This window comes from Rhodopseudomonas sp. P1 (assembly GCF_039642825.1).
Taxonomy (GTDB): Bacteria; Pseudomonadota; Alphaproteobacteria; order Rhizobiales; family Xanthobacteraceae; genus Rhodopseudomonas; species Rhodopseudomonas palustris_H.
This window is the reverse complement of record NZ_CP088006.1, coordinates 4142588-4256007: the sequence shown is the minus strand read 5'-3', so window position 1 is coordinate 4256007 and position 113420 is coordinate 4142588. Positions and strand designations below refer to the sequence as shown.

General features: G+C 65.8%; 107 protein-coding genes and 1 pseudogene (2 of these 108 running past the window's edge). 72 read left to right on the top strand and 36 right to left on the bottom strand.

What is annotated here, in order from left to right; translation table 11 throughout:
- The 4 genes from LRC39_RS19680 to LRC39_RS19665 all read right to left on the bottom strand — a co-directional run.
- Positions 1–328 carry the 5' portion of a TonB-dependent siderophore receptor gene (locus tag LRC39_RS19680; RefSeq protein ID WP_346295370.1) on the bottom strand. It extends 1895 nt beyond the left edge of the window, so 328 of the gene's 2223 nt are visible here — the first part of the coding sequence; its start codon is at positions 326–328; its stop codon lies off the left edge, out of view.
- 227 nt (positions 329–555) lie between these two features.
- Positions 556–1416 carry a helix-turn-helix transcriptional regulator gene (locus tag LRC39_RS19675; protein WP_346297530.1) on the bottom strand — a complete coding sequence of 287 codons (861 nt, stop codon included), beginning with the start codon at positions 1414–1416 and terminating at the stop codon, positions 556–558.
- Positions 1417–1546: 130 nt separating this feature from the next.
- Complete coding sequence (locus LRC39_RS19670) at positions 1547–1879, bottom strand: YnfA family protein (RefSeq protein WP_346295369.1); 333 nt, start codon at positions 1877–1879, stop codon at positions 1547–1549.
- Between the two features lie 126 nt (positions 1880–2005).
- Positions 2006–3229: an NADP-dependent isocitrate dehydrogenase gene (locus tag LRC39_RS19665; RefSeq protein WP_107345565.1), complete on the bottom strand. Its 1224-nt coding sequence runs from the start codon at positions 3227–3229 to the stop codon at positions 2006–2008.
- Between the two features lie 390 nt (positions 3230–3619).
- On the opposite strand from LRC39_RS19665, the gene LRC39_RS19660 reads away from it, so the two are divergent.
- The 6 genes from LRC39_RS19660 to greA all read left to right on the top strand — a co-directional run bounded on the left by LRC39_RS19660 (position 3620) and on the right by greA (position 7114).
- On the top strand, positions 3620–4816 hold the full coding sequence (locus tag LRC39_RS19660; RefSeq protein ID WP_346295368.1) for a TrmJ/YjtD family RNA methyltransferase: 1197 nt from the start codon (positions 3620–3622) through the stop codon (positions 4814–4816).
- A gap of 63 nt (positions 4817–4879) precedes the next feature.
- The gene (locus tag LRC39_RS19655; protein ID WP_164571669.1) at positions 4880–5116 is read left to right on the top strand and encodes an antitoxin; all 237 of its coding nucleotides are present in this window, start codon (positions 4880–4882) and stop codon (positions 5114–5116) included.
- Entirely contained in the window at positions 5113–5514 is a 402-nt protein-coding gene (locus tag LRC39_RS19650) for a type II toxin-antitoxin system VapC family toxin (RefSeq protein ID WP_346295367.1), read from the top strand. The genes LRC39_RS19655 and LRC39_RS19650 overlap by 4 nt, the downstream gene beginning before the upstream one ends.
- Positions 5515–5629: 115 nt before the next feature.
- Positions 5630–6031, top strand: a complete 402-nt coding sequence (locus tag LRC39_RS19645) for a DUF2147 domain-containing protein (RefSeq protein WP_263989343.1) — start codon at positions 5630–5632, stop codon at positions 6029–6031.
- Positions 6032–6568: a mismatch-specific DNA-glycosylase gene (locus tag LRC39_RS19640; protein ID WP_346295366.1), complete on the top strand. Its 537-nt coding sequence runs from the start codon at positions 6032–6034 to the stop codon at positions 6566–6568.
- 60 nt (positions 6569–6628) lie between these two features.
- The gene (gene greA, locus LRC39_RS19635; RefSeq protein WP_346295365.1) at positions 6629–7114 is read left to right on the top strand and encodes a transcription elongation factor GreA; all 486 of its coding nucleotides are present in this window, start codon (positions 6629–6631) and stop codon (positions 7112–7114) included.
- 60 nt (positions 7115–7174) lie between these two features.
- Here greA and LRC39_RS19630 read toward each other — a convergent pair whose 3' ends face one another.
- Both LRC39_RS19630 and LRC39_RS19625 read right to left on the bottom strand, forming a co-directional pair.
- The gene (locus LRC39_RS19630) at positions 7175–7894 is read right to left on the bottom strand and encodes a Fic/DOC family protein (RefSeq protein WP_346295364.1); all 720 of its coding nucleotides are present in this window, start codon (positions 7892–7894) and stop codon (positions 7175–7177) included.
- Positions 7891–8130 (bottom strand): hypothetical protein, encoded by a 240-nt coding sequence (locus LRC39_RS19625; RefSeq protein WP_346295363.1) that lies wholly within the window; start codon positions 8128–8130, stop codon positions 7891–7893. Before LRC39_RS19625 ends, LRC39_RS19630 begins: the two co-directional genes overlap by 4 nt.
- 458 nt (positions 8131–8588) lie before the next feature.
- On the opposite strand from LRC39_RS19625, the gene LRC39_RS19620 reads away from it, so the two are divergent.
- Together LRC39_RS19620 and LRC39_RS19615 are read left to right on the top strand one after the other, a co-directional pair.
- Positions 8589–9410, top strand: a complete 822-nt coding sequence (locus LRC39_RS19620) for an isocitrate lyase/PEP mutase family protein (protein WP_346295362.1) — start codon at positions 8589–8591, stop codon at positions 9408–9410.
- 114 nt (positions 9411–9524) lie between these two features.
- Positions 9525–9875, top strand: a complete 351-nt coding sequence (locus LRC39_RS19615; protein WP_346295361.1) for a helix-turn-helix domain-containing protein — start codon at positions 9525–9527, stop codon at positions 9873–9875.
- 834 nt (positions 9876–10709) lie between these two features.
- Here LRC39_RS19615 and LRC39_RS19610 read toward each other — a convergent pair.
- Positions 10710–11033: a DUF1476 domain-containing protein gene (locus LRC39_RS19610; protein ID WP_107345553.1), complete on the bottom strand. Its 324-nt coding sequence runs from the start codon at positions 11031–11033 to the stop codon at positions 10710–10712.
- Between the two features lie 297 nt (positions 11034–11330).
- On the opposite strand from LRC39_RS19610, the gene purC reads away from it, so the two are divergent.
- The 4 genes from purC (at position 11331) to purQ (ending at position 13554) form a co-directional block, all read left to right on the top strand.
- Complete coding sequence (purC, locus tag LRC39_RS19605; protein WP_199851757.1) at positions 11331–12098, top strand: phosphoribosylaminoimidazolesuccinocarboxamide synthase; 768 nt, start codon at positions 11331–11333, stop codon at positions 12096–12098.
- A gap of 189 nt (positions 12099–12287) precedes the next feature.
- Positions 12288–12533: a phosphoribosylformylglycinamidine synthase subunit PurS gene (gene purS, locus LRC39_RS19600; RefSeq protein WP_011159358.1), complete on the top strand. Its 246-nt coding sequence runs from the start codon at positions 12288–12290 to the stop codon at positions 12531–12533.
- A gap of 23 nt (positions 12534–12556) precedes the next feature.
- Positions 12557–12796 (top strand): hypothetical protein, encoded by a 240-nt coding sequence (locus LRC39_RS19595; RefSeq protein WP_107356561.1) that lies wholly within the window; start codon positions 12557–12559, stop codon positions 12794–12796.
- 56 nt (positions 12797–12852) lie between these two features.
- A complete protein-coding gene (purQ, locus tag LRC39_RS19590; protein WP_264053095.1) occupies positions 12853–13554 on the top strand; it encodes a phosphoribosylformylglycinamidine synthase subunit PurQ in 702 nt (233 codons plus the stop codon).
- A gap of 243 nt (positions 13555–13797) precedes the next feature.
- Here purQ and purB read toward each other — a convergent pair whose 3' ends face one another.
- Positions 13798–15105 carry an adenylosuccinate lyase gene (gene purB / locus LRC39_RS19585; RefSeq protein WP_346295360.1) on the bottom strand — a complete coding sequence of 436 codons (1308 nt, stop codon included), beginning with the start codon at positions 15103–15105 and terminating at the stop codon, positions 13798–13800.
- Positions 15106–15757: 652 nt separating this feature from the next.
- Here purB and LRC39_RS19580 point away from each other — a divergent pair.
- Entirely contained in the window at positions 15758–16396 is a 639-nt protein-coding gene (locus LRC39_RS19580) for a hypothetical protein (RefSeq protein ID WP_346295359.1), read from the top strand.
- Here LRC39_RS19580 and rpe read toward each other — a convergent pair.
- Positions 16393–17091 (bottom strand): ribulose-phosphate 3-epimerase, encoded by a 699-nt coding sequence (gene rpe / locus LRC39_RS19575; protein WP_346295358.1) that lies wholly within the window; start codon positions 17089–17091, stop codon positions 16393–16395. The genes LRC39_RS19580 and rpe overlap by 4 nt on opposite strands.
- 269 nt (positions 17092–17360) lie before the next feature.
- On the opposite strand from rpe, the gene LRC39_RS19570 reads away from it, so the two are divergent.
- Entirely contained in the window at positions 17361–18128 is a 768-nt protein-coding gene (locus LRC39_RS19570) for an EF-hand domain-containing protein (RefSeq protein ID WP_346295357.1), read from the top strand.
- A gap of 143 nt (positions 18129–18271) precedes the next feature.
- Here the strand turns inward: LRC39_RS19570 and LRC39_RS19565 are convergent, their stop codons facing one another.
- Complete coding sequence (locus tag LRC39_RS19565; RefSeq protein ID WP_346295356.1) at positions 18272–19276, bottom strand: P1 family peptidase; 1005 nt, start codon at positions 19274–19276, stop codon at positions 18272–18274.
- Between the two features lie 146 nt (positions 19277–19422).
- Here LRC39_RS19565 and LRC39_RS19560 point away from each other — a divergent pair, with 146 nt between their 5' ends.
- Positions 19423–20157 (top strand): cytochrome c biogenesis CcdA family protein, encoded by a 735-nt coding sequence (locus tag LRC39_RS19560; RefSeq protein WP_346295355.1) that lies wholly within the window; start codon positions 19423–19425, stop codon positions 20155–20157.
- A 228-nt stretch (positions 20158–20385) separates the two neighbouring features.
- Here the strand turns inward: LRC39_RS19560 and LRC39_RS19555 are convergent, their stop codons facing one another.
- The 5 genes from LRC39_RS19555 to LRC39_RS19535 all read right to left on the bottom strand — a co-directional run bounded on the left by LRC39_RS19555 (position 20386) and on the right by LRC39_RS19535 (position 25641).
- Positions 20386–21492: a branched-chain amino acid ABC transporter substrate-binding protein gene (locus tag LRC39_RS19555; protein WP_107345544.1), complete on the bottom strand. Its 1107-nt coding sequence runs from the start codon at positions 21490–21492 to the stop codon at positions 20386–20388.
- A 177-nt stretch (positions 21493–21669) separates the two neighbouring features.
- Positions 21670–22410: an ABC transporter ATP-binding protein gene (locus LRC39_RS19550; RefSeq protein WP_107356554.1), complete on the bottom strand. Its 741-nt coding sequence runs from the start codon at positions 22408–22410 to the stop codon at positions 21670–21672.
- Positions 22411–22546: 136 nt separating this feature from the next.
- Positions 22547–23383: an ABC transporter ATP-binding protein gene (locus LRC39_RS19545; RefSeq protein ID WP_346295354.1), complete on the bottom strand. Its 837-nt coding sequence runs from the start codon at positions 23381–23383 to the stop codon at positions 22547–22549.
- A complete protein-coding gene (gene livM, locus LRC39_RS19540) occupies positions 23380–24711 on the bottom strand; it encodes a high-affinity branched-chain amino acid ABC transporter permease LivM (protein ID WP_164573187.1) in 1332 nt (443 codons plus the stop codon). Before livM ends, LRC39_RS19545 begins: the two co-directional genes overlap by 4 nt.
- Positions 24712–24723: 12 nt before the next feature.
- Positions 24724–25641, bottom strand: coding sequence for an ABC transporter permease subunit (locus LRC39_RS19535; protein ID WP_107345540.1), 918 nt, complete (start codon positions 25639–25641; stop codon positions 24724–24726).
- 348 nt (positions 25642–25989) lie between these two features.
- On the opposite strand from LRC39_RS19535, the gene LRC39_RS19530 reads away from it, so the two are divergent.
- The 10 genes from LRC39_RS19530 (at position 25990) to LRC39_RS19485 (ending at position 34357) form a co-directional block, all read left to right on the top strand.
- Positions 25990–26169 carry a hypothetical protein gene (locus tag LRC39_RS19530; RefSeq protein ID WP_346295353.1) on the top strand — a complete coding sequence of 60 codons (180 nt, stop codon included), beginning with the start codon at positions 25990–25992 and terminating at the stop codon, positions 26167–26169.
- A gap of 300 nt (positions 26170–26469) precedes the next feature.
- The gene (locus LRC39_RS19525; RefSeq protein WP_346295352.1) at positions 26470–26997 is read left to right on the top strand and encodes a hypothetical protein; all 528 of its coding nucleotides are present in this window, start codon (positions 26470–26472) and stop codon (positions 26995–26997) included.
- Between the two features lie 194 nt (positions 26998–27191).
- On the top strand, positions 27192–27656 hold the full coding sequence (locus tag LRC39_RS19520; RefSeq protein WP_011159342.1) for a CoxG family protein: 465 nt from the start codon (positions 27192–27194) through the stop codon (positions 27654–27656).
- Positions 27657–27830: 174 nt separating this feature from the next.
- On the top strand, positions 27831–28316 hold the full coding sequence (locus tag LRC39_RS19515) for a (2Fe-2S)-binding protein (RefSeq protein ID WP_107345537.1): 486 nt from the start codon (positions 27831–27833) through the stop codon (positions 28314–28316).
- Between the two features lie 75 nt (positions 28317–28391).
- Complete coding sequence (locus LRC39_RS19510; RefSeq protein ID WP_346295351.1) at positions 28392–29198, top strand: FAD binding domain-containing protein; 807 nt, start codon at positions 28392–28394, stop codon at positions 29196–29198.
- Between the two features lie 19 nt (positions 29199–29217).
- Positions 29218–30126 (top strand): AAA family ATPase, encoded by a 909-nt coding sequence (locus LRC39_RS19505; protein WP_346295350.1) that lies wholly within the window; start codon positions 29218–29220, stop codon positions 30124–30126.
- A 319-nt stretch (positions 30127–30445) separates the two neighbouring features.
- The gene (locus LRC39_RS19500; RefSeq protein ID WP_346295349.1) at positions 30446–31663 is read left to right on the top strand and encodes a vWA domain-containing protein; all 1218 of its coding nucleotides are present in this window, start codon (positions 30446–30448) and stop codon (positions 31661–31663) included.
- A gap of 36 nt (positions 31664–31699) precedes the next feature.
- Positions 31700–32026 (top strand): XdhC family protein, encoded by a 327-nt coding sequence (locus LRC39_RS19495; protein WP_011159337.1) that lies wholly within the window; start codon positions 31700–31702, stop codon positions 32024–32026.
- Between the two features lie 31 nt (positions 32027–32057).
- A complete protein-coding gene (locus LRC39_RS19490) occupies positions 32058–32759 on the top strand; it encodes an XdhC family protein (protein WP_346295348.1) in 702 nt (233 codons plus the stop codon).
- Positions 32756–34357 carry a molybdopterin-binding/glycosyltransferase family 2 protein gene (locus LRC39_RS19485; RefSeq protein WP_346295347.1) on the top strand — a complete coding sequence of 534 codons (1602 nt, stop codon included), beginning with the start codon at positions 32756–32758 and terminating at the stop codon, positions 34355–34357. The genes LRC39_RS19490 and LRC39_RS19485 overlap by 4 nt, the downstream gene beginning before the upstream one ends.
- Positions 34358–34586: 229 nt before the next feature.
- On the opposite strand, the gene LRC39_RS19480 is transcribed toward LRC39_RS19485, so the two are convergent.
- Positions 34587–35417 (bottom strand): LysR family transcriptional regulator, encoded by an 831-nt coding sequence (locus LRC39_RS19480; RefSeq protein WP_346295346.1) that lies wholly within the window; start codon positions 35415–35417, stop codon positions 34587–34589.
- Positions 35418–35516: 99 nt separating this feature from the next.
- Between LRC39_RS19480 and LRC39_RS19475 the strand changes: the two genes are divergently transcribed.
- The 3 genes from LRC39_RS19475 to LRC39_RS19465 all read left to right on the top strand — a co-directional run bounded on the left by LRC39_RS19475 (position 35517) and on the right by LRC39_RS19465 (position 37223).
- Complete coding sequence (locus LRC39_RS19475) at positions 35517–36269, top strand: enoyl-CoA hydratase-related protein (RefSeq protein ID WP_346295345.1); 753 nt, start codon at positions 35517–35519, stop codon at positions 36267–36269.
- Positions 36270–36406: 137 nt separating this feature from the next.
- Positions 36407–36751, top strand: a complete 345-nt coding sequence (locus tag LRC39_RS19470) for a DUF4189 domain-containing protein (protein ID WP_107346686.1) — start codon at positions 36407–36409, stop codon at positions 36749–36751.
- A 61-nt stretch (positions 36752–36812) separates the two neighbouring features.
- Positions 36813–37223 carry a DUF2000 family protein gene (locus LRC39_RS19465; protein WP_346295344.1) on the top strand — a complete coding sequence of 137 codons (411 nt, stop codon included), beginning with the start codon at positions 36813–36815 and terminating at the stop codon, positions 37221–37223.
- Positions 37224–37229: 6 nt separating this feature from the next.
- On the opposite strand, the gene LRC39_RS19460 is transcribed toward LRC39_RS19465, so the two are convergent.
- Positions 37230–37406, bottom strand: coding sequence for a hypothetical protein (locus tag LRC39_RS19460; protein WP_346295343.1), 177 nt, complete (start codon positions 37404–37406; stop codon positions 37230–37232).
- 202 nt (positions 37407–37608) lie between these two features.
- On the opposite strand from LRC39_RS19460, the gene LRC39_RS19455 reads away from it, so the two are divergent.
- The 5 genes from LRC39_RS19455 (at position 37609) to LRC39_RS19435 (ending at position 42453) form a co-directional block, all read left to right on the top strand.
- Complete coding sequence (locus LRC39_RS19455; RefSeq protein WP_346295342.1) at positions 37609–38748, top strand: GGDEF domain-containing protein; 1140 nt, start codon at positions 37609–37611, stop codon at positions 38746–38748.
- Between the two features lie 69 nt (positions 38749–38817).
- Positions 38818–39534: a TetR/AcrR family transcriptional regulator gene (locus LRC39_RS19450; protein ID WP_346295341.1), complete on the top strand. Its 717-nt coding sequence runs from the start codon at positions 38818–38820 to the stop codon at positions 39532–39534.
- On the top strand, positions 39531–40334 hold the full coding sequence (locus tag LRC39_RS19445) for an HlyD family secretion protein (RefSeq protein ID WP_346295340.1): 804 nt from the start codon (positions 39531–39533) through the stop codon (positions 40332–40334). The genes LRC39_RS19450 and LRC39_RS19445 overlap by 4 nt, the downstream gene beginning before the upstream one ends.
- Complete coding sequence (locus tag LRC39_RS19440) at positions 40331–41284, top strand: ABC transporter ATP-binding protein (RefSeq protein WP_264053076.1); 954 nt, start codon at positions 40331–40333, stop codon at positions 41282–41284. The genes LRC39_RS19445 and LRC39_RS19440 overlap by 4 nt, the downstream gene beginning before the upstream one ends.
- A complete protein-coding gene (locus LRC39_RS19435) occupies positions 41281–42453 on the top strand; it encodes an ABC transporter permease (RefSeq protein ID WP_346295339.1) in 1173 nt (390 codons plus the stop codon). The genes LRC39_RS19440 and LRC39_RS19435 overlap by 4 nt, the downstream gene beginning before the upstream one ends.
- A gap of 38 nt (positions 42454–42491) precedes the next feature.
- Here the strand turns inward: LRC39_RS19435 and bcsS are convergent, their stop codons facing one another.
- The 3 genes from bcsS to LRC39_RS19420 form a co-directional block, all read right to left on the bottom strand.
- A complete protein-coding gene (bcsS, locus tag LRC39_RS19430; RefSeq protein ID WP_346295338.1) occupies positions 42492–43391 on the bottom strand; it encodes a cellulose biosynthesis protein BcsS in 900 nt (299 codons plus the stop codon).
- A 97-nt stretch (positions 43392–43488) separates the two neighbouring features.
- On the bottom strand, positions 43489–43746 hold the full coding sequence (locus LRC39_RS19425) for a hypothetical protein (RefSeq protein WP_107356539.1): 258 nt from the start codon (positions 43744–43746) through the stop codon (positions 43489–43491).
- 145 nt (positions 43747–43891) lie between these two features.
- On the bottom strand, positions 43892–44698 hold the full coding sequence (locus LRC39_RS19420) for a DUF72 domain-containing protein (RefSeq protein WP_346295337.1): 807 nt from the start codon (positions 44696–44698) through the stop codon (positions 43892–43894).
- A gap of 252 nt (positions 44699–44950) precedes the next feature.
- Between LRC39_RS19420 and LRC39_RS19415 the strand changes: the two genes are divergently transcribed.
- The 3 genes from LRC39_RS19415 (at position 44951) to LRC39_RS19405 (ending at position 48931) form a co-directional block, all read left to right on the top strand.
- On the top strand, positions 44951–46087 hold the full coding sequence (locus LRC39_RS19415) for a glycosyltransferase family 2 protein (RefSeq protein ID WP_346295336.1): 1137 nt from the start codon (positions 44951–44953) through the stop codon (positions 46085–46087).
- Positions 46088–46094: 7 nt separating this feature from the next.
- Positions 46095–47591, top strand: a complete 1497-nt coding sequence (locus tag LRC39_RS19410; RefSeq protein ID WP_346295335.1) for a glycosyltransferase family 39 protein — start codon at positions 46095–46097, stop codon at positions 47589–47591.
- Between the two features lie 122 nt (positions 47592–47713).
- Positions 47714–48931, top strand: a complete 1218-nt coding sequence (locus tag LRC39_RS19405; protein WP_346295334.1) for an NAD(P)/FAD-dependent oxidoreductase — start codon at positions 47714–47716, stop codon at positions 48929–48931.
- A 107-nt stretch (positions 48932–49038) separates the two neighbouring features.
- Here LRC39_RS19405 and LRC39_RS19400 read toward each other — a convergent pair whose 3' ends face one another.
- On the bottom strand, positions 49039–49932 hold the full coding sequence (locus tag LRC39_RS19400) for a sugar kinase (RefSeq protein WP_263989302.1): 894 nt from the start codon (positions 49930–49932) through the stop codon (positions 49039–49041).
- Between the two features lie 344 nt (positions 49933–50276).
- On the opposite strand from LRC39_RS19400, the gene LRC39_RS19395 reads away from it, so the two are divergent.
- Complete coding sequence (locus LRC39_RS19395) at positions 50277–51152, top strand: VOC family protein (RefSeq protein WP_346295333.1); 876 nt, start codon at positions 50277–50279, stop codon at positions 51150–51152.
- An 11-nt stretch (positions 51153–51163) separates the two neighbouring features.
- On the opposite strand, the gene LRC39_RS19390 is transcribed toward LRC39_RS19395, so the two are convergent.
- Positions 51164–52723, bottom strand: coding sequence for a L,D-transpeptidase (locus tag LRC39_RS19390; protein WP_346295332.1), 1560 nt, complete (start codon positions 52721–52723; stop codon positions 51164–51166).
- 170 nt (positions 52724–52893) lie between these two features.
- Positions 52894–54114 carry a cytochrome P450 gene (locus tag LRC39_RS19385; protein ID WP_346295331.1) on the bottom strand — a complete coding sequence of 407 codons (1221 nt, stop codon included), beginning with the start codon at positions 54112–54114 and terminating at the stop codon, positions 52894–52896.
- Positions 54115–54342: 228 nt separating this feature from the next.
- Between LRC39_RS19385 and LRC39_RS19380 the strand changes: the two are divergent.
- From LRC39_RS19380 to LRC39_RS19345, 8 genes and pseudogenes are all read left to right on the top strand, one after another.
- Positions 54343–55045 (top strand): annotated as a pseudogene (locus tag LRC39_RS19380) (TetR/AcrR family transcriptional regulator).
- A 1-nt stretch (position 55046) separates the two neighbouring features.
- Positions 55047–56240 carry an efflux RND transporter periplasmic adaptor subunit gene (locus LRC39_RS19375; RefSeq protein ID WP_263989297.1) on the top strand — a complete coding sequence of 398 codons (1194 nt, stop codon included), beginning with the start codon at positions 55047–55049 and terminating at the stop codon, positions 56238–56240.
- A gap of 141 nt (positions 56241–56381) precedes the next feature.
- Positions 56382–59486 (top strand): MexW/MexI family multidrug efflux RND transporter permease subunit, encoded by a 3105-nt coding sequence (locus LRC39_RS19370; protein ID WP_346295329.1) that lies wholly within the window; start codon positions 56382–56384, stop codon positions 59484–59486.
- Between the two features lie 277 nt (positions 59487–59763).
- Positions 59764–61017, top strand: a complete 1254-nt coding sequence (locus LRC39_RS19365; RefSeq protein ID WP_346295328.1) for an FAD-dependent oxidoreductase — start codon at positions 59764–59766, stop codon at positions 61015–61017.
- Between the two features lie 90 nt (positions 61018–61107).
- The gene (locus LRC39_RS19360) at positions 61108–61362 is read left to right on the top strand and encodes a DUF6489 family protein (RefSeq protein WP_011159311.1); all 255 of its coding nucleotides are present in this window, start codon (positions 61108–61110) and stop codon (positions 61360–61362) included.
- An 18-nt stretch (positions 61363–61380) separates the two neighbouring features.
- Positions 61381–62172, top strand: coding sequence for an alpha/beta hydrolase (locus LRC39_RS19355; protein ID WP_346295327.1), 792 nt, complete (start codon positions 61381–61383; stop codon positions 62170–62172).
- Positions 62173–62220: 48 nt separating this feature from the next.
- Complete coding sequence (locus tag LRC39_RS19350) at positions 62221–62535, top strand: poly(R)-hydroxyalkanoic acid synthase subunit PhaE (RefSeq protein WP_107356527.1); 315 nt, start codon at positions 62221–62223, stop codon at positions 62533–62535.
- A 216-nt stretch (positions 62536–62751) separates the two neighbouring features.
- Positions 62752–63255, top strand: a complete 504-nt coding sequence (locus tag LRC39_RS19345) for a phasin (protein WP_107345509.1) — start codon at positions 62752–62754, stop codon at positions 63253–63255.
- A gap of 221 nt (positions 63256–63476) precedes the next feature.
- Here the strand turns inward: LRC39_RS19345 and LRC39_RS19340 are convergent, their stop codons facing one another.
- Positions 63477–64154 carry a TetR/AcrR family transcriptional regulator gene (locus LRC39_RS19340; protein WP_346295326.1) on the bottom strand — a complete coding sequence of 226 codons (678 nt, stop codon included), beginning with the start codon at positions 64152–64154 and terminating at the stop codon, positions 63477–63479.
- A 121-nt stretch (positions 64155–64275) separates the two neighbouring features.
- On the opposite strand from LRC39_RS19340, the gene paaA reads away from it, so the two are divergent.
- The 5 genes from paaA (at position 64276) to paaE (ending at position 68159) form a co-directional block, all read left to right on the top strand.
- Positions 64276–65259, top strand: coding sequence for a 1,2-phenylacetyl-CoA epoxidase subunit PaaA (gene paaA / locus LRC39_RS19335; RefSeq protein ID WP_346295325.1), 984 nt, complete (start codon positions 64276–64278; stop codon positions 65257–65259).
- Positions 65260–65292: 33 nt separating this feature from the next.
- On the top strand, positions 65293–65580 hold the full coding sequence (paaB, locus tag LRC39_RS19330; protein WP_011159305.1) for a 1,2-phenylacetyl-CoA epoxidase subunit PaaB: 288 nt from the start codon (positions 65293–65295) through the stop codon (positions 65578–65580).
- Between the two features lie 218 nt (positions 65581–65798).
- Positions 65799–66566, top strand: coding sequence for a 1,2-phenylacetyl-CoA epoxidase subunit PaaC (paaC, locus tag LRC39_RS19325; protein WP_346295324.1), 768 nt, complete (start codon positions 65799–65801; stop codon positions 66564–66566).
- Positions 66560–67063 carry a 1,2-phenylacetyl-CoA epoxidase subunit PaaD gene (gene paaD, locus LRC39_RS19320; RefSeq protein ID WP_346295323.1) on the top strand — a complete coding sequence of 168 codons (504 nt, stop codon included), beginning with the start codon at positions 66560–66562 and terminating at the stop codon, positions 67061–67063. The genes paaC and paaD overlap by 7 nt, the downstream gene beginning before the upstream one ends.
- A 7-nt stretch (positions 67064–67070) precedes the next feature.
- Positions 67071–68159, top strand: a complete 1089-nt coding sequence (gene paaE / locus LRC39_RS19315; protein ID WP_346295322.1) for a 1,2-phenylacetyl-CoA epoxidase subunit PaaE — start codon at positions 67071–67073, stop codon at positions 68157–68159.
- Between the two features lie 264 nt (positions 68160–68423).
- Here the strand turns inward: paaE and LRC39_RS19310 are convergent, their stop codons facing one another.
- The 6 genes from LRC39_RS19310 to hpaH form a co-directional block, all read right to left on the bottom strand.
- The gene (locus LRC39_RS19310) at positions 68424–70049 is read right to left on the bottom strand and encodes a thiamine pyrophosphate-dependent enzyme (protein WP_346295321.1); all 1626 of its coding nucleotides are present in this window, start codon (positions 70047–70049) and stop codon (positions 68424–68426) included.
- Positions 70050–70077: 28 nt separating this feature from the next.
- Complete coding sequence (locus tag LRC39_RS19305) at positions 70078–70950, bottom strand: fumarylacetoacetate hydrolase family protein (protein WP_346295320.1); 873 nt, start codon at positions 70948–70950, stop codon at positions 70078–70080.
- 154 nt (positions 70951–71104) lie between these two features.
- Positions 71105–72082, bottom strand: a complete 978-nt coding sequence (gene hpaD / locus LRC39_RS19300) for a 3,4-dihydroxyphenylacetate 2,3-dioxygenase (RefSeq protein ID WP_346295319.1) — start codon at positions 72080–72082, stop codon at positions 71105–71107.
- 169 nt (positions 72083–72251) lie between these two features.
- Positions 72252–73793 carry a 5-carboxymethyl-2-hydroxymuconate semialdehyde dehydrogenase gene (hpaE, locus tag LRC39_RS19295; RefSeq protein ID WP_346295318.1) on the bottom strand — a complete coding sequence of 514 codons (1542 nt, stop codon included), beginning with the start codon at positions 73791–73793 and terminating at the stop codon, positions 72252–72254.
- The gene (locus tag LRC39_RS19290; protein ID WP_346295317.1) at positions 73786–74184 is read right to left on the bottom strand and encodes a 5-carboxymethyl-2-hydroxymuconate Delta-isomerase; all 399 of its coding nucleotides are present in this window, start codon (positions 74182–74184) and stop codon (positions 73786–73788) included. Before LRC39_RS19290 ends, hpaE begins: the two co-directional genes overlap by 8 nt.
- A gap of 21 nt (positions 74185–74205) precedes the next feature.
- Complete coding sequence (gene hpaH, locus LRC39_RS19285; RefSeq protein WP_346295316.1) at positions 74206–75012, bottom strand: 2-oxo-hept-4-ene-1,7-dioate hydratase; 807 nt, start codon at positions 75010–75012, stop codon at positions 74206–74208.
- Between hpaH and hpaR the strand changes: the two genes are divergently transcribed.
- The 12 genes from hpaR to LRC39_RS19225 all read left to right on the top strand — a co-directional run bounded on the left by hpaR (position 74990) and on the right by LRC39_RS19225 (position 93842).
- The gene (gene hpaR, locus LRC39_RS19280) at positions 74990–75799 is read left to right on the top strand and encodes a homoprotocatechuate degradation operon regulator HpaR (protein ID WP_430624904.1); all 810 of its coding nucleotides are present in this window, start codon (positions 74990–74992) and stop codon (positions 75797–75799) included. The two genes, hpaH and hpaR, sit on opposite strands and share 23 nt — an antisense overlap.
- A 40-nt stretch (positions 75800–75839) precedes the next feature.
- Positions 75840–76925, top strand: a complete 1086-nt coding sequence (locus tag LRC39_RS19275; protein ID WP_346295315.1) for a malate/lactate/ureidoglycolate dehydrogenase — start codon at positions 75840–75842, stop codon at positions 76923–76925.
- Between the two features lie 137 nt (positions 76926–77062).
- A complete protein-coding gene (locus LRC39_RS19270) occupies positions 77063–77839 on the top strand; it encodes an HpcH/HpaI aldolase family protein (protein ID WP_346295314.1) in 777 nt (258 codons plus the stop codon).
- 241 nt (positions 77840–78080) lie between these two features.
- Positions 78081–81422 (top strand): DUF2126 domain-containing protein, encoded by a 3342-nt coding sequence (locus tag LRC39_RS19265; protein ID WP_346295313.1) that lies wholly within the window; start codon positions 78081–78083, stop codon positions 81420–81422.
- 25 nt (positions 81423–81447) lie between these two features.
- The gene (locus LRC39_RS19260; RefSeq protein WP_346295312.1) at positions 81448–83949 is read left to right on the top strand and encodes a circularly permuted type 2 ATP-grasp protein; all 2502 of its coding nucleotides are present in this window, start codon (positions 81448–81450) and stop codon (positions 83947–83949) included.
- Positions 83946–84824, top strand: a complete 879-nt coding sequence (locus tag LRC39_RS19255) for a transglutaminase family protein (protein ID WP_346295311.1) — start codon at positions 83946–83948, stop codon at positions 84822–84824. Before LRC39_RS19260 ends, LRC39_RS19255 begins: the two co-directional genes overlap by 4 nt.
- Before the next feature lie 196 nt (positions 84825–85020).
- Complete coding sequence (locus tag LRC39_RS19250) at positions 85021–85479, top strand: cache domain-containing protein (protein ID WP_346295310.1); 459 nt, start codon at positions 85021–85023, stop codon at positions 85477–85479.
- A gap of 53 nt (positions 85480–85532) precedes the next feature.
- Entirely contained in the window at positions 85533–87236 is a 1704-nt protein-coding gene (locus tag LRC39_RS19245; RefSeq protein ID WP_346295309.1) for a methyl-accepting chemotaxis protein, read from the top strand.
- Between the two features lie 61 nt (positions 87237–87297).
- Positions 87298–88680, top strand: coding sequence for an ethanolamine ammonia-lyase subunit EutB (locus LRC39_RS19240; RefSeq protein WP_346295308.1), 1383 nt, complete (start codon positions 87298–87300; stop codon positions 88678–88680).
- Between the two features lie 226 nt (positions 88681–88906).
- Entirely contained in the window at positions 88907–90490 is a 1584-nt protein-coding gene (gene hpnP / locus LRC39_RS19235; protein WP_346295307.1) for a hopanoid C-2 methylase, read from the top strand.
- 8 nt (positions 90491–90498) lie between these two features.
- Positions 90499–91266, top strand: a complete 768-nt coding sequence (eutC, locus tag LRC39_RS19230) for an ethanolamine ammonia-lyase subunit EutC (RefSeq protein WP_346295306.1) — start codon at positions 90499–90501, stop codon at positions 91264–91266.
- A gap of 206 nt (positions 91267–91472) precedes the next feature.
- Complete coding sequence (locus LRC39_RS19225; protein ID WP_346295305.1) at positions 91473–93842, top strand: efflux RND transporter permease subunit; 2370 nt, start codon at positions 91473–91475, stop codon at positions 93840–93842.
- A gap of 94 nt (positions 93843–93936) precedes the next feature.
- Here the strand turns inward: LRC39_RS19225 and LRC39_RS19220 are convergent, their stop codons facing one another.
- Positions 93937–94440 carry a hypothetical protein gene (locus LRC39_RS19220; protein WP_107345487.1) on the bottom strand — a complete coding sequence of 168 codons (504 nt, stop codon included), beginning with the start codon at positions 94438–94440 and terminating at the stop codon, positions 93937–93939.
- A gap of 390 nt (positions 94441–94830) precedes the next feature.
- Here LRC39_RS19220 and LRC39_RS19215 point away from each other — a divergent pair, with 390 nt between their 5' ends.
- From LRC39_RS19215 to LRC39_RS19190, 6 genes are all read left to right on the top strand, one after another.
- Positions 94831–95070, top strand: coding sequence for a hypothetical protein (locus LRC39_RS19215; protein ID WP_011159282.1), 240 nt, complete (start codon positions 94831–94833; stop codon positions 95068–95070).
- Positions 95071–95282: 212 nt separating this feature from the next.
- The gene (hpnC, locus tag LRC39_RS19210) at positions 95283–96161 is read left to right on the top strand and encodes a squalene synthase HpnC (protein ID WP_264074273.1); all 879 of its coding nucleotides are present in this window, start codon (positions 95283–95285) and stop codon (positions 96159–96161) included.
- The gene (hpnD, locus tag LRC39_RS19205; protein WP_107356504.1) at positions 96158–96997 is read left to right on the top strand and encodes a presqualene diphosphate synthase HpnD; all 840 of its coding nucleotides are present in this window, start codon (positions 96158–96160) and stop codon (positions 96995–96997) included. Before hpnC ends, hpnD begins: the two co-directional genes overlap by 4 nt.
- Positions 96997–98253 (top strand): hydroxysqualene dehydroxylase HpnE, encoded by a 1257-nt coding sequence (gene hpnE / locus LRC39_RS19200; RefSeq protein WP_346295304.1) that lies wholly within the window; start codon positions 96997–96999, stop codon positions 98251–98253. Before hpnD ends, hpnE begins: the two co-directional genes overlap by 1 nt.
- Before the next feature lie 33 nt (positions 98254–98286).
- Positions 98287–100248, top strand: coding sequence for a squalene--hopene cyclase (shc, locus tag LRC39_RS19195; protein ID WP_346295303.1), 1962 nt, complete (start codon positions 98287–98289; stop codon positions 100246–100248).
- A complete protein-coding gene (locus LRC39_RS19190; RefSeq protein ID WP_107356501.1) occupies positions 100245–100988 on the top strand; it encodes a phosphorylase in 744 nt (247 codons plus the stop codon). Before shc ends, LRC39_RS19190 begins: the two co-directional genes overlap by 4 nt.
- A 91-nt stretch (positions 100989–101079) precedes the next feature.
- Here LRC39_RS19190 and LRC39_RS19185 read toward each other — a convergent pair whose 3' ends face one another.
- Positions 101080–101970 (bottom strand): LysR substrate-binding domain-containing protein, encoded by an 891-nt coding sequence (locus LRC39_RS19185; protein ID WP_346295302.1) that lies wholly within the window; start codon positions 101968–101970, stop codon positions 101080–101082.
- Positions 101971–102129: 159 nt separating this feature from the next.
- Here LRC39_RS19185 and phnA point away from each other — a divergent pair, with 159 nt between their 5' ends.
- Entirely contained in the window at positions 102130–103374 is a 1245-nt protein-coding gene (phnA, locus tag LRC39_RS19180; RefSeq protein WP_346295301.1) for a phosphonoacetate hydrolase, read from the top strand.
- 33 nt (positions 103375–103407) lie between these two features.
- Entirely contained in the window at positions 103408–104412 is a 1005-nt protein-coding gene (gene pstS / locus LRC39_RS19175; RefSeq protein ID WP_346295300.1) for a phosphate ABC transporter substrate-binding protein PstS, read from the top strand.
- A 75-nt stretch (positions 104413–104487) separates the two neighbouring features.
- Here pstS and hpnH read toward each other — a convergent pair whose 3' ends face one another.
- Complete coding sequence (gene hpnH, locus LRC39_RS19170) at positions 104488–105639, bottom strand: adenosyl-hopene transferase HpnH (protein ID WP_346295299.1); 1152 nt, start codon at positions 105637–105639, stop codon at positions 104488–104490.
- Between the two features lie 40 nt (positions 105640–105679).
- Positions 105680–106624 carry a 4-hydroxy-3-methylbut-2-enyl diphosphate reductase gene (gene ispH / locus LRC39_RS19165; protein ID WP_107345477.1) on the bottom strand — a complete coding sequence of 315 codons (945 nt, stop codon included), beginning with the start codon at positions 106622–106624 and terminating at the stop codon, positions 105680–105682.
- Positions 106625–106936: 312 nt separating this feature from the next.
- Between ispH and LRC39_RS19160 the strand changes: the two genes are divergently transcribed.
- Complete coding sequence (locus LRC39_RS19160; RefSeq protein ID WP_346295298.1) at positions 106937–109543, top strand: MMPL family transporter; 2607 nt, start codon at positions 106937–106939, stop codon at positions 109541–109543.
- 333 nt (positions 109544–109876) lie between these two features.
- On the top strand, positions 109877–111268 hold the full coding sequence (hpnO, locus tag LRC39_RS19155) for an aminobacteriohopanetriol synthase HpnO (protein ID WP_107356496.1): 1392 nt from the start codon (positions 109877–109879) through the stop codon (positions 111266–111268).
- A gap of 24 nt (positions 111269–111292) precedes the next feature.
- Here the strand turns inward: hpnO and LRC39_RS19150 are convergent, their stop codons facing one another.
- The gene (locus tag LRC39_RS19150; RefSeq protein WP_346295297.1) at positions 111293–112198 is read right to left on the bottom strand and encodes an alpha/beta fold hydrolase; all 906 of its coding nucleotides are present in this window, start codon (positions 112196–112198) and stop codon (positions 111293–111295) included.
- Positions 112198–113420 carry the 3' portion of a GMC family oxidoreductase gene (locus tag LRC39_RS19145; RefSeq protein ID WP_346295296.1) on the bottom strand. It continues 397 nt past the right edge of the window, so 1223 of the gene's 1620 nt are visible here — the last part of the coding sequence; its start codon lies beyond the right edge, outside the window — the gene reads right to left on this strand; the stop codon is at positions 112198–112200. The genes LRC39_RS19150 and LRC39_RS19145 overlap by 1 nt, the downstream gene beginning before the upstream one ends.

Genomic DNA, 113420 nt, shown 5'->3' with positions numbered 1-113420 from the left:
CGTCCATCTGCTGACGATTGATCACCGAGATCGACTGCGGCGTTTCGATCAGCGGCGTGTTGGTCTTGGTCCCCGTCGTGCTGGTGCGCGCCACGTAGCCCGGTCCGTCCGCGGCGCGTGCGGTGCTTGGGCGCGACGTCTGGCGGGGAGGCGCTGCGGGAGCAGCGATCGCGGCCGGCCGTGCGGCGGCCCGCTTCGGCTTGCTGCGCTTCGGTGCGCTGACGACCACCGGAGGCAGCGCGCTCGCCGTCGGGACGGCGGGCGTCGGTGTAGTAGCCTGAGCCCGTGCATCCTCGATGACGGCGCCGACCAACAGCAGCGCGCTCATCGGCAACGAGGCGGCGAGTCTACTGCCTCGGCGTATCGCGAGCTGTCGTGAATTGTGTAGTTCGGTGCAGCGCCGCTGTGTTGTCATCTTGATATTCCTCCAGGACGCGGCACAGAAGCGTGACTGTGAGGAATGCGACAAGTCGTCGGACTTTTGATTTCCGGACGAATTCTTAAGATTACAAAGGTTCTACGTCGGCGGTGGGATCAGGCGTGCGCGGAATGGAATTACAGCAGGTCGCGCGGAGAAACCCCGAAGCGCTTTCTGAAAACTGCCGAGAAGTAAGCGGGCGTGTAGCCGACGCGATGCGCGGCCTCCGAGACGTTGGTGGCGCCGCTCGACAGCAGCCGATACGCTTCGTTCAAACGTGCGTCTTGCAGGAAATCGTTCACGGTGGTCCCGAACGCCGCCTGGAAACCGTCCGTCAGCTTGCGGGTGTTCAATCCCACCGCTGCGGCCAATGCCGGCAAATTCGGTGGAGCCCCGAGCCGCTCCAGGAGGATGGTGCGGGCTTTCTTCAAGCGTTCGACATCGCCAAGTGAACGTCGCGGGGGCTCGATCGCGGAGTTGGTCTCGATCGCGTCGCAGGCCAAGGCGAGGATCTCGAGTGCCTTGGCGGACAGGAACAGGTCCCGCGCTGCGCCGACGAAGGGGCAAACTTCGAGCTGCGTGCACAGCGCCTGCAGCGCGCGGGGCGCCGCGATGTGTTGCAGGCTGGGCCGATCGATCGGGATCAGCGACGCCAACGGATCGCTTGCGGACTCGGCCTTGCTGCCGGGTTCAAGGGCCGCCTTGACCATCACGTAATGCAGTGGCTCATCGGCGCTCACCATCTGCCGACCGCAGGCATCGGCTGGCGAGCGTATGACGCAGACCGTGGGGCCGGCGATGCTGAACTCGCCGTTGCAACCGTCGATCCGTGCCCGCATCGCGCCGCGCAGGATGACGACCACCTTGGTGCCGTGATGCAGCTGTTCGTCGACCCAATCCCCGTCGGGCTGTTGCAGAACGCCGCTGGCCAGATCGAGCTGCGAGATCGCGCCCGTCCACCTGTGCTCCAAAGTCATGCTTCCGCCGTTGAACACCACTGGTGACAATGAGCAGCACTATGACACCGAAGTCCGACGACGACACCGCTACGCGCGGCGCGGAGTCGAGAAAAGCTCGAAGTTCGCTGTGCGGAATGAAATGCCAGCTGCGTCAGGGTCGAGAAGCGGCCTACGCTGGCAGCGAGCGCGGTCCGAACAGAATCACGCTCATGCCGACCAGGCAGATCGCGGCTCCGATCACGTCCCAATGGTCGGGACGATTACCTTCGACCGCCCAGCCCCAGGCCAGCGCACTGGCGATGTAGATGCCGCCATAGGCCGCGTAGGCACGGCCGGCCAGCGGACTGTCGGCCAGCGTCAGCAAGTAAGCGAACAGCGCCAGGGCGAGCATGCCGGGGATCAGCCACAGCGGCGATTTGTCGAGTCGTAGCCACGCCCAGAACGCGAAGCACCCGGCGATCTCCATCAGCGCAGCGGCGCAGAAGGTCAGCAGTGACGTCATGAGCGTGGCCGTGGCTTTCTGTCAGTCTGCGAGAGGTTGATGCCGAACATTAAACCGATCGGCGCCGCAAAGAAAAAGGCGCGGGAAGGGATCCCGCGCCTTTTGTTCATTCAGTCGACGCGCTGATTAGGCGGCCTTGGCGTCCATCGCCTTGTGCAGGTTCTGCGCGACCTTGTCGAGGAAGCCCTCGGTCGACAGCCAACGCTGATCGGCGCCGACCAGGAGCGCGAGGTCCTTGGTCATGAAGCCGGCTTCGACGGTCTGCACGCAGACCTTCTCCAGCGTGTCGGCGAAGCGGGCGAGTTCTTCGTTGGAGTCGAGCTTGGCGCGATGCGCGAGGCCGCGGGTCCAGGCGAAGATCGAGGCGATCGAGTTGGTCGAAGTCGCCTTGCCCTTTTGGTGTTCGCGATAGTGCCGGGTGACGGTGCCGTGCGCGGCTTCGGCTTCCACCGTCTTGCCGTCCGGCGTCATCAGCACCGAGGTCATCAGGCCGAGCGAGCCGTAGCCCTGCGCCACGGTGTCGGACTGCACGTCGCCGTCGTAGTTCTTACAGGCCCAGACATAGCCGCCCGACCACTTCAGCGCCGACGCGACCATGTCGTCGATCAGGCGGTGCTCGTAGGTCAGGCCCTTGGCGTCGTACTCGGCCTTGAACTCGTTGTCGAAGATCTCCTGGAAGATGTCTTTGAAGCGACCGTCGTACACCTTCATGATGGTGTTCTTGGTCGACAGGTAGACCGGATAGTTGCGGATCAGGCCGTAGTTCAGCGAGGCGCGGGCGAAATCCTTGATCGACTCGTCGAGGTTGTACATCGACATCGCGACGCCGGCGCCGGGCGCCTTGAAGACTTCGCGCTCGATCACCGAGCCGTCCTCGCCGACGAACTTCATCGTCAGCGTGCCGGGGCCGGGGAACTTGATGTCGGTCGCGCGATACTGATCGCCGTAAGCGTGACGGCCGATCACGATCGGCTTGGTCCAGCCCGGCACCAGGCGCGGCACGTTGTTGCATATGATCGGCTCGCGGAAGATCACGCCGCCGAGGATGTTGCGGATGGTGCCGTTCGGCGACTTCCACATGCTCTTCAGGCCGAATTCCTTCACCCGGGCTTCGTCCGGAGTGATGGTGGCGCACTTCACGCCGACGCCGACCTGCTTGATGGCGTTCGCCGCATCAATGGTGACCTGATCGTCGGTCGCGTCGCGGTGCTCCATCCCCAGGTCGAAATACATCAGTTCCACGTCGAGGAACGGCGTGATCAGCTTGTCCTTGATCATCTGCCATATGATGCGGGTCATTTCATCGCCGTCGAGTTCGACGACTGGGTTGGTCACCTTGATTTTCGCCATGCGGGATCGGGCCTTCTTGTGATTCTGCGCTTAAAGGGGCGGGAATTGGACTAAAGCCGCGCCCGCTATAGCACCGCGCCGGACGGGCCGAAAGGCGATTGCGGAAGCAATTTGGACGGATTCGCAGCGCCGCTCCGCATGGCTCGGGAACGCCGCGATCGCAAGGCGTGCCGCAACCGGAAGCGGGTAGGGCGCGCGCTGTGTCAAGCGTACTTCACAGCGGTTCAAACCGGCCGGCAAATCCACTATTTGCTTGAGAAATCGCCGCCGCCTTGGCAACGGAAAGGCGCGGCGGCCGCCGGCGTCCGGCCCGCCCAGCCGCGGCTTTCCCCGATCCTCCCGCGCCGCCTCGGATCACTCCGAGGGCGCCCGTTTTTGAAAGACCTGCCCATGTCCGGCTCCGGCACCGACCGATCCAAGCCCCCGGCCGCGCTCGACGGCCCGGTGGTGATTCTGGTCGAGCCCCAATTGGGCGAAAACATCGGGATGTGCGCCCGCGCGATGGGCAATTTCGGGCTGACCCGGCTGCGGCTGGTAAAGCCGCGCGACGGCTGGCCGAACATTGCCGCCCAGCGCTCCGCCGCCGGGGCCGACCACATCCTGAACGCGGTCGAGCTGTTCGACAGCGTCGCCGATGCGGTGAAGGACTGTACGCTGCTGTTCGCCACCACCGCGCGCGCCCACGACCAGGCCAAGCCGGTGCGCGGGCCGGAAGCCGCCGCGCAGGAGATCGTCGCCGAGACTGCGTCGGGCGGCACCACCGGCATCATGTTCGGCCGCGAGCGCCATGGCCTGGAGAACGACGAGGTCGCGCTCGCCAACCGCATCGTCACCTTCCCGGTCAATCCGGCGTTCGCTTCGCTGAACCTCGCCCAGGCGGTGCTGCTGATGGGCTACGAGTGGTTCAAGCACGCCACGCAGAATGCGCTGCCTTACGAGATGCCCGAGCGCAGCCCGCGCGCCTCGCAGCATCAGATCGATGCGTTCTTTTCCAACCTGGTCGCCGAGCTCGACCGCGTCGAATTCCTCCGCCCGCCGGAAAAGCGCGACACCATGCTGGTGAACCTGCGCAACATCTTCACCCGGATGGAGCCGAGCAAGCAGGACATGCACACGCTGCACGGCGTGGTGATGGCGATCGCCGACGGCCGCAAGGGCCCGGCCAAGGGCGGCGTGCTTGACGGCGAGCAGGCGACGCGGCTACGCGCGCTGCTTGCCGAGCGCGCCTCCGGCGGCGCGGAAGCCGATGGCGGCTCGCTGCGCGGGCTGGCGCGGCTGCTCCGCCGCAATCCCACCGACGCCGAGCGGCTCTTATGGGAGAAGCTGCGCACCGACCGCCGCTTCGCCGGCAATTTCAAGCGCCAGACCCCGGTCGGCCGCCACATCCCGGATTTCGTCTCCTTCACCCGCCGCGTCGCGATCGAGCTGATCAACGACGGTGAGAGCGAGGCGGTCGCCGCCGACCGCGCCGCGCGCAAGGGCTGGCTCGAAGAGCGCGACTACCGCGTGGTGTGGGTGGAGGCCGCAGAGGTCACCGCCGACACCGCCGCGGTGCTGGAACGGCTGGAGGCGGCGCTGGCGCAGTAGGCGCCCTTGCGAGGGCGTTTCGCCCGGCATATGCTTTTGGCATATGTCTGAAGGAGGCTGCCCATGACCGATCGGCGGCACGTCCGTCTGTTCCGTAACGGCCGCAATCAGGCCGTTCGCATTCCGGTGGAATTCGAGATGCCCGGCAACGAGGCGATCATGCACCGCGAGGGGGATCGGCTGGTGATCGAGCCGGTCCGCAAACGCGGACTGATCGCTTTGTTGAAATCGATGACGCCGGTCGACGAGCCGTTCCCCGTCATCGACGATCCCGCGCCGGCGCCGGAGAAGGTACTGTGACGCGCTATATGCTCGATACCAGCATTCTCTCCGATCTGATCCGCAATCCGCACGGCGCTGCTGTTCGCCGCATCGCTGAGGTCGGGGAGGGCAACGTCTGCACGAGTATCATCGTCGCCGCCGAACTCCGCTACGGCTGTGCCAAGAGCGGGTCGGTCAGATTGACCAAGGCCGTCGCCGATCTCCTCGAAGAAATCGACGCGCTGCCGTTCGAGCCGCCCGCCGACGAAGTCTATGGGGCGATCCGCTCATCGCTTGAAGCAGCAGGCGCGCCGATCGGCAGCAACGACCTCTTGATCGCAGCTCATGCCAAGTCGCTCGGTGCGACCATCGTCACCGCGAACACGCAGGGGTTTGGTCGCGTGCAGGGGTTGGCAGTCGAGAACTGGCTGGCGTGATCTTTCCGGCAAGCGAGTTGTTTGCGTTCGGCAGGCCCCGTTGACTTGCGACGCGGCGCACGTTCAGCTCGTACCAAGCGGCGGCTCGCCGCAGCACAAGCAATCGGGAGGGGACATGACAACGACATCGACGATGCGCCGCGCGGGATGGCTCACCGGCCTCGGCCTGCTCGCTGCAGCGCTGGCCACCACAGGCGCGCGCGCCGACGACGTCGCCGGCACCTGGCTGCGCGAGACCGGCGCCTCCAAGGTCAAGTTCGCGCCCTGCGGCGGCGCGGTGTGCGGCACGCTGGTGTGGCTCAAGCCGGGCGTCGAGACCCCCGCCAAGGTCGGCCAGAAGATATTCTTCGACATGAAGCCGACCGGCCCGAACGCCTGGGCCGGCAGCGCCTTCAATCCGGAGGACGGCAAGACCTACACCGGCAAGATGAACCTCTCCGGCGGCACGCTGACCACCCAGGGCTGCGCGATGGGCGGCATGATCTGCAAGTCCGCCACCTGGACGCGGGCGAACTGAGTGGAGGAGGCGCGCCAGCAAGGTCAGGTGAGCTTGCCCAAGGTCATCTTGCCTGACGTTCTGCAGCGCGGGCTCAGAGTTGTGTTCTGCGGCACCGCCGCCGGCCGTGCGTCGGAGAAAGCGCAAAGCTATTATGCGCACGGCCGGAACAAGTTCTGGAGCGTCCTCAGCGAAACCGGCCTCACGACCCGAAAGCTGGCGCCGCACGAGTTTCGCGAAGTTACGACATTCGGCATCGGCCTGACGGACCTGTGCAAGGATGTGGCCGGAAGCGATCATGAGGTTCGGCCGCGGCCGGAACATCGGGTGGTGCTCAGACGGAAGATCGAAGAGAACCGGCCCGACTTTCTCGCCTTCACCAGTTTGGAAGCTGCGAAGCGGTTCGTCGGCCGCAGGGTCGGCCTGGGGCGTTATGAGGAAAGCATCGGAACGACATCGATCTATGTGCTGCCATCGACCTCACCGATGGCGGATTGGAATTGGATGGCGAACAAGATCCACTGGTGGGAGTTTGCCGAACGGGTCCGCGCCTCTTGATCGGGGAGCGCTGTGTCGTTGCGTCAGGCCGCCGTCCGGCGACCGTCAATGGAGTTCACCTTGAGCGTCGCTTTCACCAAGGAAGATAGTGCCGAGACCGCCTCGGAGACCGTGCTGCCGGATCGGCCGATCTCGCCGCACCCGAACCTCGTCACCGCAGCCGGACTGGCGGCGCTGGAGGCGCAGTTGGCGCAAGCCCGCGCCGCGCTCGAAGCCGCTGGTTCGATCGAGGACGTCAACGAGCGCCGCCGCGCCGAAGCCATCCCGCTGCGCGACGCCCGCTACTACGCAGCCAGGGTGCGCAGCGCGCAAGTGATGCCGGATCCTGCCTCGACCGACGAGATCGCGTTCGGCTCCACCGTCACCTTCCGCCGCGCCGACGGCCGCGTCCAAACCTATCGCATCGTCGGCGAAGACGAAGCCGATCCGAAGCAGGGCACGATCTCGTTCGTATCGCCGGTGGCGCGCTTGCTGATGGGCAAGAGCGTCGGCGACGTGGTGGGGAAGGGGGCACAGGAGTTGGAGATTCTTAGCGTTGCGTCATGAACCCTGCGCGAGTCATGCTTCAGCTACCAAACGCCGTGCGTATAGGGCGGAGATTCAACGCTAGCTCCGCATCGTTCTGTGTTGTTCGTACTGGGCCTGTAACCCCGGCTCGGAGGCATTACCCGCAACGACATTCGTGTCCTCCACGTTGCCGGCGAGTCCCGGTGTCTGGAGAACGATGTCTCCGAGGCGTTCGTACGCGATCGGCTTTCCGATGAACGGTTGCAGGTAGTTATCGAGAATGCCCTTGCCTGGGGTCTCGAGTTCTTTGGTCAAGGCGCGAAGATATTCAGTCTTGTCGGTCTGCGCCCAGTCGATGCTGAAGCCGGCTCGTTGCGACAGCACCGAGTGAATGACCATGATGGTGCGCCCATTGCCGTCGAGGAATGGGTGGCCGTAGGCCAGATAACCCATGACTTCGCCGGCTCTGGCCGCCATGACGTCCCGGTTTTGACCGTGCTTAAGCGCATAGTCGATCGCAGATCGGATGTCTGCAGGATGCGCAAACAAGACCCCAGCCTTGCTGACGGCGAGCAGAGGAGCCGTCTGTGTACGATCCTCTCCGGCCCAGGGATAGATCGCGTCGAATAGGATGCGATGGGTGTCCAGAACGTGCTCGTATTGAATGATATCAACTTGAGCGAGGTGCGTGAAGGCTTCGGGCAGGCCAGTTGTGAACGACGTATGCTCCAGCCGGCGCACGATCCCGAGGTCTTTCTCCTTCTCGAAATTACGCAAATAGCCTTGCGTCTCAAAATCGCCGAAGGGATCGAACGTCACGGCCTGGATTCGCGCAGATAGCGCGCTTGCAAGCGCACCAGTTCGCGTCGGCTCAGATGTCCGGCGCGCTGCAGGGACATCAACGTCTGCTCGATATCGTCCAAAACGACATCGTCACCCGCCAGCCGGCTGATGTGACGCGCGAGGACATCGGATTCCGTCGCGGTAAGCTCAACCCGGTGCCGCCGCGCCAGGTCCGCGATCAAGTCGGCAGTAGCGTTGCGGTGGCCGGACATCGGACTTTCTCCCACCTTCTTATATCACTTAAACGGCTGAAATCCCAAAAGATCCCCTTAGGAATGGAGTCGGCGGGGCGAGCGGAGCTTGCTGTTGCGCGTGAATGACCGACAGTTCCGGCCGAGGCGCGTTCACTCCGCTTCGGCGCCAGCGCGCTGTCCCCGGTCTCTCTCGTTAACGTTTTTCGCCCTCGGTCCGGTCGTGCCGCGTTTTCGCATGTCCATCTCTTGTGTACGCAAGCTCGCCTCCGCGCGAGATGCAGCTCGCCGCTTCTCGCGCGGCCCGATTCGCTGTGATTCGTCACCGCTTTGTTCCGGCTGCGTTCGGAACGTTAAGGCGTGGGGTGGTGGCTGTCGCAGGGTGGGACACCTCGGTTGTCATCGGCGGCTTCGACGCCGCGGCCGGCACCGTGCTAGCGTCCGGCCAACAACAGCAAAACATCACAGGGAGATCGCCGATGATCAGCACCGCCGCCAAGCGCGCCACGTTTCGCAAGCTGCACGAGACGGGCTGCTTCGTGCTGCCGAATCCGTGGGATGTCGGCTCGGCGCGGGCTCTTGCGTCGCTCGGGTTTCAGGCGCTGGCCTCGACCAGCGCCGGCTTTGCGTGGTCGGCGGGGCGGGCGGACAATCAGGTCAGCTGCGGCGACGTGTTGGCGCATCTGACCACGCTATGCGCGGCGGTGGATCTGCCGGTCAATGCCGATTTCGAGAACGGCTTTGCCGACAGCCCCGACGGCGTCGCCGCCAATGTCACACGCGCGATCGCCACCGGCATCGCCGGGCTGTCGATCGAGAATACGACCACAGATCCGGCGCAGCCGTTCTACGACGATGTGCTCGCCGCCGAGCGCATCAAGGCGGCGCGGGCGGCGATCGACGCATCGGGCGAGGACGTCGTGCTGGTGGCGCGCTGCGAGGGTTTCTTCAAGGGCGAGCGCGATCTCGCCAAGACCACCGCGCGGCTGGTGGCGTTCGCGGAGGCCGGCGCCGATTGCCTGTATGCGCCGGGCGTCACCACCGAGGCCGAGATCACCACGCTGGTGAAGGCGGTGGCGCCGAAGCCGCTCAATGTGCTGATCGCGCAGCCGAGCATGACGGTGCCGATGCTCGCCGACCTCGGCGTCCGCCGCATCAGCGTCGGCGGCTCGCTGGCGCGCTGCGCCTGGGCCGGCTTCCTCGGCGCCGCGCGCGAGATCGCCGAGCAGGGCACGTTCACCGCCTTCGCCGGGGCGACCAAGGGCGCGGAGTTGAACGGGCTGTTTGGGGGGAGGTCGTAGCTGCGATCAGCGAGCAATCCATGTAGCATGGCTGCCGACCTCGACTGCGTTGCGGTGAAGGTCAATTCCTGGCTCGGCGGATCAGGACGCTCAACATCACGATGGAGGTTGATCATGGTGAGCAAGAGCATCGACCGGAGCGCGGCAGCCGAGATCACCCGCGGCAGCGGAAATGTGTTTGCGGACCTGGACATGGCCGACGCGGAGGAGAGGCAGACCAAGCTCAGGCTTGCCTACGCTCTGAATGCGGTGATCGACCGTGCTCGCCTGAGCCGAGCCACCGCCGCCGCGCGGCTCAGGATCAACCAGCCTAAGGTTTCGGCCCTGCGCAACTACAAACTCGAAGGCTTTTCGGTCGAGCGGCTGATGACGTTGCTCAACGCGCTCGATCAGGACATCGAAATTGTCATCCGCAAAAAGCCACGCTCGCGCGCGGCGGCGCGGATCAGCGTGGTGGCGGCGTGACGCGTAGCGCGCAGTCGCGGCGCCTATTGCACCTCCACCCGGTCAGCGAGCTTAGCCCGCATGAGCAAGCGTAGCCCGCATGAGCGAAGCGAGATGTGGGTTTTCTTGTCGATGGGCTCCCGCATGTCGCTGCGCTCATGCGGGCTACTTGCTAGGTCTTCTCGAAGCCGAGCCAGGCGCCAATTCAACGGGCGCTGTGACTCGCCGCCCCCCACCCCGACCGGCTTCGCCGGTCGACCCTCCCCGCAAGGGGGAGGGTGATGCTGTGGCGACTGCAGGTTTTCTCCGGCGAATCCGGCGCTGATTGCTCCGCCTACTTCATCCTCCTCGGCCCTCGCCGCACCACTTCGCGCTTCGGCGGGGTGTAGGCGTCGTCCAGCAGCGCCATGGCTTCGGCGGCAAGGGGGACGTCGCCGCGAGCGCTTCCGGAGGAGCCTCGCCCCGGCCCTGACGGGGGATCATGTGGCAGGCCGCCGTCGCGGCCGTCGCCCCCGCCGCGTTCAGATCATTCGACCGGGAATGTTAACTCTTCCGCGCCGTTCACCGACCCTGGGCAAGGGGGCGGCCTCCAGCCTTGGTGTGAGCGGGAATACCGACGCACAACCTGCAGCGTTCGCTACCGCGGCTGCGCCGATTCGCAGTGATTCGTCGTCGCTTTGTTCCGCCTGCGTGCCGAACGTTAATTCGAGCCAGGCGGGCTGTCGCAGAGCGGGACACCTTCGGCTGTGCTCCCCGACAACCTGCAGCCGAAACAAAAATGCCCGGGACAGGCCCGGGCATTTGAAAACTCGATCTAGCAATGAGGCGGCCGCCGCGGCGGCCGGCGGGAACCCGTCAGGTTCCGGCCTTCACCTCTTGCACCGCCTGGGCGTAGAACTCGGCCATCTTGGCGCGCAGTTCGGTCTCCGGCAGGTTGATGCCCTTGTCGGTGAGGTCCTTGGTGACCTTGCGCACCACGTCGTCGTCGCCGGCCTCTTCCAGGTCGGCGATCACCACCTCTTTGGCATAGGCGGCGGCAGCGTCGCCGGACAGGCCGAGCTTCTCGGCGATCCAGAGGCCCAGCAGCTTGTCGCGGCGCGCCTCGGCCTTGAACTTCTGCTCTTCGTCGAGCGCGAACTTCCTCTCGAAGCCTTCTTCGCGCTTGTCGAACGTGGTCATGTCTGTTGTTCCGATCTTGAGCCGGCAGAAGGGCCGGTTTGCGGTGGGCAGGTTCGATGCCTAGATATCCAGAGCCGCCCGTTAAGACAACTGCCACAATGGCGCACAGCGAGGGGTAAAACTCCCGGGCCACCCGGCCGGATCGATTGTATCGGGGGGGCCAATCAGCTAGGTTGCAGCGAGGCTGGGTTCTCGTTCTGTTTCCTATTCCTGGCCTTTCGGCAGCTCCGCCGTGGGCCGCTTTCGTCAGACGGAGCCCACCACCCGATGGATTTCAACAAAACACGGTACATCCCCATGAGCCGGCGACGTCGCATTTACGAAGGCAAGGCCAAGGTGCTGTATGAAGGTCCGGAACCCGGAACGCTGATTCAGCACTTCAAGGACGACGCCACCGCGTTCAATGCCAAGAAGCACCAGGTGATCGAGGGCAAGGGCGTCCTCAACAATCGGATCTCCGAGTACCTGTTTCAGCACCTCAACGACATCGGGGTGCCGACCCATTTCATCCGCCGCCTCAATATGCGCGAGCAGCTGATCCGCGAAGTCGAGATCGTGCCGCTCGAGGTGGTGGTGCGCAACGTCGCCGCCGGCAGCCTGTCGCAGCGGCTCGGGATCGAAGAGGGCACTCAGCTGCCGCGCTCGATCATCGAGTTCTACTACAAGAACGATCAGCTCAACGACCCGATGGTCTCGGAAGAGCACATCACCGCGTTCGGCTGGGCGACGCCGCAGGAGATCGACGACATCATGGCGCTGGCGATCCGCGTCAATGATTTCCTCACCGGTCTCTTCCTCGGCATCGGCATCCGGCTGGTCGACTTCAAGATGGAGTGCGGCCGGCTGTTCGAAAGCGAGATGATGCGGATCATCGTTGCCGACGAGATCTCGCCGGACAGCTGCCGGCTGTGGGACATCAAGTCGAACGAGAAGCTCGACAAGGACCGCTTCCGCCGCGATCTCGGCGGCCTCTTGGAGGCCTACACCGAAGTCGCCAAGCGCCTCGGCATCTTGATGGAAAACGAGCGCCCGGTCGGCTCCGGCCCGGTGCTGGTGAAGGGCTGAGGCTCAAGGCGGCGGGCGCAAGCGCGTTTCCAAGCGATGTCATTCCGGGGCGCGCGCCAGCGCGAACCCGGAATCCAGAAGTTATAGAACGATCGAGATTCCGGGTTCGCTCGCTGACCGCGAGCGCCCCGGAATGACGGATGGGGCGGAGGCTCTGCCCGGCATGACGAGGGGATCATCGAGGCGACCATGAAGGCACGAGTCACTGTTACCTTGAAGAACGGCATCCTGGATCCGCAAGGCAAGGCGATCGAGGGCGCGCTGAAGTCGCTCGGCGTCGCCGGCATCGCCAGCGTGCGCCAGGGCAAGGTGTTCGACATCGAGCTCGACGGCGCCGCCGACAAGGCCAAGGCCGAAGCCGCCCTCAAGGACGCCGCCGACAAGCTGTTGGCGAACACCGTGATCGAGAATTATCGCGTCGAGGTGCTGGGCTAAGCCGACGTTCAGAGGATCAGGTCATGGCTGACGTGAGCAATGAGTTGATTTTCGAGGTGCTGAAGCAGGTTCAGCAGCGATTGGACAAGGTCGACCATAAGGTGGACGAACTGAAGTCCGAAATGAACGCCATGCGTGGCTATTTGATTTCCATGCAACAGGACGTCCAGAACGTGTACGCAATCCTTGGTCGCTACGACGGCCGGCTCGAACACATTGAGCGCCGTCTCGAACTGAATGACGCACCGACCATCTCGACCTGACAAATAGCAGTCGACGAGATCGTCTCAGGCCCGCTCTACGCGAAATCGGAAATTGCATGAAATCCGCCGTTCTCGTCTTCCCCGGTATCAATCGCGAGCGCGACATGGCGCGGGCGCTGAAACTCGTCTCCGGCAACGACGCCGCGATGGTGTGGCACGCCGAAACCGAGCTGCCGAAGGGCACTGACCTGGTCGTCGTCCCGGGCGGCTTCTCCTATGGCGATTACTTGCGCTGCGGCGCGATTGCGGCGCGGGCGCCGGTGATGGACGCGGTGCGCAAGTTCGCCGCTGGTGGCGGCCTGGTGCTCGGCGTCTGCAACGGCTTTCAGATCCTGTGCGAGTCCGGCCTGCTGCCGGGCGTGCTGATGCGCAACGCGCGGCTGAAGTTTATCTGCCGCGACGTGCATCTGCGCGTCGAACGCAACGACACCCCGTTCACCCGCGGCTACAAGGCCGGCCAGGTGATCAAGGTGCCGGTGGCGCATGGCGAGGGCAATTACGAAGCCGACGAAGACACCGTGAAGCGGCTCGAGGGCGATGGCCGGGTGCTGTACCGCTACTGCTCGCCGGAAGGCGAAGTCGGCGAGAGTCACAATATCAACGGCGCCGCCGCCTCGATCGCCGGCATCGTCTCCGAGCGCGGCAACGTGCTCGGCATGATGCCGCATCCGGAAAACCACGTCGAAGACATCATGGGCTGCACCGACGGCCGCGGCCTGTTCGCCGGCCTCGCCCAGCATTTCGCCAAAGCGGCGTAAGCGGCGGCTCTTTGCTGATCTTCGTCATGGCCGGGCTTTGTCCCGGCCATCCACGCCTTTGTTGCAGATCGGCCTGAAGACGTGGATGCCCGGCACAAGGCCGGGCATGACGTGGCGAGGTATGCACCAGATCTCGGTGCTCGAGCGGGCGGCCGGTCCCATAACTATCAGGCTTGCTGCAGCCACAAAAAAGCCCCCGCAAACCGGGGGCTTTTCGTTGCGCGCCGCTGCTGGCGCCTTGCCTCAGCTCTCGCCGAACACCCGTTTGAAGATGGTGTCGACGTGCTTGTGGTGATAGCCGAGGTCGAACTGCTCTTCGATTTCGGCGTCGGTCATGTATTTCTTCATGCCCGGGTCGTTCTTCAGCAGCGTCAGGAAGTCGCCTTCGCCGCGCCACACCGGCATCGCGTTGCGCTGCACCAGCTTGTAGCTCTCCTCGCGCGAGCAGCCCTTCTGAGTCAGTGCGGTGAGCAGCCGCTGCGAGTGCACCAGGCCGCCGAGGCGGTCGAGGTTCTTGGTCATGTTCTCCGGATACACCACCAGCTTCTCGATCACGCCGGCGAGGCGGTTGAGCGCGAAGTCCAGCGTCACGGTAGCGTCGGGCGCCAGCATCCGCTCGGCCGAGGAGTGCGAGATATCGCGCTCGTGCCACAGCACCACATTCTCCATCGCCGGCATCACATAGGCGCGCACCATGCGGGCGAGGCCGGTGAGGTTCTCCGTCAGCACCGGGTTGCGCTTGTGCGGCATCGACGACGAGCCCTTCTGGCCCTCGGAGAAATACTCCTCGGCCTCGAGCACTTCGGTGCGCTGCAGATGGCGGATCTCGGTGGCGAGCCGCTCCATCGACGAGGCGATCACGCCGAGCACCGCGAAGAACATCGCGTGGCGGTCGCGCGGGATCACCTGGGTCGATACCGGTTCGACCGCGAGGCCCATCGCCTTTGCGACGTGCTCTTCGACCCGCGGGTCGATATGCGCGAAGGTGCCGACAGAGCCGGAGATCGCGCAGGTCGCGACTTCCTTGCGGGCGGCGACCAGGCGGTCGCGGGCGCGGCTGAATTCGGCATAGGCATAGGCCATCTTCAGGCCGAACGTCACCGGCTCGGCGTGGATGCCGTGCGAGCGGCCGATCGACGGCGTCATCCGGTGCTCGAACGCGCGGGCCTTCAGCGCCGCCAGCACGCGGTCGAGGTCGGCCAGCAGGATGTCGGCGGCGCGGGTCAGCTGGACGTTGAAGCAGGTGTCGAGCACGTCCGACGAGGTCATGCCCTGGTGCACGAACCGCGCATAGGGGCCGACGAACTCGGCCAGATGGGTCAGGAAGGCGATGACGTCGTGCTTGACCTCGCGCTCGATCTCGTCGATCCGCGCCACGTCGAACGCGGCGTCCTTGCCGCCCTTCCAGATCGCCTCGGCGGCCTCCTTCGGGATCACCCCGAGCGCAGCCTGCGCGTCGGAGGCATGGGCCTCGATCTCGAACCAGATCTTGAAACGGGTCAGCGGCTCCCAAATGGCAGCCATTTCCGGACGGGTATAACGCGGGATCATCGCAAACTCGTAGGTTTTGGGGGTTACGCCGCGCTTTAGCAGATCGGCGGGGCAGGGGCTAGGGACGGGGAGGGGGCAGGCCGGTGGGGGGCGCCGCCCACCCGTGTCCGATCGGCCCGTGTCCGGATGGAGCGCAGTCAAATCCAGGGGAGGCGACGGGGCTACCGACCTTGCCCAGTCATTCCCGATTGCGCGCTCTCGCGCGCAAGTCCGGAATCCATACCCCCCTGGACTTGCGTCCTCAACGCGGCGCTCGACCGTCGTGCTTTCACCACGCGCACAGGGGTTATGGATTCCGGGCTCGCGCTATCGCGCGCCCCGGAATGACGGACGAGACGGTGTGACACTTAGGCGGCGGCCTAACGACGTTCACAACCGCAGCCACATTCACTCCCGTCATGCGCGGGCTTGACCCGCGCATCCATCGCGCGCGCCGGCGCGCCGTTTTGCGAAGAGTGATGGATTGCCGGGTCAAGCCCGGCAATGATGGCGTTGATGTTTGCTCGAGCTAACCGGACGAGCGTCGCGACATCCGGAAAGCTGCGTCAGCTCCGTATAACGCTTCGCTCATGCTCGCTTCTTGCTAGGATCGTTAGGAGTGATGACACTCCGGTCATCGAACTTCACTGCGAACGTGGCCCGGGCTTGAAGCATGAGCCGTTCGGCAAAGATCCTGAAGTTGGTCCAGCCCACGGTGCCTGGTACCGTGCTCTGTCGCGACGTTCTGGTGCTCGCACCGACCAGCTACGTGCTGCGCGGGGTCTTTCTGAACACGACGTCGCAGAAGCACCACATGGATCTTTGGAGGGTGGTGATGCCGCTGCACCGCCCGCTCGACAATCTCGTGCTGACCTACGGGACTATCATCGCCGGGCCTGACGACCACCGCGTCAAGGTCGATGATGTCGAGGAAGCGGCCGAAGTGGTGAAGCAGTGCCTTCGCCACGAGGTCCAGGCGTTACGGGATATCGAAGGACCAGCGCAGTTCTTGCAGCATATCAGCCGAAGGAGCGGCGATGACTTCGAGGTGGTGCAACTCGACTTCGCGCTTGCGCATTTTCTGATCGGGAACCTCTCCGAGGCGCGGCGGATCCTGCGGTCGCAGGTGGAGAGCCCCGAGATTTATCCAACCCACAGGCAAGTCACGCGGCGGGCGTTCGATGCGTTGGAAGCTGGGCCGGAGGCGCTGCAACGTCTCATCGATGACTGGCGGGATGACAACGTTGCACGGTTTGGCCTCGAACCAACGAGCCGAAAGCCACCCGGCTTGCGGCTCGTCAGATCGACTTAAACCGCCTCGCCCCGCGCCTGCAGCGCGGCGTTGCGGATGCCGGCGATGTTGGTCTTGTACGCCTCCAGCGTGCCGCCCTTGAACACGGCGGAGCCGGCCACGAAGGCGTTGGCGCCGGCGGCGGCGAGTTCGCCGGCGACCTTGTCGGAGACGCCGCCGTCGACCTCGATGTCGATCGGGCGGCCCGCCACCATGGCGCGGATCTGCTTGATCTTCTGAACCGCGCTCGGAATGAACGCCTGGCCGCCGAAGCCGGGGTTGACCGACATCACGAGCACCAGATCGATGTCATCGAGCACGTATTCGATCGCGCTCGGGTGCGTGCCGGGATTGAGCGAGACGCCGGCCTTCTTGCCGAGCGCACGGATCGCCTGCAGCGAGCGGTGCAGATGCGGACCGGCTTCGGCGTGCACGGTGATGATATCGCAGCCGGCCTTGGCAAAGGCCTCGAGATACGGATCACACGGCGCGATCATCAGATGGGCGTCGAACACCTTCTTGGTGTGCGGCCGCATCGCCTTGATGACGTCCGGGCCGTAGGAAATGTTCGGCACGAAATGGCCGTCCATCACGTCGAGATGGAGCCAGTCGCAGCCGGCGGTATCGACCGCGCGGACCTCTTCGCCGAGCTTGGAAAAATCCGAGGCGAGGATCGAGGGCGCAATGGCGAGCGGACGGAGCGCGAAGGAGGACATCAGGGCTTCCAGGTGCGTGTGGGGTGGATCATCTTCGCTACCACGCCGCGCTGGTTCCCCGCAAATCCCGAGCTCGCGTCCGGGCCGTGCGGGCCCGGCAGGTTGTGCCGTATGGGGCAGAAATTGCCGTCTCGCCGGCCCGGCGCACGCGAAAAACGCCAGCATTTACGGAGGCTTCGCGGCTGGCACGGCGATTGCTGATCCGAAGCTTGGAATGATCCGTGCGTAGTTGCCGGCCGCGGCCAGCGGTGTAATGCGGAGCTTCGATCATGCTGCCTGCCATTGGCGCGCTGGGCGCGCTGTCCGGACTGCTCAATACGCTGAGCTCGACGTCGAAATCGTCGTCGCAGAGCACCAGCTTCACCAACCCGTTCGCCAGCTCGAGCAGCAGCACGAGCACGTCGTCGTTCCCGACCCTGTCGACCAGCGGCACCGGCTCGTTGCCGTCGAGCGGGCTGTCGCAGGAAACCATGCAGGCGCTGCTCGACGCGCAGAGCCAGCAGTCGACCTCCAGCTCCAGCTCGACCGCCTCGAAGACCCGCGACTCCGCGCTGAAGGATCTGTTCAAGCAGATCGACGCCGATGGCGACGGCTCGATCACCAAGAGCGAGTTCGAGAACGCGCTCGGCGCCGGCGGCACCAACGTCGCCAATGCCGACAAGGTGTTCGGCAAGATGGACGCCAACAACGACGGCAAGGTCAGCATGGACGAGATGTCGTCGGCGCTGAAGATCGGCCGTCGGCATCACGCGCATGGCGGCGGTGGTGCGATCGGTGGCAACAGCGGTGGCGGTAGCAGCGATCCGCTGCTGCAGGCGCTGTCCGGCTCCTCCTCGACCAGCGTCACCAATTCCGACGGCAGCGTGACCACCTCCGTCACCTACGCCGACGGCAGCAAGGTGACGATGACGTCGGCGGCGACCGGCTCCTCGTCGAGCAGCGCGACCTCGTCGTACAATTTCGTCGAGCAGCTGATCCAGCGCCAGGCGTCGCAGATCCAGGCGGCCTCGGCCAAGTCGCTGTCGGTCAGCGCCTGATCACCGACGCTCATTCGTGCTGATGTGTTGCCGGGCTCGACCCGGCAATCCATCGCCTTGGATAAGCAACACGGTGATCGGCGTGCATTGCGCGATCGATCCGCGGATGACGACCTCGAACGGCGCAGCGCTGCCGCTTCACATCATCGCTTCGAGCCGAACCGATCGCGCCACGCCGGCTGCGCGTCCTTGAACGGCAGCGCGGTGGCCTCATAGACACCGCGCGCGATCGCCCGCGCCACCGTGTTGGCCGCGATGGTGCCGAGCTCGGTGAGACCGGCCAGCGGCTCGACCGGTTTGACGCCGGTCGCCGCAGCGAACACCACGTCGCCGTCGAGCGGCGCATGCACCGGATAGATCGCGCGCGCGAAGCCGGTCTGCGCCAGCATCGCCAGCCGCTTCACCTGGGTCTTGGTCAGCGCCGCGTCGGTGACGACCGCGACCAGCGTGGTGTTCTCCACCGCGCTCGGCGTCGCTGCGCCCTTGAGCCGCACCTTGAGCATGTCGGGCGTGAAGCTGTCCGGCATGCCGAGCCCGCCGAACTCACCGTCCTGTTCGAACGGTGTCGACCAGAACCACGGGCCGTCGCCGATCGTGGCGCTGCCGATCGCGTTGACCACCGCAATGGCGCCCACAGTGACGCCGCCAGGCGTGGTCGCCGACGCCGAGCCGAGCCCGCCCTTCAGCGTCGCGGTGGTGGCGCCGAGGCCGGCGCCGACGCTGCCGAGCGCGAAGCTGTCGCCGGCGGCTTCGGCAGCCGCGTAGCCGAGATCGCGATACGGCGAGAACCGGCCCCAGGCCTTGTCGCCGCCGTTGATCATGTCGAACACCACTGCGCCGGGCACGATCGGAATCGTCGCGTTGCCGATCGCAAAGCCGCGGCCGCGCTCGGCGAGCCAGGCCTGCACGCCGCCGCCGGCATCGAGGCCGAATGCCGAGCCGCCCGACAGGGTGAAGCCGTCGACCTGCTCGACGGTGTTCACCGGTTCCAGCAGCACGCCGTCGCGAATTCCCGGGCCGCCACCGCGCACGTCGATCGAGGCGACCGCGGGTTTGTCGAACAGGATTGCGGTGACGCCGGAGGCGAGCTTGTGGTCGTGCGCATGGCCGACGCGGACGCCGGCGACATCGGTGATCAGGTTGTGCAAGATGGATCCGTCCGAGAGCTGAGCGAGGGCCGACATTGTCGGCATAAACAATTGGTCGAAGCAATCCCTCACGGTGCGATCACAAGGCGCGGAACGATGACGCAGCGGCTTGCATGGGCTTTACGCGCGGGTGCATGTAGCCGGCCATGATCCACGACGTCTCGATCCCTGCCGCCCTGATCGCCGGTCTGGTCAGCTTCCTGTCCCCCTGCGTGCTGCCGCTGGTGCCGCCGTACCTGATCTATCTCACCGGTGCGACCATCGAGCACGTCGCCGCCGACGAGACCGAGCGCACGTCGAAGCGTGCGGTGATGATCTCTGCGGCGATGTTCGTGCTCGGCTTCTCCACCGTGTTCGTCGCGCTCGGCGCCAGCGCCAGCCTGGTCGGCGGCCTGATCCGCGCCTATTCGGCGCAACTCGCGATCATCGCCGGTGTGGTGATCATCCTGATGGGTCTGCACTTCCTCGGCCTGACCCGGATCAACATCCTGATGCGCGAGGGCCGCCTGCCGATCCCGAAGCCCGTGGGGCTGTGGGGCGCTTACGTGATGGGCCTTGCGTTCGCGTTCGGCTGGACGCCGTGCATCGGCCCGATCCTCGCTGCGATCCTGTCGGTGGCCGCGGCCGAAGCGACGGTGGCCAAGGGCGCCGGCCTGCTGGCGGTGTATTCGCTCGGCCTCGGCGTGCCGTTCCTGCTCGCCGCGCTGATGGTCGAACAGTTCTCCGGCCTGTTCGCCCGAATGAAGAAACATCTCGCCACGGTCGAGCGGGTGATGGGCGTGCTGATGGTCCTCACCGGCATCGGCTTCCTCACCGGCGCCATCAGCGACGTCTCGATCTGGCTGCTGAACACCTTCCCGGCGCTGGGGAATATTGGGTGAGGGCACCGCCGCGGAACTGATGCGGCGCTGCTCATCATCGAAGGCGTATCCCATTCACGATCGTCATCCTCCGCGAATGCGGAGGATCCAGTATCCCAGAGTGTTCATTGCTCTACATGAGTAGCAACGCTCTGGAATACTGGGCCGCCCGGTCAATCCGGGCGGTGACGGTTTGTGGGCGGGATGATGGTGAGCGCCGCGGGAGCCGCGGCGCGACGATCAGTCGGCTCAGTTGCCGATCTCGGCGTAGCCGCCCTTGGCGTCCCATTTGTAGACGACGTAGTCGATCGCCTTGATGTCGCCCTTGGCGTCGAAGGCCATCTTGCCGAGTACGGTGTCCCACTCGCCGGCCTTGATGGTGTCGATCACCTTCTTCGGGTCGGTCGACTTGGCCTTCTCGACCGCCTGCGACCACACCTGGAACGCCGCGTAGGTGTAGAGGGTGTAGCCTTCCGGATCGATGCCCTTGCCCTTGAAGGTTTCGACGATCTGCTTGGCGGTTGGCTTGTTGCGCGGGTCGGGGCCGAAGGTGAACAGCGTGCCGGCGGCGAGCGGGCCGGTGATCGAGGCGAATTCCTTATCGTTCATCGCGTCGCCGGCCATCATCACGGTGCTGAGGCCCTGGTCGCGCATCTGGCGCAGGATCAGGCCGGCCTCGCGGTGATAACCGCCGATGTACACCAGATCGATGGCATCGCGCTTCAGCCGCGACACGATCGAGTTAAAGTCGTTGTCGCCCTTGTTGTAGGATTCGAACATCTTCTCCTGGAAACCGGCCTTGTTCAGCGCCTTCTTGGTCTCGTCGGCCAGACCCTTGCCGTAAGTGGTCTTGTCGTTGAGGATTGCGACGTTCTTGCCCTTGTAGTTCTTCAGGATGTACTCGGCGGCGACCAGGCCCTGCTGATCGTCGCGGCCGCAGACGCGCAGCACGTTCCACAGCTTGCGCTCGGTGAACAGCGGGTTGGTGGAGGCCGGCGTGATCTGCAGCACGTTGCCGTCGGCGTAAGCTTCCGACGCCGGGATCGACGACGACGAACAGAAGTGACCGGCGACGAACGGGATGCCGTCACCGGCGATCTTCTCGGCGACCGAGCGCGCCTGCTTCGGATCGCAGGCATCGTCTTCGACGTCGAGCACCAGCTTCTTGCCGAGCAGACCGCCCTTGGCGTTGAGATCGACCACCGCCTGTTCGGCGCCGTTCTTGAGCTGCCGGCCGAACGCGGATTCGCCGCCGGTCATTGGACCGGCGACCGAGACCTTGATGTCCTGCGCCAGCGCCGTGGTCGAGAGCGCCAACGAGACGCCGAATGCCAAACCGAGAAGCTTGAGTGTCATCGATGAATCCTTGCGATGGATTTGCAAACGAAAAGCCGCGCCCAGGCAGGCCCGAAGCGCCAAACCGGCCGGCATTGTTGGCTGATTTTCACGACAAGTCATCGACAAAATACGGCGCCGGCGGCACCCGGTTGCCGCATTGTGCCGCAGGACTCGCGGGCACGGGGAGGGACTACCTCAGCTGCCGCGGCCGCCTTCGAGATACGCGGCTCGCACTTCCGGCCGCGCCAACAGATCGGCGCCGGTACCGCTCATGGTGATCAGGCCGTTGACCAGCACGTAGCCGCGATGCGCCAGTTTCAGCGCGTGGTTGGCGTTTTGCTCGACGATCAGCACGGTGAGCCGGTCCTGCTTGTTCAGGGTGCGGATCGCGTCGAAGATCTGCCGGGTGATCAGCGGCGCGAGGCCGAGCGACGGCTCGTCGAGCAGCAGCAGGCGCGGCCGGCTCATCAGTGCGCGGCCGATCGCCAGCATCTGCTGCTCGCCGCCCGACAGCGTGCCGCCGCGCTGGCCGAAGCGTTCGCGAAGCCGCGGAAACAGCGTCAGCACGCGTTCGAGCGTCGCGGCGCGTTCTTCGTTGCTGCCGGTTCCGGCATCGGCGCCCATCTGCAGATTTTCAGCGACGCTCATCCGCGGGAAGATGCGGCGGCCCTCCGGCGACTGCGCGATGCTCATCCGTGCGATCAGATGTGTCGGCCGCGCGGTAATATCGACGCCGTCGAACACGATGCGGCCGGCCTTGGCGCGCGGCTTGCCGAAGATCGACATCATCAGCGTCGACTTGCCGGCACCATTGGCGCCGATCAGCGCCACGATCTCGCCGGGCGCGATCTCGAGATCGACGCCCTTCAGCGCCTCGATCTTGCCGTAGGCGGCGCGGAGGTTTTCGATTTTGAGCAGGGGGGCGGTGGAGGTCATGATGCGACCTCGCCACGCTCACTTTCGTCATGCCCGGGCTTGACCCGGGCATCCACGGACACAAGCACAGCCTTGCCCGCGGGCTTGGATGGCCGGGTCAAGCCCGGCCATGACGGAGTACATGGGGGGAGGCAAATCACAGCCCGAGCTCCTGCTCGACCTTTTCGACTTCTTCGTCCTCGACGCCCAGATAGGCGGCGATGACGCGGGGGTCGTCGCGGATCTCGCGCGGGGTGCCGTCGGCGATCTTGACGCCGTGGTCGAGCACGACGACGTGGTCGGAGATTTCCATCACCACGCTCATGTCGTGTTCGATCAGCAGGATCGAAGTGCCGCCGGAGCGGATCTTGCGAAGCAACTGGCTGAGTTCGCCGCTCTCGCGCGCGTTGAGGCCGGCTGCCGGTTCGTCGAGGCACAGCAGCACCGGTTCGGTGCACATCGCGCGCGCGATTTCCAGCCGGCGCTGATCGCCATAGGGCAGGTTGCCGGCGGCATCGTCGGCGCGGCTGCGCAGTCCGATCTGGTCGAGCCAGTAGGTTGCCCGTTCGATCGCCTGCTTCTCGGCCGCGCGCCACGACGGCGCGCCGAACAGGCCGAGGAAGGTGAGGCCGGAGGCGCGCATCAGCGCGTTGTGCTGCGCCACCATCAGGTTCTCCAGCGCCGTCATGCCGGGGAACAGCCGGATGTTCTGGAAGGTGCGCGCCACCTTGGCGATCTTGGTGATGCGGAAGTCGTTGAGCCGGTCGAGCCGGTGGGTCTCGCCGCCATCATGCGTCAGGCTGATCTCGCCGGCGCTCGGCCTGTAGAAGCCGGTGATGCAGTTGAACACCGTGGTCTTGCCGGCGCCGTTGGGGCCGATCAGCGCGGTGATCTTGCCGCGGTGCGCGGCGAACGACAGGTCGTTGACGGCGAGAATGCCGCCGAACCGCATGCTGAGGCCGCTGACGCGCAGGATGTTCGGGTGCGCGCTCATCCGTGGCCTTCCTTGACGAGGTCGGACGAGATCGCTTGCTTGTGGTCGAGATACACGGTCGGGGCGCGATGGCCGATCAGGCCGCGCGGCCGCCAGATCATCAGCAGCACCATCGCCATGCCGAACACCAGCATGCGGAACTGATCGAGACCGCGGAACAGTTCGAAGCCGCCGATCAGCGTCACCGCGGCGAGCGCGACGCCGAGCTGCGAGCCCATGCCGCCGAGCACGACGATCGCCAGCACCAGTGCCGATTCCTGGAAGGTGAACGACTCCGGCGAGATGAAGCCCTGCCTTGTGGCGAAGAACGCACCCGCAAAACCGCCGAACATCGCGCCGGTGGCGAAGGCGGTAAGCTTGGTCGTGGTGGTGTTGATGCCAAGTGCGCGGCAGGCGACTTCGTCTTCGCGCAGCGCTTCCCAGGCGCGGCCGATCGGCAGCCGGCGCAGCCGAATCGTCGCCCAGTTGGTGATCAGCGCCAGGATCAGGATCAGATAGAACAGGAACACGAGGCGATGCGTCGGCGAGAACGGAATCCCGAGCTGCGCCGCCAATCCGTTCGGTCCCGGCGCCAGCGGAATGCCGAACAGCGTCGGGCGCGGAATGCCGCTGATGCCGTTGGGGCCGCCGGTCAGCGTCTGCCAGTTGATGATGACGAGACGGATGATCTCGCCGAACGCCAGGGTGACGATGGCGAGATAATCGCCGCGTAGTCGCAGCACCGGGAAGCCGAGGATCATGCCCCAGAACGCGGCGAGGATGCCGGCGAGCGGCAGGCAGATCCAGAACGACAGGCCGAAATTGGTGGCGAGCAGCGCGTAGGAATAGGCGCCGACCGCGTAGAACGCCACGTAGCCGAGATCGAGCAGCCCGGCGAGGCCGACCACGATGTTCAGCCCCCAGCCAAGCATCACGTAGGTCAGCACCAGGATGCCGAGATCGAGAATGTAGCGCTGATTGTAGAAGATCACCGGCACCAGGAAGGTGAAGATCAGCAGCGCCGGAGCGACGACGCGGCCGGCCAGGCCGAGCGTCTTGCGCGCGCCGGCCGGCATCATCTTCGAGGTGTCGACCGGGCCCCACCACATCCGCAGCAGTTCGACCACGATCGAGCCGACGAACACGCCGCCGACCATGCCGGCGAGATCGCCGAACCGGGTCCAGTAGATCAGGCCGCCCTCAGGGCCGGCCTCGGTGCGGACGCCGATCATCAGCGAAAATAAAACCAGCGCCACGAGGGCGCTGATCAGGGCTTTCTTGAAGATGAAACCGACGCCGACCGTGGCGGCGGCGACAGGGGCAGCAGCAGCGTGCGCGAGTTTTGCCACGTCGGCGCCCGCTCAGACTTTTTCGACTTCCGGCCGGCCCAGCAGGCCGGTCGGCATGAAGATCAGCACGATGATCAGGATCGAGAATGCCGCGACGTCCTTGTACTCGACCGAGAAATAGGCCGACCAGAAGGTCTCGATCAGGCCGATCAGCAGGCCGCCGAGCATCGCGCCGGGCAGAGAGCCGATGCCGCCGAGCACGGCCGCGGTGAACGCCTTGATGCCGGCGATGAAGCCCATGAAGAAGTCGATCAGCCCGTAATACAGCAGGTACATCATGCCCGCGACCGAGGCGAGCGCGGCGCCGATCACGAAGGTCATCGAGATGGTGCGGTCGACGTCGACGCCGAGCAGTGCCGCCATGGTCTGATCCTGCTCGCAGGCGCGCATGTCGCGGCCGAGCCGGGTCTTGGCCACCAGCCAGGTGAAGATGCCGAGCAGCACCACGGTGGTGACGACCACCAGGATCTGGACGTTGGAGAGCTGGACGTTGAAGCCGTCGGCGCTCTCGTGCAGCGTGTAACCGCCGGTGATGATCGGCGGCACCGGCTTGACGCGGGCGCCCTGCGACACCTGGGCGTAGTTCATCAGCACGAACGACATGCCGATCGCCGACAGCATCGGGGCGAGGCGGAACGAGTGCCTGAGCGGGCGGTAGGCGATGCGCTCGACCGTCCAGCCGTACAGCGCGGTGATCGCCATCGACACCAGCAGCACCACCAGGAGGATCAGCGGCACGAAGCTGAGGCCGAACGACACCAGGATCAGGAAGCTGATCAGCGCGATGAAGCCGCCGATCATGAAGATGTCGCCATGGGCGAAATTGATCATGCCGACGATGCCGTACACCATCGTGTAGCCGATCGCGATCAGGCCGTAGATCGAGCCGAGCACGAGACCGTTGATGAGCTGCTGGGCGAAATAGTCCATGCGCTGCCGTCGTCAGAGGACTCGAAAGAGTGGGACTCGTAGGGTCGTGGATTGCGATCCGAACGGCCCCGCGGCGGAGATCGCGCTCGCATTGCACACACGATGCGGCGAGGGCCCCGGCAGCCGGAACGTCGCTTCGCTTTGGAATTTTCTAACAGTGGGTCGCGATCGCGGCAACAGCGCCTGATTACAACCTTCTTCCCTGTGGACGGCCGTAGCGGCCTGTACGGTTCCCGTGGGCGCGATGTTGCCGCGCAAAAGCCGCGCAAAGATCACGCCGATCCGCGCAACCGCAGGCGCATGATGGTTGTTGTCGGTGTGGGCGCGACACTCTGAAGGAGACCATCGATGTCGAATCAGAATCAGCAGAAGCCGACCCCGAGCCAGACGTCCCCCGGCCAGCAGCAGCAGGGCAGCGGTGCCCGTCCGGGGCAGCAGCAGCAGGATCCGAACCGGCAGGGTCAAGACCGGCAGCAGGGCGGCCAGCAGCATGGTGGCCAACACGGCGGGTCCGGCCAGGGCCGCTGACGTAACGATCGCCCGGCCGCAGCTTTCTCCAGACGGCTGCGCCCCGAGGCGACAGCAGGGAGCCCCGCCCCACGGCGGGGCTTTCCGCGTCTGGATAGGTCTCGTCGCAACCGCCATCACGTGCAATCCGACGCAAGTTTCGTGCCGAACAGCCGAGCTCAGGCTCCTCAAGGCCGCCATCCACAGTCGTCAACCGCCGTTAAGGTTAACAAAGCCTTTCCATTGCTGCTGATGGTTAACCTGGGGTTAGCTCTGGCCGCGCGCCGTCGGATTCGGCGTGCTGGCTGGTGGGGCACGGCGATGAAGACGGATTGGCGGATCAGTTCGGTGAACGGAGTTCTGCTGGCGGCCTACATCACGCCGACCTGGCTGATCGTGGGGTATCGGCTGTTTGTCACCCCGATCCACGCGCTGTACGACCGGCCCAATATCTCGGTGGCGATCTTCGTCAGCGATCATCTGCATCTCAGCGCGATGGCGACCATCCGGATGGCATGGCTGCTGGCGCTCGCCAAGCTGACGGTCGCCGGCTTCCTGCTGGTGTTCTCGGCGCTGCTGACGCGGCGCTCGGTCCGTCTCTCCGGCGGCTGCAATGAGGCGCTGGCATTCGCGCTGGCGCTGGGCAGCGTGATCTCGTTCGCCAGCATGGTGATGGCTTCGCAGGTCGCCGAGCCCGAAGCGATGCGGCTGCATGCCACCGAGTTGCTGCTGTTTCTCGGCACCGCGATCCTGATGCTGGTCGAGCCAACGGCGCAATCAGCGGCTGTACCAAGCACCGGCACGGCGACGTTCGAACCGAACTATCCGGCCGCAGCGCAACGCTCCTGATCGCTTTTGTCCGGCTGTCGTGCTTGCTTGACGCTGGCGCTAGGGCCGGGCGCTACCTATCTCACCGCCTCACGACTGCTAGCGCCGCCGATCGTTCGGGGTGGTGTCGCGATACTTTTTCTTTGCCGCCCGGCGTGCTTAAGTAGTCGCAATGCCGCCGTCCGAGGCGGCCGCCGATCCGGGAGGAAATATCCATGGCCATGACGATGAACGGCGAAGTCCAGTTGGACGCGCCGAAAGATTTGGTGTGGAGCAAGCTCAACGATCCGGAAGTGCTGAAGGTCTGCATTCCCGGGTGCGAGGAGCTTGAAAAGACCGAAGACGACAGCGGTTTTCGCGCTGTGGCAAAGTTGAAAGTCGGCCCGGTATCGGCCCGGTTCAAGGGCAAGGTCACGCTGTCCGATCTCGATCCCCCGAACGGCTACAAGATCACCGGCGAAGGCGAGGGCGGCGTTGCCGGCTTTGCCAAGGGCGGTGCCACGGTCGGCCTGTCCGACAAGGACGGCGGCACGCTGCTGTCCTACGATGTCGAAGCGCATATCGGCGGCAAGCTGGCGCAGCTCGGCCAGCGACTCATCAACGGCTCTGCCAAGAAGCTCGCCGACGAGTTCTTCGCCAACTTCTCCAAGGCCGTGCAGAACGGCAACGGCGCGGCCTGACGGCGCTGCGGCGCCCGATCACGCGGATGTCATTACACGGCCGCGGCTCCGGCGCGGCCCGAGCCGTTCGCGGTTGCCGATCCTGGGGTTGCCCCGTAAGATCGGTTCAAGAAACACAACTAAAAGACGAATGATCGCCGTGCAACGCGGCGGTGCGCATTGAAGAGAGGGCCGATGGCCAAGATTTCCCTGATCGTCAATGGCAACCCTGTGACCGCGAACGTCGATCCGCGCACGCTGCTGGTGCAGTTTCTGCGCGAGAACCTGCGGCTCACCGGCACGCATGTCGGCTGCGATACTTCGCAGTGCGGCGCCTGCGTCGTGCATCTCGACGGCAAGGCGGTGAAGTCCTGCACCACGCTGGCGGTGATGGCCGACGGCCACGAAGTGACGACGATCGAAGGGCTCGCCGCCGACGGCGCGCCGCTGCATCCGATGCAGGAAGCCTTCCGCGAGAACCACGGCCTGCAATGCGGCTTCTGCACCCCGGGCATGATCATGACGGCCGTCGACATGGTGCACCGCAAGGGCCACGACCTCTCCGACGAGACGATTCGCGAAGAGCTCGAAGGCAATCTCTGCCGCTGCACCGGCTATCAGAACATCGTGGTGTCGATCGCGGCCGGCGCCAAGGCGATGGCGAACTCCGACCGCAGCTGACCGGCACTGCGCCGGCCCGCTTCAACGAGGCCGCGCGGCACGCCCAACGAGACGCAGGAAGCTCAGGGAAGCGCAATGTACGAATTCAAATATCACCGCCCCGGGACCGTTCGCCAGGCCGCCAATCTGCTGTTGAAGAACGAGGACGCCAAGCTGATCGCGGGTGGCCACACGCTGCTGCCGGTGATGAAGCAGCGCCTCGCGGCGCCGCCGCATCTGATCGATCTGTCGCATATCGAAGGCCTCAACGGCATCGAGATGAAGGGCCGCTCGCTGGTGATCGGCGCCACGGCCAAGCACGCCGAAGTCGCGAACTCGGCGATCGTCGGCGAGGCGATCCCGGCGCTGGCCGAGCTGGCGTCGCTGATCGGCGATCCGGCGGTGCGCCACAAGGGCACGATCGGCGGCTCGCTCGCCAATAACGATCCGACCGCGGACTATCCGGCGGCCGTGCTGGCGCTCGGCGCCACCGTGGTCACCAACAAGCGCAAGCTGAAGGCCGAAGAGTTCTTCCAGGGCATGTACTCGACCGCGCTCGAGCCGGACGAGATCATCACCAAGGTACAGTTTCCGCTGCCGAAGAAGGCCGCCTACATCAAGTTTCGCAACCAGGCATCGCGCTACGCGCTGGTCGGCGTGTTCGTTGCCCGCCGTCCGTCGGACGTCCGTGTCGCGGTCACCGGCGCCGGTGCGGATGGCGTGTTCCGCGTCACCCAATTCGAAGAGGCGCTGAAGGCGCGGTTCAATTCCAAGGCGATCGACGGCCTGCACGTTTCGGCCGACGGCTTGAACAGCGACCTGCACGGCAGCGCCGAATATCGGGCGCATCTGATCGGCGTGCTGACCAAGCGTGCGGTCGACGCCGCCAACGGCAAGGCGTGAGCCTGGACACGGATCGGCCATGACCGCAGCCGCGCCTCCCGCCTCCGTCGACGCCACGCTCGAACTGCTGACGAGCCGCGGCTATCTCGCCGAGCGGTCGCTGGCGACGGTGGTGTTTCTGGCGCTGCGGATGGGCCGGCCGCTGTTTCTCGAAGGCGAGGCCGGCGTCGGCAAGACCGAAATCGCCAAGGTGCTGTCGGCCGCGCTCGGCCGCCGGCTGATCCGGCTGCAGTGCTACGAGGGGCTCGACGTCGCTTCCGCGGTGTATGAGTGGAATTCGTCGGCGCAGATGATCGCTATCCGGCTGGCCGAAGCCGCCGGCGACACCGACCGCGATCAGCTCTCCAGCGACATCTTCTCCGAGCGCTTTCTGATCAAGCGGCCGCTGCTGCAGGCGTTGGAGCCGGACACGGCGGGCGCGCCGGTGCTCCTCATCGACGAGCTCGACCGCGCCGACGAGGCGTTCGAGGCTTATTTGCTCGAAGTGCTCAGCGACTTCCAGGTCACCATTCCGGAGTTCGGCACCATCAAGGCGCCGGCGCCGCCGATCGTGATCGTGACGTCGAACCGCACCCGCGAGATCCACGACGCGCTGAAGCGGCGCTGCCTGTATCACTGGGTCGACTATCCGAACGCCGAGCGCGAGCTGGCGATCGTGAAATCGCGCGTGCCGGGGATCTCGGCCAAGCTGTCACAGCAGGTGGTGAACTTCGTTCAGGCGCTGCGCGAGCAGGATTTCTACAAATCGCCTGGCGTAGCCGAGACGCTCGACTGGGCGACCGCGCTGACCGAACTCGACGCCCGCGCACTCACGGCGGAAGTCGTCGGCGACACCCTCGGCGCGCTGCTCAAGTACCAGGACGACATCGCCCGGATGCAAGGCGACACCGTGCAGAAACTGGTCAAGGACGCGACGAACGAGAGGTAGTCAGACTCTTTGCGTTCGTTGTGAAGCTCGGCCTTTGCAGTATCGGCAGCGCGCTCCCTCTCCCGCTTGCGGGGGAGGGCCGGGGTGGGGGAGCCCCAGGCACCGTGCTCGCGTCGCCCTCACCCCACCCCTCTCCCGCAAGCGGGAGAGGGAGCAGGCCGCGCGAGCGGCGAGGTTGTGCACTGACTAGGAGTTCGTCATTCCGGGGCGCGAGCGAAAGCTCGCGAACCCGGAATCTGAAGCCGGCACTGACGTCGAGATTCCGGGTTCGCGCCTTCGGCGCGCCCCGGAATGACAAGTTGAGAGAGCGTGGCAAACGATGCAGCGTAATCCGACCGCGATGATCGATCATCTCAATCCGCCGACCGGCAAGATGGCGGACAATGTGGTCGGGTTTGCGCGGGCGCTGCGGGCGGCGGGGCTGCCGGTCGGGCCCGGCGCGGTGATCGATGCGCTGGATGCGCTGCAGCTGATCGAGATCGGCCATCGCGACGATCTCTACGCCACGCTGGAAGCGATCTTCGTCAAGCGCCGCGAGCATCTGCTGATCTTCGATCAGGCGTTTGCGCTGTTCTTTCGCGCCGCCGAGGACTGGCAGCATATGCTGGACTCGATCCCGCTGCCGGACGCCGCCAAGAAGAAGCCGCCGCCGGCCTCGCGCCGGGTGCAGGAGGCGATGTCGCCGGCGGCGACGCGCGACATGCCATCGGCCGAGGAGCAGGAGCTGCGGCTTGCCGTCTCCGATAAGGAGATCCTGCAGAAGAAAGACTTCGCGCAGATGAGCGCCGCCGAGATCGCCGAGGTCACCCGCGCGATCGAGCGGATGCGGCTGCCGCAGGCCGAGCTGCGCACCCGGAGAGTGCGGCCCGAGCGCCGCGGCCTCAAGCTCGATCTGCGCCGCACGCTGCGGGCCTCGTTGCGCACCGGCGGCGAGGTCGTCGACATTCGCAAGCTCGGCCTGATCGACAAGCCGGCGCCGATCGTGGCGCTGCTCGATATCTCCGGCTCGATGAGTGAGTACACAAGGCTGTTCCTGCACTTCCTCCATGCCGTCACCGACGATCGCAAGCGGGTGTCGACCTTCCTGTTCGGCACGCGGCTGACCAACGTCACCCGCGCGCTGCGCCAGCGCGATCCGGACGAGGCGCTGGCGAGCTGTACCTCCTCGGTCGAGGACTGGGCCGGCGGCACCCGGATCGCGACGTCGCTGCACAGCTTCAACAAGCTGTGGGCGCGGCGGGTGCTCGGCCAGGGCGCGATCGTGCTGCTGATTTCCGACGGGCTGGAGCGCGAGAGCGACTCCAAGCTGGCGTTCGAAATGGACCGGCTGCACCGCTCCTGCCGCCGGCTGATCTGGCTGAATCCGCTGCTGCGCTACGACGGCTTCGAGCCGCGCGCCCAGGGCATCAAAATGATGCTACCCCACGTTGACGAATTCCGCCCGGTGCATAATTTGACCTCGATGCACACGCTGATCGCGGCGCTGTCGTCGGCACCGCCGCCGCACCATTTCAGCACGATCCGATCCGTCGCCTGACCGGCGCCCAGCAGCCAAGCAAGAGGAGACGCCTCCATGCAGCTCGACCGCGACGAAGACATCCTGCGAGCCGCCGAGGACTGGCGTAAAGCCGGCCGCGGCGTGGCGCTCGCCACCGTGGTGGAAACCTGGGGATCGGCGCCGCGTCCCGCCGGCTCGAGCCTGGTGATCAATGACGAGGGGACCTTTCTCGGCTCAGTGTCGGGCGGCTGTGTCGAAGGCGCGGTGGTGACCGAAGCCCTCGATGTGATCGACAGCGGCACGCCGAAGCTGCTGGAATTCGGCGTCGCCGACGAGACCGCCTGGAAGGTCGGGCTGAGCTGCGGCGGCACCATCCGGGTGTTCGTCGAAAAGGTCGATTAGTTCGGCGCGGCGAGGAAGTGGGGCTTAGCCTGTGAAGTTCGAGATCCTGCAGCAACTCAACGCCGAACGTGTGGCGCGGCGGCCGGCGATCGTGGTGACCGACACCGCGACCGGCACGCAGCGGCTGGTGAAAGCCGCCGACATCGCCGCCGATCCGCTTGCCGCCGAACTCGGCAAACAGCTCCGCATGGGCAAGAGCGCCAGCATCGAGGTCGACGGCAACAAGCTGTTTCTCAACGTCTATGCGCCGACCGCGAAGCTGGTGATCGTCGGTGCCGTGCACATCAGTCAGGCGCTGGCACCGCTGGCGCGCTCGCTCGGTTACGACGTCACCGTGGTCGATCCGCGCACCGCGTTCGCGAGCCCTGAGCGTTTCCCCGACGTGCCGCTGATCGCCGAGTGGCCCGATGTGGCGCTGCCGCCGCTGAACATCGATCACTACACCGCCTTCGTGGCGCTGACGCACGATCCGAAGATCGACGATCCGGCGCTGCTGCACGCCTTCGCGCGCGACTGTTTTTACATCGGCGCGCTCGGCTCGAAGAAGACCCATGCCAAGCGGTTGGAGCGGCTGAAGGGGCAGGGCGCTTCCGATGCCGACCTCGGCCGCATTCACGCGCCGATCGGGCTCGCCATCGGCGCAGTGTCGCCGTCCGAAATCGCGGTGTCGATCATGGCGGAGATCACCGCAGCGCTGCGACTGCCGGCATCGTCCAAGGCGGCCGCGGCATGAAGTTCGGCCCGCGCCGTCCGGCCGATGCGATCGGCGGCGTCACCGTGCATTCGCTGCGGCAGAACGGTCTGCTGCTGAAGAAGGGCACGACGATCGGTCCGGCCGAAGTCGCTGCCTTGGAGAAGGCCGGCATCGCCGAGATCGTGGTGGTTCAGCTCGAGCCCGGTGACGTCTCGGAGGATGTCGCGGCCGCGGATGTGGCAGGCGCGGTCGCCGGCGATGGCGTGACGGTCGACCGTGCTTTTACCGGCCGCGCCAATCTGTTCGCGGCACGGACCGGCGTGCTGGTGATCGATCGTGCCGTGGTCGATCGCGTCAACGCCGTCGATGAAGCGATTACGCTCGCGACGCTGCCGGCGTTCAAGCCGGTGGTCGAAGGTGAGATGGTCGCCACCGTCAAGCTGATCCCGTTCGGTGTCGAAGGCCGCCTGCGCGACGCCGCGGTGGCGGCGGCGCAGGGCGGCGCGCTGCGGGTCGCGCCTTACGTGATCAAGCGCGTCGGCGTGGTGTCGACGCTGCTTCCCGGCCTTGCCCCGAAGGTGATCGACAAGACGCTGCGCGTCACAGCCGAGCGGCTGGCGCCGGCCGGCGCAGAGATCATTGCCGAGCGCCGCGTCGCGCATGAAGAGGCTGCGCTGTCGGCTGCGATCCAAGAGCTTGTTGGGCTCGGCGCCGAGATGGTGATCGTGTTCGGCGCCTCTGCGATCGCCGACCGCCGCGACGTGATCCCGGCGGCGATCGGCGCGATCGGCGGCTCAATTTCGCATTTCGGCATGCCGGTCGACCCGGGCAATCTGCTGCTGGTCGGCGCGGTCTCGGGCGTGCCGCTGCTCGGCGCGCCGGGCTGTGCGCGCTCGCCGGTCGAAAACGGGTTCGACTGGGTGTTGATGCGGCTGCTCGCGGGGCTCACCGTCACCCGCGCTGATATCACCGCGATGGGTGTCGGTGGCCTGCTGATGGAAATCGTGACGCGGCCGCAGCCGCGCGTACCGGTCGCCGAAAGTGGCCGCAATGTCGCGGCGATCGTGCTTGCCGCCGGGCGCGGCACGCGGATGGGCGGGCCGAACAAGCTGCTCGCCGACCTCAACGGCAAGCCGCTGGTGCGCATCGTCGCCGAGCAGGCGCTGGCCTCGCAGGCCGCGCGCACCATCGTCGTCACCGGCCATCAGGCCGGCGAGGTCGAAGCGGCGCTGCACGGGCTCGATCTCACCTTCGTGCACAATCCCGACTTCGCCCAAGGCATCGCGTCGTCGGTGAAGGCCGGCATCGCGGCGCTGGGCGAGGATGCCGACGGCGCGATTGTCTGCCTCGGCGACATGCCGCTGATCGACGCCGCCTTGATCGACCGGATGATCACCGCGTTCGATCCCGATCGCGGCGCGCTGATCGTGGTCCCGGTCGCCGAGGGACGCCGCGGCAACCCGGTGCTGTGGTCGCGGCGGTTCTTTGCCGAACTGATGACGCTCGGCGGCGATGTCGGCGCACGGCATCTGATCGCCAAGCACGGCGAAGCGGTGACCGAAGTGCCGGTCGAAGGCGAAGCGGCGTTCCTCGACATCGACACCCCGCAAGCGCTCGATCAGGCGCGGCGCGGCTAGAGCAGTTACGCGTTAGATATAATCGGAGCGCAGTTCGGCGCGCTTACTAAAATCACAACCTCATGGTGAGGAGGCGCGGAGCGCCGTCTCGAACCATGCGCCGCAAGCCATGCGGCTCCTCATCCTTCGAGACGCCCGGCTTTGCCGGGCTGCTCAGGACGAGGACTCTAGGACCCTTGGTGAGGGCCAAGTCCGCTTCAATCAATGAAGCGCTCTAGCAAGTCGCCAGTCAGGCTCGCGCCTGCAGCCGCGTCGCGAGCTTTGCCGCAGCCTTGGCGCCGGCGGCCTGTTTCCAGATCAACGTGACGTCGCGCTGCAGCGTCAGTCCGCCGACGTCGAGCGCCCGCAAGTTTGCGTCGCCCCAGCTTGCCGGCGCCAGCGTGCAGCCGAGACCCGCGGCGACCAGCGCGGCGGCGGTGGATTCCTGCCGCGTCTTGGCGACGATCCGAAACCGCACGCCTGCCGTGCTGAGCAGCCGGCGGCCGGTGCCGACGAGTTCGCAGCTCTGACGCAACACGAAGGGTTGGCCGTCGAGGTCGGCTACCGCCACGCTGCGGCGGCCTGACCACGGATGATCAGGTCCGACGAATAATCGGAACGGCTCGCTCAGCAGCAGCTTGCGGTGAAGATTACGGTGCGGCGCGATCGACAGCGCCAGATCGAGCCCGCCGCTCGCCACCAGCTTTTCGAGCTCGTCGGCCGCCGCTTCGATTAGTTCGATCGCGTCACCATCGGCCGGCAGCAGTCGTGGCAGCCAATGGGCGGCGAGGCTCGGCAGCACGCCGAGCCTGAGCCGTGCCGGTGCCGGTCCGCTGAGTTCGCGCTTTGCCTCCGCCAGCGTCTGCAGCGCCATGCGCACTTTGGCTTCGAGCCGCTTGGCGCTCGGCAGGGCGCGGATGCCGCGTCCATCCGGCGCGAATAGCGCCGTGCCGAAGTCTCGCTCCAACCCTTTCAGGGCCTGCGACAGCGTCGGCTGGGTGATGCCGAGTTCTTTGGCGGCGCGTGACACTGAGCCGGCCTGCATCACGGCGAGAAAGTAACGCAGGTGCTGGACATTCATTGGAAAATCCAATCGATCTTTCTGAACGATCGATTTTACCAGATCCAGTTCGGGCGGCTAGATCGGCGCTGGCGTCGCGGCAGTCAGGGAGAAGCCGGTATGGTGGTGGCAATCGATCGTCAGGGCGCCATCGGCATCGTCACGCTGGATCGGCCGCTGGCCCGCAACGCGCTGTCGCGGGAAGTGATCAGGGAGCTGGCCGCGGCGCTCGATGAGCTGGAACGCAATGCTGCGATCGCCGCGATCGTGCTGACCGGCCGCGAGGTGTTCTGCGCCGGCGCCGACATTGCCGAGATGCGCGGTATCGATCTTGCGACGGCGCTAGCCGAGGATTTTTCCGGCTGCTGCGACCGGCTGGCCACCTGCACCAAGCCGCTGATCGCGGCGGTGGAGGGCTATGCCATCGGCGGCGGCTGCGAACTGATCGAGATGTGCGACCTGGTGATCGCCGGGGCCGGCGCCAAGTTCGGCCACCCGGAGATTGCGTTCGGTACGCTATCGGGCGGTGGCGGCACCCAGCGGCTGGCACGGGCGGTGGGGCGCGCCCGCGCGATGGATCTGATCCTGACCGGCCGGCTGATCTCCGCGACCGAGGCCGAGCGGATCGGCCTGATCAGCCGCGTGGTCGACGACGGCGCGGCGTACCAGGCTGCCTGCGAGTCGGCCAAACTGATCGCGACGCATCCGTTGCAGGCGGTGCGATTCGCCAAACAGGCGGTCGACTGCGCGGTCTCGGTGGGGCTTGCCGACGGGCTGGCGCTGGAGCGGCGGCTGTTTCACCTCAGCTTTACGACCGGCGAATTGCAGCCTCGGCTCGAGCGTTTTCTGGCGCGGCGGAGTCCGCACCGCTGATCGGCCAACTCATCGCGGGCGATTTGCGCTTCGTTCACCAAGTTGAAACGGCCGGCCGGATAATTTGGAACCCGGGTTGAACCTCGGGGGAGGGGACGTTGCGATTATTGATTGCCGCGTGGCGCAAAGCCGCGCTGATGGCTGTTGTGTGGATCGCGTGTTTGCATCTCGTTGCGCCGGCACATGCGGCTGGTGCGCTGGCGGTCGGCAAATGTGGCGCTTATGGCCAAGCCTTTGACTATCCGGCGGAGGCGGCCGCGATCGCCGCGGCGCGGCAGCGCTGCAAGGGCGAGTGCACCATGCTGACGATGCGCCGGGCCTGTGCGGCGCTGGCCGTCGACATGAGCAATCCCTGCGGCGCGCACGGCTACGCGGTGGAATCGAAGATTTCCTCTTCGCTCAACGCCGCGACCCGGCGCTGCTACGAATATGGCGGCAAGGAATGTGTGATCCGCGCCTGGGCGTGTGACGCCAAGGGCTGAGCGCTCTGATCTGAAACGATCGTGAACTGACAGGCCGGGACGGCCGCGCTATCAGCACGGCATGCAGTTCGATACCAAGATCGCGCTCGTGATCCGCACCGATCTCGAAGCCTGGCAGAAGCTGAACGTTGCGGCGTTCCTCACGTCGGGCATCGCTGCTGCATTCCCGGAATGCATCGGCGAACCTTATGAAGACGGCAGCGGAACGCCGTATCACCCGCTGATCGGTCAGCCGATCCTGGTGTACGGCGCCGATGGCGCAGGCCTGTCGCGCGCGCTGGAGCGGGCGCTGGCCCGCGACGTCAAGCCGGCGATCTACACCGAGGCAATGTTCAAGACCACGCACGATGCCGCCAACCGCGCGGCGGTGAAAGCGGTGGCGCGGGCCGATCTGCCGCTGGTCGGCCTCGCCGTCCGGGCCGATCGCAAGGTGGTCGACAAGATCCTCGACGGCCTCAAGTTCCACACCTGACGAGTGCTATTCCGGCATCGGACGCGGCCGCTCCTGGAGATCCTCGGCGCGATAGTTTTCCTTGGCGACCGTTTCGGTCAGCTGCTTTTCGGCAGTGCTGCGCGTCCGGTTGCGCATCAGCGCGTAAGCGATTGCGATCCCCAGCACGATGATTCCGATACCCCACAGCCATTCGGTGGACATGTTTTCTCTCCCTGGATGTCTGTCGGGACAATCCCAAGTGCTGTCAGGCGTTCCCGATCGTTCACCTCATCGGGCGCGGCTTAGCGGCTCGTTAGGCATTGCAGGTGGAAACCGTGGGCGGCGGAGCTGCATCAACGCATCGTAAGCGGCCGCGGGCGCAATGAGGGAACACGGCGACACCGCCGATTCCACGGACGCGAGCGTGACCGACCAGTTGCCCATTCCCCATGACCGCCGGACGTCCGATGCGCCGGATAGCGCCCATCCGATGCGCGGGGCCGGCGCTCGGCGGCGGTTTCTGATCGGGACGCTGCTGGTCAACCTTGCCGCGCTCTCGATCGACTTCGCCGTGCTCGATGCACCGCATCTGGCGTTTGCGCTGGGGCTGCGGCTGCTGCTGGTCACGCCGCTGGTGCTGCTCGCGCTGGTGCTCAACCGGCGGCCGGACGACAGGGCGATGCAGTCGGCCGTGCAGGCCACGGCCGTGCTGGCGTTCGCGCTGTCGGTGACGGCGATCGGCCAGTTCGCGCCGGAGCCGTTCGCCGGTCGCTACATGATGGCGGCATTATTCGTGATCTTCGCCGGTGCGCTGGTCTCAGCGCTGTCCTGGCTGGCCACCAAGATCATGACCGTCACCGGCACGGTGCTGTACATCCTGATCACCGTCACCGGCCTGCGCTGGCCGCCGGCCTGGACCAATATCGATCTGGTCGGGTTGTGCATCGTCACCTGCGTGATCGCGCTGCGCGCCCGCAAGCGGAAGGACGCGCAGATCGCCGAACTGGAGGCGATCCGCCGCAGTGATGCGCGGCTGAAGCGCGATCTTCGCCAGGCCAATGCGGCGCTGGAGCGGCTGTCCGCGACCGACGCCCTGACCGGCGTGTTCAACCGCCGCTATCTCGACGAACTGATCGAACAGGAGGCGGCTTCGATCGTGCCGTCGCTCGGGCAGAGCGTGCTGATGATCGACGTCGATCATTTCAAGCTGTTCAATGATCACGGCGGCCACGCCGCCGGTGACCGCTGCCTGCAGCAGATCGTCACTGCCGTGCGCCGCAACCTGCGCTCCTGCGATGTGGTGGTGCGCTATGGCGGCGAGGAATTCGCCGTGGTGCTGCCCGGACTCGATGAGGCCGAGCTGCACGAGACGGCCGAGCGGCTGTGCCATGCAGTCAGTGACCTCAAGATCCCGCACCCGGGCCTCGGGGGCGGCCGCGTCGTCACCATCAGCGTCGGCATCGCGCCTGCCATCCCGGCCGAAACCCTGGCCGATGCGATCCAGCGCGCCGACCAATCCCTGTATCGCGCCAAACGCGCCGGCCGTAACCGCGTCAGCGCCTGAACGATCGTGCTCCAAAGGGTGGAACGTCCGGATCTTGATTATGACTGACCGGTCAGTCATAATGTGTGGATGAAGCGTGCCTCAAACAGTCCGCCGATGTCTGCTCCCGTCGCTGCGAAGCGAGCTGCTGCGGCCCGCAGCTCCGCGTCAGCGGCCAAGCCAGCTTCGGAGGCGGAGGCGCTCTCGACGCGCGCCGCCAAGGCGGCGGAACGGCGCGCCGCAATCATCGAGGCGGCGCTGGATGAATTCACCGCGCGCGGCTTCGCGGCGACCCGGATCGATGACGTCGCCAAGCGCGCCGGCGTCGCCAAGGGCACGATCTATCTGCACTTCACCGACAAAGAGGCGATGTTTCAGGAGCTGGTGCGGACCGCGCTGGTGCCGACCATGCAGCGGCTGACGTCGCCGCCGCCGCCCGGCGTTTCGGCGCGGCAGATGCTCGAGACCTTCGCCGACGCTTTCGTGAACGATGTCGCGCAGACACGGCGCGGCGACATCCTGCGGCTGGTGATGGCGGAGGGCACGCGGTTTCCGTCGCTGGCGGAATTTCACTACCGCAACGTGGTCGAGCCGGGCGTCGCCGGCATTCGCCGCATCCTGGAGCTCGGCGTCGCCCGCGGCGAAATCGGCTCTGCGGCGCTGGCTCAGTTTCCGCAGCTCGCGGTCGCGCCGGTGGTGCTGTCGGTGATCTGGCAGGGGCTGTTCGGCCGGTTCGCGCCGCTCGACGTCCAGGCGATGCTGCGCGCGCATCTCGATCTGATTTTCGGCGAAAGGACGGCGTCATGACGCGACCCTCGCTCGTTTTGCGCGGCTGCACCGCGGTGCTGCTCGCGTTGGCACTCGCAAGCTGCGGCAAGGGCAACGATCCCGGTTATCAAGGCTGGGTCGAGGCCGATCTGATCTTCGTCAGCCCGGACGAATCCGGCCGCATTACCAAGCTCAAGGTGCGCGAAGGCGACGAGGCGAAGAGCGGCGAACTGATCTACACGCTCGACGACGACCTGCAGCAGGCCGACCTCAACCAGAATATGGCGACGCTCGCCAACGCCATGCAGACCTTCGACCGCGCGCAGTCGCTGTCGAAGACCGGCTCCGGCACCCAGGCCAATCTCGACGCCGCGGTCTCGACGCTGCGGGTCGCCGAAGCGCGGGTCGAGACCTCGAAGACACGGCTGGCGCGCCGCGAAATCCGCGCGCCGGTGACCGGCACGGTGCAGCAGATCTACTTCCGCGAAGGCGAGATGGTGGCGGCGCAGAAGCCGGTGCTGTCGATCCTGCCGCCGGGCAACATGAAGATCCGGTTCTATGTGCCGGAGCCGGAGCTGCCGAAGCTCGCGATCGGCGAGAAGGTGCGGGTGACGTGCGATAATTGCGCGGCCGATCTGTCGGCGGATATCTATTTCATCTCGACTACGGCGGAGTACACCCCGCCGGTGATCTACAGCCTCGATGAGCGCAACAAGCTCGTCTATCTGATCCAGGCGCGGCCCAACAAGCCGGTGAGCCTGCGGGTCGGCCAGCCGGTCAGCGTGTATTTGCCATCGGCTACCGCAGCGCCTTCGCCGGTCGCGGCCAGCAAGCCATGACCGACGCGCCGACCATCGCGGCCGATGCCCGCGACATCGCGATCGATGTCCGCGGCCTCACCAAGTCGTTCAACGGCCGCGAGGTGGTGCACGACCTGTCGATGCAGGTGAAGCGCGGCTCGATCTACGGCTTCCTCGGCCCCAATGGCTCCGGCAAGACCACGACGATCCGGATGCTGTGCGGGCTGCTGACGCCGGACCGCGGCGAGGGCAGCTGTCTCGGCTTCGACATCCGCACCGATGCGGCAAAGATCAAGCGCCGCGTCGGCTACATGACGCAGCGCTTCAGCCTGTATCAGGACCTGTCGGTGCGCGAGAATTTGGAATTCGTCGCCCGGCTCTATGGCGTGCCCGATGCGCGCGGCGCGGCGCGCGAGATGATCAAGCGGCTCGGGCTGTCAGGACGCGAGGAGCAGCTTGCCGGCGAACTCTCCGGCGGCTGGAAGCAGCGCCTCGCGCTCGGCGCCTGCACGCTGCCAAATCCGCAATTGCTGCTGCTCGACGAGCCGACCGCCGGCGTCGATCCGAAAGCCCGCCGCGACTTCTGGAACGAGATCCACGCGCTCGCTGCCGAAGGTCTCACCGTGTTGGTCTCGACTCACTACATGGACGAGGCCGAGCGCTGTCACGAGATCGCCTACATCGCTTACGGCCATCTGCTGGCGCATGGCACCGTCGATCAGGTGATCGCCGGCTCGCAACTCACCACCTGGGTCGCCACCGGCGAAGGCCTCGGCCCGCTGGCGCACGAGCTTGCCGACAAGCCGGGTGTCGACATGGTGGCTCCGTTCGGCACTAGCCTGCACGTCTCCGGCCGCGATCAGGCCGCGCTCGACCAGACGCTGGCGCCGTATCGCAACAACCCGCGGCAGAGCTGGCAGCACGGCGCGCCATCGCTCGAGGACGTGTTCATCGAGCTGATGAGCCGGTCGAAGGACAACTTCCAATGACCGCGGCCGGGGCCCATGCGCCGACGCCAGGCGCGCCGATCAAGGAGCCGCGGTTCGGCTTCCTGCGCCGGACCTACGCGATGCTGGTGAAGGAACTGATCCAGCTCAAGCGCGACCGTCTCACCTTCGCGATGATCATCGTGATCCCGGTGATGCAGCTGCTGCTGTTCGGCTACGCCATCAACACCACGCCGCGGCATCTGCCGACCACGGTGCTGCTGCAGGAGGATTCCGATCTCGGCCGCTCGATCCTGAAGGCGCTGGAGAACACCGCGTACTTCAAATTCACCCGCGAAGTGCACAGCGTCGCCGAATTCGATGATTTGCTGCTGTCCGGTCGCGTGCTGTTCGGAGTCGAAATCCCGCGCGGGTTCGAACGCGCGGTGCGGCGGGGCGACAAGCCGGCGATCCTGGTCGCGGCCGATGCCACCGATCCGGTCGCCGCGGGCTCGGCGCTGTCGGCGCTTGGGCAGATCGTGCAGACCGCGCTGATGCACGACCGCGTCGGCGGCGATCCCGCCAATCCGCCGTTCGAGATCCGCGCCCATGCCCGCTACAACCCGGCCGCCTCGTCGCGGCTCAACATCGTGCCCGGTCTGGTTGGCACCATCCTGACCATGACGATGCTGATCTTCACCGCACTGTCGGTGACCCGCGAGATCGAGCGCGGCACCATGGAGAACCTGCTGTCGATGCCGATCACGCCGGTCGAAGTGATGCTCGGCAAGATCCTGCCTTATGTCGGGGTCGGCTTCATCCAGGCGTCGCTGATCCTCGGCATCGGCGTGCTGCTGTTCGGGGTCCCGCTGCGCGGCAGCCTGGCGATGCTGGCGCTGTTGTCGACGCTGTTCATCACCACCAACCTTGCGATCGGCTACACCTTCTCGACGCTGGTGCAGAACCAGCTGCAGGCGATGCAGGCGTCGATGATGTTCTTCCTGCCGTCGATCTTGCTGTCCGGCTTCATGTTCCCGTTCGCCGGCATGCCGATCTGGGCGCAGTATATCGGCGAGTGCCTGCCGCTGACGCATTACCTGCGCATCGTCCGCGCGATCATGCTGAAGGGCTCGACGCTGGAGAACCTTCAGTACGACGCGCTCGCACTGCTGACGCTGATGCTGATCGCGATGACCATCGCCGTCACCCGATTCCGCCGCACGCTCGACTGATCGCGTCAGCGTTCGCGATCAATTGCGGCTTGGACCGGCTACCGCCTCAGCGATGCGCCGAGGCGGCTGTAGATGCCGCTGCGGCCATAGCTGTCGCGCACGTAGCCGGCGGCCGCCGACCATTCCATCGCCGCCATCTCGAAGCAGGTGAGATGGATGCCGATCCGGGTCTGCCGGCTGAACTCATCCGAGGAGCCGGACATCTCCGGCCCAACCCAGAACGCGTCGAACATGCGCCAGCCCGCGGCCAGCCGTGCCCCGTAGCTGCCGGCGATCGTGCTGGCGTAGAACGATGACGACAGCATCGTCTCCGGGGTCGGCTCGGCCCAGCTCTCCAACGCGATACGCACGCCGCCATGGGTGCCGCGCCAGCGCTGCTCGCGGTAGTCGGGCATCGAGGCGCGGTTCTCGAGATCGGGGCCGGCGAGGATCTTCAGCTCGAACGCGCCGGATTTGAAACGCCAGCCCGCCAGCACCGAGGCGCGGGAAATGTCGTTGATATAGGTGAAGCGCCCGGCCTGGTAACGCTCCAAAGCTTCCGACGCCATCAGCCGGACCACCGGGCCATTCTCGGCAGCGCCGCCGCCGAACCATTCGAACCCGCCGTAGAGCGAGGCGCCGTTGCGCCACAGATCGTAGCCGCCGAACAGCAGCGACGCATGTTGTCCGCCGCTGAACCGGTCGGCGGCCAAGTCGGCCAAAGGAGAGAAGTTGCTTCGACCGGCCGGGAGGTCGCCGGTTAGTCCCTCGTCGTCATCGGTATCGACGCTCGCGATGTCCGGCGGGGTCACCGCGCCGAGATCGAACGAGGGCGGCGCCGGAAGGTCGAACTCAGGCTCGTCGAGCGAGGGATCGAAGGTCTGGGCGGTGGCGCAGCCGGCTTGCGCGATCAAGACCGCGACGAGCCCGAACGCGCTCACCACCCAGCCGAAACGCATCGCCACTACTCAGGTAATCAACTAATACGTGACAATATTTACGTATTAAAGTCCTGGTTGTGGCGACTGTCTAGTACGTTGTAGGGTTGTCGATCGATTAGTCCGGCTGCGGATCGTGTTGGTCGCGGCGTGCGATTGCGTGTTCGAGCGCCACTGCGAGCTGACGATCGATATCGGCCATGCCGTCGATATAGGCTTCGGACAGGGACAGGCCCTGTGGTGCGTTCGGGGCGGCGCGGGCTTTGGTTTCGAAATGGTGGCGCAGAATCGCCGGCGACGGATGCGACTTGATCAGCGCATTGGCGAAGTTGACCAGCGCCTTGATCTGTCCGTTCATGAAGTCGATCTTGTCCATCCGAAAACGGATCCTTTTGTTGATGTAGTACATGTGCGCGAGCCTAGCCCGGCACCGTCAGCTAACCTATTGATCGGCCGCAACGCCTTGCGGTGACGCAATGTCGCGCGTCACGTCCGCTCAGTTGTTCGCGTACCGCCGCAATTTAGCCGACGAGTTTGATCAATTCCATCGCTGCGGCGGGTGCGCGTACCTTGCCTTCGTGAATCACATAGGCGAACACGTCGCGCTTGCGTGGCTTTGCCGCTGCCGCATCGACCTTCGGCAGATCGTCGGGCTCGCCGCCATCGGCCCAGCGCTGCAGCCGCTGTGCCCATGTGGCAAGCGCTTTCGCCGGATAGCCGGTGGCGATCTCGTCCTTGCCCTTTTGCAGCCGTGCGTAGACGAAATCACCTGTGATGTCGGCGATCTCAGGATAGGTCGCGTGCTCGGAGTACACGACCGGAATCTCGTGCTCGCGCAGCAGCGCGATGAACGCCGGCGTCTTGAAACTGTCATGTCGAACTTCGACGACATGCCGTAGTTTGCGGCCGTCGATCTCGCGCGGCAGCAGCTCGAGAAATCTGCCGAAGTCAGCCTCGTCGAATTTTTTCGTCGGCGCGAACTGCCACAGCACCGGGCCGAGCCGGTCGCCGAGCTCGAGTACGCCTGAATGGTAGAACCGTTCGACACTGTCGCCGGCTTCCGCCAGCACCTTGCGGTTGGTGGCGTACCGCGGCCCCTTCAGTGAGAACACGAAGCTCTCCGGTACCTCGCTGGCCCATTTGCGGAAACTTTCCGGCTTCTGCGAGCCGTAAAAGGTGCCGTTGATCTCGATCGAGGTCAGCTTGGAGGCGGCATATTCCAGCTCTCGCCGCTGCGGCAGTTTGTCCGGATAGAACACGCCGCGCCACGGCTCGTAGGTCCAGCCGCCGATCCCGATCCGGATGTCGCCTGCCTGAGCTTTCTTCATGTCTGACCCCTTGCGAAAGTTGCACCCCGTTCCTATCTTGGTTGCAACGGCGACGTCGATGCTTCGAACCGGAGCGTGCGACGCCGAGACGACCACTGAATAGTAGGGAGCGCCGGATGTACGCGCACCTGTTGTTCGTGGTCGTTGACCTTTTTGGGGTGCCATAGCCACCCGATTTCAAAACATTTCTGATCCAAATCGCCCGGGGCTCGCCTTGGCAGAGCTCGTGTGCGCCGCTATACGCATGGCGCGATGATCGATGCTAGCCCAGCCGCGGTCGCGACCCGTGCCCAGCCCGCGGCGGTTCCGCTGCAGCTCTCGGTGGTCGTCCCGACCTTCAATGAACGCGACAATGTCGAGCTGCTGTTCCGAAAGCTGGAAGCAGCGCTCGTCGGCGTGGCCTGGGAGGTCATTTTCGTCGACGACAATTCTCCCGACGGCACCTGGCAGGTGGTCCGCGAGATGGCGCGCCGCGATCCGCGCGCGCGCTGCATCCGCCGGATCGGCCGGCGCGGCCTGTCCGGCGCCTGCATCGAAGGCATCCTGGCGTCCGGCGCCCCCTATGCCGCGGTGATGGACGCCGACCTGCAGCACGACGAAACCCAGCTCGCCAAAATGCTGTCGCTGCTGGAGAGCAATGCCGCCGATCTCGTGATCGGCAGCCGCTATGTCGAAGGCGGCAGCGCCGACAGCTTCAACCGCCAGCGCGCCGGGATCAGCTCGATCGCCACCCAGGTCGCCCAGAAGGCGCTGAAGATCGAGGTTGCCGACCCGATGAGCGGCTTCTTCATGATCCGCCGCGACCGCTTCGAACAGCTCGCACCCGAGCTCTCGACCCAGGGCTTCAAGATCCTGCTCGACGTGATCGCGACCGCGCGCGGCAGCCTGCGCATCGTCGAGGTGCCGTTCACCTTCGGCTCGCGGCTGCACGGCGAGAGCAAGCTCGACTCGATGGTAGCCCTCGACTTCCTCGGCCTGGTGCTGGCGAAGTTCAGCCACGACGTGCTGTCGCTGCGCTTCATCCTGTTCGCGCTGGTCGGTTCGACCGGTGTGGTGGTGCATTTCGTCACGTTGTTCGTCGTGCTGAAGGTTTTCGAGCAGCCGTTCGCCGAGGCGCAGGGCGCCGCCGCACTGGTGGCGATGACCAGCAACTTCATCCTCAACAATTTCCTGACCTATCGCGACCAGCGGCTCAAAGGCTTCGCGATCGTCCGCGGCCTGCTGCTGTTCTATCTGGTCTGCGGCGTCGGTCTGCTCGCCAATGTCGGCGTCGCCTTCGCGGTGTACAACGAGCACATCACCTGGTGGTTGGCAGGCGCGGCCGGTGCGCTGATGGGCGTGGTGTGGAACTACGCGATGTCCGGCCTGTTCGTCTGGCGTAAGCGATGATCGGCCGATGAGCGACGCGATGCGGCGTCCCGCTGTCGCCACGATTCTGGTCGTGGTCGGTTTGGTTGCACTCCGGCTGCTCGCCGCGGCGGTCACGCCGCTGACCTTCGACGAGGCGTATTACTGGACCTGGTCGAAGAATCCCGCCCTCAGCTATTTCGATCACCCGCCGATGGTGGCGGTGGTGATCAAGCTCGGCACGCTGATCGCCGGCGACACCGAATTCGGCGTCCGGCTGGTGTCGATTCTGCTGGCGCTGCCGATGAGCTGGGCGGTGTGGCGCGCCGCGGTTCTGCTGTTCGACGACGAACGCATCGCCGCCACCGCAACCGTGCTGCTCAACGCCACCATGATGGTGTCAGCCGGCACCACCATCGTCACGCCGGACGCGCCGCTGCTGGTGGCGTCCAGCTTCGTTCTGCTCGCTCTGGCGCAGGTTGCGGCGACGGGCAGGGGCGTGTGGTGGCTGGCGGTCGGCGTCGCGGTCGGGCTCGCGCTGCTGTCGAAATACACCGCGCTGTTCTTCGGTCCGGCGATCCTGATCTGGCTGCTCTGGGTGCCGCAGCTGCGGCGCTGGCTGCTGTCGCCGTGGCCGTATCTCGGCGGCGTGGTCGCGTTCGCGCTGTTCTCGCCGGTGGTGATCTGGAACGCGCAGCACGAGTGGATTTCCTTCGTCAAGCAGTTCGGCCGCGCCAAGCTCGGCGGGTTCGAGCCGCATTACGTCGCCGAACTGATCCCGACCCAGTTCGTGCTGGCGACGCCGTTCGTGTTCATCCTCGGCGTGATGGGCCTGATCGCGCTCGGCAAGCGCAGCACCGGGCCGGCAGCGTCCCGGGTTCTGGTTGCCGCCACGGTGTGGACGATCGCGCTGTATTTCACCTGGCAGGCGCTGCACGACCGCGTCGAGGCGAACTGGCTGAGCCCGCTGTATCCGGCGTTTGCGCTCGCCGCCGCAGTCGGTGCCGCCTACCGGCACTGGACGCCCGGCATCGCCCGCGTGGTGACGGTTTGCCGGCGCTGGGCGGTGTCGACCGGCGCGGTGCTGTTCGCGCTGGTGGTGGTGCAGGTCAACACTGGTGCGCTGACCGGCTATCGTCGCGACGCCACGGTGCGGTCGGTCGGCGTCGGCGTGCCGCAGATGGTGGCGGAGATCGATCAGGTGCGGCGGCGGATCGGCGCGAGCTGCGTGCTGACCGACGATTACGGCACCACGGGCTGGCTGGAGTTCTATCTGCCGCCCGGCATCTGCGTGGTTCAGCGCGGCGAACGATTCCGCTGGCTCGCGGCGCCGGCGCCGACGGCCCAGCAATTGGCGGGCCCGCTGCTGCTGGTCGGCGTCGACAACGCCGCAGCGCGCCCGGATATCCAAGCGGCGTTCGGCAAGATCGAGCGGGTCGGCGCGGTTACCCGCTCGCGCGGGCCGCTATTGGTCGATGCGGTGGCGCTGGACGCGCTGTCGGAGCCGAAGGGGCCGATCCTCGATTTCCGGCCGCCGATCTATTGAGGCGACGGGCAGGTCCTCGGCAAACGTGCTGACCTGCGGTGGCCGGGTGTGCTAGAGCCTGGAGCCGATCCCCACCTCCCGCGCGTCCGCCGCGCCGTTTCCCCAACACGACGAGCTCAACGATGAACGACACGGTCTTGATTGCTGGAGCCGGACACGCCGGATTTCAGGTCGCCGTATCGCTGCGGCAGGCGAAGTACGCCGGGCGTATCGCGCTGATCAACGACGAAAAGCACCTGCCGTATCAGCGGCCGCCGCTGTCGAAGGCGTATCTCAAGAGCGGCGGCGATCCGAACTCGCTGATGTTTCGCCCGGAGAAATTCTTCCAGGATCAGGCGATCGAGCTGATCTCCGACCGGATGGTGTCGATCGACCGCGACGGCCGCAAGCTGCTGCTCGCCTCGGGTACAGCGATCGAGTACGGCCACCTCGTGCTTGCCACCGGCGCGCGCAACCGCATGCTCGACGTGCCCAACGCCTCGCTGCCGGACGTGCTGTACTTGCGCACGCTCGATGAGAGCGAAGTGCTGCGCCAGCGGATGCCGGACAAGAAGCATGTCGTGGTGATCGGCGCCGGCTTCATCGGTCTCGAATTCGCCGCCACCGCGCGCGGCAAGGGCCTCGAGGTCGACGTCGTCGAACTCGCGCCGCGGGTGATGGCGCGTGCGGTGACGCCGGAGATCTCCAGTTACTTCCATGATCGCCACACCGCGGCGGGCATCCGGATGCATTACGGCGTCCGCGCCACCGAGATTGAAGCCGACGGCGACCGCGTCACCGGCGTCGCGCTCAGCAACGGTCAGACGCTGCCCTGCGATCTGGTGGTGGTCGGCGTCGGCGTGATCCCGAATGTCGAAATCGCCGCCGCAGCGGGCCTGTCGACCGCCGCCGGCATCATCGTCAATCAGCAGCTGCTCACCAGCGACCCGAACATCTCGGCGATCGGTGACTGCGCGCTGTTCGAGAGCGTCCGGTTCGGCGAGACGCTGCGGGTGGAGTCGGTGCAGAACGCCACCGACCAGGCACGCTGCGTCGCCGCGCGGCTGACCGGCGAGGCCAAGCCGTACGACGGCTATCCGTGGTTCTGGTCCGATCAGGGCGACGACAAGCTGCAGATCGTCGGGCTCACCGCGGGCTTCGATCAGGTGGTGATCCGCGGCAGCGTCGCCGAGCGCTCGTTCTCGGCGTTCTGCTACAAGGCCGGCAAGCTGATCGGCATCGAGTCGGTCAACCGCGCCGCCGACCATGTGTTCGGCCGCAAAATTCTTCCCCTCGACAAGTCGGTGACGCCCGAACAAGCCGCCGATCTCAGCTTCGATTTGAAGAAGGCGATGGCGTAAGGCGTACAAGCCCCGTCATTGCGAGGAACGCAGTGACGAAGCAATCCAGAGGCCTCGTGCACGGGGTTGGATTGCTTCGCTTCGCTCGCAATGACGTCCCCTGCGCTTTACGCCGCCGCCACGAACTCGCGCTTGACGGCCTCGATATCCGCGACCGTCGGCAGCCCGGCTTCGTTGCCGAGCTTCTGGATCTTGAAGGTCGAAGCGGCGCGGGCGAATTCGAAGTGGTGCTGCCAGCTCTGCGCCGGGTTGTTCAGATACGAGAACACATAGGCGCCGTGGAACACGTCGCCGGCGCCGTTAGTGTCGATCACCCGCTCGCGCGGGATCGGCAGCGCCGGCAGGGTGCGGATTGTGCCGGCCTCGTCGTACCAATACAGGCCACGCTCGCCGAGGGTGATGCCGCCGACCCGGCAGCCGCGCGACTTCAGATACTCGAGCATCTTCTCCGGCGTCATGTCCATCTGCTCGCACAGTCGCTCGGCGACGATTGCGACGTCGATGAATTCCAACAGCTCGTGGGTGTTGGTGCGCAGGCCGCCGCCGTCGAGCGAGGTCAGGATGCCGGCCTCGCGGCAGAGTTTTGCGTAGTGGATCGCTGCATCCGGCTGATGGCCGTCGACATGCAGGGCGCGGCACTGGCCGAGGTTGAGCAGCGGGAACGGATGGATATGCTCGTCGTCGCGGCAGCGGACGATGGCGCGTTTGCCGTCCTTCGGCATGATGAAGGACAGCGACGAGGTGTTCACTTTGCGCGGGTGCACCGAGATGCCGTACTTCGCGCTCATGTCCATGAACATCCGCCCCAGCCAGTCGTTGGCGATGGTGGCGATCAGGTCGGGCACGATCCCGAGCTTGGCGCAGCAGAATGCCGCGGTCACCGCGTTGCCGCCGAACGACACCGCGTAGTCGGACGCCACGTGCTTTTCGTCGCCGGTCGGAAGATGGTCGGTGATGAAGGTGACGTCGATATAGGTCTGTCCGATGAAGAGTGCGTGCATGAGAGTCCCGAGGCTGCGACCTGTTCCGGCGCGTTCAGCATAGCATTGCCGTTCGCTGCGCATTCGCTAAAATTTTCCGCAGGGTCACAACTGATACGACAGCGGTTTCGCCGAAAATCCAGTCATAACGGCGCGCGCGCTGCCTTGTTCCGGGCAGGCGCGATCAGGGAGGCGAGGGTGGCAGTCGCGTGCGAGCGAACGGCTCATGGCACGTCCGGTGGCAGCGCCGCGGGCGGCACCTCGGCATCGCCCGGGGATTGCGCGCCGATGAACCGGCGCGGCAAACCCGATAGCATCGTGCGGCAAATCACTGCGTGGGGCGGCGTGCTTGCGGGGGAACGTCCATGATCACCGCCATCGATCATCTCGTCGTCCTGGTCAGCGATCTGGACGAGGCGGTCGCGACCTATGAGACGCTGCTGGCCCGCGCGCCAGCCTGGCGCGGGGGCGACGAGGGCTCCGACAACGTTCTGTTTACCTTCGACAACATGTCGCTGGAATTCATGGCGCCGGCCGGCACCTCGCAGAGCGCGGAGCGGCTGCGCACCCTGATCAAGCTGCAGGGCGAGGGCATCGCCAGCCTGTGCTTCCGGGTCGCCGACGCGAACGCTGCGCGATATCGGCTGGATCGGGTGGCGCTGCAGCCGACGCCGGTCGCCGATGTCGAAGGCCGCGACCGCATCACCGGCGCGAAGCTGACCTGGAAACGCACCCGGACCGCGACCGAGACCACCCGCGGCGTGCGGATGTTCTTCCTCGAGCTCGGCTCCGAGCGGCCGCACTCGCAGGTGATTGGGCCGGCCCCGGTGGTGGGCCTGGATCATCTGGTGATCTCGACCTCCGATCCCGACCGCGCGGCGGCGCTGTACGGCGCCAGACTCGGGCTCGACATGGCGCTGGACCGCTCGCAGCAGGACTGGGGGCGACTGATGTCGTTCCACTGCGGCGATCTCAGGATCGAGGTGGTGCACCGGCCGGTGGCGGGCTCGGACGCCAAGAACGACAAGCTGTGGGGCGTCGGCTGGCGCGTCGACGACGTCGAGGCGGCGCGCGAGCGGCTGCTCGCCGCCGGCCTGACCGTCACCGCGTCACGGGCCGGGCGCCATGCCGACACCCGCGTGGTCACGGTGCGCAGCGGCACCCGCCGGATTCCGACCCTGCTGGTACAGCGGACCCCGCCCCAGGCTCTCGACGAGGCGGCGGGCGCGGGAGACGAGTAGCGCGGCAGGCGCTACCACCAGCCGGGCTGCTCCTGACGGTAGTAGTCTTGCGGCTGGCGGTAATAGCCCTCGCCATAACGGCCGCGCCGGGACTGCGCAGGGACGCGTTGCTCCCTCGGCTGGAAGAAGAAGCCGAAGCCACCATCGTTCCAGTCATCGCTGCTGGCCACCGGAACGTCGCTGCTGGTCGGCTTGCGGGTGATGAAGCCGCCCTGCGGCTGATCGCTCAGCACCGCGACGAACTCGGTCCGGTAGTTGGTCTCCGCGCTCAGCGGCTCATCGGAGATGATGATCGAGGAGCGCGGCAGCGCGGTCGGGCCGATCCGCTCCAGCACCTCCGGCGGGATCGTGACGCGGTCGAGCGCGCTCTTGGCATCATCGGCGCTTTCGATCGTCACCGCGCTCCAGCGCAGACCGGCGTCGTTGCGCGCCATCGCGGTGAAGATGTGCGTGCCGATCGGCCGCTCGGGATCGCGGATCGTCACCGGCACCTCGATCGAGAAGTCGAACAATTCGCCGCCGTCGGGCAGCGGCTTGCGGGTGTTGCGGCGGACGTAGAGCTTCTGGGTCGAGCGGCTGATGTAGATCGACACCGGCTCCTGCGCGAGCTTGGCGTCGGTTGCCAGCTTCGCCGTCTCGGCCTTCTTGGCCGCGGCAGTTTTCGCGGCCTCCTTGGTGGCGGCTGCAGCGGCATGCTTGGCGTCCGCGTCGGCTTTGGCCGTCTCGAGCTGGGTGGTGGCTTCGCCGAGTTGCTGTGCCGCCTGCTGCTGACGTTGTTCCGCCTTGGCCTTGGCTTCGTCCGTGCTGGCGGCGACCAGCACCTTGTCGGCCGCCTTCAGCGCCGCCTCGGCCCGCGCCTTGGCGCGCTCCAGTTTGCGTAAGGTGTCCTTGAGCGGTTTCACCGCGCGGGCGGCTGCGGTCGCGGCGGCTTTGGCTTCATCGGCCGCCTGCGCGGCCTGCTCGGCCTCGCGCACCGCGGTCTCGGCGCGCATCGGCGCGGCGGCCAGCGCCTCAGCATTCGGCGAGAACAGTACCGGATGGCTGATATCGGCCGGCTCGACGTCCTCCGGCGACACGATCACCCGCATCCCGATCCGGGTCTTGTCGAACAGCTTCTCGGCGAACTCGTAGGGCATCCGGACGCAGCCATGCGATGCCGGATAGCCCGGCAGCGGTCCGCCGTGCAGCGCAACGCCGTTCCACGTGATGCGCTGCATGTTCGGCATCCAGGCGTCGTCGTACATTGTCGAGCGGTGGTCCTTGTCCTTCTCGACCACGGCAAACACGCCGGCCGGTGTTTCGCGACCGGTGGTCCCGGTCGAGACCGGCGCGCGATAGATCCAGCCTTCAGAGTCGTACAGCGTCACCCGCTGGCCCTTGATCGAGACGATCGCCATGATCGGCTCGCCGGCCTCGCGCGGCGCGGTCGCCTCGGTGGTCGCCGCCGGGCGCGCCCGCTTGGCGTCGGCGTCAGGCGCGGGGGCTGCAACGGCGAGCAGCGTCGCCAGGGTGAGGAGGGCGGGCGTCCTGAAGCGCCGTGAGGCGCCATGCATGATCGTCGGTCGGTTCACTACGCCTCGCTCGTGATCGTTCTGGGCCCCACGGACCGGACGAATCTCTGCACACCATGATCATCGAAATCACAACGCGCCGCTACCGGTTGCACGCCGAGGCGAAGCAACGAAGGCTGTCGGGGTGAGACCTCGCAGCACAATGCGGCGGCGCGATGGAGCGGCCGGCGCTAACCGAGCCGGCAGGGGACGCTGAGGTAACCGCGGAACCGGACCCGGCCACCACGCTGCGGCGGGCCGTCGAGGACGTAGTCCGGGAAGCGCGCGAGAAACCGCGACAGCGCGATCGCGCCTTCGAGCCGCGCCAGCGCCATGCCGGCGCATTGATGCGGACCTGACGCGAAGGCGAGATGCCGGTTCGGGCTGCGCGACACGTCGAACCGGTCGGGATCGGCAAACTGCGCCGGATCGCGATTGGCGGCGCCGATGCACAGCGTCAGCGAAGTTGCGGCTGGCATGGCGATGCCGCCGATCTCGACCTCAGTGGTGGTGATGCGGTTGCCGAGCTGGTTGGAGCTCTCGTAGCGCAGGATTTCTTCAACCGCGGTCTTGATCAGTGCGGGCTCGGCGATCAGCCGCTGCTTCTGATCGGGATTGGCCGCCAGCGTCACCAAGCCGTTGCCGATCAGGTTGGTGGTGGTCTCGTGGCCGGCGTTGAGCAGGAAGATGCAGTTGTGCAGCAGCTCCTTGGCGGTCAGCTTCTCGCCGCCGGTCTCGCCCAGGATCAGCCGCGTCAGCACGTCGCGCTCCGGATCGCCGGGCTGGGCGGTGCGGCGGGCGATCAGGGTGTCGAGATAGCCGAGAAACTCCGCCACCGCCTCATTGCCGAGCGCGAATGCCTCCGGCCCGATCACCGGCTCCAGCGCCCCGAGGATCGCCAGCGACCAGCCGCGCAGCGGCGCGCGTTCGTCGTGCGGCACGCCGAGCAGGTTGCCGATCACCTCGATCGGGATCGCGGCGGCAAAGTCCTCGATCAGGTCGACGCGCCCCTTGGCGACCATCGCATCCAGCAGCCGGTCGACCAGCCCGATCAGGTCCGGCTCCATGCCGGCGATCGCCCGCGGCGTCAGCGCCCCGATGATCAGGCGCCGGACGCGGGTGTGCGACGGCGGATCATTGAACACCAGGCTGGTTGTGTGATGCTCGAACAGCAGCGAATCGCCGTATTTCGGCGCGAATTCGCGTTTCTTGTCGGACGAGAACAGCGTGGTGTTCTTGTAGACCGCGACCAAATCGTCGTACCGGGTCAGGAAATAGCCGCCGCCCGCCAATCGCTTGACCGGCTGGTGCGCCCGCAGTGCGTGGTAGGTCGGGTAGGGGTTGTCATAAAAGTCGGGCGTCAGACGTGCGAGATCGAACGCTTCCGCGAGCTCTGCTGGGGCCGTTTCCATGTCATTCCCGTTTTTTACGTCTATAGGCGATTTACGACGTTGCCGAAACGCTAAGGAAATCCGCAGGTCGGGTCTTGCGGCGGGAACCTGGGCGACGCATGTCATGCGGCCGGTTCGAGGGCTGGCGCCGGCCGGGAGCGGCCGGCTTCAGCCAATCTCAACACTCACGATTTAGTGCGTCGCAGCGATCCTGATTGACAAGTGCAAAGGTGAGTGCCTACTCACAAGATGACTTCACTGCGCATGACGAGCGACTTGCGCCGGGAATTGATCCTGAGCGCAGCCAAGCGTTGCTTTGCCCGGAATGGCTTTGCAGGGACCACCACCAAGAGCGTCGCGGCCGCCGCGTCGATCTCGGAAGGGTTGCTGTTCAAGCATTTCCCGAGCAAGGCGGCGCTGTATGCCGAGATTTTGGCGTGCGAGCGCGAGGCCGATCCGGCCTTGATGGACTTGCTGGGTGCCGAGCCCTCGACCCAGACGCTGGTGGTGCTGGTGCGGGGGATGGTTCAGCACTTCCTCAACGCCTCCGACCAGCCGGAGCTGGAGGAGGATCAGCGGCTCCGTCTGCTGGTGTCGAGCCAGCTCGATGACGGTGAGTTCGCCCGTCTGGTGTACGAGAAGGTCTCGGGATTGATCGGCCGGACTTTCGTGACGTCGCTGGAGCGGGCGGTGGAAGCGGGGGATGCAGTCAAGGTCGGCGACGAGCCGATGAACCTGTTCTGGTTCGCCCACCACACCTTGCTGATGGCGGCGCTGGCGCGGCTGCCGTCGGTGCCTTGCCTGAACTACGGCAACGCCGCGAGCCACGAGCGCCAGATGTGTGAATTCATCCTACGTGGAATTGGTCTGAACGAAGCCGTAATTGCCGCCCATCTCGACCGCGAATTGTCGCCGGGCTGGATCCGGGGCGGAAACGACAGAAAGTGCATGACATGACGCTTGCGACAGAAACTCCGCCGTCGGCGCGGAGCTCCAGCGAGAAGCCCCGCCCGCGTCCGGTGCGGACGGTGCGCTGGTTCATCATCGTCGGATTGCTGCTGGCTCTGCTGGTCGGCGGTCTGGTCGGCTTCAACGCCTTCCGCAACCACATGATCGCGAAGTTCTTCGCCAACAACAAACCGCCGCCGATCACGGTGACGGTCGCCGAGGCGAAGACCGAAGTTCTGCCCAATCTGCTCACCGCGGTCGGCGATCTGGCGGCTGTGCATCAGGTCAACGTCACCTCGGACGTCTCCGGCCGCATCACCGACATCCTGTTTCAGGCTGGCTCGGAGGTGAAGCAGGGCACGCCGCTGGTCAAGCTGTTCGACGAAACCGAACTCGCCGACCTCGCGAACTACCGCGCCCAGGCCAAGGTCGCCGAGCTGTCGCTCGACCGCGCCAAGCAGCTTGCGGCCCGGCAGTTCGGCCCGCAGGCGACGGTGGACTCGGCGCAGGCGGCGTTCGATCAGGCCAATGCCGGTATCGCCAAGACCGAGGCGCTGATTTCGCAGAAGACGGTGCGCGCGCCGTTCGACGGCATTCTCGGCGTTCGTCACGTCGAAGTCGGCCAGTATCTCAGCGCCGGCACCCAGATCGTGACGCTCACCGACCTTTCGCAGGTCTATGCCAACATCACCGTGACGGAAAAGGATTCCGGCACGCTGGCGGTCGGGCAGCTCGTGCGGCTGAAGGTTGACGCCTATCCGGGCCGCGTGTTCGAAGGCAAGATCACCACGATCGAGCCGCAGATCGCGTCCGACACTCGCAACATCCGGGTGCAGGCCACGCTCAACAATCCCGGGCACGTGCTGCGGCCGGGCATGTTCGCCACCACCACCGTGGTGCTGCCGGACAAGCCCGCGGTGGTTACCGTGCCGGAGACGGCGGTCGACTACACGCTGTATGGCGACTCGGTCTTCCTCATCAAGGAAGAGAAGGGCGAGGACGGCCAGGCCAAGCTGTCGGCCGTGCGGACCTTCGTGCGCACCGGCGACCGCATCGACGGCCGCACGGTGATCCTGACCGGAGTGAAGTCGGGCGATCGCGTCGTCGCGGTCGGCCAGCTCAAGCTGCAGTCGGGTGCCGCAGTCGCGATCTCGACCGATCCGCCTCCGCCGCAGCCGAAGACGCCGCCGCGCTACTAACACAAGGAGCGCCGGCTGCGCCCAGAGGCGCGGCGAGCTCGTCATCGAACAGGTCCGGCCGGCGATCGTCGCCGTCCGGGGACAACTCAACCGCAGCTCGGTCGCGCAAGGCGCGCCGGGGGTGCGCCACGGAGCGTCCGTATGGTCCTCACAGACATCTTCATCAAGCGTCCGGTGCTGTCGCTGGTGGTCAGCATGCTGATCCTGCTGGTCGGCTTTCGCGCCGCGATGACGCTGCCGATCCGGCAATATCCGAAGCTGTCCAATACCGTGGTGACCATCACCACGACCTATCCGGGCGCGTCACCGGATCTGATGCAGGGCTTCATCACCACCCCGCTCGAGCAGGCGGTGGCCTCGGCCGAAGGCGTCGACTACATCACGTCGTCGTCCACCCAGGGCCAGAGCCTGATCACGGTTTACGTCAAGCTCAACTTCGATCCCAACCAGGCGCTCACCGAAGTGCTGGCGAAGGTGAATTCGGTCAAATACCTGATCCCGAAGGAAGCCAACGACCCGGTGATCGTCAAATCGACCGGCCAGACCACGGCGGTGATGTATATCGGCTTCGCCAGCAACGAGCTGTCGGGGTCGGCTATCTCCGACTACCTGACGCGCGTGGTGCAGCCGGTGCTGTCCACCGTCGACGGCGTTGCATCCGCCGACATTCTCGGCGGCCAGACCTTCGCGATGCGGATCTGGCTCGATCCGATACGGATGGCCGGCCGCGGCGTATCGCCAAACGACATCACGGCGGCGATCCAGGCCAATAACTTCCAGGCGGCCGCCGGTCAGACCAAGGGCTATCTGACGGTCTCCAACATCACCACCAACACCGACCTGCAAAATGTCGATCAATTCAAACGAATGATCGTCAAGGCGCAGGGCGGCGGTTTCGTGCGGATGGAGGACGTCGCCACCGTCGAACTTGCGGCGCAGAGCACCGACAGTAGCGTGGCGTTCTCAGGAGAACGCGCGATCTTCATCGGCGTGCAGGCGACCCCGCAGGGCAACCCGCTCAACATCGTCACCGGCGTCCGCGCGCTGTTCCCCGAGATCGAGCGCAACCTGCCGCCGTCGATGAGCATGAAGGTCGCCTACGACTCGACCAAGTTCATCCGCTCGTCGATTGACGAGGTGGAGAAGACGCTGATCGAGGCGGTCGGCATCGTCATCGTGGTGATCTTCCTGTTCCTGGCCTCGCTGCGGTCGGTGATCATCCCGGTGGTGACGATTCCGCTGTCGCTGATCGGCGTCTGCACCGCGATGCTGGCGATGGGCTTCTCGATCAACCTGCTGACCTTGCTGGCGATGGTGCTGGCGATCGGTCTTGTGGTCGACGACGCCATCGTGGTGGTGGAGAACATCCACCGCCATCTGGAGGAGGGGAAGAGTCCGGTCCAGGCGGCGCTGATCGGCGCCCGCGAAATCGTCGGCCCGGTGATCTCGATGACCATCACGCTGGCGGCGGTGTACGCGCCGATCGGCTTCCTGGGCGGTCTCACCGGCGCGCTGTTCCGCGAGTTCGCCTTCACGCTCGCCGGCTCGGTGATCGTGTCCGGCATCATCGCGCTGACGCTGTCGCCGATGATGTGCTCGGTGCTGCTCAAGCACCAGGAGAGCCAGGGCTGGTTCGCCCGCAAGGTCGACCAGGTGTTCAGCTCGATCACCCGCTGGTACGGCCGGCAGCTCGACCGCTCGCTCGACTATCGCCCGATCACCGGCATGTTCGCTGTCGTGATCCTCGGCCTCGTCGGCTTCATGTACATGAACACGTCCAAGGAACTGGCGCCGGAAGAAGATCAGGGCATCGTGTTCGCGGTGACCAAGGCGCCGAAATACGCCAACATCGACTACGCCAATTACTACGGCGAGAAGCTCGACAAGGCCTATGCCAGCTTCCCGGAAACCGACCTCCGCTTCATCCTGAACGGCACGTCGGGCCCGAACAACGGCATCGCCGGCATGCTGCTGAAGCCGTGGGACGAGCGCAAGCGCAGCGCCATGCAGCTCAAGCCGCTGGTGCAGAAGGAGCTCAGCAAGATCGAGGGCGTCAACGCTTTCGCCTTCAACCTGCCGCCGCTGCCCGGCGGCCCGGGCGGCCTGCCGATCCAGATGGTGATCAACTCCACCGCCGGCTTCCGCGCCGTCTATGAGGAGATGGTCAAGCTGAAGGACGCGGCGCGCAAGAGCGGCCTGTTCATCGTCGCCGACAGCGATCTCGACTTCAACCAGCCGGTGGTGCGGGTGACGATCGACCGCACCAAGGCCAGCGACCTCGGCATCAACATGCAGCGCCTCGGCACCACGCTGGCGACGCTGCTGGGCGGCAATTACGTCAACCGCTTCAATCTGGAAGGCCGGTCGTACCAGGTGATCCCGCAGGTGCCGCGTGCCGACCGTCTGACCCCGCAATCGCTCGACGGCTTCTACGTGCCGAGCGCCAGCGGGCAGCAGGTGCCGCTGTCGACGCTGGTGACGATCGAGACCGCCACCGATCCGAACGCGCTGACGCACTTCAACCAGCTCAACTCCGCCACCTTCCAGGCGGTGCCGATGCCGGGCGTCACCGTCGGCCAGGCGGTCGACTTCCTCGAACAGCAGGCCAAGAACTTGCCGTCCGGCTTCAGCCACGACTACCTCGCCGATGCGCGGCAGTACGTCCAGGAAGGCAACCAGCTCGCCATCACCTTCGGCTTCGCGCTGATCATCATCTTCCTGGTGCTCGCCGCGCAGTTCGAAAGCTTGCGTGACCCGCTGGTGATCATGATCACGGTGCCGATGGCGATCTGCGGCGCGTTGATCCCGCTGTTCTTCGGCGTGGCGACGATCAACATCTACACCCAGGTCGGCCTGCTGACCCTGGTCGGCCTGATCAGCAAGCACGGCATCCTGATGGTGGAGTTCGCCCGCGAACTGCAGATCAAGGAGGCGCTCGACAAGCGCACCGCGATCGAACAGGCGGCGCGGGTGCGGCTCCGGCCGATCCTGATGACCACGGCCGCGATGGTCACCGGCCTGCTGCCGCTGCTCACCGCCTCGGGCGCGGGCGCCGCCAGCCGGTTCTCGATCGGCCTCGTGGTGGTGGCGGGCATGATGATCGGCACGCTGTTCACGCTGTTTGTGCTGCCGGCGGTGTATGTGGCAATCGGCACCGATCACCGCGCCGCGCTGGAGTCCGATCGCGCCAAGCAGATCGAAGACTATGAGATGGAGCACGGCTCTCCGGCGCTGAAGCCGAGCTGAGCCGGGACTGCGACAATCCGACCAACAATGGCGGGCCGATCGGCCCGCCATTTTCTTTTCCACCCATGCGATTCGTCATCGCGCCGACATCTGCTGTCGCGGCCTCGTCAATCTGCTTGTCGCAATGATGCGAAAGAGAGCGCGTTGCCCGGCGTTTGAGCGACCGGTGGCGACACCGTTTGCACCATGCGGCGTCAGTCGTGATGCGCCGTTATGGCACCATTGCAAATGCGGTTTGGCGTTTGCGAAATCGCACCGATGCGCTTAACTCGGAACCATGAAGCGGAACGAGACCGATGTCGTGGTGCTCGGCGCGGGCATCGTCGGTGTCTGCGCAGCCTTGCACCTGCAGCGCCGCGGCCGAGATGTGGTGCTGGTCGACCGCAACGGCACGGCAGGTGACGAGACCAGCTACGGCAATGCCGGGCTGATCGAATGCGCCTCGGTGTTTCCCTACATGTTTCCGCGCGATCCCGGCCATCTGCTGCGCTACGCGCTGAACGGCTCGGCCGACGCCCACTATCAGCTCTCCGGCATTCCCGAATTCCTACCCTGGCTGGTGCGGTATTTCCTCGCGTCGTCGCCGCGTCGCGCGGCGCAGACCGCGCAGGCGGCATTGCCGCTGATCCGGCGCAGCCTCGCCGAGCACGAGGCGCTGATAGCGGACGCCGGCGTGCCCGAGCTGCTGCGCAAGACCGGCTGGATCAAGCTGTTTCGCTCGCCGAAGAGCTTTGCCAAGGCGCTCGGCGATCTCGAGCGGGCGCGGCAGTTCGGCGTCGTTGCCGACGTGCTCGATCGTGCCGGCATCGCCGAACGCGAACCGAACCTCACCGGCGATTTTGCCGGCGCGATCCACTGGCTCGAGCCGGGCTCGATCCCTGATCCGGGCGGTCTGGTCAAAGCCTACGCGGCGTTGTTCTCCCGGCGCGGCGGCCGCTTCGTCAAGGGCGATGCGCGCACGCTGCAGCAGGAGGAGGGCGGCTGGCGGGTCGCGACCGAACTCGGACTCGTCACCGCGCGCGAAGTGGTGGTGGCGATGGGGCCGTGGTCGGACCTGGTGTTCAAGCCGCTCGGCTATCGCTTTCCGCTCGGCGTCAAGCGCGGCTACCACGTCCATCTCACGCCGCGCGGCAATGCCCGTCTGCAGCACGCGGTGCTCGACACCGATCGCGGCTATCTGCTGGCACCGATGAACCGCGGCATTCGTTTGACCACCGGCGCCGAGTTCGCGCGCCGCGATGCGCCGCCGTCTCCGGTGCAGATCGCGCAGACGCTGCCGGTGGCGCGCGCGCTGTTCCCGCTCGGCGACACCATCGAGCCGCAGCCATGGATGGGCGCGCGGCCATGCCTGCCGGACATGCTGCCGCTGATCGGCCGCGCGCCGCGCCATCCCGGCCTGTGGTTCGATTTCGGCCATCAGCATCACGGGCTGACGCTCGGTCCAGTTACCGGACGGCTGCTCGCCGAGATGATGACCGGTGAACAGCCGCTCACCGATCCACGGCCGTTCTCCGCCGAACGCTTCGGTTGAAGCGCAGCGTCCGCGCGTCGGATCGCTTGCATCGCGGCACCAGTCGCGGCGATACTGGTTGACGCGTCAATGCAGGACTGTGGAGCGGCCATGAAAGTCAACGTCGAGATCGATTGCACGCCGGAGGAAGCGCGGCAGTTCTTCGGACTTCCCGACGTGCAGCCCATGCAGACCGCGGTGATGGACAAGCTGCAGGAGCAGATGCTGTCGAACATCGAGAAGGTCTCGCCCGAGGCGTTGATGAAGACTTGGTTCACCTTCGATCCGAAGCTCGCCGAACGATTCGGCGAGATGTTCATTTCCATGACCGGCCTCGGCAGTGCGCTGACCAAGGATAAGAAGTAACCGATCATTGGAGACGCGATGCCCGCCGACCGCGGCGCCAGTCCGAATCGCGAGCGGCTGAAGCCGCCGAGCGTCGCGCTGCTGCTCGCCGAGGCGCGCAGCTTCTTCGAATTCAACGCCAGTCTGCTGCTGTCGCCGCTGTTGCTGCAGGCACCGCGCGGCGACGGCCATCCGGTGCTGGTGCTGCCCGGTCTGCTCGCCAGCGACCTGTCGACCGCGCCGATGCGGCGCTATCTGCGGCAGCTCGGCTATGAGGTGTTCGCCTGGGAGCTCGGCCGCAATCTCGGCGGGATCTACCGGATGCGTGCCCGCCTGCGCGACCGGCTCACCGCGGTTCATGAAGCGACCGGCCGCAAGGTCAGTCTGGTCGGGTGGAGTCTCGGCGGCGTCTATGCGCGTGATCTGGCGCTGCATGGGTCCGAAATGGTGCGCGATATCATCACGCTCGGCAGCCCGTTCACCGGCGACGTCACCGCCACCAATGCCAAGCGGATCTACGAGAAGCTGTCGGGCGAAGAGCTGACCGAGGTGCAGCTCGAAGACCTCGAACCGCTCGGCGGCGAGATGCCGGTGCCGACCACATCGATCTATTCGCGCACCGACGGCATCGTGAACTGGCGCACGTCGCATCTGGTGCCGTCACCGCGGGCCGAGAACATCGAGGTGGTGCTCGCCAGCCATATCGGCCTGATTGTCAACGCCGCGGTGCTGTGGGCGATCGCCGACCGGCTGGCGCAGCCGGAGGGGACGTTCGCGCCGTTCGATCGCTCCGGTCCGTTTGGCTTCGCCTACGCTCCGCCAACCCGCTAAAAGGCTCTGGCGCGGCACGCCGCGCAAGAACCAAGAGGGGAGACGGCAATGGCCGACAAGGACAACGATCCGGCAGCGGCGTGGCAGACGATGTTCGGCGAGATGAGCAAGGGTTTTGCGGCCTTCGCCAACCAGGCGCTGGCGTCGCCGGAGCTCGGCAAGGTGGCGCAGCAGGTCGGCGGTGCGTCCGCCGAGGCGCACAAGCAGTTCGCCGACATGATGGACAAATATCTAGCCGGTATGAATTTGCCGTCGCGCGCGCAGATGCAGGAATTCAACGCCCGGCTCGCCGAGGTCGAGCGGCGGCTCGACGAGCTGGCTGCTGCGGTCCAGCCGGCAAAGGCAGGGAAGCCCAAAGGCTAGGCAGCAAAGTTCCAAATCGACGTGAAGACGTCGATCAACACGTTTTGATTGTGTTGGAAATTTCGAAAAGTGACGAAATTACAATGATTTAATAGGCCATTTCTGTTGCGATGCAACATTAATGTTGCGACGCAGCATGGTTTATGTCATATTTTACCTGCCCGGGCCGCAGGTCGGACGGGAAGACCATGGCTCAGACGAGGATGGAGATTTCAGATGACCGATACTGCTAATCACGAGAGCTACACCCAGGCGGCCGAAACCGTCGCCGACAGCGTCAAGCAGGCGTTTCAGCCGGTGACCGACGCGTTCAAGAACTTCCAGACCCTCGAGGTTCCGGAAGCCGCCCGCGACTTCGTCAAGCGTGCCGCCGGCACTGCCAAGGAGAAGGTCGCGGACTTCCACGCCGGTTCGGAGAAGGTGACCTCGGCGATCGAGGAAACCGTCGCCAATTCGGTGAGCGAAGCTGCCAAGATCACCCGCAACATCCAGCAGGCGATCTATCAGGACACCGAAACGTTCTTCTCCGGCATCGATAAGCTGGCGTCGGCGAAGTCGGTCCAAGAGGCGTTCCAGATCCAGACCGACCTTGCGCGTTCGCAGGGCGAGGTGCTGGTGTCGCGCGCCAGGTCCGCCACCGAGTACTTCGGCAAGCTGGTCAGCGACAGCGCCAAGTCGGTGCAGGACAACTTCGCCAAGACCTTCAGCAAGTCGGCGTAACCGCCGCTGCTGACGACCCCGAGCCTCGCGTACGAGGCTCGCTGTTCCTCCCGACCTCGGCCCGCTCGCGCGGGCCTTTCTTTTTTGGGGCGCCCCCTGCAGTCATTCCGGGGCGCTCGCAGAGCGAGCGAACCCGGAATCCCGCGGTTTTTAGTAGTGAGAGAGATTCCGGGTTCGCGCTTGCGCGCGCCCCGGAATGACAATTGGAGAGTCCGTACGATCTACGCCCGCCGCGCCACGGGCACGCGCTCACTCTTCTTCCGCGGCGCTGCGCGCTCGGCTTTGGCCGGCACCGTGATCGCGTCGATCGCCTGTTCGGCGCCAGCGATCATCAGCGTCGTGACCATCTGCGCATAGGTTTCGCGCGACAGGCCCCTGCCTTCGCGGAACCAGAGATAGTGCCAGTTCAGCATGCCGAACAGCGACATCGTCAGCGGCTTCAGCAACTCCGGCTTGGCAGCCGCCGCCGGAATCGCGGCGGCGATCGCGTCCGACATCGATACCACCAGCTTGCGCTCCAGCGCCTTGAGGGTTTCCTGCTGCTCCGGCGGCAGCAGCTTGAGGCTGGAGATCTGCACCTGATGTTCGGCATCGGCGCCGCGATAGGCTTCGAGCAGCGCCGCCGAAATCGCGAACAGCCGGTCGCTCGGATCGCTTTCGCCCTGCGCCGCGGCGTCGACCACCGTCACCAGATGCTGCAGGTGATCCTCCAGCAGATCAAACAACACCGCATCCTTCGACGGGTAGTAGTGATACATCAGCGCCTTCGAGACGCCGCAGGCGTCGGCGATCATGGTGATCGAAGTGCCGGTGTAGCCGTGTTCGGCGAATAGCCGAGCGGAACGGCTGAGAATGCCGCGGCGTTTATCGTCGTAGTCGGTGGCTCGCGTGCGCGCCATGGTGCGTTTAGATCCCATCCGCCGAGGCGCGCTGCGACGCACCACGGGTGTCTGGTTCCGACACTTGCATTGACCGTCCAATTGGTCAATTATATTTCCAACAACGCCGGAGGAGATCGCCATGTACACCCAGGCACTCAACGTGTCCGACGGTGACGAGCGGAACATCGAGGACGCCGATCGCGCCGCGCGGTTCCAGGCGCGGATCGATGCCGAGGAGCGGATCGAGCCGAACGACTGGATGCCGGCCGCGTACCGCAAAACTCTGGTGCGCCAGATCTCCCAGCACGCGCATTCCGAAATCGTCGGCATGCTGCCCGAAGGCAATTGGATCACCCGCGCGCCCACGCTGCGCCGCAAGGCGGCGCTGCTCGCCAAGGTCCAGGACGAGTGCGGCCATGGCCTGTATCTCTACGCCGCCGCCGAAACCCTCGGTGCTTCGCGCGAGGAACTGGTCGATCAGCTGCTCTGCGGCAAGGCCAAGTACTCGTCGATCTTCAACTACCCGACCCTGACCTGGGCCGACATCGGCGCGATCGGGTGGCTGGTCGACGGCGCCGCGATTATGAACCAGATCCCGCTGTGCCGCTGCTCCTACGGGCCCTATGCGCGCGCGATGATCCGCATCTGCAAGGAAGAGTCGTTCCACCAGCGCCAGGGCTACGAGATCATGCTGACGCTGGCGAAGGGCTCGGCCGAGCAGAAGGCGCTGGCGCAGGACGCGCTGAACCGCTGGTGGTGGCCGTGCCTGATGATGTTCGGCCCGCCGGATCAAGCCAGCCAGCACAGCGACACCTCGACCAAGTGGAAGATCAAGCGGTTCTCCAACGATGAGCTGCGCCAGAAATTCGTCGATGCCACGGTGCCGCAGGCGCACTATCTCGGCCTGACGCTGCCCGATCCGGACCTGAAGAAGAACGACGCGACCGGGCATTGGGAATACGGCGAGATTCCCTGGGACGAGTTCAAGCAGGTGCTCGCCGGCAACGGCCCGTGCAACCGCGACCGCATGGCGGCGCGGCGCAAGGCCCACGATGACGGCGCCTGGGTGCGCGAAGCGGCCGCCGCCTACGCGGAGAAACGCAAGAAGAAACTGGCGGCGTAATCGCCGCGACGATCCTTCGGGGAGGACATCACGATGACCACGCCGAACACGCAGCTGTGGGAGGTCTTCATCCGCAGCCGCAACGGGCTGGCGCACAAGCACGTCGGCTCGCTGCACGCCGCCGATGCGACGCTGGCGCTGCAGGCCGCGCGCGACATCTACACCCGCCGTGGCGAAGGCCTGTCGATCTGGGTGGTGCCATCGAACGCGATCACCGCCAGCGACCCGGCCGAGGCCGGCATGCTGTTCGAGCCGGCCGAGAGCAAGATCTATCGCCATCCGACGTTCTACGAAGTGCCCGACGAAGTCGGGCATATGTAAGCGGCGGGATGCGCTCGCCATACAATAAGCCGTCATCCTGAGGTGCCGCAACGTAGCGGCGGCCTCGAAGGATGATCCACAAGCCTCTCCACGTCATTGCGAGGAGCGAAGCGACGAAGCAATCCAGCGCCGCGCACTGAGCTCCTGGATTGCTTCGCTTCGCTCGCAATGACGAGGACAGGTCGACAGTTCAGTTCAACGCATCGAGCCCGGCAGCCATGTCCACCACCATCACCGCCACCCCGCTGTTCACCTACACGCTGCGCCGCGCCGATGATGCGCTCGTGCTCGGGCATCGGCTGTCGGAATGGTGCGGGCATGCGCCGATGCTGGAAGAGGACATGGCGCTGTCGAACATCGCGCTCGACCTGATCGGGCAGGCGCGCGAACTCTACAGCTATGCCGGCCGGGTCGAGGGGCAGGAGCGCGACGAGGATCAGCTCGCTTATTTGCGCGAGGAGCGGCACTACCAGAATCTGCTGCTGGTCGAGCAGCCGAACGGCGACTTCGCCCGCACCATCGCGCGGCAGCTGTTCTACTCGGCGTTCGCCGATCCGTATTGGCGGGCGATGATGCAATCCTCCGACGCCACGCTCGCCGCAATTGCCGCCAAGTCGGAAAAGGAGAGCGCCTATCACCTTCGCCACGCGGCCGAATGGATGATCAGGCTCGGCGACGGCACCGCCGAAAGCCACAGCCGTGCCCAGGACGCCATCGACGCGGTGTGGGCGTTCACCGGCGAGCTGTTCGAGACCGACGATGCCGAGCGCCGGCTGATCGAAAGCGGCGTAGCGATCGATCCAGAGAGCGTTCGTGGCACCTGGCAGAGCACGATCGACACCGTGCTGCGCGAAGCGACGCTGACGGTGCCGAGCAATCCATGGATGCAGCAGGGCGGCCGCAGCGGCCGCCACACCGAGCATCTCGGCCGGCTGCTCGCCGAGTTGCAGCACATGCAGCGGACCTATCCGGGGCTGACATGGTGACGCTGACGGGCAGCGACGCCGAGCTGCAGCGGCGCGCCTGGGATGCCGCGGCGACGGTGTGTGATCCGGAAATCCCGGTGCTGAGCATCGCCGACCTCGGCGTGCTGCGAGAGGTGCGGGTCGAACAGGGCTGCGTCGAAGTCGCCATCACCCCGACCTATTCGGGGTGTCCGGCTATGAACATGATCGCGCTGGAGATCGAGACCGCGCTGGCGCGCGCCGGCATCGCTCCGGCACGGGTGACGACCGTGCTGGCGCCGGCGTGGACCACCGACTGGATGAGCGAAGCCGGCCGCGCCAAGCTCAAGGAGTACGGCATCGCGCCGCCGCAGGCGACCGGCTCGCGCCGCGCGCTGTTCGGCGCGCTCGAGATCGCCTGTCCGCAATGCGGCTCGCTTGAGACCGAGCAGCTGTCCGAATTCGGCTCGACCTCGTGCAAGGCGCTGTGGCGTTGCAAGAGCTGCCGCGAACCATTCGATTACTTCAAGTGCCATTGAGCGCCCCATGAACATCTCCGCCAGCATTCCGCGATTTCATCCGCTGACCATTGCCGACCTACGCCGCGAAGGGCGGGATGCGATCTCGCTCAGCTTTACGGTCCCGCCGGAGCTGGTCAGCGCCTATCAGTTCGTGCCCGGCCAGTATCTCACGCTGCGCACCACGATGGACGGCGAGGAAGTGCGGCGCTCCTATTCGATCTGCTCGGGCCCGGACGACGGCGAGCTCAGGATCGCGGTGAAGAAGGTCGACGGCGGCGCATTCTCGGTGTGGGCGACCGAGGAGCTGAAGGCCGGCGATACGATCGAGGTGATGACGCCGACCGGCCGGTTCGGCGCGCTGCACGCCGCAGAGGAAACCCGCACCTATGTGGGCTTCGCCGCCGGCAGCGGCATCACGCCGATCCTGTCGCTGATCAAAGGCGTGCTGGCGCGCGAGCCGGGCAGCCGGTTCTTCCTGTTCTACGGCAACCGCACCACCGATCAGATTCTGTTTCGCGAGACATTGGAGACGTTGAAGGACCGCTACCTCGACCGGCTCGCGGTGTTTCATGTGCTGTCGCAGGAAGAGCAGGACGTGCCGGTGATGCAGGGCCGGCTCGACCGCGACAAGGTGCGGCTGCTGCTCACCGCGATGGTTCCGGCGGCGAGCGTCGATCATGTCTTCATCTGCGGCCCGACCGGAATGAGCGACGACATCGAGCTCACCTGCCGCGACCTCGGCATTGCCGCTGAACGGATCCATGTCGAGCGGTTCGTTTCAGGCCTCGGCGGCAAGCCGCGGCCGAAGGCGGTGGTCGAGCCGGGCGCACCGCCGAAGGCGATGGCGTCGCTGATCATCGACGGCAAGCGCCGCGAGGTGCCGGTGGCCGAGGGCGAAGCGATCCTCGATGCCGCGCTGCGCGCCGGCGTCGATCTGCCGTTCGCCTGCAAGGGCGGCATGTGCTCGACCTGCCGCGCCAAGCTGGTCGAAGGCGAAGCCAAGATGGACCTCAACTACTCGCTGGAGCCCTGGGAGCTCGCCGCCGGCTTCGTGCTCACCTGTCAGGCGAAACCGACCACCGACCGGGTGGTGGTGGATTACGATCATCTGTGAGCGGAGGCTCAGACTATCCACTCGTCATTCCGGGGCGCCGCATGCCGTCATTGCGAGCCGAAGGCGAAGCAATCCAGCGCCACGCTACTTGAAACTGGATTGCTTCGTCGCTTCGCTCCTCGCAATGACGCTGATAATGCCGTCATTCCGGGGCGCGCGTAGCGCGAGCCCGGAATCCAGAGGTTGTGGAACGATAAGGCTGAGCAGCTCGAGATTCCGGGTTCGCTCACTTCGTGAGCGCCCCGGAATGACGAAGGGGCGGGCTTACGGCTTCGCCGGATGGATGAACGGCCACGGGCTGGCTTCGCTGTCACGCGGCACGTCGATCGCGATCAGCTGCGGGCCGCCGGCGGCGATTGCCTTTTCCAGCGCGGGGCGGAAGTGGTCGGGTGAGGTGACGCGCGCGGCGCCGACGCCGAACGATTCGGCGAGCTTGACGAAATCTGGATTGACCAGATCGGACGCCACCACGCGGCCCTCGAACAGATTGACCTGGTCGCGGCGGACATTGCCGTAGGCGGAATTGTCGAACACCAGCGTTACCACGCCGATGTTGTACTGGACCGCGGTGGCGAGCTCCTGCACGCCGAACATGAAGCCGCCGTCGCCGGTGATCGCCACCACCGGCTTGTCCGGGCAGGCGACCTTGGCGCCGAGCGCGGTCGGGAAGCCCGATCCGAGCGTGCCCTGATAGCCGGAGGTGAGAAAGGTGCGCGGCTGATAGATCGGGAAGCCATACCACGAGGCAAAGCCGACCTGCGACAGCTCGTCGGTGACGATCGCATCGTCCGGCAACACCTCGCGCAGGATCTTCAAGTAAGACATCTGCGGCTGGATCGCCTGGATCGCCTCGTTGGTCTTTGCGGTGGCGGCGCGGATTTCGTCGCGGCGGCCCGTGGTCTTGCTGATGCCGGCCTTGCTCACCGCATCGGCCAGCGCACGGGCGCCGGCTTTCGAATCCGACACGATCGCCGCGTCGGGCGCGAACCGCCGCATCTCGGCCGGATCGATGTCGATGCGGACCGACTTCAGCCCCTCGGGGCGGAACGGCCAGCGGAAGGTGGTCGGCAGCTCCATCCGGGTGCCGATGCCGATGATCAGGTCGGTGTGCGGCCACAGCTGATAGGCGGCCGCGAATGTCAGCCCGAGCTCGTGCCGGTTGCTGACGATGCCGCGCCCCGACCGGAACGCCACCACCGGCGCGTCGATCATCTCGGCGAGTTCGAGGATCTCGTCGCCGGCCTCCAGCGCGCCGGCGCCGACGAAGATCATCGGCCGCTTGCTCACCGCGATCAGCTTCGCCGCAGCGGCGACCCGATCCGGATCAGGCGCGGGCGGTGCAATCAGATCGAGTTTCTGCGCGGCGCCGGTTTCGGTGGCCTGCGTAAACACGTCCCACGGCATCTCCAGCGCCACCGGGCCGCGGCGTCCACTCATCATCTCCTGAAATGCGCGCGCCACCAGCGCCGGCGCGTTGCCCGGATATTCGATGCGCTCGGCCCATTTGATGAAGCTGCGCAGCGTCGCCAGCTGATCCGGCATCTCGTGCAGATGGCCGCGGCCCTTGCCGAGATACGCGCTCGGCACCTGGCCGGTGAGGCACATCACCGGCTCGTTGCAGCCGAACGCGGTGAGCAGCGCCGCGGAGGCATTCAGCACGCCGGGACCGGGTACGACGCTGAACACGCCGGGCTTGCCGGACGCGCGGGCGTAGCCGAACGCCATGTAGCCGCAGGCCTGCTCGTGTCGCGCGCCGATCACCTTCAGCTGCGCTTTGGCGAAGCCGTCGAATAGGCCGTAGATCTGCGCGCCGGGCAGGCCGAACACGGTGTCGACGCCGTGTGCGACGAGGCCCTGCACGATGGCTTCGCCGCCGGTCATGATGCTCATCTGGATATCCACTGCTTGCTGGGAAGAATTACTCGGCTTCGTCGACCACGCCGTTGCGCAAGGTGCCGATGCCGTCGGCCTCGACCTCGATGATGTCGCCGGGCTTCAGATACACCGGCGGCTCGGCGCGTGCGCCGGCACCGGCTGGCGTGCCGGTGACGATCAGGTCGCCCGGCACCAGCGTGGTGAAGGTCGAGATATAGGCGATCAGATAGCGGAAGCTGAAGATCATCCGCGAGGTGCGGTCGTCCTGCCGCGTCTCGCCGTTGACGCGCGTCGTCAGCCGAATGTCGGCGATCTGCGATTCATCGGTGTAAGGCACCAGCCACGGACCCAGGCTGCCGGTGTGGTCGAAGTTCTTGCCCTGGGTCACGTTGAACTTGGCGTGGCGCACCCAGTCGCGGATGGTGCCCTCGTTGCACAGCGTGATCGCGGCGACATGGTTCAGCGCGTCGGCTTCCTTGATGTGGCGGCCGCCTTGGCCGATCACCAGCGTCAGCTCGCCCTCGTAGTCGAGCAGCTTCGACGCTCTCGGCCGCACAAGCGGCGCGCCGTGGCCGACGAAGGAGCGCGGCGTGCGCATGAACATCGAGGGGAATTTCGGCGCCTCGCTAGCGTCTTTGTATTCGGCGTTACGATCCGGATAGTTGACGCCGACGCAGATGATCTTTTCCGGCTGTGGGATCGGCGGCTGAAGCTTCACTGCGTCGCGGGCGAAGTCCGGCGCGGTGTGGTCGGCCTCATCGACGATCCGCTGCAGCGCGCCGGCCGCGATCACCTCGCGCAGGGTCGGATAGTCGTTGGCATGGCGTGCCGACAGATCGACCACCCCATGATCACATACCGCGCCGTAGCGGGTGAGGCCGTTGACGGTGAAGGTGGCGAGGCGAGGGGTGGGCATGGTGATCAACCTTTGATGCCGTCATTCCGGGGCGCGCCGTCAGGCGCGAACCCGGAATCCCGAGGTGCTCTGAACTTCTGGATTCCGGGTTCGCTCGCTTTCGCGAGCGCCCCGGAATGACGAGTTTCATGGTTCGAGTGTGCGCATCCGAGGTTCAATCCGCAATCACCACATCGGCTACGAAGGCCGGCTCGCGGACCTCCTGGCCGAGGAACGGCGAGCCCTGTTCGAACCAGGAGCGCGGGGCAGGCGCCCCCCACAGCGTCTGGCGGCGCGGGTCGCGCAGCGACCAGCGGAGCGGCTCGTGGTCCTGGTCCATGGTCTGGTAGTCGCTGCAATACAGCTCGATGCGGTGGCCGTCGGGATCGCGGACATAAAGGAAGAAAGCATTCGAGATGCCGTGCCGGCCGGGGCCGCGTTCGAGAGCCAGCCCGCTCGATGCCATCACGTCGCAGAGGTGGATGATGTTGAGCGGACCGGGCACCCAATAGGCGAAATGGTGCAGCCGCGGCCCACGGCCGTTGGTCATCGCGAAGTCGTGGACGTTGCCCTTGCGGTGCATCCACGCTGCGGCGATCCGGCCGCCGTCGCCGTCCTCTTCGGCGTATTCGGTGAGACGGAAGCCGAGCCGGGCATAGAAGTCGACGGTGGCCTGGGTCTCGGCCGCGAACACGTTGAAATGGTCGAACCGCTGCGGATGGCAGCCCTTGTAGCGCTCGTAGCGGCGCAGCAGATGCGGCCGTTTTTCCATCGTCGCATAGAGTTCGAGCCGATAGCCGAACGGATCGGTGACGTGCAGGGTGCGGCCCTGATAGGGGCGGTCGACGAAGCTGTAGATCAGTCCGTTCTCGGCGAAGAAGCTGCCAGCCTTGTCGAGATCGTCCTCGGTGCCGACCTTGAATCCGAGCCGCGCTGCGGCCGGCGCGTCGGCCTTGCGCAGCACCAGCGAGTGATGCTGATGCTCCTCGCTTCCCCGCAAGTAAGCGGTCGCGTCATCGCGGTCTTCGACATGCAGGCCAATGATCTGGTCGTAGAACTCGACGCTCTTGTTCAGATCGACGACGTCGAGCACCACATGGCTGGCGCGGACGATGTTGAACGGCGGATCGAACACGTGTTGCGGCACCGGCATTGGCGAGGTCCCCAGTACTGGATGTTAGTTTTGCAACGTCATTCCGGGGCGCGCCGTCAGGCGCGAACCCGGAATCCCGAGATCGTGGACATGAACTGTGCTCGTGGCGAGATTTCGGGTTCGCTCGCTGGCGCGAGCGCCCCGGAATGACTCGGGGAGAGGCTTCGCACTACACCGCCCCCAACTTCTGGATCTTATGCGTGCCGCGGGCCAGCGAGACGTGCTTGGTTTCCATGTAGAACTCGAACGAGTAGTCGCCTCCGTCGCGGCCGATGCCGGACTGCTTCATGCCGCCGAACGGGGTCGGCAGATGGCGGACGTTTTCCGAGTTCAGCCAGATCATGCCGGCTTCGAGCGCATCGGCGACGCGTAGGGCGCGGCCCATGTCGCCGGTCCAGACATAGCCGGTGAGGCCGTAGCGGACGTCGTTGGCAATTTGAATCGCCTCGGCTTCATCCTTGAACGGGATCACGGTCAGGAACGGGCCGAAAACCTCGTCCTGCGCCACCTGCATGTCGCTGCGTGCATTCGTCACCAGCGTCGGCTGCACATAATGGCCGCCGCCCGGGCCGTCGTAAGGCGCGCCGCCGACCGCGATGGTGGCGCCGTCTTTGCGGGCGACGTCGACATAGGAGCAGACCTTGTCGAGATGGCGCTGATGGATCAGCGGCCCGACTTCGGTGGCCGGATCGAGCGGGTGGCCCACCTTGAGCGCGCGCACCCGGGCCGCCAGCTTCTCGATAAATTTGTCGGCCATCGAAGCCTGCACCAGCAGCCGGCTCGACGAGGTGCAGCGCTCGCCGTTGAGCGAGTAGATCATGAACACCACGGCATCGAGCGCACGGTCGAGATCGGCGTCGTCGAACACGATCACCGGGTTCTTGCCGCCGAGTTCGAAGTGCACCCGCTTCAGCGTCGGTGCGCCCTGCGCCATGATCGCGGCGCCGGTCGCGGTTTCGCCGACGAAGGCGATTGCCTTGATCGCCGGATGTTCGGTCAGCGCCTTGCCGGCCTCTTCGCCGAAGCCGTGCACGGTGTTGAGCACGCCGTCGGGCAGGCCGGCGTGCTTGCAGATCCGCGACAACATATCGGCTGTCACCGGCGACCACTCGGCCGGTTTGTGCACCACGGTGCAGCCGGCTGCGAGCGCGGGGGCGATCTTCCAGGTCGACAGCATGAACGGCGTATTCCACGGCGTGATCACGCCGACCGGTCCGATCGGCACCCGGGTCGAGACGTTCCAATGCTCCTCGCTCGGCGTGTTCAGGCCGTCGCGCGCCTCGGCGCATTTGTCGGCGAAGAACCGGAAGTTCTCGGCGGCGCGGATCGCCGCCTTGGCCATGAAGCGATGCGCCTGGCCGGTGTCGATGCACTCCAGCACGGCGATGTCGTCGGCGCGCGCCTCGATTGCATCGGCGATCGCGTGCAACAACTTGCGCCGCTTGGCCGGTGCCATGTCGCGCCACGCCGGAAACGCTGCCTTGGCGGCTTTGGCGGCGCGGTCGATGTCCGCCGCCGTGCCGCGCGCCACTTGCGCCAGCACCGTGTTGTCGATCGGGGAGGCCGTCTCGAACACTTCACCGGATGAGGCTGCGACGATCTCGCCGCCGATCAGATGGCCGATGCCATCGGCCTTGAGCTGCTTCAGCAGCGGCGCCGCGCGGTCGAGATTGGCCTGAAATCCGGAAGAGTTCGTGGCGGCATCAGCCATGGCGGGCCTCGGCAATCAAGAGGTCGTGGATCGAGTTGCGCTTCCAGCTCGTCTCCTTGTCGTTGACCTGCATGTCGAACGACAGCGCGAAGCCCTCGTCGCCGAACAGCGGATCGAGATAGTGCGAGAGCTGGGCGAAGATGTGGTCGCCAGCGCGCTTGCGGGCGGCGAGGTCACGGCCTTCGCCGAGCCGCAGCAGCATCGCCAGGAAGCCAAAGCCGGGCCGGCCGTCGGCAATCGCGTAGTGCTCGCAGCGGATCGCGCGGACCCGCACCCCGCCGACCGGGAAGATCCCGGTTTCGATCGCGGTGCTGCGAACCAGCTCGACGACTTCGGCGATGTCGACCTTGTCGTCGAGATTGGCGGAATATTCGATGGTGAAATGTGGCATGGATCCCTCGCTTCGGTCGCTTTACCCGAAGTAACAACTCACGGTGCCGTAAGGACCGTAGTCAGCCTGGATCGTATCACCCTTCGCCGTCTCAATGGCGCGGATGAACGAGCCGGCCAGCACGATCTGGCCGGGCTCCAGGGCCAGGCCCTGCGGCGCGATCTTGTTGGCGAGCCACGCCACCGCAGTAGCCGGATGATTGAGTACGCCCGCGGCGAGGCCGGTTTCTTCGAGCTGGCCGTTCTTATAGGTCAGCGCGCCGATCCAACGCAGGTCGGTGTCCAGCGGGCGGATCGGCCGGCCGCCGAGCACGATGCCGGCATTCGCCGCGTTGTCGGCGATGGTGTCGTAGATCTTGCGCGTCGCCTTGGTCTCGGGATCGACGCGTTGTACCCGGGTATCGAGGATCTCCAGCGCCGGCACCACGAAATCGGTGGCGTTCAGCACGTCGAAGATCGTGCAATGCGGCCCGGCGAGGCGGTGCTTGATGACGAAGGCCAGCTCGGACTCGACCCGCGTTGCGATGAAGCGGTCGGTCGGCACGATGCCGCCATCGTCGAAAAACATGTCGTCGAGCAGGATGCCGCTGTCGGGCTCGCCGATGCCGAGCTGGCTCTGCATCGCCTTCGAGGTCAGCCCGATCTTGTGGCCGCGCACGCGGCGGCCCGAAGCCTGCTTGATCTCGATCCAGGCAGCCTGGATCGCGTAGGCGTCGGGAATCGTGATCGCCGGATGATCCAGCGATAGCTGGCGGATCTGCACCTTGGTTTTCTCGGCCTGGTCCAGCCGCTCGGCCGCGGCGCGGATGTCGTCGTTCGAAAGCGCCATCGTCGCTCCAGCGAAAATCGTTTCATCCCCGCGCAGTTCATTCAACAAAACCGTCGCGCGGCAGATGATTAACATGTTAAATGATCGCACTCAAACCGAAACCGCTCCTGTTGCGATGCAAAAATCTCCGCCACCGTCGTTGCGAGCGAAGCGAAGCAATCCAGCCGCGCATTCCAAAGCTGGGTTGCTTCGGTGCGAACCGCCTCGCAATGACGGGGATGGGAAAGCTCCGACCAAAGAGCCGCCGATGCGCGAATTCTCGCGCTCGCTGCCGATGCTGCTGCTGCGCAGCCGCGAGGCGGTGATGCGGCACTTCCGGCCGCTGCTGCGCGCTCACGGGCTCAGCGAGCAGCAATGGCGTATCCTGCGTGCGCTCACCGCGGTGGATGCGATCGAAGTCACCGAGCTGGCGCACAACGCCTTCCTGCTTGGTCCGAGCCTGTCGCGGATGCTGCGTGATCTCGAAACGCGCAAGCTGGTGGCGCGCAAGCTCGCGAAGGACGATCAGCGCCGCAACATGGTGTCGATCACCGCCAAGGGGCTGAAGCTGATCGAAACGGTGGCGCCGTTTTCGGAAGCGATCTACGCCGAGATCACGCGGCGGACCGGCGGCGCCAAGCTCGCCGAGCTGCAGGAATTGCTGCGCGAGCTGGAGGCGAGCCTGATGGCGATGCCGGTGCGCCATGCCGGGAGCGCGGTGGACAGCGATCCGGAATTTCGCTCAACTCGCGGGCGCAAAGTTCGACCGCAGGCGAAGGCCGCGGCGCCGGGAGGAGACGAGGAATGACGCAGCAGCCCATGACCGCTGGCCGCAGGAGTGCGCCGACATGGTGACGGTGCAGGTCGATCGGTTGATCGATTTCGTCGCCCAGGTGTTCGAACGCGCCGGCTCGTCGAAGGAAGAGGCGCGGCGGATCGGCTGTTATCTCACCACCGCCAATCTCACCGGCCACGACAGTCACGGCGTCATCCGCGTCCCGGTGTACATCCGCTGGCGCAACGCCGGTGCAGTGCATCCGGACCAGACCGTCGACGTCCCGGTCGATCTGCCGTCGCTGGCGGTGGTCGACGGCAAGTTCGGCTATGGCCAGACGGTCGGCCCGCAGGCGGTGCGGATCGGCATCGACAAGTGCAAGACGCAAGGGCTGTCGGCGGTTGCGCTGAAGAACGCCGGCCATATCGGCCGGATCGGCGATTGGGCCGAGATGGCGGCGGCCGAAGGTTTAGTGTCGATCCACTTCGTGACTGCGGCAGGCTCGATCCTGGTTGCGCCGTTCGGCGGCGTCGAACGCCGATTGTCCACGGCGCCGTATTGCGTCGGCATTCCGCGCCCCGACGCGCCGCCGGTGGTGCTCGATCTCGCCACCTCGATCGTCGCCGAGGGCAAGGTGCTGGTCGCGGCGCGCGGCGGCAAGAAGCTGCCGCAAGGTGCGCTGATCAATGCCGACGGTTCTTTGAGTGAAGATCCGGCGACGTTGTATGGCCCGCACGAGAAGGACGGCCCGATCAACCACGCCAATGGCACAGGGGCGATCCGCGCCTTCGGCGAGCACAAGGGCTCGGGGCTGGCGCTGATCTGCGAGCTGCTGGGCGGCGCGCTGACCGGCAACGGTGCGACCGGTCCGAACCGGCCATTCGCCAACGGCATGTTTTCGATCTACGTCGATCCCAAGCGGATCGATCCGGCGCATGTCTTCGATGCCGAAGTCACCCGCTACATCGACTTCTTCAAGAGCTCGAAGACGGTCGCCGGCGTCGATCAGGTGTTGATCCCCGGAGATCCCGAAACCGCCACCCGCGCCGAGCGCACCAAGAACGGCGTCCCGCTCCCCGACGATACCTGGGCCGCCATCGTCGCGACCGCTCGCGAGGTCGGCGTGTCCGAGCAGGCGATCCAGGCGGCGACGGCGTGAGATTTCCGTCATTGCGAGCGAAGCGAAGCAATCCAGAGGCCATGAACGCAGCGCTGGATTGCTTCGTCGCTTCGCTCCTCGCAATGATGGGGCGAGGATTTCAGTAAGTAACAACCGCTGGGGCAGGAAAGAACGACATGGCAAACAAAGTCAAACAACTCTGGGCCGACGGCAAAGTCGTGGTCAATGGCTGGCTGGCGATTCCGTCGGGGTTCTCGGCCGAGGTGATGGCCCAGTGCGGGTTCGACAGCATCACCGTCGATATTCAGCACGGCGTGCAGGATTATCAATCGATGATCACCTGCTTCCAGGGCATGCAGGCGCATCCGGTGACGCCGATGGTGCGGGTGCCGTGGAACGAGCCGGGCATCATCGGCAAGGTGCTGGACGGTGGCGCCTACGGGGTGATCTGCCCGATGGTGAACACCAAAGAGGAGGCCGAAAACTTCGTCCAGTATTGCAAGTACCCGCCGCGCGGCACCCGTAGCAACGGCCCGATCCGCGCCGGACTGTACGGCTCGTCGGGCAACTATCAGACGACTGCGAACGACGAGACGCTGTGCATCCCGATGATCGAGACCCGAACCGCGGTCGAGAACATGGAAGCGATCCTCGATGTCGAGGGCATTGCCGGCGTCTATATCGGGCCGAGCGATCTCGGCTTCTCCTACGGCCTGGTGCCGAAGCTCGACCGCGACGAACCTGAGATCCTGAAGATCTACGACAAGCTGCTGAAGGAGTGCGACAAGCGCGGCATCTATCCGGGCATCCACTGTTCCGGCCCGGAGGGCGCAGCCCGCAACATCGCGCTCGGCTTCAAGCTGGTGACGCTGCTCAACGACAGCGGCATCATGGCGATCGGCGCGCGGAGCTGGGTCGCCGAGACGCGGAAGAACTCGGGCGGGAAGGCGTAAGCGCCGCCGCCCTGAATTTCCACTCACCGTCATCCTCCGCGAAAGCGGAGGATCCAGTATTCCAGCGCATTGGTGTTCGGTCGCAAACGCTCTGGGATACTGGGTCGCCCGCCTTCGCGGGCGATGACAGCAGTGTGTGAGGGGCCAGACGCCTTCCGCTTGTGCACCCCTTGCCCTTTGTTAGCGCTTGATCCGCCTGAGTTCCGGTGTTCTGCTTAAATTCAATGCCGGAGCTGCCCTCGTGTCGATCTACGTCGCCCTTCATCACGTCACGCATTACAAATACGACCGACCGGTCGACATCGGCCCCCAGACCATCCGGCTGCGTCCGGCGCCGCATACGCGGACGCCGATTCTGTCGTATTCGCTGAAGGTCACGCCGGCGAACCACTTCATCAACTGGCAGCAGGACCCGCAGGGCAATTGGCTGGCGCGGTTCGTGTTCCCGGAGAAGGCCGACGAACTCAAGATCGAGGTCGATTTCACCGCGGCGATGACGGTGATCAACCCGTTCGACTTCTTCGTCGAGAGTTACGCCGAGAGCTTCCCATTCTCATATACCGCCGACCTGCAGCACGAACTGGCGCCGTATCTGGCGACGACCGAGCCGGGGCCGCTGTTCAAAGCCTATCTCGATTCGATTCCGCGCGAGGCCGAAAGCACGGTCAACTTCCTGGTCGATCTCAACGCCAAACTGCGCGAGCGGATCAACTACATCATCCGGATGGAGCCGGGGGTGCAGACTCCGGAAGAGACGCTCGCCAAGGGCGCCGGCTCGTGCCGCGACTCGGCGTGGCTGCTGATCCAGACGCTGCGACATCTCGGTCTCGCGGCGCGGTTCGTGTCCGGTTACTTGATCCAGCTTCGCCCCGATATCGAGTCGCTCGACGGCCCAAAGGGCGCTGCACACGACTTCACCGATCTGCACGCCTGGGCCGAAGTGTATCTGCCCGGCGCCGGCTGGGTCGGCTTCGACGTCACGTCGGGATTGCTTGCCGGCGAGGGCCATATCCCGGTCGCCGCGACGCCGCATTATCGCACGGCCGCGCCGATCTCCGGCGTGGTCGGCTTCGCCAATGTCGATTTCAAGTTCGACATGCGGGTCGAGCGTATCCGTGAAGCGCCGCGCATCACCAAGCCGTTCTCCGACGAATCCTGGGCGCGACTCGATGCGCTCGGCGAAAAGGTCGACGCTGATCTGACCGCCCACGACGTGCGGCTGACGATGGGCGGCGAGCCGACCTTCGTGTCGATCGACGATATGGAATCGCCGGAGTGGAACGTGGCGGCGGTCGGCGGCGCCAAGCGGATGCTGGCCGACGATCTGATCCGGCGGCTGCGCACGCGGTTTGCGCCGGGCGGGCTTCTCCATTTCGGCCAGGGCAAATGGTACCCGGGCGAAAGCCTGCCGCGCTGGGCGTTCGGCCTGTATTGGCGCAAGGACGGCGTGCCGATCTGGAAGAATGGCGAGCTGATCGCGCCGGTGGTGGGCCAACGTCCGGCCAAGGTCGAGGAAGCCGAGCAGTTCGCGCTTCACACGGCCAAACGTCTCGGCATCGACACCGACTACGTGCTGCCGGCCTATGAGGATCCGACCCATTGGCTGCAGAAGGAAGCGACGCTGCCGCCGAACGTCGATCCGCACGACAACAAGCTCGCCGATCCGGAAGAGCGAGCTCGCATGGCGCGGGTGTTCGACACCGGGTTGAATACGCCGCGCGGTTTCGTGCTGCCGATCCAGGCGTGGAATGCGGACGCCGCGTCGGCGCAGAAGAAGCGCTGGCGCAGCGAACGCTGGAAGCTGCGACGCGGCAATCTGTTTCTTTTGCCGGGCGACTCGCCGCTCGGCTTCCGGCTGCCGATCTCGTCGCTGCCGCATATCCCGGAAGACGACTATCCGTACATCGTGCCGCGCGATCCGCTCGCGCCGCGCGGCGCACTGCCGCTGTTTGCGCCGCCGCCGGCCAACGACGCCGAGCCCGAGCGCGAGCAGATGGCGGTGTTTGAACAGTCGGCCGGCGAAGCGACCACAAGCCAGCCCGTCGAGGAGCAGAAGCTGCGCAAAGGCGGCGTTCGCACCGCGATGTCGATCGAGCTGCGCGAGGGCGTGCTGTGCGCCTTCATGCCGCCGACCGAGACCATCGAGGATTATCTCGAACTGATCGCGGCGGTCGAAGCCACCGCTGAAGAGATGCAGATCCGCGTCCACATCGAGGGCTATCCGCCGCCTTACGATCCGCGCATCGACGTCATCAAGGTGACGCCCGATCCGGGCGTGATCGAAGTCAACATCCAGCCGGCCACGAGCTGGCGCGAGGCGGTGCGCACCACCTTCGGCCTTTACGAAGACGCCGCGCAAGTGCGGCTCGGCGCCAACCGCTTCCTGATCGACGGCCGCCACACCGGCACCGGCGGCGGCAATCATGTCGTGGTCGGCGGCGCCAGCCCAGCGGATTCGCCATTCCTGCGCCGGCCGGATCTACTGAAGAGCCTGGTGCTGTTCTGGCAGCGACATCCGTCGTTGTCGTATCTGTTCTCGGGCATGTTCATCGGCCCGACCAGCCAGGCGCCGCGGATCGACGAGGCGCGGCACGATTCGCTGTATGAACTCGAGATCGCGCTGGCGCAGGTGCCGCCACCGGGCGTGAAGGGCCCGCTATGGCTCGCCGACCGGCTGTTCCGCAACATCCTGGTCGATATCACCGGCAACACGCATCGGGCCGAGATCTGCATCGACAAGATGTACTCGCCGGATAGCCCGACCGGCCGGCTGGGCCTGGTCGAGTTCCGCGCGCTGGAGATGCCGCCCGATCCGCGGATGAGTCTCGCGCAGCAGCTTCTGATCCGCGCGCTGATCGCGATGCTGTGGCGTGAGCCGCTGGACGGCAAGTTCGTGCGTTGGGGCACGGCGCTGCACGACCGCTTCATGCTGCCGCATTATCTGTGGGAGGATTTCCGCGACGTGCTCGGCGAGCTGGCACGCGCCGGCTATGCGTTCGAGCCGGAGTGGTTCACCGCGCAGCTCGAGTTTCGCTTTCCGGTGTTCGGCAGCGTGTATCACGGCGGCGTCACATTGGAGCTGCGGCAGGCGCTGGAGCCGTGGCACGTGCTCGGCGAGGAGGGCACCGCCGGCGGCACGGTGCGGTTCGTGGACTCGTCGGTGGAGCGATTGCAGGTCAAGGCCGAAGGCTTCGTCGAAGGCCGCCACGTCATCACCTGCAACGGCCGCCGGCTGCCGATGACGCCGACCGCGCGTGCCGGCGAGGCGGTGGCGGCGGTGCGGTTCAAGGCGTGGCAGCCGGCCTCCGGGCTGCATCCGACCATTCCGGTGCACGCGCCGCTGGTGTTCGACATCGTCGACACCTGGAATGGCCGCTCGCTCGGCGGCTGCGTCTATCACGTCGCCCATCCGGGCGGACGGGCGTACGAGACCAAGCCGGTGAACTCGTACGAAGCCGAGGCGCGGCGGCTGGCGCGGTTCCAGGATCACGGCCACACCCCGGGGCGGATCGATCCGCCGCAGGAAGAACGCACACTTGAATTCCCGCTGACCCTCGACTTGCGCACGCCGCTGCTGCATTGAATCATTCCGTATGGGGGATGAGACAATGGCGCAGCAAGGCGGCCCGGCCCGGAAGGCTCGACCGCGCGACCGCAAGGTTGCGCAGTGGAGCCGCGACTACGTGCGCCTGCCCGGCATCCCCGACGAATTCATCGGTGCGGACGGCCAGCCGCGCGCGGTGTGGAGTCGTTATTTCGACGCGTTCGCAGCTCTCTCCGCCGACGAGATCGAGCGCCGCTTCGCCGCCGCCGATCGGCATTTGCGCGATGCCGGTGTCACTTATCGGGCGCCGGGCGACGCCGCCGATCGGGCCTGGCCGCTCAGCCATGTGCCGCTGCTGATCGGTGAAAGCGAGTGGCAGCAGATCGCCGCCGGCATCGCCCAGCGCGCGACGCTGCTCGAAGGCGTGCTGCAGGACATCTACGGCCAAGGCTCGCTGATCGCCGACGGCGCACTGCCGGCCGCTGCGATTGCCGGCAGTGCCGATTACTTGCGGCCGATGGTCGGCGTCAAACCTCCGGGTGGCCGCTATCTGCATTTCTACGCCGCCGACATCGGCCGCGGCCCGGATGGGCAATGGTGGGTGCTGGGCGATCGCACTCAGGCGCCGTCGGGCGCCGGCTATGCGCTGGAAAACCGTCTGGTGCTGTCGCGCGCCTTCAACGATCTCTACAAATCGATGAATGTCGAACGTGTCGCCTCGTTCTTCGAGGCGTTCCGCGACAGCCTGCGCGCGACCGCCGATCGCGATGAGCCGCGCATCGGGTTGCTGACGCCGGGCCGGTTCAGCGAGACTTACTTCGAGCACGCCACGCTGGCGCGCTATCTCGGCTTCCTGCTGGTCGAAGGCGATGACCTCGCGGTCGCCGACGATCGTCTGCACATCCGCACCGTCGCCGGCCTGAAGCGGATCGACGTGCTGCTGCGCCGTGTCGATGCCAATTCGCTCGATCCGCTGGAGCTCGACGCTTCATCGCAGCTCGGCGTCGCCGGTCTGATCGACGTGATCCGCAAGAGCGGCGTCGTGGTCGCCAACATGCCGGGCTCCGGCGTGCTCGAAGCGCGCTCGCTGCTCGGCTTCCTGCCGCCGCTGGCGCGCCGGCTGCTCGGCCAAGACCTCAAGATGCCGCACATCGCCACCTGGTGGTGCGGCCAGACAGCCGCGCGCGAGGAAGTGCTCGACCGGCTCGACGAGTTCGTGATCGAAGGCGCTTACGGCCAGAGCGTGCCGGGCTTCTCGCATCATGGCCCGGTGCTGCCCGGCGAATTGCCGCCGGTGGTGCGCGATCACTTGCGCGACGCGATTGCGGCGCGCGGCCTCGACTACGTGGCGCAGGAGCAGGTCCGGCTGTCGACCACGCCAGTGTGGGACGACGGCAAGCTGGCGCCGCGGCCGTTCGTGCTGCGCGTGTTCGCCGCCGCCACTGAAAACGGCTGGGCGGTGATGCCCGGCGGGTTCTGCCGGATCGCCGACCGGCTCGACTCGCGTGCGGTGTCGATGGGCGAGGGTGCCCGCGCCGCCGACGTCTGGGTGGTGGCCGATCATGCGGTGGCGCCGTCGTCGCTATTGCCCGCGGTCGACAGCGTCCGCATCCGGCGCATCACCGGCGTGCTGCCGAGCCGCGCCGCCGACAATCTGTTCTGGCTGGGCCGGTATCTCGAACGCGCCGAGGCGACGCTGCGGCTGCTGCGCGCGCTCAGCGCGCCGCAGCGCGATCCCGGCAAGGGGCCGCTGCACCATGCGATCGAGAAGATCCAGCGGCTGCTGATTGCCTGGGGCGCGACCTCGCTCGGCCCCCGCGCGCAGACCGCGAAAATTGCCGCGGATGCGCTGCAGAGCCCGGATGACTTCGGCTCGGCGCTGTCGCTGATCCGCGCCGCCCAGCGCAACGCTTCGTCGCTGCGCGAGCGGCTATCGCCGGATGCCTGGCACGTCATCACCCAGATGGAAGCGCGCCTCGCCGTGCCGGTCGAGGGCGAAGAGGCGGTGGTCCAGGCCGCGGAGGTCGCGCTGCAGGAACTCGCGAGCTTCTCCGGCCTGTCGAACGAAAACATGAACCGCGCCGCCGGCTGGCGCTTCCTGCGGATCGGCCGCCGCGTCGAGCGCGCGGTCAACACCGCGCGGTTCGCCCGGCAGTTCTCCTGCGACGGTGCCACCGCCGAAGATCTCGACGTGCTGCTGACGCTGGTGGATTCGCAGATCACCTATCGGTCGCGCTATCTGCTGGCGCCGCTGCTGGCGCCGGTACGCGATCTTGCCGTGCTTGACCCGTACAATCCACGTTCGGTGGCGTTCCAGGTCGAAGAGCTCAACGACCACATCGCCAGCCTGCCGGCGCTGCATGAAGGCGGGCTGATCGAACGGCCGCAGCGGCTGGCGGTCTCGACGTTGGCCAAGCTGACCGCCGCTGAAGCCGAGACCATCGATGCGTCGTGGCTGTTCGCGCTGGAGCAGGATCTACTCAGCCTCGCCGAGGCGGTCGGGGCGCACTACTTCCCGCACGGCGCCAGCGCGATGCGGCCGGAAAAGCTGACGGGGCTGGCGTGATCTACGACATTCGCCACGTCACGACCTATTCCTACGGCAGCCAGGTGAGTTTCGCCCGCTGCTCGCTGCGGCTGAAGCCGATCTCAGAGCCCGGCCAGTCGCTGCTGTCGCATGCGATCGAGATCAAGCCGCGGCCGGCGGCCCGCACCGCCCGCACCGACTTCTTCGGCACGGTCACCGAGAGCATCGTGATCGAGGCGCCGCATAAGGTGCTGCGGATCGACAGCCGGTCGCGGGTCGAGGTGACGCGGCAGCCGCCGCCGCGCGACTCCGGCAGCCAGCCCTGGGAGCCCGTCCGCGATGCCGCGCTCACCAGCCCGAGCCTCGGCGCGTCCTCGCCGGTCGGCTATGTGTTTTCCAGCCCGCTGGTGCCGATCCTGCCGGCAGTGACCCGCTACGCGGCTCAGAGTTTCCCGCACGGCCGCGGCGTGCTCGCCGGCACCGCGGAGCTGATGCGGCGGATCCGCACCGAATTCCGCTACGACCCCAAGGCGACGGTGATTTCGACGCCGCTGGCCGAAGTGTTCGAGAAGCGCCACGGCGTCTGCCAGGATTTCGCCCATGTGATGATCGCCGGGCTGCGTGGCCTCGGGCTGCCGGCCGCCTATGTCAGCGGTTATTTGCGGACCTATCCGCCCGAGGGGCAGGAGCGGCTACAGGGCGCCGATGCGACCCATGCCTGGGTGTCGGTGTGGTGCGGCAACGAACTCGGCTGGATCGGCTTCGACCCGACCAATGACCTATTGGTTGCAACGGATCACATCGTCCTGGCGGTCGGCCGGGACTTCTCAGATGTCTCCCCGGTCGACGGGGTCATCGTCGGTTCCCGCCGACAGAAACTCTCGGTGGCGGTCGACGTCATTCCGGTCGCGTAGCGCACCGGACAGCCGCAGAACGCCCGCTAGCTGCTCGCGGACCGGCGCAAGCCGAGAATTAGTTCCCGCCGGTTAGTTATCAGTTCACCAGTCCGATACCTGGTAGCAACCCCAGGGTGGTGCTTAACTCAACGTTCGCGTTTGCTCGTCAACGTGGCCGCGCCTGAGCTTTCGCATTTCCCTGGAGGAGTTTTCCATGAGCCATAAGATGATCGCCGTGGCGGCGGCCGCCGCCGCGCTGGCGTTCGCTGTCGCTCCGGCGCTGGCCGGCGCCAGCAAGGACGAGGCCGTTGCGATGGTCAAAAAGGCCGTCGAGGCGATCAAGGCTGACGGCGCCGAGAAGGCCTATGTGGTGATCAGCGACAAGGCCGGCCCGTTCGTGAAGGACGACCTCTACGTCGTGGTCTATCAGCTTGACGGCAAGGTGCTGGCGCACGGCGCCAACGCCAAGTTTATCGGCAAGGACATGATCGACGCGCAGGACGTCGACGGCAAGCTCTACGTCAAAGAGCGCGTCGAGATGGCCGCCAAGCAGCCGTCGTTCTGGCAGGACTACAAATTCGTCAATCCGGTCAGCAAGAAGGTCGAGCCCAAGGAAATGTATTGCGAACGGCTCGACAACACTGCGGTCTGCGCCGGCGTCTACAAACTGTGACGGCGGCGCGTATCGCCCCCGCTCGCTGCTGAACTGAAATCAGGACGTCGCTGATGGGAAGCTGGATCAAACACCTCGGACTGTCGTGGAAGGTCCAGCTCGCTCCCGCATTCCTCGTTCTGGTGATGATCGGCGTCGGCGCGTTCGCGTTGGTGTCGCTACGCGATAATCAGCAGAACGTCGACAAGCTAGTGTCGGGGCCGGTGCGGCTCTCCGAGCTTGCCTCCGACCTCAACAACGCCGCCTGGACCGCGCACGCCAAGCTGTACCGGATGGCGGCGACCGCCGCCAATGAGAACGATGCGGCCAAGCTCACCAAGGTGATGAAGGAAACCACCGCGGCGTTGGCGCAGGTCCCGACCTCGCTCGCCGAAGTCGAGAAGGCGCTCCGCGCTGACGCGGCCAAACCGCCGTTCCAGAAGCTCAAGGCCGCTGTGGCAGGCTATCAGAAGCAGGCCAAGAACGCGGTCGAGATGGCCGACGGCGACGCCGGCTCGGCCTTGCTCTTCATCAAGAGCGCCGAGAAGAGTTTTACCGATATCGACTCGCTGGTCAGCGACCTGATCCTGTCGACCAACGACAGCCGGGATCGCGAGATCGCCCACACCGGCATCGCGCTCGAACGCGAGCAATGGATGCTCGGCGGCATCGTGGCGGCCGCCGCGCTGGTCGGTATCGCGTTCTCGTTCCTGATCGGCCGCGGTATCGCCCGCCCGGTGGTGGCGATGTCCGGCGCGATGCACGAGCTCGCGGCCGGCAATTTCGGGGTGCAGTTGCCGGGGCTCGACCGCGGCGATGAGGTCGGCCAGATGGCCCGCGCCGTCGAGGATTTCAAAGTGCAGGCTGTGGCCAAGGCCGAGCGCGAGCAGGCCGAGCGCCAGCGCCAGGAGCAGATCGCCGCCGAAGCCCGCCGCGCCGAGCTGCATCAACTCGCCGACGGTTTCGAAGCCGCGGTCGGTCAGATCGTCGAGCAGGTCGGCGTCGCCTCGCAGGCGCTGGAGGTTTCCGCCGGCGCGCTCGCCAAGGGCAGCGCCGAGACCCAGCAGCTCGCCACCATGGTGGCGGCGGCTTCATCGCAGACCTCCACCAATGTGCAGGCAGTGGCGTCCGCGACCGAGCAGATGTCGGCTTCGGTCAAAGAGATCGGCCGCCAGGTCAGCGAGTCGCGCAAGATCGCGGACGAAGCGGTGCAGCAGGCCGAACAGACCGACGCACGGATCGCAAAGCTGGCGCAGGCCGCCAACCGCATCGGCGACGTCACCCAATTGATCACCACCATCGCCGGCCAGACCAATCTGCTCGCGCTCAACGCCACCATCGAGTCCGCCCGTGCGGGCGAGGCGGGGCGTGGCTTTGCGGTGGTGGCGCAGGAGGTCAAGGCGCTGGCGGAGCAGACCGCGAAAGCCACCGACGAAATCAGCGCGCAGATTGCCGAGATGCAGGCTGCGACCCGGGAGTCGGTGGATGCCATCAAGGAGATCGGCGGCACCATCGGCAAGATCGCGCATATCTCCTCGACTATCGCCGCATCCGTGGGCGAGCAGGGCAGCGCCACCCAGGAGATCGCCCGCAGCGTGCAGCAGGCGGCGATCGGCACCAATCAGGTTGCGGCCAGTATCGGCAACGTCAATCGCGGTGCTGCCGACACTGGTGCGGCCTCGGACGAGGTGCTGACCTCGGCTCAGTTGCTGTCCCACGAAAACAACCGGCTGCGCGCCGAGGTGGCTAAATTTCTCGCAACCGTGCGGGTCGCCTGACGCGCACGCCTTTGCTACCCTCCGGCCCGAGCTGCGCTTGCAGCACCGTGCCGGGGACGCCATGATCTATCGCCACAGCATCGGCAACGTCTCGTTCGTGTTCGAGGACCTGCGCGACCTGCTCGCCAAGGCGAGCCCGCCGCGCTCGGGCGATCGCCTCGCCGGCATCGCCGCCGATAGCGCCGAGCAGATGGTGGCGGCGCGGATGGCGCTGGCGGACCTGCCGCTGCGGCAATTCCTGTCCGAAATGGTGATCCCTTACGAAGCCGACGAGGTGACACGGCTGATCGCCGACCGTCACGACGCGGCGGCGTTCGCAGCTGTGGCCTCACTCACCGTCGGCGGCTTCCGTGACTGGCTGCTGTCGGACGCTGCGACACCGGCGGCACTCGCCGCGCTGGCGCCGGGCCTGACACCCGAAATGGTCGCCGCGGTATCGAAGCTGATGCGCAATCAGGATCTCATCCTGGTGGCGAAGAAGTGCAGCGTGGTCACCCGTTTCCGCAACACTATCGGGTTGCCGGGACGGATGAGCGTGCGGCTGCAGCCCAACCATCCGTTCGACGATGCCCGCGGCATCACGGCGTCCATTCTGGACGGCCTGCTGCTCGGCGCCGGCGACGCCTGCATCGGCATCAATCCGGCGAGCGACGATCCGGCGGTGCTCGGCCAGCTGGTGCGACTGCTTGACGACATCATTACGCACCTGGCGATTCCGACACAGGGCTGCGTGCTCACGCATGTCACCACGACGCTGCGCCTGATCGAGCAGGGCGCGCCGGTCGACCTGACGTTCCAGTCGATCGCCGGCACCGAAGCCGCCAATCGAAGCTTCGGCATCGATCTGGCATTGCTCGCGGAAGCTCATCAGGCGACGCTGGCGCAGAAGCGCGGTGCGGTCGGCGACAACGTGATGTATTTCGAGACCGGGCAGGGCTCGGCGCTGTCGGCGAACGCGCATCATGGTGTCGATCAGCAGACCTGCGAAGCACGCGCCTATGCGGTGGCGCGGGCGTTCTCGCCGCTGCTGGTCAACAGCGTGGTCGGCTTCATCGGCCCGGAATATCTGTACGACGGCAAGCAGATCGTGCGCGCGGGCCTGGAGGACCATTTCTGCGGCAAGCTGCTCGGCCTGCCGCTCGGGGTCGACATCTGCTACACCAACCATGCCGAAGCCGATCAGGACGACATGGACACGCTGCTTACGCTGCTCGCAGCGGCTGGCGTCAGTTTCATCATGGGCGTGCCCGGCGCGGACGACGTGATGCTGAACTACCAGTCGACCTCGTTTCACGATGCGCTATACGTCCGCGATTTGTTCGGCCTGAAGCGCGCGCCGGAATTCGACGACTGGCTGGTCCGCGCCGGTTTTGCCGGCCCTGATCACCGCCCGCTGACGGATGGTGCCCTGCTGCCGGAGATCGCAGCGCGGCTGATCGCCTGACCGCGCGCCGTCGTCCAGAACTGCCAAAGAAACGCTGGCCGCTCCGCGGCGGCCGTGATTAGATCATGCATCACGGCCGCGATCGGGCGGGATTTTTGCAGCCGTGGGGAACCGGTCGCGAGTCGCGCAGTTGTATTGAACTTGCCGTTTTTGGGGCCGGTGGTCGAACCGTGCGTGCGGTCACCGCAACCAACTCGGACAGCGTGACGTTCGCGGGGAAAGTTCGATGAAGGCCGAATCCGGGCAGACCAGTCGTCGCATTCTGTGTGTCTTCCCGCGCTACACCAAGTCCTTCGGTACGTTTCAGCACTCCTATCCATTGATGGACGATGTCGCGGCCTTCATGCCACCGCAGGGGCTGCTGGTGATCGCCGCCTATCTGCCGGACGAATGGTCGGTGCGCTTCATCGACGAGAACATCCGCCCCGCGACTGCAGAGGATTTCGCCTGGGCCGACGCGGTGTTCGTCAGCGGCATGCATATCCAGCGGCAGCAGATGAACGACATTTGCCGGCGTGCGCATGATTTCGATCTGCCGGTTGCGCTCGGCGGTCCCTCCGTCAGCGCCTGCCCCGACCACTATCCGAATTTCGACTATCTGCACGTCGGCGAACTCGGCGACGCGACCGATCAATTGATCGCCAGACTGGCCCATGACGTGACGCGGCCGAAGCGGCAGGTCGTGTTCACGACCGAAGACCGCCTCGACATGACGCTGTTTCCGATTCCGGCCTACGAACTGGCGGAATGCAGCAAATATCTGCTCGGCAGCATCCAGTATTCCTCCGGCTGTCCGTACCAGTGCGAATTCTGCGACATCCCCGGCCTGTACGGCCGCAACCCGCGGCTGAAGACGCCGGAGCAGATCATCACCGAGCTCGACCGCATGATCGAATGCGGCATCCGCGGCTCGGTGTATTTCGTCGACGACAATTTCATCGGCAACCGCAAGGCAGCGCTCGATCTGTTGCCGCATCTGGTCGAGTGGCAGAAGCGCACCGGCTTTCAGCTGCAGCTCGCTTGCGAGGCGACGCTGAACATCGCCAAGCGGCCCGAGATTCTCGAACTGATGCGGGAGGCATATTTCTGCACGATCTTCTGCGGCATCGAGACGCCGGACCCGACCGCGCTGAAGGCGATGCACAAGGACCACAACATGATGGTCCCGATCCTCGAAGGCGTGCGGACGATTTCGAGCTACGGCATCGAGGTGGTGTCGGGCATCATCCTCGGCCTCGACACCGACACGCCGGAGACCGGCGAGTTTCTGATGCAGTTCATCGAGCAGTCGCAGATCCCGCTGCTCACCATCAACCTGCTGCAGGCGCTGCCGAAGACGCCGCTGTGGGATCGCTTGGAGCGCGAAGGCCGGCTGGTCCACGACGACAACCGCGAATCCAACGTCGACTTCCTGCTGCCGCACGATCAGGTGGTGGCGATGTGGAAGGACTGCATGGCGCGGGCTTACGAGCCCGAGGCCCTGCTGAAACGCTACGAGTACCAGATCGGCCACGCCTACGCGACGCGGCTGCATCCGTCGACGCCGCAGCGGTCGTCGAAGGCCAATATCAAGCGCGGCATCGTCATGCTGCGCAATATCATCTGGCAGATCGGCATTCGCGGCGATTACAAGCTGGCGTTCTGGAAGTTCGCGCTGCGGCGTCTGGTTCGCGGCGACATCGAAAACCTGCTGCTGGTGATGGTGGTGGCGCATCATCTGATCATCTACGCGCGCGAAGCCTCGCGCGGCCATGCCAACGCCTCGAACTACTCGCTGCGCCTGCGCGAGGCGGCGGTGCCGGCGGAATAAGGACAACGATGAACTCACCCGCCACCCCGCCGCGCTCGCTGGCCGAGCTGCGCCGTTTGACCCCGGCCCGCGTCGCGCTCGGCCGCGCCGGCGCCAGCCTGCCGACCGAGGCGCTGCTGGATTTCACCCTGGCCCATGCCCGCGCCCGCGACGCGGTCCATGCCGGCTTCGATGCCGCGGCGCTCGCCGCCGAGTTGCAGGCGCTGGGCTTGCCGACCCTGCAGGTGTCGAGCCGCGCCGCCGACCGGCGGGACTATCTGGCCCGGCCTGATCTCGGCCGGCAGCTCGACCCGGCGGCGCGCGATGTATTGGCAGGAGCCCCGCCGGCGGGCGATGTCGCGCTGGTGATCGGCGATGGCCTGTCGCCGGTCGCCGTGGCGGCCCAGGCGACCGCGGTGGTGCGGCATTTGCTACCTCGGCTCGCCGCGGCGCGGATCGGCGTCGGAGCCGCCGTGGTGGCAACCGGCGCCAGGGTGGCGCTCGGGGACGAGATCGGCTCGGCACTCGGCGCCCGGATGGCGGTGGTGCTGATCGGCGAACGGCCGGGCCTGTCGGCGCCGGCCAGCCTCGGCGCTTATCTGACGTTCGGACCGCGCCCCGGCCTTACCGATGCGGACCGTAATTGCGTCTCGAATATCCACGCTTCCGGGATTTCGGCAGACGAGGCGGCGCACAAGATTGCCTGGCTGATCCGCGAAGGCTTGGTGCGGCAGGTGACCGGGGTGGCGCTCAAGGACGAGAGCGGCAGCCTGATGCCGGAACTGCCTCCGCCGTGATCCCAAGCTGCCGGAAAACTCGCAACCGGGCCGCGAATCTGGTGGATTCCGGTTCCCAGTCTCGATTCCGAAGGGCGGTCGGTCCGAGCCTGCGCACGTGGTGAATTGCTGCATGTCCCAACACCAGGATCCCGGGCGATGCGACGCTGTCGCATTCGTGCCGGGAAGTTTGGCTAGGACGAGCGATCGACAGGACGGAACAGCGCATGCTGGATAGAAACGTGAGCGACACCGAAGTCGCGGAATTGAAGCGGCGGCGGGTTAGCATCGCTTTTGGTCTGGAGCGGCTGGGTCTGATCCCGCTGCGCGCCCCGGTGGTGTCATGCATCATCCTGCTGGCCCTCATCGTCGGCGCCGTGTTCGGCATCGAACGGATCAAGATCGACGACTCCCTGAGCCAACTGTTTCGCTCCGACACCAAGGAGTTCAAGCAGTACGAGGAGGTCACCAAGCGGTTTCCGTCGACCGAGTTCGATGTGCTGATGGTGGTCGAGGGCAAGGAGCTGCTGGCGCGCGAGAATCTGGAAAAGCTGCGCGACACCGTCACCGATCTGCAACTGATCGACGGTGTGCGCGGCCTGATCTCGCTGTTCTCGGCGCGGCAGGCGCCGGAGCCCGGCAAGCTGCCGGCGGCTCTGTTCCCGCCGGAATTGCCGGAAGGTGAGGCTTACGACCAGTTCGCCCAGACGGTGAAGACCAACGAGATCATCCGCGGCAAGCTGCTGTCGGAGGATGGGACGCTGGCGCTGGTCGTGCTGTCGCTCGATCCGAAGGTGGTGGCCGACAACACCCGGCTGCGCGCCACCATCGCCGAAATGCGCAAGGTGATGACCGACGATCTCGAGGGCTCTGGCCTCAGCCGGCAACTGTCCGGCGTGCCGGTGATGCAGCTCGAAATCCGCAACGCGGTCGAGCGCGACGGGCTGATCTACAACCTCGCCGGCATCCTGGCCGGCTGCGTCATCGCCATCCTGTTCTTCCGCAAGATCTCGTTCATGGTGGTGGCGGCGTTCCCGCCGCTGCTCGCGATCCTGCTGGCGCTCGGCGTGCTCGGCTGGGCCGGCTTCAGCCTCAACATGTTCCTCAACGTGATGACGCCGCTGATCATGGTGATCAGCTTCTCGGACTCGATGCAGCTCACCTTCGCGGCACGAGACCGGTTGATCGCGGGCGAGGACAAATACACCGCGTTCAAGAACGCCGTCCTGGTGGTTGGGCCGGCCTGCGTGCTGACCCATGCCACCGCCGGCATTTCGTTCATCGCGTTGCAGTTCTCCAATTCCGATTTGATCCGCGCGTTCGGCGAGGCGGGCCTGCTCGCCACCGTACTGGCGCTGGTCGCGGTGCTGACGCTGGTGCCGGTGTTCGGCGTGCTGCTGGTGCGCCACGAGGAAGCCTTCGCGGCGAAATTCCAGAGCGCCGATCTCGGCGTCAACGCGCTGCGCCGGTTCTGCGCCTTCATCGCGGTGCGGATGGTCGGCCGGCCCGGCCTGTTCAGCCTGCTGGCGGTGCTGGTGGTCGTCGGCCTGGCGGTGATCTACGCCAACCTCGAGCCGCGCTATCGCCTGGCCGATCAGGTGCCCGACAAGGAGCAGGCGGTGCAGGCGAGCGACCGGCTCGACGCCAAGCTCACCGGCGCCAATCCGATCGACGTGCTGATCGAATTCCCCAAGGGCCAATCGCTGTATTCGCCCGAGAGCCTGCAGATCATCGCCGAGGTTCATTCCACGGTCGAGAAGCAGGCCGGCGTCGGTAACGTCTGGTCGGTGGAAACGCTGCGCCGCTGGCTCGCCGAGAAGGCGCATACCACCAGCGTCGACACGCTGAAGGAATATGTCGACCTGCTGCCCGCCAATCTGGTGCGGCGCTTCATCGCCGAGGATCAGACCGCAGTGGTGGTGTCGGGGCGCGTGCCAGATCTCGACTCCAGCGAAATCCTGCCGGTGGTGCAGAAGCTAGATCACGCCCTCGACAGCGTGCGGCAGAAGCATCCGGGCTACGAAGTCGCGGTCACCGGTCTGTCGGCAATCGCGGCGCGAAACAGCGCCGACATGATCTCCAAGCTCAACCACGGCCTCACCATCGAGTTCGCGCTGGTGGCGATCTTCATCGGCCTGGCGTTCCGCTCGGTGGTGGTGATGCTGGCCTGCATCCTGCCGGGTATCTTCCCGGTGGTGTTGTCCGGCACGCTGTTGTGGCTGATGGGTGAGGGGCTGCAATTCGCCAGCGTGGTCGCCCTGACGGTGTCGTTCGGCCTCGGCCTGTCCGCCACCATCCACTTCCTCAACCGGCTGCGGCTGGAGAGCCCGCCCGGCGTCAGCGCCGGGCTCGCCGTCGAACGCGCCACCGTACTGGTCGGCCCGGCCCTGATCCTCACCACCGTGGTTCTGGCCTGCGGCCTCGGCGTCACGGTGTTCTCGGACCTGCCGTCGCTGCGACTGTTCGGCTGGCTCAGCGCCTTCGCGATGGTGGCGGCACTGATCGCCGACCTTTTCATCCTGCGCCCGACCGCGATGTGGCTGATCAGCGTCGCGCACCGCCTGCGCGGCAAAGGCAACGCCGGCTCGGTGGTGTAGCGCACGACAAACGATCAGCTTGTCGAAAAGTAAAAGCCCTCCGGATCGGCTGATCCGGAGGGCTTTGTGTTGATGGAGCCGAAGAGGGCGGTGATCAGCCGCGGGTCATCGAAATGTTGACGCCGCGGATCTCGCCCTTCGAGCTGATCGCCACCGACTGCTTGTTGCCGTGGGTGGTCAGCGACAGGCTGGCGGCGAAGCCGGCGGCTTCCACGAACACTTCGATCCGGCCGCCGCCGGCCTTGCCCTGCAGGCTGCCATTGACGTTGCGGCTGGTCTCGCTCCAGTTGCCGGAGATGCGGTCGCCGTTGGTGGCGGCGTCGGCGGAAAGGTCGAACTTGTAGCTGTCGCTGGCGCAGCGCAACGTCAGAGCCAGCTGATTGCCGCCGCCGCTGCCGCGATAATTCGCCTTGCAGCGGATGCGCTCCTTCGAGCCGTCGGATAGCGACACCGTCCCGGTCCCCGACCATGCTCCTTCGAACCCGGCGAACGGTCCGGAATCTGCCAGCGCCGCCGATGCCGAGAACAGCATCGCGGCGCCGATCCCGGCCGCCTTCAACGCATGGATGGAGGAAGTGGTGGAACGAAGCAGGCTCATTCTGGCCATCCTTGGGAGATCGCGGGGGTGACGACGGTGGCGTCACGTCGCTGGTTAGTGTGTTCGCCTCGCGGCAGGTTCAAATCACATAGTAACGCTGCGCATGCACACCAGGGCGCACGGCGCGTGTTGTTCCGTCCGCGCTGCTCGCGGAACTATAGTATTTGCATCAAATCGGCAACGTTCCGTGAAAAAATGACAGGTATTCCGCGGCTTTCAGCCACCCGTCCGCGAAGGCGCGTGCGTCGGCACTAATTTGGCCGTATTTGTCACCTTGATCGACGCATCATACCGTTGTGCCGATCGTGTGCACCGCGACCCCTTCCAAGCGGCGCCGTAGATGTGATCGAGAACGGGTTTCGACCCCCAGCCACATATCGAAGGAAGACAATGCAAAAGACCTTGGTTGCGCTCGCGTTGCTGCTCGTTTCGATGTCCTCCGGCGCCAATGCCCAGCAACAGCAGCGCAGCGGCACCGAAGCCGAGCAGAAGGCCTGCTCGCGGGACGTGTCGCGTTTCTGCCGCTCCGTGATGGAGCAGAGCGATCTGGTGATCCTGTCCTGCCTGCAGCAGAATCGCGAGAAGATCAGCAAAGCCTGCAACCAGGTGTTGGTCAGCCACGGCCAGTGAGGCGGTGAGGCGGCGTCCGCCGGGCCTGTTTCGGCCCGGTTTGGCGGCCGCGGCGGCGATCCGGGCGAAACTGCGGCCCGGACATCGTCCGTCAAGATCGTTGGTTTAGCCGGCGATTTCCCTTATATGGCGTCGCGAACGGTGCGCCCGGCCCGGCCGGGTGCGGCCGTTCGCTTTTTTTCGTGTTCAAACCAAGTGTTTAGCCAGTGCCGATGACGTCTGCGAGCGAGCTTCGATCGGGCAAGACCCACCGGGACGAGAATTTCCCGGTCGCGTCGTGGATCATCCATCCGCGGCACCGCGACCTGATTCTGGCGTTCTATAATTTCGTCCGGACCGCGGACGACATCGCCGATCACGAGATGCTCGATGCCGAGACCAAGCTCGAATATCTCGATCTGCTTGAAGCCGAGCTGCTCGGCCGCGGCGAGACCCAGCCCGAGGCGGTGCATCTGCGCCGGGCGCTGGCCGAGCGCGGCATGCCGCCGCGCCACGCCCTCGATCTTCTGACCGCATTCCGGATGGACGTCACCAAGCTGCGCTACGAGGATTGGGACGAGGTCATCCACTACTGCCGCTATTCGGCGATGCCGGTCGGCCGCTTCATGCTCGACGTCCACGGTGAAAGCACCACCACGTGGCAGGCGTCCGACGCGCTTTGCGCGGGGCTTCAGATCAACAATCACCTGCAGGACTGCGGCAAGGACTATCGCACCCTCAATCGCGTGTATCTGCCGCGCGACGTGCTCGATGCCGCCGGCGCCAAGGTCGAAGACCTCGGCCTGCAGAAGTCGTCGCCGGCGCTGCTGAAGTGCCTGCAGGGTCTCGCGGTTCGCACCGGGTCTCTGCTTGGCGACGGCCGGCCGCTCGCCGCCGAGATCAAGGATTATCGGCTCGGCCTCGAAGTCTCGGTGATCCAGGCCTATGCCGATCGCATCGTGCGGATGCTGCAGACCCGCGATCCGCTCAGCGAGCGCGTGCATCTGAAGCCGATCGAATTCGTCATCGCCAGCTTCGGCGCGATGAGCTCGGAGATCGTCCGTCGCAGCTTCGGAAAGGGGCCGGTGTCGCATCCGGCACCGCGCGCATGACCGTTCACGCCACGCCAGAGCCGGCCGCGCATCAAGGCGTCGCGCTCGGCAGTTCGTTCTACGCCGCGATGCGCATCCTGCCGCGCCCGCAGCGCGAGGCGATGTTCCAAGTCTACAGCTTCTGCCGCTTCGTCGACGACATCGCCGATTCCGATCGGCCGCGCGAGCAGCGGGTCGCCGAGCTGCAGCAATGGCGCGACGACATCGCGGCGCTGTATCGCGGCGCGCCGCCGCCGCGGCTTGCCGACTATCAGGAGTCGCTGCGCACCTTCGGGCTGAAGCGCGAGGATTTCGAAGCGATCATCGACGGCATGGAAATGGATGTCGACGCCGACATCCGGGCGCCCGATGAAGCCACGCTCGATCTGTATTGCGATCGCGTCGCCAGCGCCGTGGGACGGCTGTCGGTACGCATTTTCGGTCTGCCGGAGGGTGACGGCATCGAACTGTCGCATCATCTCGGCCGCGCGCTGCAGCTCACCAACATCCTGCGCGACATCGACGAAGATGCCGGTATCGGCCGGCTGTATCTGCCGAGCGAGCTGCTGCACAAGGCCGGTATCACCGCCACCGATCCGCGCGTGGTCGCGGCGCATCCGGCGCTGCCGAGCGTCTGCGCGCCGCTGGTGGAGCGCGCGCTCGCGCATTTCGCCGCCGCTGACAAGGTGATGAACCGCAATCCGCGCCGGGTGGTTAAGGCTCCCCGCATCATGGGCAAGTACTACTACTCGATCTTGCAGCTTCTGATCGCGCGCGGTTTCGCAGCGCCGCGCGCCCCGGTGAAGCTCGGCAAGGCTTCGAAGATCGCCATCCTGCTGCAATACGCGATCGTGTGATGTCGAAAACAATTCACGTCATTGGTGCGGGAATCTCCGGCCTTGCGGCCGCGATCCGGCTCGCCCGCGCCGGTCTCACCGTCCAGGTTCACGAAGCGATGCAGCAGGCCGGCGGCCGCTGCCGCTCGTATTTCGATGCCCAGACCGGGCTCGTCATCGACAACGGCAATCACCTGCTGCTGTCCGGCAATCAGGCCGCCTGCGACTACGCGCGCACGATCGGCACCGAGGCCGGCCTTGTCGGTCCCGCGCGTGCCGAGTTCGACTTCATCGATCTGCCGGCCAACGCGCGCTGGCGGCTGAAGCTCGGCAGCGGCAAGCTTCCGCTGTGGCTGTTCGATGCCAAGAGCCGCGTGCCGGATACCTCGATCGGCGATTACCTCGGCCTGATGCCGCTATTGTGGGCGCCGACCACCAAGCTGATCGGCGATACGATCAACTGCTCGGGCCCGCTGTACGATCGCCTGGTGGCGCCGCTGCTGCTCGCCGCGCTCAACGTCGATCCGCCGGAAGGCTCGGCGGGTCTCGCCGGCGCGGTGGTCCGCGAGACGCTGCTGGCTGGCGGCAAGGCCTGCCGGCCGTTGATCGCCCGTGACGGCCTGTCGGCCGTGCTGGTCGAGCCGGCGGTGGCGCAGCTCGCTGCCACCGGTCCCGGGGTGCGGTTCGGCCACGAGTTGCGGGCGCTGACCATGTCGGGCGACCGCGTCGGCGCGCTGCAGTTCGGCGGTGAGGATGTCGTCACCCTCGGCCCGGATGATGTGGTGGTGCTGGCGGTGCCGCCGCGTCCGGCCGCCTCGCTGCTGCCCGGCCTGAAGACGCCGCAGGAATACCGCGCCATCGTGAATGCGCATTTCAACTATGCGCCGCCGCCCGGCATGCCGGCCCTGACCGGCGTGATCGGCGGGGTGGTGGAGTGGCTGTTCGCGTTCCCGAACCGGCTGTCGGTCACCATCAGCAACGGCGACCGGCTGGTCGATGCGCCGCGCGAGCAGCTGGCGACCGAAGTTTGGGGCGAAATCTGCAAGATCGCGGGGATCTCGGCCAATCTGCCGCCGTGGCAAATTGTCCGCGAGCGCCGCGCGACGTTCGCGGCTACACCGGCGCAGAACGCCCTGCGCCCCGGGCCGGTCACCCAGTGGAGAAACCTATATCTCGCAGGCGATTGGACTGATACGGGGTTACCGGCGACCATCGAAGGATCGGTCCGGTCCGGCAACCGTGCCGCGGACCTGGTATTGGCCGCCGGGCGCACCTGATCCGGCCCTCAACACGGAGACTCAGCAGATAAAATGGATTCCGGCAGCTACACGACTGGTGTCGGGCGCAACGCGCTCGAAGCTTCGATCGATGCGGCGCGTAGCGCGCTGCTGAACTATCGTCGCGATGACGGCCATTGGGTGTTCGAACTCGAGGCCGATTGCACCATTCCTGCCGAATACGTGCTGCTGCGGCACTACCTCGGCGAGCCGGTCGACGCCACGCTCGAAGCCAAGATCGCGGTGTATCTGCGCCGCATCCAGGGCGCCCATGGCGGTTGGCCGCTGGTCCACGACGGCGACTTCGACATGAGCGCCAGCGTGAAGGGGTACTTCGCGCTGAAGATGATAGGCGACAGCATCGATGCCCCGCATATGGTGCGGGCGCGCGAGGCGATCCGCTCGCGCGGCGGCGCGATCCATTCCAACGTCTTCACCCGGTTCCTGCTGTCGCTGTACGGCGTGACCACCTGGCGCGCGGTTCCGGTGCTGCCGGTCGAGATCATGTTGCTGCCGAGCTGGTCGCCGTTCACGCTGACCAAGGTCTCGTATTGGGCGCGCACCACGATGGTGCCGCTGCTCGTGCTGTGCGCGCTGAAGCCGCGCGCCAAGAACCCCAAGGGCGTCGGCATCGACGAGCTGTTCCTGCAGGACCCGAAGACGATCGGCATGCCGGCCAAGGCGCCGCATCAGAACTGGGCGCTGTTCAAGCTGTTCGGATCGATCGACGCCGTGCTGCGCGCGATCGAGCCGGTGATGCCGAAGGGCATCCGCAAGCGGGCGATCGACAAGGCGCTGGCCTTCATCGAAGAGCGGCTCAACGGCGAGGACGGCATCGGCGCGATCTTCCCGCCGATGGCCAACGCCGTGATGATGTACGAGGCGCTCGGCTATCCCGAGGACTATCCGCCGCGCGCCAGCCAGCGCCGCGGCATCGATCTGCTGCTGGTCGATCGCGGCGACGAAGCCTATTGCCAGCCCTGCGTCTCGCCGGTGTGGGATACGGCGCTCGCCAGCCACGCGGTGCTCGAGGCGGACGGCCACGAGGGCGCCAAATCGGTGCGGCCGGCGCTCGACTGGCTGCTCCCGCGCCAAGTGCTCGACGTCAAGGGCGACTGGGCCGTGAAGGCCCCGAACGTCCGCCCCGGGGGCTGGGCGTTCCAGTACAACAACGCCCACTATCCGGATCTCGACGACACCGCGGTGGTGGTGATGGCGCTCGACCGCGCCCGCAAGGACCAGCCCAATCCCGCCTATGACGCCGCGATCGCCCGCGCCCGCGAGTGGATCGAGGGGATGCAGAGCGATGACGGCGGCTGGGGTGCCTTCGACATCAACAACACTGAGTACTATTTGAACAATATCCCGTTCTCGGACCACGGTGCGATGCTCGATCCGCCGACCGAGGACGTCACCGCGCGCTGCGTCTCGATGCTGGCCCAGCTCGGTGAGACGATCGACAGCAGCCCGGCGCTGGCCCGCGCGGTCGGCTATCTGCGCGACACCCAGCTCGCTGAGGGGTCGTGGTATGGCCGCTGGGGCATGAATTACATCTACGGCACCTGGTCGGTGCTGTGCGCCCTCAATGCCGCCGGCGTCCCGCATGCCGATCCGATGATCCGCAAGGCGGTCGCGTGGCTGGAGTCGGTGCAGAACCGCGACGGCGGCTGGGGCGAGGACGCCGTCAGCTACCGACTGGATTACCGCGGCTACGAAAGTGCCCCCTCGACCGCCTCACAGACGGCATGGGCATTGCTTGCCCTGATGGCTGCGGGTGAGGTCGATCATCCCGCCGTGGCACGGGGCATCGAGTACCTGAAAAGCACACAGACCGAAAAAGGACTGTGGGACGAGCAGCGTTACACGGCGACGGGCTTCCCGCGGGTGTTTTATCTGCGGTATCATGGCTATTCGAAGTTCTTCCCGCTCTGGGCGCTAGCGCGGTACCGGAACTTGCAGGCCACGAACAGCAAGTTGGTAGGGGTCGGAATGTGATTCTGGGGGCAGTGGACGACCAGGCCGCGGCGCATCGCCAAGATCCGCGGCCGGTACTGATTGTGACGGGCCTGATTCAGGAAGCACGTATCGCGGCGGGGCCGGGCCTCACCGTTATCTGCAGCAGCAGCGATCCGAAGCAATTACGCGCGATCATGGCGGATTTCGACGCATCGTCGATCCGCGGCGTGATCAGCTTCGGCGTCGCCGGGGGACTGGATCCCGCTCTCGAGGCGGGTGACATCGTCATCGCCACCGAGGTTGTGGCGGGTGAACGCCGCTGGGCCTCGGAAGTTGCACTGACCGACGAATTATTGCGAAGCGCCGGGCTCGGCCGTCAGCGCGTCGTGCGCGGCGGTTTGGTCGGAGCCGAGCAGGTGATCGCAGCGCGCACCGCCAAGGCGGCGCTGCGCTCGGAGACCGGTGCGGCTGCGGTCGATATGGAAAGCCACATCGCCGCCGATTTCGCCGCTGCGGCCAACCTGCCGTTCGCGGCGCTGCGGGTGATCAGTGACCCGGCGGGCCGCAGTCTGCCGCAAGTCGTCTCCACTGCGATCAAGCCGAACGGCGAGATCGATCTGCGCAAGGTGCTGCGCGGCATCGCCCGTCACCCGACTTCGATCCGCTCGCTGGTGTCGACCGGCATCGACTTCAACCGCGCGCTGCGGTCCTTGCGCGGCTGCCGGAACTTCGTGCAGGAAGCCGTGCTCGGCCGCGGCGGTCTCGTCGCCGAGATCTGAGCGGATTGCGCGCCGCCGGTGAGGGCGGCGCGGACGTGGCTTGCGCCGATGACGCGCTGATCCAGAGCGCGTTGTAAGGCCTCTTTGATCCTCACGTCCTGATTTCGTCTTTCAGCCAATCCAGGAACCGGCCGAGATAGCGCGGGTCCGCGCGCGAGGTCGGCTGAGCGAAATACTTCTCGCCCTTCACGACCACGTCCGGAAACGGGCAGACAAGCCGCCATTCCGGTTTACCCGGAAAGAACTCCTTCGGCGCGACGATCGAGCCGAATCCCTCGCGTACCGCATGCATCGCGACGAACATGTGGTCGAAGCGGTGGCCGCCTTCAAACAGGTGGTCGCGCATTCCCGCTTTCTGCAGCCAGGCTTCCCAGTGCCCCGGCCGGGTGGCTGAGGTGATCAACGGAAATGCGAGAAGATCCTCCGGCTTCTCGATGGTCCTCTCCTGAACCAGATCCAGGCTGCAGACCGGCGTCAGGTGCTCTTCGAACAACGGCGTCGAGGCCTTCGAAGGGCCGCCGGTCTTTTCGCTGCTGCCCCGGGTGATCAGAAGATCGTGGGAGGCCACGTCCGGCGTTTGCCCCGTCATCCGGGTCGAAATCCACACCGCCAGATCGGGATTGGCTTTCTCGAACCGCTTCAGCCGCGGCATCAGGAAATACATCGCGAATGTCGACGGCGCCTCGACTGCCAGCACCGCCTTGCTGCGCCGACGACGGACGTACTGGCAGGCGGCTTCGATATTGCGGAACGACTGGCTCAGCTGCTCCGCCAGGACGCTGCCATAGGGCGTCAGCGCCACGCTGCGGCCTTCACGGGTGAAGACCTGCTGGCCGAGCCAGTCCTCCAGCAGGCGCACCTGCTTGCTGACGGCGCCGTGGGTGACCCCAAGCTCCTCTGCGGCCGCACTCAGGCTGTCGCTGCGCGCCGCGACTGCAAACGCTCGCAGGGCGCTAAGCGGCAGTTCTCGTTCTTTCACCATGACCTCCGTGTGACGATGGCGGCCGGAGAGCAGCGCCAGACATGCGACTTATCCTCACGTATCTGTCGATTTTATTCGATCGATTCTCACATGTGAACGGCCTACGACCCGGGACGTCAGCCGCCACACCAGGCGGCATTCAGAAACCCGGATGCCCCCATGACGACCCAGCCTTTGATCGAAGCCAACGGCCGCAGCTACGCCAGGCCGCCACGACCCGTCGTCGTGATCTGCCTCGACGGTTTCGACCCCGAATATCTGGAGCGCGGCATCGCCGACGGCGTCCTGCCGACGATCGGCGCGCTGAGGTCGGCGGGCTATGTCGGCACGGCGCTGGCGACGGTGCCGACCACCACCAACACCAACAACACCTCGATCGTCACCGGCGTCTCTCCCGCCATCCACGGCATCAACGGCAATTACTATCTCGATGCCGACACCGGCGAAGAGATCATGGTGACGGATGCGCGCCGCCTGCGCTGCGGCACCATTCTCGGTGCGATGAGCAAAGCGGGCGTGCGGACCGCAGTGGTCACCGCCAAGGACAAGCTCCTGAAAGTGCTCGCCTATGAGATGGACGGCATCGCCTTCTCGTCCGAACATCCGAATGTCGCCGACCTCACCGCGCTCGGCTTCAACAGCGGCGAGGAGCTGGTCGGCCGCGGCCGGCCGGATCAATACTCCGCCGACTTGTCGCTGTTCGCGCTCGATGCCGGCGTCAGGCTGATGGAGACTGCCAAGCCCGAGCTGATGTATCTGTCGACCTCGGACTATGTGCAGCACAAGTACCAGCCGGGCGAGGCGGAATCGGACGACTTCCACGCAGCGGTCGATCGCCGCATCGCGCGGCTGATCGAACTCGGTGCGACCGTTGCCCTGACTGCCGATCATGGCATGGCCGACAAGTCCGATGCGGATGGCCGGCCCAAGGTCGTCTATCTCGAGGATGCGCTGAACCAGAAGTTCGGGGCCGGCGTTGCGCGGGTCATCTGTCCGATCGCCGATCCGTTCGTCCGGCATCACGGCGCGCTCGGCGGCTTCGTGCGTGTCCACCTGCTCAAGCCTTGCGATATCGCGGCGATGATGAGCTTTGCGCGGTCGCTGCCCGGCGTCGAGCTGGTGCTCGATCGCGCCACAGTGTGCGAACGCTACCAGTTGCCGCCGGATCGGGAAGGCGACTTCGCGGTGTTCACCGATCGCGGCACGGTGGTCGGCGCGCGGCGGGAAGATCATGATCTGTCGGCACTCGGCGACCATCGCTTGCGCTCGCACGGCGGCCTCGGCGAGCAGCGCGTGCCGTTTGTGCTGTCGCGCCCGCTCAAGCGGGACTACCGCGAGCGCGCGACTAAAGGCGTGTTGCGCAACTACGACATCTTCGAATTCGCCCTGAACGGCGTCGACTAATCCCGCACGATTGCAGCCACAGAGGAAATCGAGATGCGTGCACTTCGCACCGCTGTGATGGCGCTCGCCATCGGCATGGCCGGCGTGACGGCTGGTCATGCCGAGACGCCGGTGATGGGGACCGGTTCGGCCTTCGCCGCGCCGATCTACATCAAATGGGCCGAACAACTGAAAACGACCAAAGGTGCGGCGATCAACTACCAGCCTTCGGGATCGTCGGTCGGACAACTCCAGGTGCTGAAGGGCCTGACGGATTTCGGCGCGTCGGATGTGCCGATGGAGGACAGCAAACTGAAGGAAGGGGACATCATGCAGTTCCCCACCGTGGTCGGCGGCTACGCCGTCGTGGTCAACATTCCCGGAGTCCTGCCCGGCAAGCTGCGGCTCACCGCGCCTGTGCTGGCTGACGTCTTCATGGGCGGCATCAAATCGTGGGATGACCCGCAGATCGTGCAGCTCAATCCCGGTCTCGCGCTGCCCAACCTGCCGATTTCGCTGCTGTATCATGCGGGCGGCTCGGGCGGCACCTACGCGATCTCCCGCTATCTGTCGAAGAACAGCGCGGCATGGCGCGACAAGATGGGGGTCGGCATGACCCTGAGCTGGCCGGTCGGCGCGGGCGTCAAAGGCAGCTACGGCTCGGCCTCGACGGTGCCGATGACGCCCGGCGGCATCGGCTATGCCGAGCTGTCCTACGTCACCGCCAATAATCTTGCGACCGTGCAATTGCAGAACAAGGCAGGCCGGTTCGTGCTGCCGAACGGAAGCAGTTTCGCGGCCGCCGCCGAGAGTGGTGATTGGTCGGTGCCGAACTATGCGGTCGATCTCACCGACATGCCCGGCGAGCAGGCCTGGCCGATCGTCACCGCGACCTTTGCGCTGGTGCCACGAAGCCCTGCCAAGCGCGCCACGTCGGCCGCCGTGCTGGACTTCTTCCGATGGGCCTACGCGCACGGCGACGGCATCGCGCGGTCGCTGCAGTTCGTCCCTCTGCCGGGCAAGGTCAAAGCCGACATCGTCAAGCATCTGATGAATTGAGCGGACCGAGATGAGCAACAAAAAAAGCGCGGCCCGCAGGCCGCGCTTTTGATGTTGAAGCCGTTGTCGGAGCGATCAGGCCGCCGTCGACTGGCGCTTGTCCTTGGCCTCGGTGGCTTCGTCGCGGCGGATCTCGGACAGCTTCTTCTCGACCTGTTCGGAGAACACGTACTGCGCCGGGCGCTGCTTCGACATGTCGATCTCCGGCGCCATCGGACCCGAGGTCTTGATGCCGCGGAACGCCACCCAGGCGGCCTTCAGCGGATTGTTGAGCGAGGCCATCGCCGCGGTCGGCTCGTAGCCGCAATGCGCCATGCAGTCGGCGCACTTCTCGTACTTGCCGGTGCCGTAGGAATCCCAATCGGTGGTTTCCATCAGCTCCTTGAAGGTCTTGGCGTAGCCTTCACCGAGCAGGTAGCACGGCTTCTGCCAGCCGAAGATGTTACGTGCCGGCATGCCCCACGGGGTGCACTCGAACTCCTGGTTGCCGGCCAGGAAGTCGAGGAACATGCTGGAGTGCATGAAGCTCCACTTCTTGCCCTTGCCGCGCGCGAACACCTCGCGGAACAGGTTCTTGGTCTTGGTGCGGTTGAGGAAGTGCTCCTGGTCCGGGGCGCGCTCATAGGCGTAGCCCGGCGAGATCGAGACGCCGACGCCGAGCTCCTCGGTGAAGTCCATGAACTTGGCAATGTCCTCGGCGGCGTAGCCGTCGAACACCGTGCAGTTGACGTTGACGGTGAAGCCCTTGGCCTTGGCGGCCTTGATCGCTGCGACCGCGCGGTCGAACACGCCCTCCTGCGACACCGCCTTGTCGTGGTGCTCCTTTAGGCCGTCCAGATGCACCGAGAAGAACAGATAGGGCGACGGTTCGAACAAATGCAGCTTCTTCTCGAGCAGCAGCGCGTTGGTGCACAGCGACACGAACTTCTTGCGCGCCACCAAGCCGCGCACGATCTCACCGATCTCCTTGTGGATCAGCGGCTCGCCGCCCGGGATCGCGACCATCGGCGCACCGCATTCCTCGGCGGCGTCCCAGCACTCCTGCGCGGTCATCCGGCGGTTCAGGATCGCGTCGGGATAGTCGATCTTGCCGCAGCCGGCGCAGGCAAGGTTGCAGCGGAACAGCGGCTCCAGCATCAGTACCAGCGGATAACGCTTCCGCCCGAGCAGCTTCTGCTTGAGCAGATAACCGCCGATCACCAGTTCCTTGTGAAACGGAATAGCCATTACGAAATCTTCTCTTTCACGGCATGTCGGTTGGGGCGGATCAGGCGGTCGCCAGCTCCGCAGGCAGAACGAATTCGATGTTTTCTTCGCGGCCCGGCAGCACCGAGACGGTGACCGGGACGATCCGGCGCAGCGCTTCGATCACGTCGTCGACCAAAACTTCCGGCGCGGACGCGCCGGCGGTGATGCCGACTGCTTTCTTGCCGTCGAGCCAGGCCGGGTCGAGTTCGCTGCCGTCGGCGATCAGGTAGCTCGGGATGCCGGCTTCGGTGCCGATTTCCCGCAGCCGGTTGGAGTTCGAACTGTTGTTGGCTCCGACCACCAGGATCAGGTCGACCAGCTTGCTCATCTGCCGCACCGCCGATTGCCGGTTTTGCGTGGCATAGCAGATGTCGCGGGTGTCCGGGCCTTCGATATCGTGGAATTTCTTTGAAAGCGCCACGATGATGTCTTTGGTGTCGTCGACGCTCAGCGTGGTCTGGGTGATGTACGCCACCGGGGTTTCCGGCGGCAGCGTCAGCGCCGCGACGTCCTCGAGGTTCTGCACCAGCAGCACCGGGCCGGGAACCTGACCCATCGTGCCTTCGACTTCCGGATGGCCGGCATGGCCGATCAGGATCAGGGTGCGGCCCTTCGACGTATAGCGCTTGCCCTGGTTATGCACTTTGGTCACGAGCGGGCAGGTGGCGTTGAGCACCGGCAGGTCGCGCGCCGCGGCCTCTTCCTCGATGCTGCGGGCGACGCCGTGGGCGCTGAAGACGGTCACGGCCTTGGGCGGAACTTCCGACAGCTCCTCGACGAAGATCGCGCCTTTGGCCTTCAGGCTCTCGACCACGTATTTGTTATGCACGATCTCATGCCGCACGTAGACCGGCGGACCGTACTTCTCCAGTGCGCGCTCGACGATCTCGATGGCACGCACCACGCCAGCGCAGAAACCACGGGGTTGGGCAAGGAACACTTCGAGGGGGCGGACTTCAGACAAGGGGCACCACGCTCATGATTGTTCGGTCTCCTGGCAGCACGTCGCATTCCCGTAGCATGATCTAGCTGGTATGGGGACACCCGCAACCGCAAGGGACGCAGGGGACTTATTGGCGCAGTGCAGCACGCAATGCAAAACGCCCTTGGCAATCCGGCCTGGTGAGATTACTTCCGCGCACACACCTCCGCCGGCTTGTTTTCGGCCATTTTGTCCAGTCCTTGGTCGCAGAACCATCAAAACCAGTTCGATCGACTCGGAACCCGGCGGGGTGGCCGTATTTTAGGCCAGCCGGTAGCAATAGAAAGAGTGAATGTGCTGAAAAGTGCCATCGTCTCCATTGTCAGAGCCAGCACCCGTTTTGCGGCTTTTACTGTGCTGATCGGCGTATTTCTCGCAGTTGCAGCAGGTTTCTATACTTACCAACATTTCGGGATCAACACAGACATCAATCATTTGATCTCGTCTGATCTCGACTGGCGCAAACGTGATATCGCGTTCGAGAAGGCCTTCGACCAGGAACGGCTGATCCTGGCGGTCGTCGAGGCCCCGACGCCGGAATTCGCGAATGCCGCGGCGGCCAAGCTCACGGCCGAATTGTCCAAGAATAACATCAACTTCGACTCGGTGAAGCGGCTCGGCGGCGGGCCGTTCTTCGATCGCAGCGGGCTGTTGTTCCTGCCCAAGGACGAAGTTGCCAAGGCGACCGGCCAGTTCCAGCAGGCGGTTCCGCTGATCGAGATCATGGCCGGCGATCCGTCGATCCGCGGCCTGACGGCGGCGCTCGAGACCGGTCTGGTGGGCCTGAAGCGCGGGGAACTGACGCTCGATTCGACTGCGAAACCTTTCAACGCCGTCGCCGCGACGGTCGAGGACGTGCTCGGCAAGCAGCAGGCGTTCTTCTCCTGGCGCGGCTTGGTCAATCCGGAACCGCTGACCGACGGCGACAAGCGCGCCTTCATCGAGGTCAAGCCGATCCTCGACTTCAAGGCGCTGGAACCCGGCAAGGCCGCCACCGACGCGATCCGTCAGGCCGCCGTCGACCTCAAGATCGAGCAGGATTTCGGTGCCCGGGTGCGGCTGACCGGTCCGGTGCCGATCGCCAACGAAGAATTCGCCACTGTCAAGGACGGCGCCGTGGTCAACGGCATCGGCACCGTCGTGGTGGTGCTGCTGATCCTCTGGATGGCGCTGCATTCCTCCAAGATCATCTTTGCGGTGGCCGCCAATCTGGTGATCGGCCTGTCGATCACCACCGCGGTCGGCCTGATGCTGGTGGACTCGCTCAACCTGCTGTCGATCGCGTTCGCGGTGCTGTTCGTCGGCCTCGGCGTCGATTTCGGCATCCAGTTCAGCGTCCGCTATCGGTCTGAACGCCACAAGACCGGCGACCTCGATAAGGCGCTGGTGCAGGCCGCCGAATACTCGGCGGTGCCGCTGTCACTGGCGGCGATGTCGACGACGGCGGGCTTCCTGTCGTTCCTGCCGACCTCCTACAAGGGCATCTCCGAACTCGGCGAGATCGCCGGTGCCGGCATGGCGATCGCGTTCTTCACCAGCATCACCGTGCTGCCGGGGCTGCTGAAGCTGCTGAACCCGGCGGGTGAGAAGGAGCCGCTCGGCTACGCCTTCCTGGCGCCGGTCGATCACTTCCTGGAGAAGCACCGCATCGGCATCATCGTCGGCACGATCGGCGTCGCGCTGGCCGGCCTGCCGCTGCTGTACTTCATGCATTTCGACTTCAACCCGATCAATCTGCGCAGCCCGAAGGTCGAGTCGATCGCGACGTTCCTCGACCTGCGCAAGGATCCGAATACCGGCGCCAACGCCGTCAACGTGATGGCACCGTCCGAGCAGGCGGCGCGCGAGATCGAAGCTAAGCTCTCGAAGCTGCCGGAGGTGTCGCGCACCATCTCGCTCGACACGTTCGTGCCGCCGGACCAGCCGGAGAAGCTGAAGCTGATCCAGGCCGGTGCCAAGGTTCTGGAGCCCGCGCTCAATCCCGAACAGGTCGATCCGCCGCCGTCCGATCAGGACAACATCGCGTCGCTGAAGAGCTCGGCCGAAGCGCTGCGCCGCGCCGCCGGCGAGACTACCGGACCCGGCGCCGACGCCTCGCGCCGGCTCGCCACCGCTCTGACCAAGCTTGCGGGCGCCGATCAGGCGCTGCGCGAGAAGGCTCAGGACGTGTTCGTGCGGCCGCTGCTGCTCGACTTCGAGCTGCTGCGCAACATGCTGAAAGCGCAGCCGGTAACGCTCGACAACCTGCCGGCCGATATCGTGTCGTCATGGAAGACCAAGGACGGTCAGATCCGCGTCGAGGTGCTGCCGAGCGGCGATCCCAACGACAACGACACGCTGCGCAAATTCGCCGCCGCCGTGCTGCAGGCCGAGCCGCTGGCGACCGGTGGTCCGGTGTCGATCCTGAAGTCGGGCGATACCATCGTCGCCTCGTTCATCCAGGCCGGTCTGTGGGCGCTGCTGTCGATCTCGATCCTGCTGTGGATCACGCTGCGCCGGATTACCGACGTTGCACTCACCTTGGTACCGCTGCTGGTGGCCGGTGCGGTGACGCTGGAGATCTGCGTGCTGATCGATCTGCCGCTGAACTTCGCCAACATCGTTGCCTTGCCGCTGCTGCTCGGCGTCGGCGTCGCGTTCAAGATCTACTACGTGACGGCCTGGCGTTCCGGCCGCACCAACCTGCTGCAGTCGGCGCTGACCCGGGCGATCTTCTTCAGCGCCCTGACCACCGCCACCGCGTTCGGCAGCCTGTGGCTGTCGAGCCATCCGGGAACGGCCAGCATGGGCAAGCTGCTGGCGCTGTCGCTGCTGACCACGCTGGGCGCCGTGCTGCTGTTCCAGCCGGCCCTGATGGGCAAGCCGCGGCACATCGACGAGTCCGGCGATACCGATCTGTGAGTCGCAAAGTTCGGGGCGTCGGCGCGGGCCGAGGCCCCGGACCGGGACTTCGCCGGGGGAGGCGTTTTTCCCGCACCGGGGTGTTCCGGAGCATGAAATCGGCTTGAGACCGGCAAGCAAGGCGCGATTGCCGCAGGTGGCGTCACAGGGCTGGCGTCACCCCCCGCGATCGGACTATACCCACGTCCGGGGGTAGGGGTCGTGCGCCATGCGGGAGACGCCGTGACATCGGCATGTCACCCGCGCATCACAACTCTGAAAAGAAAGCTCGAGTGCGACGCACCGCCAGCCTTTTGTGTTGACGGCGGGTCCAACAAGCGACGTAAGTAGCCCATGTACCAGCCGAATTTAGATCTTGCCGAGATGTTCGCGGCGCGCGAAGCGCACCGCAGTTCGATGCACGCCCGGCATCTCAACGAGCAGCTCGTCCGCGTCCTCAAAACCATCGGCTACGACGTCGGCTTCCAGAAGGGCACCGGTCAGTACCTCTACGACCGTGACGGCGCCCGCTATCTCGATCTGCTCAGCGGCTTTGGCGTCTTCGCGCTCGGCCGCAACCATCCGGTGGTGCGCAAGGCGCTGCAGAGCGTGCTCGACGCCGACCTGCCCAACCTGGTGCAGCTCGACGTCTCGACGCTGGCCGGTATCCTGGCGGAGCGGCTGCTCGAGCATGTGCCGTATCTCGACAAGGTGTTCTTCGCCAATTCCGGCGCCGAGAGCGTCGAGGCGGCGATCAAGTTCGCGCGCGGCGCGACCGGGCGTAACGGCATCGTCAATTGCGACCACAGCTACCACGGCCTGACCTATGGTGCGCTGTCGCTGACCGACGACCAGAATTTCCAGGGCGGCTTCGGGCCGCTGCTGCCGGGCGTCACCACCATCCCGTTCAACGATCTCGAAGCGCTGGAGAAGGTGCTGTCGACCCGCGAGGTCGCCGCTTTCATCGTCGAGCCGATCCAGGGCAAGGGCGTCAACATGCCCACCGACGAGTTCCTGCCGGGCGCCGCGGCGCTGTGCAAACGCTACGGCACGCTGTTCGTCGCCGACGAGATCCAGACCGGCATGGGCCGCACCGGCCGCTTCCTCGCCGTTGAGCACTGGAACGTCGAACCCGACATGGTGCTGCTGTCGAAGGCGCTGTCGGGTGGCCACGTCCCGGTCGGCGCAGTGCTGACGCGCAAGTCGATCTTCGACAAGATCTTCAACCGCATGGACCGCGCCGTGGTGCACGGCTCGACCTTCGCCAAGAACGATCTGGCGATGGCCGCCGGCATTGCGACGCTCGAAGTTCTCAAGGCCGAGAAGCTGGTCGAGGCCGCCGCCAAGCGCGGCGCCGAGCTGCGGCTGGCGCTCACGCGCATGGTCCCAGGCTACGAGCTGCTCAAGGAAGTGCGCGGCAAGGGCCTGATGATCGGCGTCGAATTCGGCCCGCCGCAATCGCTCCGGCTGAAGGCGTCGTGGACCATGCTGGAAACCGCCAACAAGGGCCTGTTCGTCCAGCTGATCACCGTGCCGCTGTTCAAGGATCACAAGATCCTGACCCAGGTCGCGGGCCACGGCCTGCACACCATCAAGCTGCTGCCGCCGCTGACCATCACCGAAGACGACTGCGCCTGGATCGAACGCGCCTTCGACGATACCATCGCCGCCAGCCACAAGGTGCCGGGCGCGATCTGGTCGCTCGGCAAGACCCTGGTCGACAACGCGGTGCGCAAGTCGGCGTAGTTTCTCGGAAACGCGCCTACGCAATCAGGCGTCTGCAAAGTCCTGCAGCGCGGCGAGCAGCCGCGCCGGCGCTTCCTGCGCGACGCAGTGGCCGACGCCATCGAACGCGATCCGGCTCGCGCCAGGTATCAATGCGCTCGCCCGCGCCGCCATCTCCTTGTAGATCGGCCAGGAGTGTTCGGCGGTCGCGATCCGCACCGGGCAGTTATTCAGCTCGCGCAGCCATCCGAATGGATTGCCGCGCGCGTCGCCGCGATAGACTTGTTCCATCGCCTCGAAGATCGGCCGCAGGATCTCGGTTTCAACATCTGGACTGCACAGCAGCCGCACCCGGCCATCGGGTAGGTGTGCGAAGCCGTGGGTGATATAGGCGCGCAGCGCGTATTCCGACCATGGGGCGAACGCCGGCGCGTTGCGGTAGCGTTCGAAAGCCGCGGTGGCGCTGGCGAATTCGCCTTGCCGGCGCCGCGCGCCGCTGACCGCGGCCTCGGCCTGATCGCTTAGCCGCGCATCGCTGCCGGGAGCGACGCTCGGGTCCATCACCGTCGGCTCCATCACGAACAGACGGGCAAAGCGGTCGGGCAGCAGCTTGGCAGCGAGCAGCAGGTCGGTCGCGCCGGCGCTATGGCCGATGCCGTAGATGTTGGACAGTCCCAGCGTTTCGATCGCCGCGGCGAGGTCGGATGCAAAATCCGCGAAGTGATAACGGCCGGGCTCGTCGCTGGCGCCGTGGCCGCGGCGGTCGAGGGCATAGACCGTGTAGCGGGCGGCGAGGCCGTTCGCGATCTCGTCCCAGATCTCACCGAGGAAGCCGGTGCCATGCAACAGCAGCGCGACTGGCTTGCCCGGATCGGCGTTGCCCCAACGCACCAGTGCGATCCGCACGTCGGCGTTATCGATCCAGAGGCGGTGCCGATGGATCAGATCCATTACTTCCCATCCGCCACGATCATCTCCGCGCCCTTCTCGGCGATCATCGCGGTGGGGGTGTTGGTGTTGCCGGAGGTGATCGTCGGCATGATCGAGGCGTCGACGATGCGCAGGCCATCGAGGCCGTGAAAGCGAAGGCGTTCGTCGACCACCGCGAGCGGATCGTCGGCGCGGCCCATCTTGGCGGTGCCGACGGGATGGAAGATCGTGGTGCCGATGTCGCCGGCGGCCTTGGCGAGCGAGGCGTCGTCGTCGCCGACCGACGGGCCGGGCAGATACTCCTCGGGGTGATACGTCGCCAGCGCCTGCTGCTTCATCAGCCGCCGTGTCACGCGGATCGCATCGGCGGCGACGCGGCAGTCTTCGGCGGTCGACAGATAGTGCGGCGCGATCGACGGTGCGGCGTCGAGCGCGGTGGATTTCAGCTTGATCTCGCCGCGCGAGGTCGGGCGCAGGTTGCAGGCGCTGACGGTGATCGCCGGGAAGCGATGCAGCGGATCGCCGAACTTGTCGAGCGACAGCGGCTGGACGTGGAACTGGATGTTGGCGCGCTCCTGATGCGGATCGGAGCGGGTGAAGATGCCGAGCTGCGACGGCGCCATGGTGAGCGGGCCGCGCCGGCGCAGCGCGTAGTCCAGCCCCATCCAGGCGCGGCGGGGCAGCGAGTGATAGATCTCGTTCAACGTGCGGCCGCCGCTGACCTTGTAGATCGCGCGCTGCTGCAGATGGTCCTGCAGGTTGCGGCCGACGCCGGGACGATCGAGCACCGGCTCGATGCCGAGCGGCTTCAGCCATTCGGCCGGGCCGATGCCGGAACGATGCAGCACCTGGATCGAGCCGATCGCGCCGGCGCACAGCACCACCTCGCGGCGGGCGCGGGCTTCGATCGGCACGCCGTTCTGCAGGAAGCGGACGCCGACCGCGCGGCCGTTCTCGACCAGCACGCGGTCGACCACGACGTTGGTTTCGAGCCGCAGGTTGGAGCGGTGCAGTGCAGGCTTGAGAAAGCCGCGCGCCGACGACCATCGCCGGCCGCGTTTCTGATTGACGTGGAAGTAGCCGACGCCCTCGTTGTCGCCGGTGTTGAAATCGGCGCTGCGCGGGATTCCCATCTCGCAGGCCGCGTTCGCCACCGCATCGAGGATCGGCCATGACAGCCGCGCCGCCTCGATCCGCCAGCCGCCGCCAGCGCCGTGATGCTCGCTGTCGCCGAGGAAGTGGT

Excerpts from the sequence above, each read along its gene's own strand:
- LRC39_RS19670 (WP_346295369.1), bottom strand. The coding sequence starts at position 1,879 with ATGACGTCACTGCTGACCTTCTGCGCCGCTGCGCTGATGGAGATCGCC.
- LRC39_RS19665 (WP_107345565.1), bottom strand. The coding sequence starts at position 3,229 with ATGGCGAAAATCAAGGTGACCAACCCAGTCGTCGAACTCGACGGCGAT.
- LRC39_RS19660 (WP_346295368.1), top strand. The coding sequence starts at position 3,620 with ATGTCCGGCTCCGGCACCGACCGATCCAAGCCCCCGGCCGCGCTCGAC.
- LRC39_RS19655 (WP_164571669.1), top strand. The coding sequence starts at position 4,880 with ATGACCGATCGGCGGCACGTCCGTCTGTTCCGTAACGGCCGCAATCAG.
- LRC39_RS19645 (WP_263989343.1), top strand. The coding sequence starts at position 5,630 with ATGACAACGACATCGACGATGCGCCGCGCGGGATGGCTCACCGGCCTC.
- LRC39_RS19625 (WP_346295363.1), bottom strand. The coding sequence starts at position 8,130 with ATGTCCGGCCACCGCAACGCTACTGCCGACTTGATCGCGGACCTGGCG.
- LRC39_RS19620 (WP_346295362.1), top strand. The coding sequence starts at position 8,589 with ATGATCAGCACCGCCGCCAAGCGCGCCACGTTTCGCAAGCTGCACGAG.
- LRC39_RS19615 (WP_346295361.1), top strand. The coding sequence starts at position 9,525 with ATGGTGAGCAAGAGCATCGACCGGAGCGCGGCAGCCGAGATCACCCGC.
- LRC39_RS19610 (WP_107345553.1), bottom strand. The coding sequence starts at position 11,033 with ATGACCACGTTCGACAAGCGCGAAGAAGGCTTCGAGAGGAAGTTCGCG.
- purC (WP_199851757.1), top strand. The coding sequence starts at position 11,331 with ATGAGCCGGCGACGTCGCATTTACGAAGGCAAGGCCAAGGTGCTGTAT.
- purS (WP_011159358.1), top strand. The coding sequence starts at position 12,288 with ATGAAGGCACGAGTCACTGTTACCTTGAAGAACGGCATCCTGGATCCG.
- LRC39_RS19595 (WP_107356561.1), top strand. The coding sequence starts at position 12,557 with ATGGCTGACGTGAGCAATGAGTTGATTTTCGAGGTGCTGAAGCAGGTT.
- purQ (WP_264053095.1), top strand. The coding sequence starts at position 12,853 with ATGAAATCCGCCGTTCTCGTCTTCCCCGGTATCAATCGCGAGCGCGAC.
- purB (WP_346295360.1), bottom strand. The coding sequence starts at position 15,105 with ATGATCCCGCGTTATACCCGTCCGGAAATGGCTGCCATTTGGGAGCCG.
- LRC39_RS19580 (WP_346295359.1), top strand. The coding sequence starts at position 15,758 with ATGAGCCGTTCGGCAAAGATCCTGAAGTTGGTCCAGCCCACGGTGCCT.
- rpe (WP_346295358.1), bottom strand. The coding sequence starts at position 17,091 with ATGTCCTCCTTCGCGCTCCGTCCGCTCGCCATTGCGCCCTCGATCCTC.
- LRC39_RS19570 (WP_346295357.1), top strand. The coding sequence starts at position 17,361 with ATGCTGCCTGCCATTGGCGCGCTGGGCGCGCTGTCCGGACTGCTCAAT.
- LRC39_RS19560 (WP_346295355.1), top strand. The coding sequence starts at position 19,423 with ATGATCCACGACGTCTCGATCCCTGCCGCCCTGATCGCCGGTCTGGTC.
- LRC39_RS19555 (WP_107345544.1), bottom strand. The coding sequence starts at position 21,492 with ATGACACTCAAGCTTCTCGGTTTGGCATTCGGCGTCTCGTTGGCGCTC.
- LRC39_RS19550 (WP_107356554.1), bottom strand. The coding sequence starts at position 22,410 with ATGACCTCCACCGCCCCCCTGCTCAAAATCGAAAACCTCCGCGCCGCC.
- LRC39_RS19545 (WP_346295354.1), bottom strand. The coding sequence starts at position 23,383 with ATGAGCGCGCACCCGAACATCCTGCGCGTCAGCGGCCTCAGCATGCGG.
- LRC39_RS19535 (WP_107345540.1), bottom strand. The coding sequence starts at position 25,641 with ATGGACTATTTCGCCCAGCAGCTCATCAACGGTCTCGTGCTCGGCTCG.
- LRC39_RS19530 (WP_346295353.1), top strand. The coding sequence starts at position 25,990 with ATGTCGAATCAGAATCAGCAGAAGCCGACCCCGAGCCAGACGTCCCCC.
- LRC39_RS19525 (WP_346295352.1), top strand. The coding sequence starts at position 26,470 with ATGAAGACGGATTGGCGGATCAGTTCGGTGAACGGAGTTCTGCTGGCG.
- LRC39_RS19520 (WP_011159342.1), top strand. The coding sequence starts at position 27,192 with ATGGCCATGACGATGAACGGCGAAGTCCAGTTGGACGCGCCGAAAGAT.
- LRC39_RS19515 (WP_107345537.1), top strand. The coding sequence starts at position 27,831 with ATGGCCAAGATTTCCCTGATCGTCAATGGCAACCCTGTGACCGCGAAC.
- LRC39_RS19510 (WP_346295351.1), top strand. The coding sequence starts at position 28,392 with ATGTACGAATTCAAATATCACCGCCCCGGGACCGTTCGCCAGGCCGCC.
- LRC39_RS19505 (WP_346295350.1), top strand. The coding sequence starts at position 29,218 with ATGACCGCAGCCGCGCCTCCCGCCTCCGTCGACGCCACGCTCGAACTG.
- LRC39_RS19500 (WP_346295349.1), top strand. The coding sequence starts at position 30,446 with ATGCAGCGTAATCCGACCGCGATGATCGATCATCTCAATCCGCCGACC.
- LRC39_RS19495 (WP_011159337.1), top strand. The coding sequence starts at position 31,700 with ATGCAGCTCGACCGCGACGAAGACATCCTGCGAGCCGCCGAGGACTGG.
- LRC39_RS19485 (WP_346295347.1), top strand. The coding sequence starts at position 32,756 with ATGAAGTTCGGCCCGCGCCGTCCGGCCGATGCGATCGGCGGCGTCACC.
- LRC39_RS19480 (WP_346295346.1), bottom strand. The coding sequence starts at position 35,417 with ATGAATGTCCAGCACCTGCGTTACTTTCTCGCCGTGATGCAGGCCGGC.
- LRC39_RS19475 (WP_346295345.1), top strand. The coding sequence starts at position 35,517 with ATGGTGGTGGCAATCGATCGTCAGGGCGCCATCGGCATCGTCACGCTG.
- LRC39_RS19470 (WP_107346686.1), top strand. The coding sequence starts at position 36,407 with ATGGCTGTTGTGTGGATCGCGTGTTTGCATCTCGTTGCGCCGGCACAT.
- LRC39_RS19465 (WP_346295344.1), top strand. The coding sequence starts at position 36,813 with ATGCAGTTCGATACCAAGATCGCGCTCGTGATCCGCACCGATCTCGAA.
- LRC39_RS19460 (WP_346295343.1), bottom strand. The coding sequence starts at position 37,406 with ATGTCCACCGAATGGCTGTGGGGTATCGGAATCATCGTGCTGGGGATC.
- LRC39_RS19450 (WP_346295341.1), top strand. The coding sequence starts at position 38,818 with ATGAAGCGTGCCTCAAACAGTCCGCCGATGTCTGCTCCCGTCGCTGCG.
- LRC39_RS19445 (WP_346295340.1), top strand. The coding sequence starts at position 39,531 with ATGACGCGACCCTCGCTCGTTTTGCGCGGCTGCACCGCGGTGCTGCTC.
- LRC39_RS19440 (WP_264053076.1), top strand. The coding sequence starts at position 40,331 with ATGACCGACGCGCCGACCATCGCGGCCGATGCCCGCGACATCGCGATC.
- LRC39_RS19435 (WP_346295339.1), top strand. The coding sequence starts at position 41,281 with ATGACCGCGGCCGGGGCCCATGCGCCGACGCCAGGCGCGCCGATCAAG.
- bcsS (WP_346295338.1), bottom strand. The coding sequence starts at position 43,391 with ATGCGTTTCGGCTGGGTGGTGAGCGCGTTCGGGCTCGTCGCGGTCTTG.
- LRC39_RS19425 (WP_107356539.1), bottom strand. The coding sequence starts at position 43,746 with ATGGACAAGATCGACTTCATGAACGGACAGATCAAGGCGCTGGTCAAC.
- LRC39_RS19420 (WP_346295337.1), bottom strand. The coding sequence starts at position 44,698 with ATGAAGAAAGCTCAGGCAGGCGACATCCGGATCGGGATCGGCGGCTGG.
- LRC39_RS19415 (WP_346295336.1), top strand. The coding sequence starts at position 44,951 with ATGATCGATGCTAGCCCAGCCGCGGTCGCGACCCGTGCCCAGCCCGCG.
- LRC39_RS19410 (WP_346295335.1), top strand. The coding sequence starts at position 46,095 with ATGAGCGACGCGATGCGGCGTCCCGCTGTCGCCACGATTCTGGTCGTG.
- LRC39_RS19405 (WP_346295334.1), top strand. The coding sequence starts at position 47,714 with ATGAACGACACGGTCTTGATTGCTGGAGCCGGACACGCCGGATTTCAG.
- LRC39_RS19400 (WP_263989302.1), bottom strand. The coding sequence starts at position 49,932 with ATGCACGCACTCTTCATCGGACAGACCTATATCGACGTCACCTTCATC.
- LRC39_RS19395 (WP_346295333.1), top strand. The coding sequence starts at position 50,277 with ATGATCACCGCCATCGATCATCTCGTCGTCCTGGTCAGCGATCTGGAC.
- LRC39_RS19385 (WP_346295331.1), bottom strand. The coding sequence starts at position 54,114 with ATGGAAACGGCCCCAGCAGAGCTCGCGGAAGCGTTCGATCTCGCACGT.
- LRC39_RS19375 (WP_263989297.1), top strand. The coding sequence starts at position 55,047 with ATGACGCTTGCGACAGAAACTCCGCCGTCGGCGCGGAGCTCCAGCGAG.
- LRC39_RS19370 (WP_346295329.1), top strand. The coding sequence starts at position 56,382 with ATGGTCCTCACAGACATCTTCATCAAGCGTCCGGTGCTGTCGCTGGTG.
- LRC39_RS19365 (WP_346295328.1), top strand. The coding sequence starts at position 59,764 with ATGAAGCGGAACGAGACCGATGTCGTGGTGCTCGGCGCGGGCATCGTC.
- LRC39_RS19360 (WP_011159311.1), top strand. The coding sequence starts at position 61,108 with ATGAAAGTCAACGTCGAGATCGATTGCACGCCGGAGGAAGCGCGGCAG.
- LRC39_RS19355 (WP_346295327.1), top strand. The coding sequence starts at position 61,381 with ATGCCCGCCGACCGCGGCGCCAGTCCGAATCGCGAGCGGCTGAAGCCG.
- LRC39_RS19350 (WP_107356527.1), top strand. The coding sequence starts at position 62,221 with ATGGCCGACAAGGACAACGATCCGGCAGCGGCGTGGCAGACGATGTTC.
- LRC39_RS19345 (WP_107345509.1), top strand. The coding sequence starts at position 62,752 with ATGACCGATACTGCTAATCACGAGAGCTACACCCAGGCGGCCGAAACC.
- LRC39_RS19340 (WP_346295326.1), bottom strand. The coding sequence starts at position 64,154 with ATGGCGCGCACGCGAGCCACCGACTACGACGATAAACGCCGCGGCATT.
- paaA (WP_346295325.1), top strand. The coding sequence starts at position 64,276 with ATGTACACCCAGGCACTCAACGTGTCCGACGGTGACGAGCGGAACATC.
- paaB (WP_011159305.1), top strand. The coding sequence starts at position 65,293 with ATGACCACGCCGAACACGCAGCTGTGGGAGGTCTTCATCCGCAGCCGC.
- paaC (WP_346295324.1), top strand. The coding sequence starts at position 65,799 with ATGTCCACCACCATCACCGCCACCCCGCTGTTCACCTACACGCTGCGC.
- paaD (WP_346295323.1), top strand. The coding sequence starts at position 66,560 with ATGGTGACGCTGACGGGCAGCGACGCCGAGCTGCAGCGGCGCGCCTGG.
- paaE (WP_346295322.1), top strand. The coding sequence starts at position 67,071 with ATGAACATCTCCGCCAGCATTCCGCGATTTCATCCGCTGACCATTGCC.
- LRC39_RS19310 (WP_346295321.1), bottom strand. The coding sequence starts at position 70,049 with ATGAGCATCATGACCGGCGGCGAAGCCATCGTGCAGGGCCTCGTCGCA.
- LRC39_RS19305 (WP_346295320.1), bottom strand. The coding sequence starts at position 70,950 with ATGCCCACCCCTCGCCTCGCCACCTTCACCGTCAACGGCCTCACCCGC.
- hpaD (WP_346295319.1), bottom strand. The coding sequence starts at position 72,082 with ATGCCGGTGCCGCAACACGTGTTCGATCCGCCGTTCAACATCGTCCGC.
- hpaE (WP_346295318.1), bottom strand. The coding sequence starts at position 73,793 with ATGGCTGATGCCGCCACGAACTCTTCCGGATTTCAGGCCAATCTCGAC.
- LRC39_RS19290 (WP_346295317.1), bottom strand. The coding sequence starts at position 74,184 with ATGCCACATTTCACCATCGAATATTCCGCCAATCTCGACGACAAGGTC.
- hpaR (WP_430624904.1), top strand. The coding sequence starts at position 74,990 with ATGTCGTCGTTCGAAAGCGCCATCGTCGCTCCAGCGAAAATCGTTTCA.
- hpaH (WP_346295316.1), bottom strand. The coding sequence starts at position 75,012 with ATGGCGCTTTCGAACGACGACATCCGCGCCGCGGCCGAGCGGCTGGAC.
- LRC39_RS19275 (WP_346295315.1), top strand. The coding sequence starts at position 75,840 with ATGGTGACGGTGCAGGTCGATCGGTTGATCGATTTCGTCGCCCAGGTG.
- LRC39_RS19270 (WP_346295314.1), top strand. The coding sequence starts at position 77,063 with ATGGCAAACAAAGTCAAACAACTCTGGGCCGACGGCAAAGTCGTGGTC.
- LRC39_RS19260 (WP_346295312.1), top strand. The coding sequence starts at position 81,448 with ATGGCGCAGCAAGGCGGCCCGGCCCGGAAGGCTCGACCGCGCGACCGC.
- LRC39_RS19250 (WP_346295310.1), top strand. The coding sequence starts at position 85,021 with ATGAGCCATAAGATGATCGCCGTGGCGGCGGCCGCCGCCGCGCTGGCG.
- LRC39_RS19245 (WP_346295309.1), top strand. The coding sequence starts at position 85,533 with ATGGGAAGCTGGATCAAACACCTCGGACTGTCGTGGAAGGTCCAGCTC.
- LRC39_RS19240 (WP_346295308.1), top strand. The coding sequence starts at position 87,298 with ATGATCTATCGCCACAGCATCGGCAACGTCTCGTTCGTGTTCGAGGAC.
- hpnP (WP_346295307.1), top strand. The coding sequence starts at position 88,907 with ATGAAGGCCGAATCCGGGCAGACCAGTCGTCGCATTCTGTGTGTCTTC.
- eutC (WP_346295306.1), top strand. The coding sequence starts at position 90,499 with ATGAACTCACCCGCCACCCCGCCGCGCTCGCTGGCCGAGCTGCGCCGT.
- LRC39_RS19225 (WP_346295305.1), top strand. The coding sequence starts at position 91,473 with ATGCTGGATAGAAACGTGAGCGACACCGAAGTCGCGGAATTGAAGCGG.
- LRC39_RS19220 (WP_107345487.1), bottom strand. The coding sequence starts at position 94,440 with ATGAGCCTGCTTCGTTCCACCACTTCCTCCATCCATGCGTTGAAGGCG.
- LRC39_RS19215 (WP_011159282.1), top strand. The coding sequence starts at position 94,831 with ATGCAAAAGACCTTGGTTGCGCTCGCGTTGCTGCTCGTTTCGATGTCC.
- hpnC (WP_264074273.1), top strand. The coding sequence starts at position 95,283 with ATGACGTCTGCGAGCGAGCTTCGATCGGGCAAGACCCACCGGGACGAG.
- hpnD (WP_107356504.1), top strand. The coding sequence starts at position 96,158 with ATGACCGTTCACGCCACGCCAGAGCCGGCCGCGCATCAAGGCGTCGCG.
- hpnE (WP_346295304.1), top strand. The coding sequence starts at position 96,997 with ATGTCGAAAACAATTCACGTCATTGGTGCGGGAATCTCCGGCCTTGCG.
- shc (WP_346295303.1), top strand. The coding sequence starts at position 98,287 with ATGGATTCCGGCAGCTACACGACTGGTGTCGGGCGCAACGCGCTCGAA.
- LRC39_RS19185 (WP_346295302.1), bottom strand. The coding sequence starts at position 101,970 with ATGGTGAAAGAACGAGAACTGCCGCTTAGCGCCCTGCGAGCGTTTGCA.
- phnA (WP_346295301.1), top strand. The coding sequence starts at position 102,130 with ATGACGACCCAGCCTTTGATCGAAGCCAACGGCCGCAGCTACGCCAGG.
- pstS (WP_346295300.1), top strand. The coding sequence starts at position 103,408 with ATGCGTGCACTTCGCACCGCTGTGATGGCGCTCGCCATCGGCATGGCC.
- hpnH (WP_346295299.1), bottom strand. The coding sequence starts at position 105,639 with ATGGCTATTCCGTTTCACAAGGAACTGGTGATCGGCGGTTATCTGCTC.
- hpnO (WP_107356496.1), top strand. The coding sequence starts at position 109,877 with ATGTACCAGCCGAATTTAGATCTTGCCGAGATGTTCGCGGCGCGCGAA.
- LRC39_RS19150 (WP_346295297.1), bottom strand. The coding sequence starts at position 112,198 with ATGGATCTGATCCATCGGCACCGCCTCTGGATCGATAACGCCGACGTG.